Source organism: Xanthomonas campestris pv. phormiicola, assembly GCA_025666215.1.
GTDB classification, from domain to species: domain Bacteria; phylum Pseudomonadota; class Gammaproteobacteria; order Xanthomonadales; family Xanthomonadaceae; genus Xanthomonas_A; species Xanthomonas_A campestris_A.
The window spans coordinates 5,226,076-5,314,063 of record CP102593.1; the positions used below are offsets into that span (position 1 = coordinate 5,226,076).

Consider the following 87,988-nt stretch of genomic DNA (forward strand, 5'->3'; position numbering starts at 1 on the left):
CATCGCCCGCGTGCACGGCAACCACGGCATGGACGATGCGCCGCTGACCCTGCGCTTCCGCGGCTCGGCCGGGCAGAGCTTCGGCGCGTTCAACGCCGGCGGCCTGCAGCTGGAGCTGGAAGGCGAGGCCAACGACTACGTCGGCAAGGGCATGGCCGGCGGCCGCCTGGTGGTGCGTCCGCCGCGTGGCGCGCGCTTCGAGGCGCGCAGCACCGCGATCATCGGCAACACCTGCCTGTACGGCGCCACCGGCGGCGAGCTGTACGCCGCCGGCCGCGCCGGCGAGCGCTTCGGCGTGCGCAACTCCGGCGCGCTGGCGGTGATCGAAGGCGCCGGCGACCATTGCTGCGAATACATGACCGACGGCATCGTGCTGGTGCTGGGCAAGGTCGGGCTGAACTTCGGCGCCGGCTTCACCGGTGGCCTGGCCTACGTGCTCGACGTGGACCGCGATTTCGTCGACCGCTACAACCACGAGCTGATCGACATCCATCGCATCTCCGCCGAAGGCTTCGAGAGCCACCGCCAGCACCTGCACAAGCTGATCAGCCGCCACCGCGAACTGACCGGCAGCATCTGGGCGCAGCAGATCCTTGACGAATTCCGCGACTACGTCGGCAAGTTCTGGCTGGTCAAGCCGAAGGCGGCGAGCATCGAGTCGCTGACCGAGTCGTTGCGGCGCGCCGCCTGATGGCGGCGCCGGGAATCGGGACTGGGGAATCGGGAATGGTCAAAGCCCGGCTCGCCAGTTCCCCTTCCGCGCATGCAGATCCGCTTTTCCGATTCCCCATTCCCCATTCCCGACTCCCAGCCCTATGAGCCGCAAACAAGCCTTCCAGTTCCTCGACCTGCCCCGGCAGATGCCGCAGCGCATCCCGGTGGAGCTGCGTACGTCCGGCGACTGGAACGAGCTGTACGGCAAGTTCGACAAGGCCGACGCGCAGTACCAGGCCGGGCGCTGCCTGGATTGCGGCAATCCCTACTGCAGCTGGAAATGCCCGGTGCACAACGCGATCCCGCAGTGGCTGCAGCTGGTGCAGGAGAACCGCATCGAGGAAGCGGCGGCGCTGTGCCACAGCACCAATCCGCTGCCGGAAGTGTGCGGCCGGGTGTGCCCGCAGGACCGCCTGTGCGAAGGCAGCTGCACGCTGGAGGAATTCGGCGCGGTCACCATCGGCGCGGTGGAGAAGTACATCGTCGATACCGCGCTCAACAACGGCTGGCGCCCGGACCTGAGCCAGGTCCAGGCCACCGGCAAGCGCGTGGCGGTGGTCGGCGCCGGTCCGGCCGGGCTCAGCTGCGCCGACCGCCTGGTCCGCGCCGGCATCCATGCGGTGGTGTACGACCGCTATGAGCAGATCGGCGGGCTGCTGCAGTTCGGCATCCCCAGCTTCAAGCTCGACAAGAGCGTGATCGGCAAGCGCCGCGAGGTGCTCGAAGGCATGGGCGTGGAGTTCCGCCTGGGCGTGGAGATCGGCCGCGACGTGAGCCTGGAGCAGTTGCTCGGCGAATACGACGCGGTGTTCCTCGGCACCGGCGCCTACCGCTACACCGACGGCGGCCTGGCCGGCCAGGACCTGCCCGGCGTGCTGCCGGCGCTGCCGTTCCTGGTGCAGAACAGCCGCATCGTCGGCGGCAACGACCCGTGGGGCCGGCCGATCGCCGGCTGGGAAGACACCATCGCGCTGCCGGACCTGAGCGGCAAGCGCGTGGTGGTGCTCGGCGGCGGCGACACCGGCATGGACTGCGTGCGCAGCGCGATCCGCCTGGGCGCGGCCAAGGTGACCTGCGCCTATCGCCGCGACGAAGCCAACATGCCCGGCTCGGCGCGCGAAGTGGCCAACGCGCGCGAGGAAGGCGTGCGCTTCCTGTTCAACCGCCAGCCGCTGGCGGTGGAAGCTGATGCCGCCGGCAAGCTGGCCGGCGTGCGCGTGGTGCAGACCCGCCTGGGCGAACCCGATGCGCGCGGCCGCCAGGCCGCGGTGCCGATCGAGGGCAGCGAATCGCTGCTGGACGCGGACGTGGTGATCATCGCCTTCGGCTTCTCGCCGAGCGTGCCGGAATGGCTGGCCGCGCAGGGCGTGGAAGGCACGGCCAACGGCCGCATCCTGGCCGGCGGCAGCGACCCCGATGGCAGCGGTCGCCTGCCCTACCAGACCACCAACCCCAAGCTGTTCGCCGGCGGCGACGCGGTGCGCGGCGCCGACCTGGTGGTGACCGCGGTGGCCGAAGGCCGCGACGCGGCCGCCAGCATCGCCGAATGGATCGGCAACCGCCTGCCGGTGACGACGCAGGCCGCCGCCTGAGCGACATCGTCCGCGTCTGGCTACATCGTTGCCTGCCCGGCCGCGAGCGGCCGGGCAGGCGGTGTGCGCGCATTGACGGCGATGCCGCGGCACTCATGCTGGCAAGGCAGCCGTCGCGCCCAGCGACACCGGCGTGGTCGGGTCGGGGCTGAAGCCCATGCCTTTCAACGTCTTTGGCCGGAGCCAATAAAAATCAATTGGTGACAGCTGCGACGCGCGAGCGCAATGCGCTACACCCTGTTGCGTCTTCCAACACCATCAGCAGCAAATCAGCGGGTTACAAAAGCGGGACATCAAAGACGTTGAAAGGCATGGGGCTGAAGCCCCTCGCACAAGTGCACGCATCAGATACCGCAGTTCCGTCAGCCGCGACGGGGCACCACCGGCAACGCCCGTCGCGACTGAAGTCGCTCCACAGGTGGCATCGTACGGATCGAATGGCTCAGCCGCCGAACAGATCGCCGGTCACCGGGCCGGCGGGCGCGACATCCGCCGGATACGCCAGCTGCCCTTGCCCGTCGCTGCGTGCGGCCGGGTTGAGGATGGCCGGTTCGCGGCGTTTGCCGTCGAGCAGGTGGATCACCCGGTGGCCGTGGTGCAGCAGGTGATCGCAGACGATCTGGCGATGGCATTGGCGCCAGTCGGCCTCGGCGCACATCAGCGCGCATGCGCCGCGGTCGCCGAGCTCGCGCAGCTGCGCGAACGCCTCGCCGAATTCGGCGCCCAGTGCGTAGTCGGCGTAATTGTGGAAGCCGGTGCTGCGCCAGTGGCCGTTGCGCTGCGGATCGATGCCGGGTTGCTTGTCGCGGCGTCCGCCCAGCGCGCGGAAGTGCCGGTAACCGATGCCGGCGGCGGCCAGGCTGCGCGCCAGCGCGCTGGCGTCGAACTGCGGGAAGCGCCGCGAAGACGGGAACGCACGCACGTCGGCCAGCAGGGTGATCTGCGCGCCGCGCAGGATATCCAGGAAATCTTGCAGCGGGCGGGTGGAATGGCCGACGCTGAAGAACGTCGCCGCGCTCACGCCGGTTCGTCGGGAATCAGCAGGTTTTCCAGGCGCATGATGCAATCCTTGAGCTGCAGCTTGCGCTTCTTCAGCCGCTTGGCCTGCAACTCGTCGTCGAGGTTGGCCGGGGTGCGCTGGATCTGTTCGTCGAGCGCACGGTGCTCGCGACGCAGGGCGTCGATGCGCTGGGAGATCTCGGCGGGCGTCATGTCTTCCACGAGGCCCGAGCATACACAGGCGATAGGGCTGCCGTCACCGTGCGCGGCGCCGACGCGAAGGCGGCGCCATTCGCCATTCCCTGCGTCCTACTCGCCGTAGGGATGGACCAGCGCGATGCGCCCCTGCGCGTCGTGCTGCAGCTCGGTGAGCTTGATCGAGCGCAGGTGGGTGACGCCGCCGGACAGCATGGCGTCGTGATAGAACAGGTACCAGGTGCCCCGGAACTCGCAGATCGAGTGGTGCGTGGTCCAGCCGATCACCGGGCTCAGCAGCGGCCCCTGGTAGGTGAACGGGCCGTAGGGCGAATCGCCGATCGCGTAGCACAGCAGATGCGTGTCGCCGGTCGAATACGACAGGTAATAGCGACCGCCGTACTTGTGCAGCCATGGCGCCTCGAAGAAGCGGCGCGCATGGTCGCCGGCCAGCAGCGGGTGGCCGTGTTCGTCGACGATGCGCACCTCCCGCGGCGGCTCGGCGAACTGGGTCATGTCCGCGCGCAGCCGCGCCACGCGCGGCCCCAGCGCCGGCTCGGCAGCCGCCGGTTCCTCGTGCGCCTGCGCATACACGTTGTCGCGGTACTTCTGCAGCTGCCCGCCCCAGATCCCGCCGAAATACAGGTAGTGCTCGCCGTCGTCGTCGGCGAATGCCGCCGGATCGATCGAGTAGCTGCCGTGGATGGCCAGCGGCTCGGCGGCGAACGGCCCTTCCGGGCGCGCACCGATGGCCACGCCGATCTGGAAGATGCCGTCGGCGCGCTTGGCCGGGAAATACAGGTAGTAGCGCCCGTCCTTGCACGCCGCGTCCGGGGCCCACATCTGCCGCTGCGCCCACGGCACGTCCTTCACGTGCAGCACCACGCCGCAGTCCACCGCCGGACCGTCGGCGCTGTCCATGCGAAACACATGGTAGTCCTCCATGTCGAAATGGCCGCCGTCGTCGTTGAAGGCGATGCCGGCGTCGATGTCGTGCGAGGGATAGATGTACAACGCGCCCTCGAACACGTGCGCCGACGGATCGGCGGTGTACATGTGGGTGACCAGGGGCTGCGAGATGGCCTTGCTGGCCAGCCTGCGCAGGTCTGCGGCGTCGGTGTCGGCGGACATTGCGTACCTAGAGCGTAGGGGGAAAGAAGCGTCAGTGGCCGGGCGCGGCGGCCTGCAGGCGGCGCGCGTCCAGGTCGCGTTCGATGCGCGATTCCAGCGGCTTGTCGATCTCGTACAGGAACAGCAGGGCCACGCCGAGCAGGAACGGGATCGCGCAGTACACGCTGACCGCCAGGCGGATGCCGCCGGTCACCGCGGCGCCCTGCTGCGGCAGCGCGGCGTCGTAGCCGTAGAAGGCGAGCAGGCCGGCGACCAGCGCGCCGCCGACGCTCAGGCCGACCTTCAGCCCGCACAGCATCGCCGAGAAGATGATCGCGGTGGCGCGGCGGTGGTTCTTCCACTCCGAATAGTCGGCCACGTCGGCGATCATCGCCCACAGCAGCGGAATGGTGATGCCGTAGAAGAACCCGTGCAGCACGTAGGAGCCGAACACCAGGCCGATCGCCTGCGGCGGATAGACCGCGAACGCGAGCAGGAACAACGTGGACACCAGCAGCGCGGCGCCGAACACGTTGCGTTTGCCGTAGCGGTCGGCCAGGCGCTTGGAGCCGCCGATGCCGACGATCATCGCCAGGATGCCGCCGGCGCTGAACACGCTGAAGGCGGAGGTCGGCGCATCCTGCGGCCAGTGCAGCGCGGCCAGCCCGGCGCTGGCGAGCAGCCCGTTGATGCCGGCGATGAAGCCGTTGAACCCGGCCTGGTCGAGGAAGCCGGCCAGCGCCTGCGCATCCAGGTAGTACTTGAAGTAGTACACGTACATGCCGCCCTTCATCGCCAGGTTGACGAACACCAGGATGGTCAGCGCCAGCATCACCAGCCACGGCTTGTTGCGGACCAGGTCGCCCAGATCCTTGCGCACGCTGGACGGTTCGGCGGCGATCGGCAGCACCCGCTCGCGGGTGGTGAGGAAGGTGATCAGGAAGCACAGCGTGCCGACCACCGCGAACAGCGCCATGGTGCGCTGGAACCCCTGCGCCTTGTCGCCGTTGCCGAGGATCAGCACCAGCGGCAGCAGCAGCACCTGGATCACGAACTGGGCGATGGTGACGGCGAAGAAGCGGTACGCCGACAGGCTGTTGCGCTGCTCCATGCTGCCGGTGAGCACGCCGCTGAGCGCCGAGTACGGCAGGTTGTTGGCGACGTAGATCAGCACCAGCAGGGTGTAGGTGGCGAACGCGTAGATCACCTTGCCGTGCTCGCCCAGCGCCGGGGTGCTGAAGGCGAGCAGCGAGATCGCGCCGAACGGCAGCGCGGTCCACAGGATCCACGGCCGGAACTTGCCCCAGCGCGTGCGCGTGCGGTCGGCGAGCACGCCCACCAGCGGCGTGAACACCAGCGCGCCGACCAGGCCGACCACCGAGATCAGCGTGGCCGCGGTGCCGGCCGGGATGCGGTAGATGTCGGTGTAGAAGAACGCCAGGAACGTGATCAGGGTCTGGAAGATCAGGTTGGCGGCCAGGTCGCCCAGGCTGTAGCCGATCTTTTCGCTGAGCGGGAGGCGGTGGGTGCTGGTCATGGGCCTGGGAGTCGCGGGAGGAGCTTGCTGCCCTCTGCGCCGGGAGAGGGGCCGGAGTGAAGACGGTACGGCGAAGGCGGAACGGGTGCCGGTGCGGGCGCGCCTGCGTGCCGGACGCGTGGCCCCGCATGGCGGGAGCCTCGCCTCCGGCAGGCAGGATCAGAACGAGCCGCGGATGCCGAGCATGATGGTGCGTCCGGGCTTGTACAGGTCGTAGGTGGCGTTGGGATACTGGAAGGTGGTGCGCAACGGTTCGTCGGTGAGGTTGGTGACGTTGAGGGTGATCTGCGGCGCCGACCGGATCCACGCCAGCGTGTAGCTGGCCGACAGGTCCAGCTGGCCGCGCGCATCGGCCATCAGCCGCGCGTCGGGAATGCCGTTCTGGTTGGCGCCGGAGATGATCATGTCGTCGTTCCAGGCGTAGGACAGGCGCACCGAGGCATTGTTCTTCTCCCAGTACACGGTGCCGTTCCACAGGTTCGGCGCCACGCCCACCGCCACCGCCTGGATGCCGTCGCCCTCGGATTCCTGCTTGACGTGGGTGTAGTTGAGGCTGAAGCCCAGGCCATCGAACAGGCGGTCCAGCGGCTGCACCCAGATCGCTTCCAGGCCGCGGATGTTGAGCGTGCCGTCGGCGTTGACCTGGGTCTGCACGTCCACGGTGGCCGCATTCGGCCCGCCGCGCTGGTCGATCGCGGCCTGCTGGGTCGCGGTCAGGTCGCTGTAGGGCACGCCCAGGTCCAGGAACGGGATGCGGCGCACGCCGTTGACGGTGAAGCCGTCGATGCGCTTGTCGAACAGGGTCAGGCCGACGAAGCCTTCGCCGCCGGTGTACCACTCGCCGCCGATGTCCACGTTGGTGGAGCGGTACGGCGCCAGGTTGGCATTGCCCTGGGTGGCGGTCTGCGCGGACGGGTCGCTGAAGTTGGTGTTGGGCAGCATCGCGCTGGGATCGGGCCGGGTCAGCGTGCGCGAGCCGGACAGGCGCAGCACCACGTTGTCGGCCACGTCCCAGGCCACGTTGAACGAGGGCAGCAGTTCGTTGTAGTCCGAGTTCAGCACCTGGTAGCGGCGCACCCCGCCGATGGTGACCGGGCCGCTGATGGTCTGGTCGGTGGTCACGTAGCGCACGCCGGCGTTGAAGCGCAGCGACCGGTTCCACACGTCGGTCTCGCCGTTGGCCTCGACGTAGAAGCCCCAGTTCTTTTCCAGGATGCCGCCGGTGGAGGCGCCGGTGTTGGCCGCGTTGGTCTCCGGCGCGTTGTCGCTCAGGCCGTAATAGCCGCTGTCGCGCAGGAAGCGGTCGAAGTCCACGGTGATGAAGCCGCCCGGGCCGGGCTTGAGGTACGACGCCAGCGCCGACTGCGGGATCAGCGAGCCGGCGCCGCCGGTGCAGGTGGCGGCGACGCCGCGGCAGACCAGGGTCTCCCACGCGGCGCTGTTGTCGAAGCCGCGGATATGGCGCTCGGCCTGATCGTAGGCGACGCCGACCTTGACGTTGCGCTGGTCTTCGCCGAACTGCAGGTCGGCGCGCGCGCCGCGGGTCTGGGTCTGGCGCTTCTCGTTGCTGATGTTGAGGCGGCCGCCGGTCCAGCTCCAGCCCAGGTTCGGATCGTCGAGGTCCAGCGGGCTACCGATCGACGGTTGATCGCCACCGGTGTTGCTGTAGTCCACGGTGGTGAACGGCGAGGTCACCAGGATGCTCGGCGACTGCCGGTACAGCCAGCTGCGCGTGGCATTGGCCTGCAAGTTGAGCTTGATGTCCTGGTTCGCGCCGAACAGCAGCTCGGCACCGGGATTGACGCTCCAGAACTTGACCTGTTCGCGGTACGGCCGCGCTTCCAGGAAATACTGGGCGTTGGTGAAGGTCGCATCGGTGACGACGCCGTTGTCGTCCACCTGCATGTCCAACGGAATCATGTTGCCGTTGCGCCCGATCAGATTCATGCTGGTGCGTTCGGTGGTGCGCTTGGCCTTGGAGAACAGCGTGTCCAGGTAGAAATGCGCGCTGTCGCTGGGTCGCCATTCCAGCGACATCACCGACGCATCGCGGTCGCGGTCGCCCTGCATCTGCACGCGGCGGCCCAGGCGCGGGATCAGCGCGTCGCTGATCTGCGCGATGCTCAGGCCGGGGTTGTGCGCCAGCAGCCAGGCGGCGTCGATGCTCTCTCCCGGGGTCAGTCCGGCGCCGGCGGTGACCGGCACGGTGTCGGGGATGCGCCAGTTGCCGCCGCCGTTGGCGTTGCACGCGGCCGGCTGGTTGGTCGATGGCGTGCCGGCCGGCGGGGTCAGGCCGCATTGCGCGTAGGTCAGGCCCGGATTGGTCCAGCCGATGCTTTCGAAGCCTTCCACGCCGAGCTTGCTGCGCACCGAGGCCACGCCGAACAGCGCGCCGAAGGTGCCGGCCTGGTTGGTCCAGCTGCCCATCAGCGCGCCGCGCGGCGTGGTCTTTTCGCTGGTGCTGTTCCAGTCGCCCTGCAGCTGGTAGGTCAGATGCGTGCCGGGACGATCGAACGGGCGCGCGCTGCGCATGTCGACCACGCCGGACACGCCGCCTTCGAGCATGCTCGCGGTCGGCGTCTTGCTTACCGTCAGCTGGGTGAAGAACTCGGTCGGGAACAGGTTGAGGTCGACCTCGCGGTTCTGGTTCTGCGCGTTGAGGCCGATCGAGGCGGTGGCGATGCTGGCGCCGTTGAGCGTGGTCTTGGTGAAGCTGGTGCCCAGGCCGCGGATGGCGATGTTCAGGCCTTCGCCATTGACGTCGCGCGAGAGCTGCACGCCGGGAATGCGGTTGAGCGACTCGGCGATGTTCATGTCCGGGAACTTGCCGATGTCCTCGGCGAACACGGTGTCGCTGAAGGTCACCGAATCGCGCTTGGCGTCGGTGGAGAACTGGATGCTGCGGCGGTAGCCGGACACGGTGACCGCATCCAGCTGCGTCACCGCATCGTCGCCGGCCGGCGCGGGCGATGGCGCCGCCTGCGCCGCAGGCGCTTGTGCCGGTGGCGTGGTTTGCGCCCAGGCGGCGCCCGCGGCCATGCCGAGCAATGCCGTGGCCAGTGCACGAGACAACGTGGTGCGCGCGTAACTGTTCTTCACCGTGATCCTCCCAAAAAACAGGCGACCTGCGGCTCCGTGAGCGCGACGCGGAGCGACCAGCCGACGAATTGCCCGAGTGACGGAAAAGCGTGCAGCGACTTCGATGCCCGTGCCTGGGCCGTGGCCGCGGATGTTAGCGCTACCAAGATGGCTGTCACGCTGCACGGCAACATAAACCCGGCAGCACCGCTACACATTGCGGAACGCCTGCGCCCGGGTACGGTGGCGGGGCGCCACGCATCGGATGGCGCCATCGCGTTTCGTGCTGCTGTGCACGATGTGTCGCCTGCGGCGGCGCGCCAATGATGGCGCTACCAAACGGCGGCAGCCGCCGCGCCCGTGGGATCGAAGCGTATGCACCGAGCCGGGAACAACGCAGATGGCGTGTTGCACCGCAATATCCGACAGCGTCACACAGGCAGCGCCGCATGCCGACGCCGGCAACTGCAGCACAGCGCGCACTTCGAGCCCGCCATGCCGGTGCCGCGGCCATGAGCCGTCGCCGGGCGCCGATGCCAACGGCCCGCGGCCGGAGCGTCAACCGCGCACGCACGACCCCGATGCTGATCTGCGCGCTGGCGGTGGTGCCGATCGTGTTCGCCGCACGCGCCGCCAACCTGTGGCTGGCGCTGGGATTGGTCGGCCTGGCCACGGCCGCGCACCCGGGCTGGTCGGCGAACCTGTTCACCCTGCCCTCGGACATGTTCCCGCGCCACGCGCTGGCCGCCGTGGTCGGCATCGGCGGCTTCGCCGGCGCGATCGGCGGCATGCCGATCGCCACCTTCATCGGCTTGCTGCTCGAGGCCACCGGCAGTCGTGTTCCGGTGTCGCCGATGACCGGCTCGGCCTACCTGCTGGCGCTGGCGCTGGTGCAATGGCTGGCGCCGCGGCTGCAGCCGGCGCAACTGCAGGAAGATGCGCGATGATGGCGCCGCGCGCGGCCGCGGCCGGTGCTCCCAGCGCCACGCCTGCGCACCGCCACACGGATCGGAGAGACCGCAATGAAGACCGCACCGCTGGTCTCGCTCGCGCTGCTGCTGTCGCTGGCCACTGCCACGCCTGCCGCGCCGCTGGCCGCCGGCAAGCAGAAGTTCCTCGGCAACGCCTACGGCCCACAGCAGGCCCAGGATTTCCTGCGCGACTGGAACAAGCTCACGCCTGAGAACGCCGGCAAGTGGGGCAGCGTGGAGGCGGTGCGCGACCGCATGGACTGGAGCGCGCTGGACCAGGCCTATCGCGTGGCCAAGGACAACCGCCTGCCGTTCCAGATGCACGTGCTGGTGTGGGGCCACCAGCAGCCGGAATGGATCAAGACGCTGCCGCCGGCCGAGCAACGCGCCGAGATCGAACAATGGTTCGCCGCGGTGGCGCAGCGCTATCCGGACATCGATCTGCTGGAAGTGGTCAACGAACCGCTCAACGATCCGCCCGGCAAGGACGACAGCGGCGGCGGCAACTACCTGCAGGCGCTGGGCGGCGACGGCGCCAGCGGCTGGGAGTGGGTGCTGCAATCGTTTCGCCTGGCGCGCCAGCACTTCCCGCATGCCACGCTGATGATCAACGACTACAACATCACCAACAATGCCGACCACACGCGCCGCTACCTGCAGATCGTCCAGCTGCTGCAGCGCGAGCGGTTGATCGATGCGATCGGCGTGCAGGAACATGCGTTCGAAACCGGGCCCGACGTGCCGATGGCCGTGCACCGCGCCAACCTCGACACGCTGGCCGCGACCGGCCTGCCGCTCTACGTCACCGAATTCGACCTGGACGGGCCCAGCGATGCGCAGCAACTGGCCGACTACCAGCGCGTGTTCCCGTTGTTCTGGGAACACCCCGCGGTACGCGGGGTGACCCTGTGGGGCGTGCGCCGCGGCCTGTGGCGCGACAAGGAAGGCGCCTATCTGATCCGCGACGACGGCAGCGAGCGCCCGGCGCTGCGCTGGCTGCGCGCCTACGTCGCGAGCAAGCCCTAGCGCGACGATCGCGTCCGACCCACACCCCTGCCCGATGCCGACCATGCCCCTGTCTTCCCCCGCCCTGTCCCTGCATCCCGACCGCCTGCTGCCACCGGAGCCGGGCATGCGCGCGATCGCGCGCCGCCTGTACGCGCAGGTCGCCGCGCTGCCCATCGTCAGCCCACACGGGCATACCGACCCGGCCTGGTTCGCCACGGACGCGCCGTTCGCCAACGCCACCGAATTGCTGCTGGTGCCCGACCACTACCTGTTCCGCATGCTCTACAGCCAGGGCGTGGACCTGGACGCGCTGGGCATCCCGCGCGCCGACGGCAGCCGCGCCGCGGTGGACCCGCGCGCGGCCTGGCGCGTGTTCGCCGAGCGCTTCCAGCTGCTGCGCGGCACGCCGTCGGCGTTATGGCTGAACCACGTCTTCCACGACGTGTTCGGCCTGCGCGTGCGGCTGGACGCGGCCAGCGCCGATCTGTACTACGACCGTATCGGCGAGGCGCTGCAGACGCCGGCGTTCCGGCCGCGCGCGCTGTTCGAGCGCTTCGGCATCGAAGTGATCGCCACCACCGAGTCGCCGCTGGACCCGCTGCGGCACCACGCCACGATCCGCGCCAGCGGCTGGAACGGGCGGGTGCTCACCGCCTACCGCCCCGACGCGGTGATCGACCCGGAACACGAGCAGTTCCCCGATGCGTTGCGCCGTTTCGGCGAGCTGACCGGCGAGGACGTGGATGCATGGGACGGCTACCTGCGCGCGCATCGCCGGCGGCGTGCGTTCTTCGCGCAGATGGGCGCCACCTCCACCGACCATGGCCACCCCAGCGCGGCCACCGCCGACCTGCCTGCGGCCGCCGCGGCGCGGCTGTTCGCGCGCGTGCGCGGCGGCGGCGCCAGCGCCGAGGACGCCGAACTGTTCCGCGCGCAGATGCTGACCGAGATGGCGGCGATGAGCGTGGACGACGGCCTGGTGATGCAGCTGCACCCGGGCTGTTTCCGCAACCACAACCGCGCCCTGTTCGCGCGCTACGGCCGCGACAAGGGCGCCGACCTGCCGCAGCGCACCGACTACGTGCACGCGCTCAAGCCGCTGCTGGACCGCTTCGGCAACACGCCGGGCTTCACCCTGATCCTGTTCACCCTGGACGAGAGCACCTACGCGCGCGAACTGGCGCCGCTGGCCGGCCACTACCCGGCGCTGCTGCTCGGCCCGGCGTGGTGGTTCCATGACGCGCCGGAAGGCATGTGGCGTTTCCGCGAGCAGACCCTGGCCAGCGCCGGCTTCTACAACACGGTCGGCTTCAACGACGACACCCGCGCGTTCCTGTCGATCCCGGCGCGGCACGACGTCGCGCGCCGCGTCGATTGCGCGTTCCTGGCCAAGCTCGTCGCCGAGCATCGCCTCTACGAGGACGAAGCGGCCGAGGTCGCGCTCGACCTGGCCTATCGCTTGCCGAAGCGGGCCTACAAGTTGTGAGGCCTGCGGCACGCGGTGTCGCAACGCGGCCGGCGCGCGCGCCGCATCCCGCAATCGCTCGGCGGACGCCGCTCAACGAACGAACGGCATGTCCCCGTACTCCCACGTCCACGGCGCGCCGGTCTTGCCCATTGCGAAGTCGACCAGGGCCGGGAACGCGCGCTCGGCGCGCACATCGTTCGACAGGAGGACCACGCAGCGTTGGTAGCGCCTGGCGCAGACCAGCAGATTGCCGGTGCTGTCGTTGTGTCCGCCCTTCAGGAACGCGGCGCCTTGCGGTCCGCGGAACGCCACCACGCCCGGGCCGGCGGCGAGATCGGCGCGCCGGCGCTCGGGCGGGAGTTCGTCCTGCAGCGTCGGAAACTGCGAGGCGGTGGTGATCGGCAGCTGCGGCGCGGTCAGCGCCGACGCGCTCCGCGGCGCGAGCCCCTTGCCCGCCAGATAGCCTGCGGCGAACCGGGCCATGTCGGCGATCGTCGTGTCCATCGAGCCGGCCGCGCGCACCGTGCTGCGCGGATCGTGCGCTTCCACGCTGCCGTCCTCGGTCCATCCATCGGCCAGGTTGGCCGCGAAGTCCGGCCGCCAGGTCATGCTGGTGCGCTGCATGCCGAACCGGTCGAACACACGGCGCTGCATTTCCTGGCCCACATCCAGGCCCAGGCCGCGCTCGAGCACGAACTGCAGCAGGATCATGCCTTCGCCGGAATAGGCATAGCGGCTGCCCGGAGCGAAATGCAGGCGCAACTTGCCGTCCGCCTCCACGAACGCGAAGTTGGCCAAGCCCGCGCTGTGCGTGAGCAGCATGCGCGCGGTCAGCGTGCGCCAGCGCGGGTCGCCGGCGCGGTCCGCCCATGGGCCGTACCTGGGATCGGCGGGGTAGTCGGGAAGCGGCCTGTCCAGCTAGTCGGCGATCGGGCGATCCAGGTCAAGCCCCCCCTGCTCGGCCAGCTGCATGGCCATGTAGGCGAACGCCATCTTGGTCAGCGATGCGCCATACATCACGGTGTCCGGCTGCAATGGAGCGCCGGCGGCATTGCGCTTGCCATAGGCGCGCACATGCACGATCCGCCCGTGCTCGATCACCGCCAGCGCGATGCCGTTGGCATGCGTGGCGGCCAGCGCACGGGCCACTTCCGCATCCAACGCCGAGGCATTGGGCAACCGCGTCGGATGCGGATCCGATGCCAGCGCGAGCAAGGACCACACGGCCAGCAGAACGGCAGCATATCGATGCATGCGCATGGCCTTTTCCTCGTCAGTTCGTCATGGCTGCACGATAGGGCGGCGTGTGCCGCAAGACAGCGCCATCAAGCCAGGGTGACTAGCAGGCTATGTGGCAGGCGTGGCCGCTCGCGGTGCGAGCGTGGCGATGGCCCGGAGGGAGCAGCCAGTATCGCGCAGCCGCCAGCGTGGAGACACGGCGCACTGAAGCGCGAAGGCCGCGACAAGCCCCTCTCCCATCGGGAGACGGGTTGGGGAGAGGGTCCGGCGCGAAGCGACTCGCGGCGTCCGGGTAAACGCGCCTTCTCCCGTAACCCGCAGAACGCGCTACTGGAAATGGTAGTTGGCGCCGATGGAGACGAACCAATCACCGTATGGTGGCGTGCCGGCGACGTTGTCATGCCATTGATAGCGGGTGTCCACTCGCAGGTCGACGTTGGCGGCGACCGCCGTGGTGAAGCCCACGCCGCCGCGCAGCAACAGGTTGTTGAACGCACTGTGCGCCGGCAGTCCCCCTTCATAGACATCGCCTACCCCGAGGGTGACGTAGGGCGAGAACGCGTGCGCGCGTGCAAGGAAATACAGGGCGTCGGCGACGATATTGGCCTGGTCGTCCTTTGCGCCGAAGTCGGCGTATTGCCCGCTCAACTCGACGTTCCAATGGTCGTCGAGCACCTTGCCGACCACCGCACCGACCGCCCAGCCGTTGTTCTCGGTGCGATGGCTGTCGTTGACGGTGTAGCTCGCGGTGAGCCCGGCATACCAGTCCCGGTCGACGGACTGGGCGCATGCGGACGTACCGCTGACCGCGAAGACGAATACGGCGGCGAATGCCTGGACGGGATTGAGTTGCATGGACCTTGGGTTCCGAAGGAGTCGATCGTGGTTGACGGCCGGGGACCGGCGATCCGCCGCACGGCGCCGTCAGGCCGCTGTGCGCGCCCGGTCGTGCGTGCGACGGGATCGGACGCGCCGCACGCAGGCCCGGTTCTTGGTCCCGTCTCGCCAGGCGCCACGCGATCGACCTTACGGCCGGCCTTGCGCGCGCGTCGGTCATTCGCTTGGCGAATGCGGCCATCCATCGCACCGGGCCCCATGCCGGCGCACCGGCGCAGGCAAGCGAAGACCGGCACCCGCAGGTGAAGAGCCCTCGCGCGCAGCTGGCATCATTGAACGGACATCAAGCCCAGGAACCTCCGATGCCGCGCCTGCCCCGTCTCCTGCTCGCCGCCTCCGTCGTCGCGCTGCTGGCCTGTTGCGCGAAGAGCCAGGCGCCCGCGCCGCGCTTCCCCGTGATCGGCCATGTCACTGCATTCGATCCCGCGTTCAGCGACACGGTGGCCGCGGACGCGCGCGTCGAGCGCATCGCCGAAGGCTTCACCTGGTCCGAAGGTCCCACCTGGGTGCGCGACGGCGGCTACCTGCTGTTCAACGACGTGCCGCAGAACACCATGTACCGCTGGTCCGAGCGCGACGGCCTTTCGGTATTCCTCAAGCCCTCCGGCTATGCCGGCCCGCCGCTGGATGCCCTGCGCGAGGCCGGCGCCAATGGCATGCACGCCGAACCGTCCGGCAGCGTGCTGCTCGCCGATTCGGGCACGCGCGCCGTGGCCCGGCTCGATCCAGCCACGCGGCGCAAGACGATCCTGGCCAGCGCCTACGACGGCCACCGCCTCAACAGCCCCAACGACCTAGTGCGGCGCAGCGACGGCGTGGTGTTCTTCACCGACCCGCCGTACGGCCTGAAGGACGGCGACAACTCCCCGGTCAAGGAACTGCGCTACAACGGCGTCTACCGGCTGGACCCCGACGGCAGCGTGCACCTGCTCGACGACAGCCTGAGCCTGCCCAACGGCATCGCCCTGTCGCCGGACGAACGCACCCTGTACGTGGCCAACTCCGACCCGGCGCGGCCGATCTGGACCGCCTACACGCTCGACGCGCGCGGCAACGTCACCGGCAAACGCCTCTTCGCCGATGCCTCCGACATCGTCGGCGACGCCAACCCCGGCCTGCCGGACGGCATGGCGGTGGCCAGCGACGGCCGCCTGTACGCCACCGGCCCCGGCGGCGTGCTCGTGTTCGCACCCGACGGCCGCCGCCTGGGCCGCATCGAAACCGGCGGCCCTGTCTCCAACTGCGCCTTCGGCGACGACGGCCGCACGCTGTACATGACCTCGCACAAGATCCTGGCGCGGGTGCGGGTGAAGGCGACGGGGTTGGGGTTTGCGCCGTAGCGCTGGGTTAAAACACGCTGTTCGACTGGATCAAGGCTTGTTGGGCCTATCGAAAGGATGGCTCCCTTTACGAAATGGCAAATCTGGAACAGATATGTATTGAACTCTTCTCCTGGGAACCATAGACACTAAGTGGACTGGGGGTTCCCGGTCGGCGTCATAGCCTCGGGGCGATCACCGGGGCTTTTCGCTGTCCGGAGGCGGGACGATGTTCAGGCATCCGCCTTCGTGATTGATTACCGGCCTCCCCTGCAGAAGAATTTGCGCTGCAGCCCATCGCATGCACGATCGGGCCGTCCCGGTCCAAGCACCGACCGGCCGATGCGACACACCGGCTGCGATGCGCGGTTCTTCAGGGGCGGCGCCTCCCAATCCCGCGTTGTCGCCTTAACCGTCCACCAAGCTTGAAATCGCACTGATCAGCACCGGCCGAAGACGCTCCGCCGACAGGTCCGGATCGCGTGCGGAGCGCATCGCCAGGCCTTCCACCAGCATGCGAAACAGCAGGATGCGGCGCGCGATTTCCGCTTCGTCCGAGGAATGGCCGCGTGCGCTGTCGTGCTTGCGCAGCCAGTCGGCGATGGCGTTATTGGTCTGCCTGTCGTGCCGACGCAAGACCTCGGCCACCACTGGATCGCGCTGCGCCTCTGCGGTGATTTCGGCATACAGCGCGACATTGGCGATGGCATTGCCACCGGTCTCCAAGGTCTCCCCGCGCGCCCACACCTGATAGCAACGCAGCAGCCCTTCGGCCACATCCGGCACCGCCGGCATCTGGGCGATCGCATGCGTGTCGTGGTCAAGCTGCCGTTCGATCAGCGCCAGGATCAGCGCCCGCTTGTTGGCGAAGTAGCGATACATCAATCCCTGGCTGATGTCGGCTTCGGTGGCGATGTCGTTGATCGACCCGGCATGGAACCCACGGGCGATGAAACAGCGCTGCGCCGCGTCAAGGATGCGTTGCCGCTGCGCGTCCGCGTGAGCGGTGGCCGCCTCTTCGGCAGGGGCAGCGGAAATGGGATGAACCGTCATTGCGCGCCGCGGATTGCGTCTGGTTGGACGGCGATTGTACTCCACACAAAACTGAATGAATGGTCATTCACTCGTCATTTTGCGCGCACAGACTGCGCCGTTCCTTTACCCCGGCAGATGAAAAGCCCTATGCGTCCCGCCCCGCTGCACCGTCAACTGCTCGCCCTTGCCATCGCCGCTGTCCTGCCTGGCGGCACCGCCTTGGCCAGTGACGCCGACACCGACACCACCCCACGCGATGTGGTTGCCCTGGACGAAGTCGTCGTCACCGCGCAAAAGCGCACGACCAATCTGCAGAAAACGCCGATCTCGGTGTCCGTCGTGGACGCGGAGGCCTTGAAGGACCGCAGCGCGATCTCGATCGGCAGCCTGTCCGATGGCTCGATCCCGTCGCTGCGGGTGACGCCGTTCGCCACCCGCAGTTCCGCGCTGAACATCGGCATCCGCGGCATCGGCGCCGCCAGCGACGCCAACCAGCCGGCGCGCGATGCCGGCATCGGCGTCTACGTCGATGGTGTGTTCATGGGCCGCGCACAGGGCCTGGGCAGCATGCTGTACGACGTGGAGCGCATCGAAGTGCTGAAGGGGCCGCAGGGCACCCTGTTCGGCCGCAACACCGAAGGTGGCGCGCTCAGCATCATTACCAAACGGCCCACAGGAGAGTTCGGCGGCAACGTCAGCGCCGGCGTCTCCAACTACAACGGCTACAACACCGGCCTGCACCTGAACCTGCCCAAGGTGGGCGACGTCAGCTTCAAGATCGACGCGGTGCAGGCCAAGCGCAATGGCACCGCCGACAACCCCATGCGCGGCGAGCGCGACTTCAACAGCTACGACAAGCGCGGCGCACGCTTGAGCGCGCTATGGCAGCCAAGCGACGACTTCTCCGCGCTGTATGCGTTCGACCGCTCCTACGACGCCACCACGCCGTACTACACGCAGCTGCTGGTGCCGGGCCCGTACGCAAGCGCCCTGCAGAAGGCCGGGGCCAGTCTGAATCGGCGCGATTCGTCGATCCTGGGTGGCCCGCAGGAAGACAGCATCGGCCGTACCAGCGGCCACCTGCTCGATCTCAGCTGGACCCTCAGCGACACCCTGGAACTGAAGTCCATCAGCTCCTACCGCGAGCTTACCCAAGGCCAGTTCGACATGGGCCTGGTCGATGCGATCTCCGCCTATGGCGGCGCGAACACCGCCTTCGGCCGTTACAGCCTCGCCAAGGTCTACCAGCACCAGTACAGCCAGGAGTTCCAGCTGATCGGCAACACCTCGCAGCTCCAGTACCTGGCGGGCGCCTTCTACTATCACGAAACCGCTGGCGACAACGCGCAGACCCCGAATATGCTGCTGTGGGGACCGGGGGGCACCAGCTACACGCTCAACCCCGCCACCAATCCGCTGAACCTGGCCAACGTGCGTATCGATCGCGCCAGCAAGGCGTGGACCGACAGCCTGGGCCTGTTCGGCCAGGCCACCTGGACGCCCGCCGAGCTCGAACGTCTGCACCTCACCGCCGGCGGTCGCTACACGCACGACCACAAGAAAGGCAGCCTGTACATCGTCAACGGCCTGGCCACCAGCCTCGCCTTCGACGACGCCTGGGGACGCTTCGACCCGATGGTCAACATCGCCTACGACCTGAACGACAGCGTGATGGCGTATGCCAAATACAGCACCGGCTTCAAGGCCGGTGGCGCCAACTCGCGTTCCACCACCTATACCGCCTTCGGCCCGGAAGAAGTGATTGCCTACGAACTCGGCTTGAAATCGCAGTTCTGGGACAACCGCGCGCGCCTGAACCTGGCGCTGTTCGATTCGAAAATCGAACACAAGCAGATGGACTTCTCCCTGCCCTTCGACCCGATTAGCGGCCAGACCCGCACCACCGTGGTGACCACCAACGCGCTCAGCAACGGCACCTCGCGCGGTGCCGAGCTGGAGTTCAACCTGATGCCGGTGGACAACCTCACCATCGGCTTGAACTACGCCTACACCCGAATCGATCCGCAGACCGCGCTCGATCCGTTCGGCGCAGGAGTGCAGGTCACCGTCAAGCCATTGCTGGCGCCCAAGAACGCCGGCAGCCTGTCGCTGGATTATCTGCTGCCGTTCGCCAACTTCGCCGCGCTCAAGTTCCACCTGGACGGCAACTGGTCCGATGGCTACTACACCAGCGAATACGACCAGATGCTCACCGACAGCTCCTTCATCGTGAACGCCCGCGCGGCACTGATCGACCTGCCGCTGAACAGCACCGGCTCCACCCTCGCCGTCTCGCTGTGGGCGCGCAACCTGCTGGACGAACAACACCTGTTCTACAGGATCAGCAGCGCCGCCCTGGGCCAGAGCGGCATCTTCAACGATCCGCGCACCTATGGCCTGGACGTCACCGTCAACTTCTGAATTCCCTGGAGCCTTATATGAAGCACTACCGTACAGAACTCGTCCTCGCCATGGTCCTGAGCCTGCCGCTGCTCGCCGGCAGCCCCGTCGCGTTCGCGCACGCGCCGGCCACCGGGACCACGACCGCCACCGCGCCCACCGCCAACGTGCAACCCGACGCCGACGACGCACAGCGGGTCATTGTCCTGCAGGGCGCGTGGAACGCCCGCAGCCTCGCCGGCCTGCGAGGCAGCCATGGCCCTGTCCCGGCCAACGCCTTCGTGCGCACCGCGGACCTGGGCCAAGTGACCAACGCCGACCGCGACGCCCTGGCCGCCGCTGGCGTCACGCTGGATATCGACCTGCGTACTGCCGACGAAGAAGCGCATTCGCCGGACCTGCTGGCCACCGACCCTCGTTTTGCCTACCAGCGCATCTCGCTGATGGGCACCGAGAGGATGGACCTGCAGCAGATGCTGATGGCCTTTCCGGACACGCTGGGCGCGGCCTATGTGCAGTGGATGGACCATAACCAGTCGCAGTTCAAGCAGGTCTTCCAGCGCATCGCCGCCCAGCGCGACGGCACCGTGCTGTTCCACTGCAGCGCCGGCAAGGACCGCACCGGCGTCATCACCGCGCTGCTGCTCGACCTGGCCGGCATCTCCCGCGCGGACATCACGCACAACTATGCGATCTCCGCCCATTATCTCGAGGGCCAGCCCAAGGACGCGGCAATGAACGCGCAGATCATGGAGCTGATCAAGCAGCACCCGGAAGTCGGCGGGAAGATGGCCGGCTTGACCGGTACCGCGCCGGAGAACATGGAGATGTTCCTGTCCACATTGCACCAGCAGTATGGCGGTGCCGAGGGCTATCTGAAGGCGATCGGCGTCAGCGCGGCGGAAATCGCGCAACTCAAGCTGCGGCTTGGACAAGCCGGCTAAAACAACCGCCCCGACGGTCGGGGCGGCTGCTTCGTCCGCACGGCCAGCGCATCGACGCCCTGGCCGCGCTCGACAAGCCAGCTGCGGGGCTGCCGAACGCCTTGCGCTTGCGGCAACCGGCCTGCATTTGCTGTTCGCGGTATAGCCGCTCCACACGCCTGTGGTTGTTGGCCCCGCGTTTGTTGCCTTCACCAGCGTAACGCTTGACCCATGCCATGGAACAACGGCTGATGTAAGGTCTCATTCCAATGGCGCGCGCAGTTATGGGCGATGGAAGGCATAGGATTCATATGAAACATTGGCATGTGCTTTTTGTCTCGCTGGTTGTCGCTAGCGTCGCTCCGGCCGGTGCCGCTGATGCCCCAAGTCTCGATGCAGCCCTCCAGGCCTACGACGCGAAGGACTACGGGAAGTGCGCCGACACCCTGGCCGCGATCGACCAAGCACCTGCAGGGCTGCCGAGCGGCATGGATCTCTTCTACATCGAGTGCTTGTCCGCTGCCGGAAGAACGGATGCCGCGTTTGCTGTCCTCGACAAGCAGCTGCCGCAGGGACGAGTCGATGTGGAGGATCTGAAGCACAAGGACCGCCCAGGCCTCAACAAACTTCGCACTGCCTCCGGTTGGGCAACGATGCTGGCCAAGGCCGAGCGGCTCGATGCCGCACGCCGGGCGCGTATCGACCAGCCGCTGCGCCGGGAGTTGCTGGCACGCGTGGAGAAGGACCAGGCCGTCAGGCAGAAGGCCATTGCTGACGGCAACACTGCCGAAGCGTGGCAGCGGACGGTGCCGGTGGACCGGGACAACACCACCTGGTTGAAGAAGGTGGTGGCGGAAAAAGGATGGCCCACCAGGTCCATGGTCGGCGAAGACGGTTCCAAGGCCGCCTTCCTGATCGCCCAGCACGCCACGCTCGACCCTGGCTTCCAGGAGCAGGTTCTGGCGCAGATGCAGGCAGCGCTCGAGCAGAAGGAGGCCGACCCTGCCGATTTCGCGCTGCTCAAGGATCGCGTGCTGTTACACCAAGGCAAGCCGCAACTCTATGGAACCCAGTTCGGAACGGATCCGGACGGAACGATGTTCCTGGACACCACCCAGGATCTGGACGGCCTGGATGCGCGTCGCCAGGCGATGGGGCTGCCGCCGATTGCCGACTACAAGAAAACCCTGTCCAAGCTCTATCACGCGAAGGTGCGGTGAACCGCTTGGTGCGCAGCCTAGACAACCACGCCAGGCGACTTCAACCCTCGGCTGGCCACTCGCGAAAGTTCACGCACACCGTCCTCTTGTCCAGCATTGCACATAGCAGGAACTGACGATCAGCAAATCCGCGGCAATCAAAGCGCTTACTTTGTCTCTGTGGCTTGCCGACTCTCTCAGCCGCTATAACGTCTCAAGCCGCGCCCGCACCCACCCGGCATGCTCACGCAACCCCTGCAGTTGCGCCCCCTCCATCTTGCCAAGCTGCCGATACACCATCCCCAGCCGTTGATTCTGGCCAAGCGTCGCCTGGTGGCGAGCGAAGAAATCCCAGTACAGCGCGTTGTACGGACAGGCGCGTTCGCCGGTTTTCTGCTTCTTGTGGTAGTGGCAGCCCTGACAGTAGTCGCTCATGCGGTCGATGTAGGCGGCGCTGCTGGCGTAGGGCTTGGTGGCCAGCAAGCCGCCGTCGGCGAACTGGCTCATGCCCACGGTGTTGGGCAGCTCCACCCACTCGAAGGCGTCAATGTACACGCCCAGGTACCAGCGGTGCACGGCGGCCGGGTCCAGGCCGGCCAGCAGGGCGAAGTTGCCGATGACCATGAGCCGTTGGATGTGGTGGGCGTAGGCCTCGTCCAGCGATTGGCCGATGGCGTGGCGCAGGCAGCGCATGCGCGTGTCGCCGGTCCAGAACCAGCCGGGTAGCGGCGTGTGCTGGTCGAGCGCGTTGCGTTGGGCATAGCCAGGCATGTGCGCCCAGTAGATGCCGCGCACGTACTCGCGCCAGCCCAGGATCTGCCGAATGAAACCCTCCACCGCCGCCAGCGGCGCGGCGCCGGCGTCGTAGGCGGCCTGCGCGCGTTCCACCACTTCGTGCGGGCGCAGCATCTTGGTGTTGAGCGCGAACGACAGCTGCGAGTGGAACAGGCGCGGGCTGCGCGTGCTCATCGCGTCCTCGTAGCGGCCGAACTGCGGCAGCGCGCTGGCGATGAAGTGATCGAGCCAGGCCAGCGCCTCGCCGCGGTTGAGCGGCCAGCGCAGCTGGCTGGCCTGCGGCTGGCCGAAGCTGGCCACGCCGGCGGCCTGGATGGTGGACCACAGTGCGCTGTGATCGTGCGTAGGGCGCGCATCCGGCGGCGGCGGTGGCGTCCCGGGCCAGGGCTGGCGGTTGTCGTGATCGTAGTTCCACTGGCCGCCCTCGGGCGCGCCGGTGGCGTCGACCAGCACATGATGGCGCTGGCGCATGCGCCGGTAGAAGTGCTCCATCAGCCACTGCTTGCGCCCGCGAAACAGCTCGGCCAGCTCGGTGCGCGTGGTGTAGAAATGCGCGCTGTCCACCGCCTGGGTGGCAAACGGCTGCGCGGCGCACCATTGCCGCAGTTGCGCGTCCAGCCGCCATTCGTCCGGGTCCTGGTACTCCAGGCGCTGCGCGCGGTAGTGCGCCATCAGCGCGGCCAGGTTGTCGGGGATGGACTGTCGGTTGCTGACGTCGTCGATGGCGACATAGCGCACGCGGTACCCGGCTGCGCGCAGCTGCCGGGCGAAATCGCGCATGGCAGCGAAGAGGGCCAGGATCTTCTGCGCGTGGTGCAGGACGTAGTCGGTTTCCTGGCGGACTTCCATCAGCACGTAGACCACGCCGGAATCGCACACGTCGAACCACGCGTGGTCGGGATTGAGCTGGTCGCCCAGGACCAGGCGCAGGGTGTGGGTCTGGGACAACGTGTGGTTCATGCAGGGTGCCGGGCGAGCAGTCGCACAGGATGAAGGAATCGCAGCGCCGCGCGACTCATTGAACCGCCGGAGCGCGTACGCGCTTGCGCTCGCCGCGGCAGCGATCGGAACAGTACTTCACCTCATCCCAGACCTTCTCCCACTTCTTGCGCCAGCGGAACGGCCGGGCGCAGTGCAGGCAGCGCTTCTCTGGCAGGTCGTGCTTCTTGCGCGTCGCCATATGCGCTCAGATCCGATTACGCGTACGTGAGGTGTCCGCATCGGCCAGGCACGCCGCCGGCATATGCCGCAAACTCGCTCTACGAAGACACCGTAACGGCCTGGCTAGTCGGCAAGCCACTGACGAAAATTCACGCACACCGTGGTCTTGTCCAGCATCGCGAACTCGCGCGCCCCCCAGGGCCTGAGCGCGACGGTGTTGCAATTCGGATGGAGAAAATGCGGCACGCGTGCGGACATTTCCGCGAAGATCGCATCGACATCGTCGGTGTCGACGCTGAGCTCCGGCCGATCCTTCGCCGCCCACTCGGGGTTCTCGACCAGATAGGCCTTGGCGCCGTCGCGTGCGACGACGGCCATGGTCGCGTCCTGGTACAGGACGGCAAAGCCCAGGCCGTCGACGAAGAAGTCGAGTCCGTCCTGCAGGCGGTCGTAGAAGATCTTTGGGATGAGGTTCTTGAACATCGGGGTTCCTGCGCTGGCGGAGGAAGGTAAGCGGCGAATGTCACATCGACGCAAGGGCTTGCCGCGTGCTCCCATGGCTTCTGTCGCCCAGCGCAGCATAAACGCTTCGCATTGCCTTCACGAAACGTACATCTCCCGACAGCGGCGCAAACACGGCATTCAGCGCCAGGAAGGCGTTCACGTCATGGCCCGCATCACCAGTCGCACCGCGCCCGATCCCGGTCAGCACTTCGCTCATCGGGTCCACCAGCGCCACGCCGGCGCGCGCCTGCCGCCGCACGAACTGCATCCACGCTGCGATCGGCAGGCACAGACGGTCGATGCGGCGGCCGGCGGCCAGGGCATCGGCGATGGTGCCGAGCAGGCGTACCGGCAGTTTCTGCGAGCCGTCCCAGGCGATCTGCGCCAGGCGGTGGGCGATGGCGGGGTTGCGGAAACGGGCGAGGATGGCGCCGGTGTAGTGCTGCGGGTCGAAGCCGGGCATCGGCGTCAACGTGGGGGCGATGTCCTCGCGCATCAGGGTTTCGACGAAGGCGGCCAGTTGCGGGTGGCGCATGGCGTCGGCGACGGTGTCCAGGTCGAGCAGGGAGCCCAGATACGCCAGCGCGGAGTGCGGGCCGTTGAGCAGGCGCAGCTTGGCGCGATCAAAGCCGGCGATGTCGTCGCTCAGGGTGACGCCGGCGCGCTCGAAGGCGGGGCGGCCGTTGCAGAAGCGGTCTTCGATCACCCATTGGCTGTAGCGCTCGCGCTGGATCGGCCAGGCGTCGTCGCAACCCAGTTGCGCGGCGACGCGCTCGCGCAGCGCGTCGTCGCTGGCCGGGGTGATGCTGTCGACCATCGAGCGCGGGAACGCGGCTTCGGTTTCGATCCAGGCGGCCAGTGCCGGGTCGATGGCGTGCGCGAACTGCAGCACGGCGCGGCGCAGCTTGCCGCCGTTGTCGGGCAGGTTGTCGCAGCTGAGCACGGTGTACGCCGCCAGGCCCAGGCGCAGGCGTTCGCGCAGGCCGGCGACGAGGTAGCCGATGGCGCTGCGCGGGGCATGCGCGGCGGCGAGATCGTGGACGATGTCCGGATGAGCGAAGTCGAGCTGTTCGCCGGCCAGGCAGTAGCCCTTCTCGGTGACGGTGAGGGTGACCAGGCGCACCGCGGGGTCGGCCAGGCGGGCCAGGACGGCGGGTTGTTCGTCCTGCGCGCAGAGCACTTCGCGGATGGCGCCGATGATGCGCAGCTCGGGGGGTTCGTCGAGCAGGGCGAGGGTGTAGAGGCCGTCCTGCGGGCGCAGTGCGTCGCGCAGCTGCGGGCTGTGCAGGGACACGGCGCTGATCGCCCAGTCCGGTTCGTCGGCGAGCAGGTCGTCGAGGTAGACCGCCTGGTGGGCGCGGTGGAAGGCGCCGGCGCCGAGGTGGACGATGCCGATGCGGACGCGGTCCAGCGCGTAGGTTGGGCGGGCGATGGCCGTCGGCAGGCTGGGGAGTGTGGCGGCGGTGAGGCGTGGTTCGGTCACGGGCAGTCCATGAGGGGGATTTTTTTCGGTCTGAGACTTGGTCGGCAGGGCTGTCGGGACTGAAGTCCCTCCCACAATGGAGCTGAGGCGAGCGGGGGTTGGGCCGGTGAGGCGGTCGCGGCTGAAGCCGCTCCCACAGGGATCGCGGGGGTCCGGTTCGGTGGTGCGAGCGGTGACGGCTCGCACCACCGATTGCGGTCACGGCCGCGGCTTTGCTTCCGCCGTGGGCGACGGCTGCACGCTGAAGCGCTGGCGGGCGCGCACGTCGCTGCTGGAGGCGCCGACCTGCAGTTCGTAGTCGCCCGGGTCCACCACGTAGGCCTTGCGCGCTTCGTCGTAGCTGCGCAGGTCGGTCTGCGGGGAGATGGCAAAACTTACTTCGCGGGTTTCGCCGGGCTGCAGGGCGATGCGCTGGAAGCCGCGCAGTTCCTTGCTCGCGCGTTCGCGCTTCGGCGCCAGCGGGTGCAGGTACAGCTGCACCACTTCGTCGCCGGCGCGCTGGCCGGTGTTCTTCACCTTGAGCGTGGCGTGCAGGCTGCCGTCGGCTGCCAGCTTGCTGCGGTCCAGGCACAGGTCGGAATAGGCGAACTGGGTGTACGACAGGCCGTGCCCGAACGGGTACAGCGCGGTGCCGGCGAAGTAGCGGTAGGTGCGGCCGCGCATGGCGTAGTCGTCGAACGCGGGCAGCTTTTCGCTCTCCTTGTAGAACGTGACCGGCAGGCGGCCGCCGGGGTTGGCGTCGCCGAACAGCACGTCGGCCACGGCGCTGCCGCCGCGCTGGCCGGGGTACCAGGCCAGCAGGATCGCCGGCACGTGCTGCTGCGCCCAGTCGATGGCCAGTGCCGAGCCGGTGGTCAGCACCGCCACCACCGGTTTGCCGGTGCCCTGCAGCGCTTCGAGCAGCTCGCGCTGCGGCTTGGGCAGGCGCAGGTCGGTGCGGTCGCCGCCGGCGAAGCCGGGATAGTCGACCTTCATCTCCTCGCCTTCCACGTCGCCGGTGAGGCCGCCGACGAACACCACCACGTCGGCGTGGCGCGCCGCGTCCAGCGCGTCCTGCAGCGGCGGCTTGGCGCCGGGCTGGCGCCAGGCCAGGCGCACGCCGGCGTCGCGCTCGCCTTCGTAGTACTCCAGGCGCAGGTCGTAGCTGCGGCCGGCTTCCAGGCGCACATCGACGCCGTCGGCGTGCAGGCGGTCGCTGGCGCTCCAGCGGTCGATCAGGCGCTTGCCGTCCAGGTAAAGCCGCACGCCGTCGTCGGCCGCGGTTTCCAGGTGGTAGGTGCCGGTGGCCGGCGGCACCAGCTTGCCGCTCCAGCGGATGCTGAAGTTGTCGGCCGGGATGGCCTGGTCCGGGCCGGCTTCGCCGCGCGCGAGCAGGTTGTCGGTGGGCGAGCCGCGGTCCCACTTGAAGCCGATCTGCGCATCGGTGCGCACCAGCGCCGGGGAGCCGGACAGGTCGCGGTTGCGGAAGTATTCGCCGCGCAGGCCGCGCTCGGGCGAATCGGCCGACGGACGCAGGTACTGCGGCTCGATCAGCGGCGTGGCGGCGGGATCGTCGCGGCCTTCGACCAGGTCGGCGCCGCGCGCGTACAGCACTTCGGCGTCGGGCGCGGCGGCGCGGATGCCCTGCAGCACGGTGGCCGGCGCGGCCGGCGTGCCGTAGTAGTTGCCGAGCAGGGCCATGGTGTCGTCGGCGGTGGGGCCGATCACGGCGATGCGCTTGATCTTCGCCCGCGACAGCGGCAGCACGCCGTCGTTCTTCAGCAGCACCAGCGATTCGCGCGCGGTGCGCCGCGCCAGCGCGTCGTGTTCGGGCGACTGGTTGGCCGAGATCGGAATCTGCGCCCAGGGCAGCTTGTCCGGCGGGTCGAACATGCCCAGGCGCATGCGCGAATACAGCAGCTTCTGCAGCGCCTTGTCGACTTCGGCTTCGCTGATCAGGCCCTTGCGCACGGCGGCGGGCAGCGTGGAGTACTCCTCGCCGCATTCCAGCTCGGTGCCGTGCTTTACCGCCAGCGCGGCGGCTTCCTCGCGGGTGGCGACGATCTTGTGGTTCTTCCAGATGTCCACGATCGCCCAGCAGTCGGACACCACGTAGCCGTCGAAGCCCCAGCTGTCGCGCAGCACGTCGCGCAGCAGGAACTTGCTGGCGCTGGCCGATTCGCCGAACACGCGGTTGTAGGCGCCCATCACCGCATCCACCTTCCCTTCCTTGACCAGCGCTTCGAACGCCGGCAGGTAGGTCTCGTAGAGATCGCGCTGCGACGGGTGCGCGTCGAAGTGGTGACGGTCGGCCTCCGGGCCGCTGTGCACGGCGAAGTGCTTGGCGGTGGCGTCGAGCTTGCGATAGGCCTCGCCTTGCGCGTTCTTCGGCACATCCGCGCCCTCGCCCTGCAAACCCTGCACGAAGGTCACGCCCATGCGCGCGGTGAGGAACGGATCCTCGCCGTAGGTTTCCTGGCCACGGCCCCAGCGCGGGTCGCGGAAGATGTTGATGTTCGGCGACCAGAACGTGAGGCCCTGGTAGCGCCCGTGCTGGTCGTGGCGCAGGGCTTCGTGGTGCTTGGCGCGCGCCTCGTCGCTGATCGCGGTGGAGACGTCGTGCATCAGCGGCAGGTCGAAGGTGGCCGCCATGCCGATCGCCTGCGGGAACACGGTGGCGCCGCCGGCGCGGGCCACGCCGTGCAGCGCCTCGTTCCACCAGTCGTAGGCGGGCACGCCCAGGCGCGGGATCGCCGGCGCGGCGTTCTGCATCTGGGCGGCTTTTTCCTCCAGCGTCATCCGCGACACCAGGTCGGCGGCGCGCTGCTCGAAGCTGCGCTGGGTGTCCAGGTACGGCGGGGGCGCTTCGGCGGCAGGCGCCGCGTACGGCGCGATGGCCAGCAGCAGCGCCAGCGTCGCGACGCGGCGGCCATGTCCTTGGTACGGCGCAGTCTCGGTGTGCATTGGCTACTCCTTGCTGGATCGATCCGGTTCGCGGCGGGCGTACGGCCCGAGGGTGGTGCCGGTGAAACCGCCGGCCACGGCGGTGCTGAGCATCGCCGCATCGTCGTCGCGGCGCAGCCACTGCCAGTCCTGGCCATCGGCGGCGAAGGCGAAGGCATAGCGGCCGCCGTCGCCGGCGATCTTCAGGCGCAGCGCGCCCTTGGCATCGACCGTCCTGCGCGCGACGGTGCTGGTGCGCTTGCCGTCGCGCTTGTCGAGGAACACTTCGGCGCGTGCGCCGCGGCGACGCACGCCGAGCACGTACCAGGCGTCGGCATTCTGGAATGCGGCCAGGCCGGCGACCAGGCCCGGCCGCGCCGGTATCTGCACGGCGGCGCTGGCGTCGAAGCGCGTGTGCTGCTGCCGGTAGCCCAGAAACGCGGGATTGCCGCTGCCGTCCAGGCCTTGCGTGCCGGGTTGCAGGGTCAGCCAGCCCGGATGGGCGCGCAGGTCGAGCCATTCGCGCTTTGGCGTGCGCAACAGCAGCCAGCGGCGGTCGCGTTGCCGCGCGTCGAAGCCGTCGCGCCAGGTGAAGTTGCCGCTCAGCGGCGCGGCATCGGCATCGGCGCGTAGTCCGGCCGGCCCCGGCGCGACATAGGGAATCGGCTGCCCGGCGGGCAGGATCGACGGCCAGCCGTCGTGCCAGCTCACCGGCAGCAGGAAGGTCTCGCGGCCGGTGTTGTAGCGGTGCTGCGCATACGGGCGGCTGGCCAGGAACAGCGCCCACCACTGCCCGTCGGGGCCTTCGACCAGATCGGCATGGCCGGCGTTGCTGATCGGATTGGCGCGCTCGGCGGGCAGGTCGCGCTGGGTCAGGATCGGGTTGTGCGGCGCCGGCAAATACGGTCCCCATGGCGTGCGGCTGCGCAGCGCCACCTGCGAATGCTGCGCGCCGGTGCCGCCTTCGGCGCAGGACAGCAGGTACCAGCCGTCGCGCTTGTACAGGTGCGGGCCTTCGATCCAGATCGGCTTGCTGGCCAGATCCACGCCGCCGTTGACCAGCACCTGGCGCGGGCCGACCGGCTGCATCCGTGCCAGGTCGAAGCGCTGCATCCAGATCGCGCGGTGCCCTTCGTACAGCGGCGCGCCCTGCGGCGGTCCGTTGTTGAGCAGGTAAGCGGTGCCGTCGTCGTCGAAGAACAGCGACGGGTCGATGCCGTCGATGTCCGGCAACCAGTGCAGCGGCGACCATGGCCCGGCCGGATCGTCGGCGCTGGCGATGAAGTTGCCGCCGCTGTCGACCGCGGTACCGACTACGTAGAAACGGCCGTCATGGTACGCGATGCTGGCGGCGAACATGCCGCGCGACACATGCAGGCCGTCGTAGTCCAGTTGCCCGGCGCGTTCGACCACGTTGCCGACCTGCCGCCAGTGCACCAGGTCGCGGCTCTCGAACACCGGCAGCGCCGGGAAATAGGCGAAGGTGGAAGTGACCAGGTAGTAGCGGTCGCCGGCGCGCACGACGCTGGGATCGGGATAGAAGCCAGCCAGCACCGGATTGCGGTAGTGGCCGGGCGGCAGCGGCGTGGCGAACACCGCATCGTCGCCGCGGTATTCGAACCAATCGAATTCGGCAATGTCGGCGGCCCGCCCGCGCTGCGCCGATGCCGTCTGCATCGCCACGCCACCCAGCAGCACCCACAGCAATGCGCGTCCCCAGCGCATGCGCCTCACCATTGCCACATCGCGCCGTCTTCCAGCCGCGCCACCGGCAGCTGCTGGGGCGCGTAGGAATAGCGTGCGGCCGGGGCTTCGTCGATGTCCACGTCATGCCCGGGCGTCTCGCCGCAATGCGGGCGGCCGGCCTGGAAGGTGTAGTCGTGCGGGAGCACCGCCTTGGCCTCGTCGGAATGGAACAGGTATTCCTGGATGCCGACGTTGGGCACCCAGGTGTCGAAGTGCAGCGCCGCGCCCATGCACACCGGCGACAGGTCGGTGGCGCCGTGGAAGCCGCTACGCAGCTGGTGCAGCGCGGCGAAGTCGGCCAGCCGGCGCAGGTGAGTGACGACGCCCCGTGTCTCGACGATCTCGCGGTCGCGGGCCGAGCCTTGGGCGCAAGCAGCGCCATCGGAAGTCTGGGTCATCGCGGATCGCTCACGGGGAAGAAGCCGCAGCCGCACGGGCCGCGGACGGGAGGGAAAGTTCGAACGGACCGGCCGGCAGCCCGGCGCGATCGAACAGGGTGCACACCGGGCTGTCGGCCCAGCAGTAGCGCACGCGGGTAGGCGCCGCGCCGGCAGGCACCGGCAGGCGCACGCTGCGGTCCTGCAGTTCGGCCTGCGCATAGCGGCAACTGCCGGATGCCGCGCCGCACAGTTCGAACCCGATCGGTGCATCCGCGCCATAGGCCTGCAATGCGCCATCGACGTCGTCGAAATCGACCACCAGCGCCGCGCCGTCGCGACGCAGCGCATGCGCCACCGGCCCGGACGCCGCCAACGCCTCGCCATAGACCACGTGCCGCGCCGCGCGCGCCAGGCGCCGGCCGAGTTCCTGCTTGTTGGCCGGATGGATGTCGTAGCGGTCGCCGATGTCGATCGCCACCGCCAGGCCGGCATGCGGATCGGCGGCGACGAAGCGCCGTTGCGCCTCGCGCAGCTGCGCCCAGCCGCTGTCGCCAGGGTGGGTGGGCGGCGCGCCGTAGTTGGCCAACTGCACCAGCAGCAGTGGCAGTTGCGCGCCGAAGCGCTGCCGCCAGTCGCGCTGCCAGGCGTCGAGCAACGCCGGATAGCCGGCCGCAGCGCCGGTGTTGGATTCGCCCTGGTACCACAGCACCCCGCGCAGGCCGAGGTGGCCGAGCGGCGCGATCATGCCGTTGTACAGCGTGGTCAGGCCCGCGGCCGAGGACCACGGCGCGCGCGGCGGCGTGCCCAGCTGCGGCGGCACGATGCGGTATTGCCAGCCGGCCAGCGCCACCCGGCTGCCGTCGCCCAGTTGCAGCTGCTGCGCCTGCGCATCGCCGAGCAGGCCGCCGCGGCGGTAGCTGTTGTACACGTTGACCACCACGGTGTTCCTGCCCGCATGCAGCACGCCGCGCGGCAGGCGGTAGCTGCGCGGCTGGTCGGCGCCGTAGCTGCTGCCCACCGCCCGGCCGTTGACCCAGGTCTGGTCGAGTTCGTCCACCGGCCCCAGCGCCAGCGTCGCCTGCTGCCTGGCCTGTTCGGCGCTCAGCGTGACCGTGCTGCGGTACCAGACCATGCCGTTGAAATTGACCAGCTGCGGCACGCCCCAGTCGTCCCAGGCGCCCAGCGCCGCCGGTGCGGCGCGCCAGCCGCCGCCGGCATCGTCCGGTTGCCACGGCGCGCCGGCGCCATGCGCACGCCACCACGCTTCCCACAACGTGCCCCAGCGTGGCGCCGCCTGTTGCGGATCGGTGGCGTAGCGCGCCAGCACGTCCAGCGCCGGCGCGTTGCCGTCCACCTTGCGCAGGGCCGCATCGCCGATCCACGCCTGCATCTGCGAACCGCCCCAGGACGCGTTGATCAGCCCCATCGGCACGTCCACGGTCTTGCGCAGTTCGCGGGCGAAGTAATAGCAGGCGGCGGAAAATTCGCCGACCGTCTCCGGCGTGGTCGGCTGCCAGGCGGCCACGCCACCGAACTGCGCCTGCGGGGTCGGGCTGGACTGCGCCGGCACCTTGAACATGCGGATCGCCGGCTGCTGCGCATCGGCGATCTCGCTGCGCGTATCCAGCGTGCGCTGCACCGGCAGTTCCATGTTCGACTGGCCCGAGCACAGCCACACGTCGCCGAGCAGCACGTCGGCGGCGCGCTGCACGCGGCCGTGCGCGGTGCTGGCCTGCAAGACGTACGGCCCGCCGGCGGGCAACGGCGCCAGCTGCGCCTGCCAGCGGCCCTGGCGGTCGGCGCGCGCCTGCGCGCGCTGCTGCGCCAGCTGCACGGTCACCGTCTCGCCGGCCGCGGCCTGGCCCCAGACGCGGATCGGCGCATCGCGCTGCAGCACCGCGTGGTCCTGAAACAACGCATTCAACAACAGTGCGTCGTCGGCATGCGCGAACGCGGGCACGCACAGCGCCGCCAGCAGCAGGCGGCGGGCGATGCGAACAGCGGAACGGTGCGGCGTCATTGCGGATTCCCCGGTGCGTACGGAAACGACAGCGATTGGTAATACGCCAGCGGATGCGGCGGCGGCGCGGTGCCCGGCGGCAGCGCGCGTCCGGACACCTGTTGCCAGTAGGCGATGCTGGCATCGCGCCACCACTGCGCCTCGCGCTGCTGGATCGCCAGGAAATCGGCGACCTGGCGATAACGTTGCGCATCCACATACGGCGCCAGCCCGGCCCAGGTCGCGCGCATCCGCGCCACCTCGGCCACGCCGCGGTCGTAGCGGCCGAGCAGCGCATTCCACAGCGGCTGGCCCGAGGCCATGCGATGGTCCCACGGCACGTGGTGGAACCACAGCAGATACCGCTCCGGCACCGTGCGCACGTCGCCGAAACGGCGCGCCAGCGGCGGCGCGTACTGCGCCACCGCGTCGCTGCCGGTCGCGCTGCGGTCGAAGCCGATGCCGTTGCGGTCGGCGCGGTGGTAATACACCGGGTCCCAGTCCGGCCGCGCGCTGCCCGCGTCCCACGGCGCCGGGCCGTAGTGATGGCCGCGGCCCATCAGGTGATGCAGGCCGAGCGGGGTCATGTAGTCGACCGCCGCCTGGTGCGAGGCCATCATCATGCCGACCACCGGTGTGACCAGCGCCGGATCGTGGCCGAAGGTCATCCGGACCCAATCCTCGGCAATGGCCCGCGCATCGCCCTGCGGATCCCAGGCCAGCCGCCCGAACGCGTACCAGTTGGCCTGGTCGAAGATCGAGCCGCACCAGTTGCGGTCCGCACCGATGTTGGCGACCCCGGCGATGCCGCTGAGCGCATGCCCGTCCACGCCGCCCTCCACCACCCGCGCCACCGTCGCGCGCTTGCCGCGCCGCGTGTCCGCCTGCAGGGTTTCCTGGTACAGGGTGCCCAGGTAGACCAGGTGCGTGGCGAAGCCCAGGTACTCCTTGGTGATCTGGAATTCCAGCATCAGCGGCGTCTTCGGCATCGCCCCGAACAGCGGATGGAACGGCTCGCGCGGCTGGAAGTCGATGGCGCCGTTCTTGACCTGCACCACCACGTTGTCGCGGAACTTGCCGTCCAGCGGCACGAACTCGCTGTACGCCTGCTTGGCGCGGTCATCCGGCTGCGCGTGCGAATAGACGAAGGCCCGCCACATCACCACCCCGCCGTGCGGCGCCAGCGCGTCGGCGAGCATGTTGGCGCCGTCGGCATGGCTGCGCCCGTAGTCCTGCGGACCGGGCTGGCCTTCGGAATTGGCCTTGACCAGGAAGCCGCCGAAATCGGGAATGCGCGCGTAGATCGCGTCGGCCTTGGCCCGCCACCAGCGCTGCACCGCCGGGTCCAGCGGGTCGGCGCTGGCCAGCCCGCCGATCTCGATCGGGGCGCTGAAGCGCGCGCTCAGGTACACGCGGATGCCGTACGGGCGCAGCGCCGCGGCCAGTGCCGCGGTCTTGTCCAGGTAGGCGTCGGTCAGGCTCACTGCGCTGGCGTTGACGTTGTTCAGCACCGCGCCGTTGATGCCGATCGAGGCGTTGGCGCGCGCGTAGTCGGTGTAGCGCGGGTCCACGTAGCCGGGCAGCTTCTGCCAGTCCCAGAGCGAGGCGCCGGCGTAGCCGCGTTCGACCACGCCGTCCAGGTTGTCCCAGTGATCGAGCACGCGCAGCTTCACCCGCGGCGCATCGCGCAGCGCCAGCCGCGCCGGCGCCTGCCCGGTCTGCAGCAGGCGCAGGAAGCGGAACGCCGCATACAGCGCGCCGCGCTCGCCACCGCCGACGATGGCGGTGACCGAACGGCCATCGACCACCACGCTGCGGATCAAATAGCCCTCTTCGCCCAGGCCGCGCGTGTCCAGCCGCAGCCGCGCGATCGCCGGCGTGGCCGGGGTGCCGAGCACGATCGCGCCGGCGCGGTCCGCCGTTGCCGCCAGCGGCGGTTCGGCGCCGAGCAGGCCGCCCAGGCCGCGGCGCAGCTCGTCGCGCGCGGCCCGCTGCATCGGCGTGTCGGCATCCGCCACCAGTTGCGTGGCGGCCGCGCGCCACGGCGCGGCCTGCGCCTCGGCCAGCGGCTGGTAGCGCAACCACAGGTCGTAGCCATCCTCGGCCTGCGCCACGGCGATCGGCACTAAAAACGCCAGCCACAGGCAGGCGCTGCGCAGCCAGCCGGCGCACAGGCGGTGCCGGCACTGTGGCGCGCGCGACCATGCGCCGCCGCTCATGCGCGCCTCCTTCGGCCCGATGCCGGCGCGCACCAGCGGTCGCCGCCCACCCGGCTTCCCGGTACCATGCAGGCGTCACGCGTGTCGGGATCCACACCGTGCCGCGGCGCCGCCGCACGCGGGGCTTGCGCAGGATGTCCCCGGTCGCGATCCACGCCCGCACGCCAGCGAAGAGGCCCATTTTGGAGAAGGTCAGGAAATCGGTCCGCCGCAAGAGCCTCGCCGTGACCATCGACGAGGTGGCCGCACTGGCCAAGGTCTCGCCGATGACCGTGTCGCGGGTGATCAACGGCCAGGGCAACGTGCGCGACAGCACCCGCGAGCAGGTCATGCGCGCGGTCGACACGCTCGGCTACACGCCGAACCTGGCGGCCAGTGCGCTGGCCGCCGCCCAGAGCACCCGGGTCGCGCTGATCTACAGCAATCCCAGCGGCGCCTACCTGGGCGAGCTGCTGGTCAGCGTGCTGCGCGCCGCGTCGCGCACCTCGCTGCAGGTGGTGGTGGACTACTGGGACGACCTCGGCGCCGAGGCCGAACGCAAGGCCGCGCGCAAGCTGGCCAAGAGCGGCGTGGCCGGGGTGATCCTGCCGCCGCCGCTGTGCGAATCGGATGCGGCGATCCGCGAACTGGTGCGCGCCAAGGTACCGGTGGTGGCGATCGCCTCCGACCGCTTCAGCGAGCAGGTCGCCTGCGTGCGCATCGACGAGTTCAACGCCAGCAAGGACATCACCGCCTACCTGATCGCGCAGGGCCACACCCGCATCGGCTACATCGCCGGCCGCTCCAACCTGTCGGCCAGCGCGCGCCGCTTCGAAGGCTTCCAGGCGGCGCTGGCCGAGGCCGGACTGCGCCTGGACCGGCACCTGCTGCAGCCGGGCGACTACACCTACCGCTCCGGCCTGGATGCCGCGGAAAAACTGCTGTCGCGCCGCCAGCCGCCCAGCGCGATCATCGCCAGCAACGACGACATGGCCGCCGCGGCGATCTCGGTGGCGCACCGGCGCGGCCTGGACGTGCCGCGCGACCTGTCCGTGGTCGGCTTCGACGACACCTCCGCCGCGACCACCGTGTGGCCGGAACTGACCACCATCCGCCAGCCGATCGCGGCGATGGCCGATGCGGCGATCGACATCCTGCTGCGCAGCATCCGCAGCAAGGAACGCGCGGCCCGGACGAAGATCGATCATGTGCTCGCTCATCAGCTGGTCAAGCGCGATTCGGTGGCCGCACCGGCCGCCGCGCGCGCCGGGCGGCGCTGACACGGCGGCGGCCGACAGGGTCCGCATCAGCGGATCAGGTACTGGTTGATCAGGTTCTCGTAGGCTTCCTGGCGGCCGCTGACCTGCTTGGGCGCGCCGGCCTTGGCCGCATGCGCGGCCAGCTCCGCCAGCGTGCTGCGGCCGGCCGCGAACGCCGCACCGGCGCCGCTGTCGAAGCTGCTGTAGCGCTCGGCGCGCCACTGCTCCAGCGGCGAGGCCGTCAGCAGCGCATGCGCCACTTCCAGCCCGCGCGCGAACGCGTCCATGCCGCCGATGTGGGCCAGGAACAGGTCCTGCGGAGCGGACGACTCGCGCCGCACCTTGGCGTCGAAGTTCAGCCCGCCCGGCGCCAGCCCGCCCTGCCGCAGCACCACCAGCATCGCCCCGACCGTGTCGTACAGGTCGGTCGGGAACTGGTCGGTGTCCCAGCCGTTCTGCGGATTGCCGCGGTTGGCGTCGATGCTGCCGAGCAGACCCGCGTCGCTGGCCACCTGCAGATCGTGCTCGAAGCTGTGGCCCGACAGGGTGGCGTGGTTGGCCTCGATGTTGAGCTTGAAATCGTTGTCCAGGCCGTGCTGGCGCAGGAAGCCGATCACCGTGGCGCTGTCGAAGTCGTACTGGTGCTTCATCGGCTCCATCGGCTTGGGCTCGATCAGGAAATTGCCTTTGAAGCCGATGCTGCGGCCGTAGTCGCGGGCGATGGTGAGGAAGCGCGCCATGTTGTCCTGCTCGCGCTTCATCTGCGTGTTGTGCAGGCTGGCATAGCCTTCGCGGCCGCCCCAGAACACGTAGTTCTCGCCGCCCAGCTCGACCGTGGCGTCGAGCGCGGCCTTGACCTGCACCGCCGCGCGCGCGACCACGTCGAAGTCCGGATTGGTCGCCGCGCCGTTCATGTAGCGCGGATGCGAGAACAGGTTGGCGGTGCCCCACAGCAGCTTGATGCCGGTGTCGGCCTGGCGCTGCCTGGCGATGCCGACCATGTGCTTGAGGTTCTTCTGGTACTGGCCGACCTCGTCCGCGTCCGGCGCCAGGTCGATATCGTGGAAGCAGTAGTACGGCACGCCGAGCTTGGTGAAGAACTCGAACGCCGCATCGGCCTTGGCCTCGGCACGGCCGAGCGCGTCGCTGCCGGCGTCCCACGGATAGGCGCGCGTGCCCGGGCCGAACGGATCGGCGCCGTTGCCGCAGAAGCTGTGCCAGTACGCCACCGCGAAGCGCAGGTGCTCGGCCATGGTCTTGTCGCCGATGCGCTTGTTCGCGTCGTAGACCTTGAACGCGAGCGGATTGTCCGAGGCCGTGCCTTCGAACGCGATGCGGCCGATGCCCGGGAAGTATTCCTTGGCGCCGATGTAGACGGAGTTGCTCATGGGAGGCGGGGTCCTGTGGAGTGGGAGGAAGAAGACGCGCGTAGCTGCCGAGCTACCGCAGCGGCAGCGATCGGCGAGCTGGACGCAGGCGCGAATGGATGGAGGGGCGCCGGCAGGGGCCTGCGCGCTGCGCGATCGCCGTCGCCGGCACGCGCACCTGTGGCGCGGAGACTGCAGGCCCGGTCCAGGGCGGCACTCGGGCGCCGCATCCGGTAGCCTGCACGCCTGTCGCGCAGCGTCTTACGCGACGTTATGGTAGCGCTATCAGAAACCGCGCTAAAAAAAGCTTCACTGCGGAGGGAAGCCGACGGGGCCATCAGATGCGGTTCGCAAGCCGGGACCACGCGGACTTTACCCAGCCCATCGGCGAAACGCTTGCTGCGCTGCGCCATCGGCGTGCGCAGCGTGCGCGCCCCACAGTGCCGAGCGCGGTGGGCAGCGCGCGCCGCGCCCGATCTCGCGCGCGCGGACGGCATGCGTCGCGCCAACTACAATGCGTGCCGATGACACCCGCGCCCTTGCCCCTGCCGCAACTCCTCGCCGATCCCGCCCCGCGCGACCGGCGCACGCCCTCGGCGCTGGGCAAGCGCCTGTGCCGACAGGTCGGCCAGGCGATCGCCGATTTCGGCATGATCGAAGCCGGCGACAAGGTCATGGTGTGCCTGTCCGGCGGCAAGGACAGCTACACCCTGCTGGACATCCTGTTGCAGCTGCAGCGCAAGGCGCCGGTGCCGTTCGAGCTGGTGGCGGTGAACCTGGACCAGAAGCAGCCCGGCTTCCCCGCGCAGGTGTTGCCCGACTACCTGCGCGGCCTCGGCGTGGCCTGGCACGTGATCGAACAGGACACCTATTCGGTGGTCAGCCGCGTGGTGCCCGAGGGCAAGACCCTGTGCTCGCTGTGCTCGCGGCTGCGCCGCGGCGCGCTGTACCGCTACGCCGCCGAAAACGGCATCAGCAAGATCGCCCTGGGCCACCACCGCGACGACCTCGTCGCCACCTTCTTCATGAACCTGTTCTTCCACGCCCGGCTCGCGGCGATGGCGCCGAAGCTGCGCAGCGACGACGGCCGCCACGTGGTGATCCGGCCGCTGGCCTACGTGCGCGAGGCCGACATCGCCGAGTACGCGCAGGCGCGCGGCTTCCCGCTGATCCCGTGCACGCTGTGCGGCAGCCAGGAGACCCTGCAGCGGCGCCAGGTCGGGCTGATGCTGCAGCAGTGGGACCGCGAGCATCCGGGCCGCATCGAGCAGATCGCGCGCGCCATGGGCAACGTGCAGCCGTCGCAGCTGGCCGACCCGGCGCTGTTCGATTTTCGCGCGCTCGGCGCTGCCGATGCCCCGCCAGCCATGGCCTGGCCCAGCGGCGAAGAGCACGGGTGAGGCGCCTGCCCGCGGCCGGCGCCCGCCGCTGAACCGCGCGTTGCGGTATCCGGGCGGGAGCGATGCGACAATGCCCGCCGCCCACCCTGCGCATGGCGCCGGGCCGTTCCCGTTCCTTCTGCTGGATGCTCGATGTTCTTTCGCAACCTGACCCTGTTCCGCTTCCCCACCACGCTCGATTTCTCCGAGATCGACAAGCTCCTGCCGGAGGTCCAGCTCAAGCCGGTCGGCCCGCTGGAAATGAGCTCGCGCGGCTTCATCTCCCCGTTCGGCCGCGACGAACGCGAAGTGCTGTCGCACCGCATCGCCGAATTCCTGTGGCTGACCGTCGGCGGCGAGGACAAGATCCTGCCCGGCTCGGTGGTCAACGACCTGCTCGAGCGCAAGGTCGCCGAGATCGAGGAGAAGGAAGGGCGCCGGCCCGGCGGCAAGGCGCGCAAGCGGCTCAAGGACGACCTGATCCACGAACTGCTGCCGCGCGCCTTCGTCAAGACCTCGCGCACCGACGCGATGCTCGACCTGCAGCACGGCTACGTCGCGGTGGACACCTCCAGCCGCAAGAGCGGCGAGAACGTGATGTCCGAGATCCGCGGCGTGCTGGGCAGCTTCCCGGCGCTGCCGCTGAACGCGGAAGTGGCGCCGCGCTCGATCCTGACCGGCTGGATCGCCGGCGAACCCTTGCCCGAAGGCCTGAGCCTGGGCGAGGAGTGCGAGATGAAGGATCCGATCGAAGGCGGCGCGGTGGTCAAGTGCCAGCATCAGGAACTGCGCTGCGACGAGATCGACAAGCACCTGGAAGCCGGCAAGCAGGTCACCAAGCTGGCGCTGATCCTGGACGACCACGTCTCCTTCGTGCTCGGCGACGACCTGGTGATCCGCAAGCTGAAGTTCCTCGACGGCGCCCTGGACCAGCTGGAGAACGCCGACCAGGACGGCGTGCGCGCCGAACTGGACGCCCGCTTCGCGCTGATGAGCGCCGAGGTGCGACGCCTGTTCCTGCTGCTGGAAGAAGCGCTGAAGCTGAGCAAGGCGGAGACCTGAGGCGAGGCCGGCAGCGGGCCACCCGGCTTGCCGGTTCCGCTCGTCGCGACTGAAGTCGCTCCCACAAGGAGCCCTCGGCGAGCTTGCTGGGTGCACCGTGGGAGGGACTTCAGTCCCGACTGCAGCCGAAGCCGGCGAACGTCCCGACTCCGCTCGTCGCGGCTGAAGTCGCTCCCACAAGCGGCCCTCGGCGAGCTTGCTGGGTGCACTGTGGTAGGGACTTCAGTCCCGACTGCAGCCGAAGCCGGCGAACGTCCCGACTCCGCTCGTCGCGGCTGCGGCCGCTCCTGCGGGGCGCGGCGTGCGCTGCTCGGATCCACTGCCGAACGATGCGGGGGCGACTGTGACCGCAATCCAGCTGAAGCATGCAGTGCGAACGGTGCGCGCTGTCACCGTGCATGCGCGCCTGGGCGGTATGCTGTGCGCATGCCCGATTTCCTCCGTCGCCTGATCGCGCCGCCCGCCGCGGCCGTCGAACGCGACCTCGTCCGCCTGCGGTTGGACGAGCGCGAGATCGACGTGCTGCGCGTGCGCGACCCGCGCGCGCGGCGGATCAAGCTCAGCGTCGACGAGCGCGGCGCGCGCCTGACCCTGCCGCTGCGCGCCAGCCTGGTGTCCGGCGAGCGTTTCCTGCTCGAACACCGGCACTGGCTCGGCGAGCAGCTGGCGCGCTATCAGGAAGACGACAACGAACCCGGCCTGCAGCGCGGCGTGCCCGGCTGGCTGCCGCTGCGCGGCGAACGCCTGCCGCTGCGCTGGAGCGAGGGCCGCTACGCGCGGCTGCAGGTCGATGCCGACGGGGCGCAGCTGCAGTTGCCGGCGCGCGCCGGCGATGCGGCGATCGCGCGCGCGCTGCGCGAGTTCTACGAGGCGCAGGCGCGCGCCGATGTCGGTCGCTGGTTGCCCAAGTACCTGCCCTCGCTGCCGCGCGCGCCGGCGCGGGTGCGGCTGAAGGTGATGTCCTCGCAATGGGGCTCGCTGGCGCCGGACGGCTCGATGGCGCTGGATCTGGCGTTGGTGCTGGGACAGCCCTCGGCGTTCGAATACGTGCTGGTCCACGAGCTGTGCCACCTGATCCAGGCCAACCACTCGCCCGCGTTCTGGCGCGAGGTGGAAGCACGGTACCCGGCCTGGCGTGCCGAGCGCGACTATTTCCACGCGCATGGGCGGCGCCTGAAGGCGCAGTTGCGGCGGCTGTTGAGCTGAGGCGTCTCGTGCACGCCGCTGTCGCGCGCGCACGAGGCAAGCCAACTCGAAGCTGTTTCAGCCCGGACGATGACGTAGCGCCCGGACGCATGAGAGCGGCCCGGCGGGTTGGGCCTGGCAGGCCGGCAGCCGGCGTCGTGCGACACGGCGGCAAGGCACGCAACGCGGCCACACCGGGCGAATCCGGCAGCGTCTTCGGGAAGGGATGGTTCGCCTCGAGGCGCGCAGCGCCGTGGCGATGGACAGATTCGGAGAAAACGGAAGGACGGCGCGTTTCGCCTCAGCGCTGCGGAAGAAGAACTCCATGCGCAGCGCCCGGCAGGCCCCCGCTCCCCGCCTACCTCACACCTGGCACGACCTCCGGCGCCAGCGAACGATACGGTCCGTGCGGCGCTACGCCGGCATGTCAGGACGCCGGGATCGGGCCGCGTACGCAAGACGTATCGCGTCTATGCCTGTCTTGTCGGCAGGCGTGGCGGGAACTTAAGCGAAATTTTTTCTACACACAAGCTTCATGGACACCGTGCAGGCGACGCATTCAGCCGCCAGCGGCCATCCCCCCGGCGCCAGTGTCCTGGACGCTCCGGGAGCGCTGCGCGGGCGTAAGCGCCCGCGCACGACGCCACCGCGCGACCCCGCGGTGCCCGGCTAGGCGCCGACGGCCAGATCGAGCTCGGCCGGTGCCGGAGCGGCCATGGCGGGCCGTTGGTGCGGCGCCTCGGCGCGCGCCTGCAGCCGGAACACCGCCACCGCCGCGGCCAGCGCGCCGGCCTGCTGTTCCAGCGCATGCGAGGCCGCGGTGGCCTGTTCCACCAGCGCCAGGTTCTGCTGCGTGGTGCGGTCCATCTGCGCCATCGCCTGGCCGACCTGCTCGATGCCGGCCGACTGCGCCTGCGACGCCACCGCGATCCCGGCCACGACCTCGTTGACCTCGCCCACCGACGCCAGCACCCGGCCCATGGTCTGGCCGGCGCCATGGACCTGCGTCGAGGCCACCGCGACCTGCGACAGCGAGGCCTCGATCAGCGTCTTGATCTCCTTCGCCGCGCCGGCCGAGCGTTGCGCCAGCGCGCGCACCTCGCTGGCGACGACGGCGAAGCCGCGGCCCTGTTCGCCGGCGCGCGCCGCCTCCACCGCCGCGTTGAGGGCGAGGATGTTGGTCTGGAACGCGATGCTGTCGATCACCGCGATGATCTCGCCGATCTTGCGCGACGACCCCTGCACGCCCTGCATCGCCGCCACCGCTTCGTCGATCGCCGCGCCACCCTGGCGCGCGACCGATGCGGCCGCGTGCGCCAGCTGGTTGGCCTGATGCGCGTGCGCAGCGTTCTGCTTGACCGTCTCGGTCAGCTGCGCCGCCGAGGCCGCGGTGCGCTCCAGCGCGCCGGCCTGCTCGGCGCTGCGCCGCGACAGGTCCTGGTGCCCATCGGCGATGGCGCCGGCCTCGCTGTCGATCGCCGCGGCCGCGCGCTGGATCCCGGCCACGATCATGGCCAGCTGGTCGGCGGTGGCGTTGGCATCGTCGCGCATGCGCGCGAACACGCCGTGGAATTCGCCGTGCATGCGCACGCCCAGGTCGCCGCAGGCGATGGCGCGCAGCAGCGTCGACAGCGCGCCGAGGTTGCCGTCCACGGCGGCCATCAGCTGGTTCAGGCTTTCGAGCATGATGCGGAAATCGTGCTGGTGGCGGCTGACGTCGCCGCGCGCGCTGAAGTCGCCGGCCGCCGCGGCCGCCGCCAGGTGCCAGATGTCGCGGTTGAGCGCGCCCAGATTGGCCTTGATCGCGTCCATGGTGTCGGAGATCGCCGCCTGCTCGCCGGGCAGGCGCGGCATGTCCTCGCTGAGGTCGCCGATCGCGTAGCGCTGCATCAGCGCGACCGTGCACTGCACCGTGCCCACGTGCAGCTCGACCAAGGCATTGGCATCGTGCAGCAGTTGCCCGTATTCGCCGGGGAACCCCGCCGCGTCGCTGCGGTGCGCGACCGCGCCGGCCGCGTGGCGCTGCGCCATCTGCCGTTGCTCGGCGAGCACCGCGCGCAGCTGCGCCTGCATGGTCTGCATGCTGCGCAGCAGCTCGGCGGCCTCGTCGTTGCCGTGCACCGGCAACGGTGCGTCGAGGCGGCCGGCGGCGATCGCCGCGGCGATCCGCGTGCCTTCGCGCAGCGGCCGCACCAGGCTCTGGGTGATGCACCAGCCCAGCCAGGTGGCCACCGCCAGCAGCAGGCCGCCGCCGATCAGCAGCATCCAGCGCGCGCGGGTCATCGTCGCCACCGCATCGGCGTAGGCCTGGTCGCTGAGCGTGCGCAGGTGCGCGGCATTGCGCTGGATCGCCTGCTGCCATTGCGCCAGCAGCGGCTGCAGCGTGTACAGGTGCAGGGTCTGCGCGTCCAGGTTCTGGTTGTCGGCGGCCAGCGCCAGCACCTGGGTCTGGAACGGCTGCACCTGGACAAAGGCCTGGTCGATCGCGGCGCGGCGCTGCGCGCCGGTGCGGTCGGCCGGATCCAGGCGCATCGCGAACAGCTTGCGGCGCACCTGCGCGTAGTCGCGCGCGGCCTGGCCGATCGCGCGCACCACCTCCCGCTTCTCGTCGGGGTTGGTCAGGATCACATCGTTGAGCAGGCCGATTTCCAGGCGCGCCTGGGCGGTGACCATGGCATCGGACAGACGGATCTTCTCCATCTTGTCCAGGCTGATGTCGTCGAGTTGGCGGCGCGCCATGGCCATGGAGGCCAGGCTGGCGACGATCAGCGCGCCGCAGAGCAGCAGCAAGGCCGCGAAGGCGAAGGTCAGTCGGGGACCGACTGGATAACGACGGAGGAGACGGATCATCGGGGCGGGGAGAGGTTCGGGCGCAATTGCCCACACGTACCCTGGCCACCAAGCTTTACCGAAACGCGACCGACCTACGACAACATGGCGAACTGTGACGCCGGGTGGATCGCAACCGCGGCGTGTCGCGCGTCGCAGCCTCTATCGGCGGCAATGCCGGAAACTTGAGCAGGCGCACGCGACCTCCGCGCACGCGTCGGCGTCCACAGGCGTGTGCTGGACGTGCGACGGCATCGGTTCGGGCCAGCGGCGCAGCGTCCCGCTGCGGCTGTCGCGCGATGCAGCGGTGGCAGGGCGGCGCAACGGCGCCGGCCGGCGGCTCAGAAGAAGTCGTGCAACAGCGTCGCCACCGCGGCCGGCTGCTCCATGTGCAGATGGTGGGTGCCCGGCAACACATGCACGCGGCCATGGCGCAGCCGTGCCGCACGTTCGTTGCGCAACGGCTCGGGGAAATACGGCTGCGCCGGATCGGCGTAGATCACCCGCGCCGGGCACTCGATGCCGGCCAGCAGCGCCTGCACCTGCGCCTCGCTCAGCCGCACCGCGGTGGGCAGGGTCAGGCGCCGGTCGCTGCGCCACACGTAGCCGCCGTCCACCGCCTCGACCCCGCGCTCCACCAGCAGCCGCGCCGCCGGTTCGCTGAGCTGGTTGGCCTGCATCCGCGCGCGCACCGGCGCGGCCAGGTCGGAGAACACGCGCAGCGGCGAGGCGCCGGCGCGGCGGGTCGCGGCGACGCTGTCGCGCAGGCGGTCCAGCGTGCCCTCCACGGTCTCGGCCAGACCGCCCAGCATCTCGATCGCGACCAGCTTCTCGATGCGCTGCGGCGCCGCCGCGGCCAGGGTGCTGGCGATCGCCGCACCCATCGAATGGCCGAGCACCGCAAAGCGCTCCCAGCCCAGCGCGTCGGCCGCATCCAGCAGCGGATGCAGCGCGCTGGTCAGCAGATAGTCGGCGCCGGCCGGCAAGGCGTCACTGTGGCCGTGGCCGGGCAGGTCCAGCATCACCAGGTCCAGCTGCGGCAACTGCGCGCTCAGCGGCACGAAGCTGGCGGCGTTGTCCAGCCAGCCGTGCAGCGCCAGTACCTTGGGTCCGTGCGGATCGCCGCTGCGCAGCCCGGCCAGCCTGCCCACCCGCGACGGGCAGGCGAACGTGCGCAGCGTCATGCGGTGCGGGCGGCCAGCTGCGCCAGCGCGCGTGCGTGCGCCGGGGCGTCGTTGAGGCAGGGGATGTAACGCACCTGCATGCCGCGCTGGGCGCAGGTCTCGACGAAACCCATCGCCACTTCCTCCAGCGTTTCCAGGCAGTCGGTGGCGAAGCCCGGGCAGATCACGTCGACCCGCTTGGTGCCCCGCTCGGCCAGCTGCCACAGGCTCGGCTCCGCGTACGGCTGCAGCCAGCGCTCGGCGCCGAAGCGCGACTGGTAACCGAGCTGCCAGTCGCCGGCGCCCAGGCCCAGCGCCGCGGCGATCGCCTGCGCGCTGGCCTCGCAACGCTGCGGGTACGGATCGCCGTTGTTGGCCACGCGCTGCGGCAGGCCATGGAAGGAGAAGAACAGGGTCTCGCCGCGGCCGTGCTGCGCCCAGTGCGTGCGCACGCTGTCGGCCACCGCCTCGACCCAGGCCGGATCGGTCGGATAGTCCTCGATCAGGGTCACCGGCAGCTGCGGATTGCGCGCCTGCCAGGCCTGCACCACGTCCTCGATCGAGGCGGTGGTGGTGGTCGAATATTGCGGGTACAGCGGCAGCACCACGATCCGGCGCATGCCGCCGTCGCGCAGCGCGTCCAGCGCCGGCGCCAGCGCCGGGGTACCGTAGCGCATCGCCCAGGCCACGCGATGCCCGGGCAGTTCGCGCTGCATGCCCTCGGCCAGGCGCCGGGTGTACACCGCCAGCGGCGAGCCTTCCGGCAGCCACACCAGCGCGTATTTCTCCGCCGAACGCGGCGAGCGCCGCGGCAGGATCACCCAGTTCAGCAGCGGCCACCAGAACAGCCTGGGAATGGCCACAACGCGTTTGTCGCCGAGGAACTCGGCCAGGTAACGGGCGACCGCAGGCGCAGTCGGCGCCTCGGGCGTGCCTAGATTCACCACCAGCACGGCGGTCTCGGGTACGTCGCTCATGCGCGCATTGTGGCAGAGCCGCCCGCCGCGCGCGTCGCCATCGTGCCTATCGCAACGATCGCGGCCCGCGCATTGCCGCGCGCACTCATTGCCGATTAATTGCGATGTGACTAAGTTCAAGGACTTGCAGTATCTTGCTGCGGACCTATTTCGGACGCCCGCCATGCCCCGCCTGCCGCGCCTCGCCCTGTTGTTGAGCACCACGCTGTTCGTCGGCCACGCCGTGGCCGGCCCGGAAGAAGACGAGCGCGCCCGCAATGCGCTGCGCGTGCTGAGCGACATCCAGGAGATCCCGGAGCAATCCATCCCCGACAAGCTGCTCGACGAGGGCCGCGCGATCGTGGTGATCCCGGACACGCTCAAGGCCGGTCTGGTCATCGGCGGGCGCCGCGGCCACGGCCTGATGTCGGTCAAGCGTCCCGACGGCACCTGGTCCAACCCGGTGTTCGTCAAGCTCACCGGCGGCAGCATCGGCTTCCAGGTCGGCGTGCAGTCCTCCGACGTGGTGCTGGTGTTCCGCAACGACCGCAGCCTGGACAACATCGTCAACGGCAAGTTCACCCTCGGCGCCGATGCCGGGGTCGCCGCCGGCCCGGTCGGGCGCAACGCCTCCGCCGCCACCGACGGCCAGCTCAAGGCCGAGATCTGGTCGTGGTCGCGCGCGCGCGGCCTGTTCGCCGGCGTGGCGCTGGACGGCGCGGCGCTGCAGATCGACGATGCCGCCGACCTCAACGTGTACGGCGGCAACACCACCCCGCGCATGATCTTCGAAGGCCGCACCACGTCCCTGCCGTCCAACGACGTGGTCGCCTTCCGCGACAAGCTCGAGGAAGCCACCTATGCCGCGCGGCAGAACCGCGGCACCGACGGCGGCGATCGCCGCACCGCCGCGGCACCGCCGCCGCGGCCGCAGCCGGCGGCGCAGGCCGCACCGCCCACGGTCGCCGAGCCCGCCGACGGCGCCAGCACCGCGCCATTGCAGGCCCCGCCGCAGACGGCGCCGCAGCAGGGCTTCCAGCCGGTGTCCGAAGGCGAGATCCGCACCGAGTCGCTGGACGGCAACCACTAGAATCCGCGCCGCGGCGCGCAGCACTGAACGCACCGCGGCGCGGTGCGTTATCCTCCTCGTTCCTTACGACTTCTCTGCGAGCGGATCATGGGCGGTTTTAGCATCTGGCACTGGCTGGTCGTGCTGGTGATCGTGCTGCTGGTGTTCGGCACCAAGCGGCTGACCAGCGGCGCCAAGGATCTGGGCAGTGCGGTCAAGGAGTTCAAGAAAGGCATGCGCGACGAGGACAAGCCCGCCGGCCAGCTCGGCGACGAGTCGCGCAGCAGCGAGCACTCCCGCGACAGCCAGGCCGAACGCGACCGCGACGCGCGCTGAATAGGACGCTGTCGGCGTGTTCGATATCGGATTCAGCGAGCTGCTGCTGATCGCCGTGGTGGCGCTGGTGGTGCTCGGCCCGGAACGCCTGCCCAAGGCCGCGCGCTTCGCCGGCCTGTGGGTACGCCGCGCGCGCGCGCAGTGGGATTCGGTGAAGCAGGAACTGGAGCGCGAACTGGAAGCCGAGGAACTCAAGCGCAGCCTGCAGGACGTGCAGGCCTCGCTGCGCCAGGCCGAATCGCAACTGCGCGACAGCGGCCAGCAGCTGCAGCGCGAGACCGAGGCGCTGCGCCGCGAGATCGACCCGACCGGGCCGCCGCCGCTGGCCGAGGGCGCGCCGGCGGCCAGCGCACCGCCGACCACGACGCCAGCGTCGGAACCACTGCCGCCGTCCGGCGCTGCCGCCGCCGACCACCCGTTGCCGGCCACCACGCCAGCCGCGCCGACCACGCAGACGCACGCACCAGGCGACGCGCCGGCGCCCGCCGCGCACGGCCCTGCCCCCACACCGCCGGCGCCTGGCGCCGCACCGCCCAACGGCGACCCTGAGGCGCCGCGATGAATCCGGAAGCCGAAAGCAGCCTGATCGAGCACCTGGTCGAATTGCGCGCGCGCCTGGTGCGCGCGCTGATCGGCCTGGGCGTGGTGGTGCTGGCGCTGCTGCCCTTCTCCAAGCCCATCTACACCTGGCTGGCCGCGCCGATGCTGGCGCAGCTGCCGATCGGGCAGAGCGTGATCGCCACCCATCCGGCCGGCGCGGTGTTCGCCCCGCTCAAGCTGACCTTCTTCGTGGGCGTGTTCATCGCCGTGCCGTGGCTGCTGTACCAGGCCTGGGCGTTCGTCGCCCCGGGCCTGTACCAGCGCGAGAAGCGCCTGGCATTGCCGCTGCTGGCCTCGGCCGTGCTGCTGTTCTACGTCGGCTGCGCCTTCGCCTATTTCCTGGTGCTGCCGGCGGTGTTCCACTTCCTGACCACGTTCAAGCCGGACATCATCCAGCTCACCCCCGACGCCGGCGCCTACCTGGATTTCGTGCTGGCGATCTTCTTCGCCTTCGGCGCCAGCTTCGAGCTGCCGGTGGCGCTGGTGATCCTGGCCCTGCTCGGCTGGGTCACCCCGCAGCAGCTGCGCGAAGGCCGCGGCTACGCAGTGGTCGGCATCTTCGTGCTGGCGGCGGTGCTGACCCCGCCGGACGTGGTCTCGCAGCTGATGCTGGCGATCCCGATGTGCCTGCTGTACGAGATCGGCATCATTGCGGCCAGTGCGGTGACCAAGAAGCCGGGAATCGAGGCTAGGGAATAGGGAATGGGAACGGCGTAGTGCGTCGGGGCTGAAACCCTTCCGCACCAGCAGGCACCTCCAGTCCGCAGCAACCACCGAATCCAGTCCGCACATCACGCAAAAAAGAAGCGGCCCCGAAGGGCCGCCTGCTGTTGCTGTTACCGATTCCCGATTCCCCGTTCCCGATTCCCAGCCCTCAAGCGGCAAACACATTCGAAGGCGGCGGCGGCACCGCCGGCGCGGCATCGCCGCTGTGCACGAACATCTGCTTCCACGCCGCGTAGACCGCGCCGGCCAGCGCCGGCATCGCCAGCGCCATCAGCAGCAACTGCGCGACCAGGGCGGCGATCGTCGGCCCGGCCAGCGCCTGCACCAGCAGCACCACCAACGCCAGCACGAAATACAGCGCGAACATCGCGATGAAGGCGAGCACGAAGAACACCAGCATCGCCGGCACGTTGTGCAGGCAGGCGCGCAGGCTGTTGCGCATCGCCGCCAGGCCGTTGCGGCCGTCGAACATCACCTGCGGGACGAGCACGAACAGGGTCAGCGTCACCGCCACGAAGCCGACCAGCACCATCAGCAGCCACAGCAGGATGCGCATCGCCGGCAACGTGGCCACCAGCTGCTCGACCTGCGCCGGATCGGGCTGGGTGCTGGACTGGCCGAGCTCGTTGAGCTTGTTCATCACCGTGCCCAGCTGCTCCAAACCGCTGGGCGTGATCACGATCACCGCCAGGATGCTCAACAACAGCCCGACCACCACCTGCGGCAGCACCGCCACCAGCAAGCTGGGCACGCGCCCGCCGTGCAGCGCCTCCAGCAGGTGCGCCGGCTGCGCAACGCGGCCCTGGTCCACTTCGCGCACCGCCCACACCAGCCCGCCGAACAGCAGCGGCCCGGCCAGGCCCAGCAGCAGTTGCGCCAGCATGCCCAGGGTCGGGTTCAGCGCGCCGATCAGCAGCGCCAGCAGCGCCGCCAGGCCCCAGATCACGCCCAGCAGGCCCAGCGCCAGCGGCGCCCGGCGCAGCAGCGCAATTCCGCTCAACAGCCATTCCGCGCCGGCCGAGGCCGGCAGCTTGCGAATCTCGATCATTGCCAATCCGAAGTGGGGGAACGCCGTACAACGCGGCGCCTGTACAGATTATCGCGGTTTTGCCTGGCCGCCGGCGGTTTGCTGGCCGCGCGCGTGCTGAACGAAGCGCCGCAGCAGCTTGCGCGCCAGCGGCGCGGCGCTGACCTCGCGGGCGATGGTACGGGCGCAGCGGCCGGCGCTGCGTAGACACTCGGCGCGGGCGTGCACGTAGCCGCGCATGTGGTGGGTGGCGAATTCCGGGTGGAACTGCACGCCCCAGGCGGCTTCGCCCCAGCGGAAGGCATGGCACTGGTCCTGCGCCGAACGCGCCAGCACGGTGGCGCCGGCCGGCGCGCGCAGCACCGTCTGCAGGTGCGTGGCGTGCGCCGGGAAGCGTTCGGGCAGGCCGGCGAACAGCGGATCGTCGAACGCCGGCGGATGCAGGTCGATGTGCACGGTGCCCGATTCGCGCCCGGCCGGGTTGTAGGCGACCTCCCCGCCCAGCGCGTGCGCCAGCAGCTGGTGGCCGTAGCAGATGCCCAGCAGCGGTGTGCCGGCGTGGGCGGCCTCGCGCAGCCAGTCGGCCGAGCGCTCGCTCCAGTCGGCGCGGTCGGTGACGAAGGCCGCCGAGCCGGTGACGATGATGCCGGCGAAGCCCGTGCGCGCGGGCAATGCGGCACCGCCGGCGACATTGGCGACCACCGTGTCGCGCGCGGCCAGGCCGGCGGCGACGCGGATCCAGTGCGGGAAGCGCCCATAGCGCCGCATCGTCGCCACCGGCTCGCCGGTTTCGAGGATCAGGAAGGGCGCAGGCGTCATCGGCGGGCGGCAACTCGGAAGGGGTCGACCCGATTGTAGACAGACCTTCGCGGCTTTTTCCAAGCCGATGACGCACCGCACCGCTGTCGCGCGTGGCAATTCAGCTGCACGACAGTCGTTTGCCGCGGCAACGCGTCGGTTCTGCCATGAGCGCTGCGCCACTCGAGCGGGTGCACGCAGCGCTTGGGACGGCAGGGGAATTCCGCCAGCATCGCCGGATCCACGACCGTGAGCCGCTCGTCGGGATCCAGTTCGAAGAGGCGCCGGTACTGTTCCGGGGCCAGGGCCTTGGCCGCTTCGTCCTGGAATTCCAGGGCGATGCGGTTGATCTCCTCGCCCTCGGCCCGGCTGGTGGCGGACTCGGCGTTTGGCGTGCGCCGATCGCCGTGATCGCACCAGCGCGCGCCGCGCCGGCCGTGGCCGCCTCACTCGCGCGGCGGCAGCACCGACAGCACTTCCTCGATGGTGGTCAGGCCGGCGGCGACTTTTTCCAGGCCGGCACGGCGCAGGCTGCGCACGCCCTCGGCCTGCGCGGCGCGGCTGAAGCCGGCCAGGTCCATGTCGGCGCGGATCAGCGTGCGCAGGCGCGGCGTCACCGGCAGCAGTTCGTACAGGCCGACCCGGCCCAGGTAGCCGGTGCGGCGGCATTCCAGGCAGCCGACCGGGGCGTGCACCTGCAGCTCCTCCGGCAGCGCTTCGCCCGGCTCGCGCAGCGCATCCCACTCGAGGTCGCTGAGCGTGTGCGGGCGCTTGCAGTGCGTGCACAGCGTGCGCACCAGGCGCTGCGCCAGCACGCCGTTGAGGGTGGAGGCGACCAGGTAGTGCGGCACGCCCAGGTCGAGCAGGCGGGTGATCGCCGAGGGCGCGTCGTTGGTATGCAGGGTGGACAGCACCAGATGCCCGGTCAGCGAGGCCTGCACCGCCATCTGCGCGGTTTCCAGGTCGCGGATCTCGCCGATCATGATGATGTCCGGGTCCTGCCGCAGCAGGGTGCGCACACCGCTGGCGAAGTCCAGGTCGATGTTGGTCTGCACCTGCATCTGGTTGAACTCCGGCGCGATCATCTCGATCGGGTCCTCGACGCTGCACACGTTCACGTCCGGCGTGGCCAGGCGCTTGAGCGTGGAGTACAGCGTGGTGGTCTTGCCCGAGCCGGTCGGGCCGGTGACCAGCACGATGCCGTGCGGGCGTTCGACCAGCGCCGCCCAGCCGGCCGCCTCCTGCGCGCTGAAGCCGAGCTGGTCCACGCTCTTGAACGCCGCGTCCGGGTCGAAGATGCGCATCACGCACTTCTCGCCGAACGCGGTGGGCATGGTCGACAGGCGCATCTCGGTCTCGCGCCCGCCCGGCGAGCGGGTCTTGATGCGCCCGTCCTGCGGGCGCCGGCGCTCGGCCAGGTCCATGCGCCCGAGCACCTTGATCCGGCTGACGATGGCGGTCATCACCGCCGGCGGCACCTCCAGCACCTTGTGCAGCACGCCGTCGATGCGGAAGCGCATGCGCCCGGCCTCGCGCCGCGGTTCCAGGTGGATGTCGCTGGCGCGCTGCTCGAAGGCGTACTGCAGCAGCCAGTCGACGATGTGCACGATGTGGTGGTCGTCGGCGTTGACGTCGCCGCCGCGGCCCAGTTCCACCAGCTGCTCGAAACTGGGCAGGCCGCTGCTCTGCTCGTTGCGCCCGTCCTTGGCGCCGCGCACCGAGCGGGTCACGCCGAAGAATTCCATGGTGTAGCGGTGCAGGTCCAGTGGGTTGACCACCGCGATCTCGATCCGGCGCCGCGCCAGGTGCTGCACGTCGCCCAGCCAGTCCAGCGCCAGCGGTTCGCTGGTGGCCACCAGCAGGCGTTCGCCATCCAGCGCCAGCGGCAGGATGCGGTGGCGGCGCGCGTAGGCGTGCGAGACCACGGCGGTGACCGCGGCCACGTCGACCCGGGTCGGGTCGATGCGCAGGTAGCGCAGGCCGCAGCGCTGCGCCAGCCACTCGGTCAGCCGTTCCAGGCCCAGCTCGCTGCCGGGCGGACGGGTGGCGGCCAGTTTCAGGTTGGATAGCAGCACCAGCGGATGCACGTCGCTGACAGTGCGCGCGGACTGCGCCGAGAACTGCATGCGGCCGCGCTCGGCCGGCGCGACCAGGCCGTCGGCCAGCAGCGCCGCGGCCACCCGCTCGAAACTCAGGCGCCCGGGCGGCAGCGACACGGTGGCAGGTACAGGCACGGCGGGCGGCTGCGCGGCAGGTCGCGAATCCATGGTCCAGGTCCGGTGCGCGGAAGTCCCCGCAAGTCGGTCGCTATACTAGCGCACCCCTTTTGCCGGCCTTTGCTGCATGCACGTCTCCCGGTCCGTTCCGATCACGTTCCAGGGTCTGATCCAGACCCTCAACCAGTTCTGGGCGCAGCACGGCTGCGTGCTGATCCAACCGCTGGACCTGGAAGTGGGCGCCGGCACCTTCCACCCGGCCACGTTCCTGCGCGCGCTCGGGCCGGAGCCGTGGAACGCGGCCTACGTGCAACCCTGCCGCCGTCCCACCGACGGCCGCTACGGCGAGAACCCGAACCGCCTGCAGCGCTATTACCAGTACCAGGTGGCGATGAAGCCGAACCCGGACAACATCCAGCAGCTGTACCTGGATTCGCTGCAGGCGCTGGGCATCGACCCGCTGGTGCACGACCTGCGCTTCGTCGAGGACAACTGGGAATCGCCGACGCTCGGCGCCTGGGGCCTGGGCTGGGAGGTGTGGCTCAACGGCATGGAGGTCACCCAGTTCACCTACTTCCAGCAGGCCGGCGGCTTGGAATGCAAGCCGGTGCTGGGCGAGATCACCTACGGCCTGGAACGGCTGTGCATGTACCTGCAGAACTGCGACAACGTCTACGACCTGGTGTGGACCTACGGCCCGGACGGCGCGCCGGTGACCTACGGCGACGTCTACCACCAGAACGAGGTGGAGCAGAGCGCGTACAACTTCGAGCATGCCGACGTGGCCGAGCTGTTCCACCGCTTCGACGCCTGCGAGCGCGAGGCGCAGCGCCTGGTCGAGCTCGGCCTGCCGCTGCCGGCCTACGAGCAGGTGACCAAGGCCAGCCACGCCTTCAACCTGCTCGATGCGCGCCGCGCCATCTCGGTCACCGAACGTCAGCGCTACATCCTGCGCGTGCGCGCGCTGGCGCAGGCGGTGGCCAAGGCCTACCACGCGCAACGCGAGAAGCTGGGCTTCCCCGGCGTGAAGCGCTGAGGCCTTCATAGCCCCTCTCCCAACGGGATAGGGGTTGGGGTGAGGGTACGGGGCGAAGCCCTGCAGACCTGAACTTCCAAGGCTTCGCCCGAACCCTCATCCGCCCCTTCGGGGCACCTTCTCCCGCAGGGAGAAGGGAACCGCTAGCAAGGTCTGACACATGAGCGCACTACATCCCCTGCTGATCGAACTGGGTACCGAGGAACTGCCGGTCAAGGCGCTGCCGGGCCTGGCGCAGGCCCTGTTCGACGGGGTGATCGCCGGGCTGGAGAAGCGCGGCATCGCGGTCGAACGCGGCGACGCCAGGCCGCTGTCCACCCCGCGCCGGCTGGCGGTGCTGCTGCCGGGCGTGGCCGCCGAGCAGCCGGAGCAGCGCTCGGAAGTGCTCGGCCCCTACCTCAACATCGCCCTGGACGCCGCCGGCCAGCCGACCAAGGCGCTGGCCGGCTTCGCCGCCAAGGCCGGCATCGACTGGACCGCGCTGGAGCGCACCAGCGACGCCAAGGGCGAGCGCTTCGTGCACCGTGCGGTGACCCCGGGCGCGCAGACCGCCGCGCTGCTGCCGGAGATCCTGCGCGAGGCGATCGCGGCGATGCCGATCCCTAAGCCGATGCGCTGGGGCGACCACGACTACGGCTTCGCGCGGCCGGTGCACTGGCTGGTGCTGCTGTTCGGCAACGACGTGGTGCCGGTGCAGCTGTTCGGCGTGCAGGCCGACCGGGTCAGCCGCGGCCACCGCTTCCTGCACGACGCGCCGGTCGCGCTGGCCCAGCCGGGCGACTACGTGGCCGCGCTGGAAGCGGCGCAGGTGCTGGTGGACCCGGATGCGCGCCGCGCGCGCATCGTCGCCGAGGTCGAGCAGGCCGCGCGTCAGGCCGGCGGCAGCGCGCGCATTTCCGACGACAACCTGGAGCAGGTGGTGAACCTGGTCGAATGGCCGTCGGCGGTGCTGTGCCATTTCGAACCGGCATTCCTGGCGGTACCGCAGGAAGCGCTGATCGAGACGATGGAGAGCAACCAGAAGTTCTTCCCGGTGCTCGACGCCGGCGGCAAGCTGACCGAGCACTTCATCGGCATCGCCAACATCGTCTCGCGCGACGTGGCCGAAGTGGCCAAGGGCTACGAGCGGGTGATCCGCCCGCGCTTCGCCGACGCCAAGTTCTTCTTCGACGAGGACCTCAAGCAGGGCCTGGAGGCGATGGGCGCGGGCCTGGCCAGCGTGACCTACCAGGCCAAGCTCGGCAGCATCGCCGACAAGGTGCAGCGCGTGGCCGCGCTGGCCGAGGCGATCGCGCCGCTGGTCGGCGTGGACGCCGCGCAGGCGCGCCGCGCCGCCGAGTTGAGCAAGAACGACCTGCAGTCGCGCATGGTCAACGAATTCCCCGAACTGCAGGGCATCGCCGGGCGCCACTACGCCAAGGCCGCCGGCGAGAGCAGCGAGATCGCGCTTGCGATCGGCGAGGCCTACCAGCCGCGCTTCGCCGGCGACGACATCGCGCTGTCGCCGCTGGGCAAGGTGCTAGCGATCGCGGAGCGTCTGGACACGCTGGCCGGCGGCTTCGCCGCGGGGTTGAAGCCGACCGGCAACAAGGATCCGTTCGCGCTGCGGCGCAATGCGCTGGGGTTGGCGCGGACGGTGATTGAGAGTGGGTTTGATGTGGATTTGGAAGAGATGCTCGGCTCTTCCCTTATCAATGTTCAGCACGCGCTTGCAGACGTCAGCGCACGTGAAAAGATTCAAGCGCTCGTCGCTGCTAAGCAGGCTGGAATCAAGACTTCGTTGGGGGTGACTGTTTCAGCGTCCCTGAAGGGCTCGCTTGCGGAAGAGTTGTTCGATTTCATCCTCGACCGACTGCGTGGCTACTACGCCGACAAGGGCGTACCGGCGACGCATTTCAATGCGGTGGCGGAACTGAAGCCGGCTTCGCTCTACGACTTCGACCGCCGCATCGACGCGATCGGCATCTTCGCCACGCTGCCGGAGGCCGAGGCGCTGGCCGCGGCCAACAAGCGCATCCGCAACATCCTGCGCAAGGCCGAAGGCGCGATTCCCGCGCAGATCGATCCGACCCTGCTGCGCGAGCCGGCCGAAAGCGCACTGGCCGAGGCGGTGGAAGCGGCGATCGTGGAAACCGACGGCGCCCTGCGCCAGCACGACTACGTCACCGTGCTGAACTTCCTGGCGCGGCTGCGGCCGCAGGTGGACGCGTTCTTCGACGGGGTCATGGTCAACGTCGAGGACCCGGCGATCCGCAGCAACCGCCTGGCCCTGCTCAAGCGCCTGGGCGACCGCCTCGGCAGCGTCGCCGCGATCGAGCACCTGTCGTCGTAAGCAGGGCGGCGGACTGCTGCAGGTAGGGGCTGCGAAAGCAGCCTCTTCATTTTTTGTGGGAGCGGCTTCAGCCGCGACGCGCGAAGCTGGCAGCGCCACAACCAAGTGAAGCCGCGTCGGGACTGAAGTCCCTCCCACAGTGCACCCGGCCGGCTACGTCCGAGCGCCTGCCGATCGACGCTGCTTGAGAGAGCCGCAGTTCTGGCGGCACCGCTTCTTGTGGGAGCGACTTCAGTCGCGACGCGCGAAGCTGCAATTCCGCAATGCTGAGAAGAAAGCGTCGGGGCTGAAGCCCCTCCTACAGTGCACTCGGCCAGCCATGTACAAGCACCGGACTGAGCCCCTCTCCCCTCGGGAGAGGGGTTGGGGTGAGGGTCCGGCGCGCAGCGTCTCGCGGAGGTTGGATGCACGAGGCTTCGCCCGTACCCTCATCCGCCCCTTCGGGGCACCTTCTCCCGATGGGAGAAGGGAAATCACTTCACGCAGGCCTGCCACGCACAGTGCTGCGCACAACCGCCGTTACGAATCCCGACTCCCAAATCCCGAATCCCCGCCTTCAATCAAACAACGCCTGGATCGCCGCCAGCCCGGCATTGGCGCGTTCCTTCTTGCGCTCGGCGTCGGCCACCGGGTCGGCGCCGTCGCGCTGCATTTCCTCAGCGGGGATCTCGGCGAAGAAGCGGCTGGGCTTGAGCCGGATGTGCTCGCCGAACTTGCGCGTGAGCTTGCTGTAACTCATCCACAGCTGCTCCTTGGCGCGGGTGATGCCCACGTACAGCAGGCGCCGCTCTTCCTGCAGGTTGCCCTCCTCCAGGCTGACCTCGTGCGGCAGCACGCCGTCCTCGCAGCCGACGATGAACACGTAGCGGAACTCCAGGCCCTTGGACGCGTGCATCGTCATCATCCGCACCTGGTTGCCGCCGTCGTCCTTGTCGTTGCGCGACAGCAGCGCCAGCTGCGCGGCCAGGTCGCCGACGGTGGCCCCGCGCGGGCCGCCCTCGAACCACTTGGCGAGTTCTTCCAGGTTGCTGCGGCGGCGCTGGAACGTGGTTTCGTCCTTGCACTGGCTGCGCAGTTCGCGGATCAGTCCCGACTGCTCGGCGAGCTGGCGCACCACGTCGGCCGAGGACAGGGTCAGCGAGGCGGTGCGCAACTCGTGCAGGACGTCGACGAAATCGCTCAGGCCGTTGGCCGCGCGCGGCGGCAACTGCTGCAGCGCGCCCATCGACTCGGCCGCGCGCGACATCGGCAGATGCTTGGCCGAGGCCAGTTCGGCCAGCTTGGCCAGCGAGGTCGCGCCGACCTCGCGCTTGGGCGCCTGCACCGCGCGCAGGAACGCGGCATCGTCGTCGGGATTGACCAGCAGCCGCAGCCACGACAGCACGTCCTTCACTTCCTGCCGTTCCAGGAACGCGGTGCCGCCGGTGATGTGGTACGGCACGCCGGCCATCTGCAAGGCCTTTTCCAGCGGCCGCGACTGGAAGTTGCCGCGGAACAGGATGCAGAAATCGCTCCACGGCACCTGCTTGGCGGTGCCCAGGTAGGCGATCTCGGCGGCGACCTTCTCCGCCTCGTGCTCGCTGTCGCGGCATTCCCACACGCGGATGCGCTCGCCGTCGGCCTGGTCGCTCCACAGGGTCTTCAGGTGCTCGTGCGGGTTGTGCGCGATCAGCGCGTTGGCCGCGCGCAGCACGCGGTTGGAGCAGCGGTAGTTCTGCTCCAGCTTGACGATCTGCAGCGCCGGATAGTCGCGCCCCATCTGCATCAGGTTTTCCGGGTTGGCGCCGCGCCAGGCGTAGATGCTCTGGTCGTCGTCGCCCACGCAGGTGAAGTTGCCGCGCGGGCCGGCCAGCATCTTCAGCAGCCGGTACTGCGCGTCGTTGGTGTCCTGGCTCTCGTCCACCAGCAGGTAGCCGATGCGCTCGCGCCAGGCCATGACGATGTCCTCGTTCTCCTCCAGCACCTGCACCGGCAGGCGGATCAGGTCGTCGAAGTCCACCGCGTTGAACGTGCTCAGCCGCGCCTGATAGCGCTCGTACAGGCTGGCCGCCTCCTGCTCGCGGTTGCTGCGCGCCGCGGCCATCGCCTGCTCCGGCGACAGCCCGGCGTTCTTGGCGCGCGAGATCAGGTTCCTGGCGTCGTCGATCGCATCGGGCTTGGCGCCGTGCATCAGGTCCTTGATCTGCGCGGCGGCATCGTCGGCGTCGAAGATCGAGAAGCCGCGCTTCAGGCCCACCGCGGCGTGCTCGATCTGCAGGAACTTCAGCCCCAGCGCGTGGAAGGTGCAGATGGTCAGGCCGTCGGCGGCATCGCCGCGGATGCGCTTGGCCACGCGCTCGCGCATTTCCTTGGCCGACTTGTTGGTGAAGGTGATCGCGGCGATGCGCTTGGCCGGGTAGCGGCCGGTGGCGATCAGATGCGCGATCTTTTCCACGATCACGCGGGTCTTGCCGCTGCCGGCGCCGGCCAGCACCAGCAACGGGCCTTCGCAATGCAGCACCGCGGCGCGTTGGGGGGGATTGAGACCGTGCATGAAGACTTCCCTGGGCCGCGCATTGTAGCGGGCGCCGGCCGGCGGCGAGGACCGGGCCGCTGCGCGGGCGCTGAACGGGTTTTCCCGGGCGCATCCGGCCTGCGACGGAGTTGTCCGCCGCGCTAGAATCGGGCCATGGCGAAACTGTACTTCTACTATTCGGCGATGAACGCCGGCAAGACCACGACGCTGCTGCAGTCGGCGCACAACTATCGCGAGCGCGGCATGCGCACCGCGATCCTGACCCCGCGCCTGGACCACCGCGACGGCAGCGGCGTGGTGGCCTCGCGCATCGGCCTGCGCGCCGATGGCAACACGTTCGTGCCGGACACAGACCTGCTGGCGCTGCTGCAGGACGACATCGCCCGCGACGGCGCGCTGCATTGCGTGCTGGTGGACGAGGCGCAGTTCCTCAGCCGCGCCCAGGTCTGGCAGCTCAGCGAGGTGGTCGACCGGCTGCGCATCCCGGTGCTGTGCTACGGCCTGCGCACCGATTTCCGCGGCGAGCTGTTCGAGGGCAGCCAGTACCTGCTGGCCTGGGCCGACGAGCTGCAGGAGATCAAGACCATCTGCCACACCGGCAGCAAGGCGACGATGACCGTGCGCGTGGACGCCGACGGCCACGCCGTGCAGGACGGCCCGCAGGTGGAGATCGGCGGCAACGAGCGCTACGTGTCGGTGAGCCGCGCCGAGTTCAAGAAGATCATGCGCGGCGAGGGCCGTATCGATCCGTTGCAGATCGCGTTGCAACGGTAGTCCATCCGCCGCGCCGGGCTGACGGCTGCGGCGCCAGACGAAAGACCGCGTAAGCCAGACTGTGTAAGCCGGAGGCGACGCCGCGTTTCGCAGTTCGGCAGTATGCGCAGGCGAACGCCGCGCAAGCGCTCTGCTCTGCCTTGGTGCGTCCATCCGCCGCCCCTGTTCGGCTGCAGTCGGCGCGACACCGACCATGAACGTCGGTTGAAAACTGCGCCACGGCGCTCGGCCGCATAGGCCATCAGTCTATGGATCGCGGCTGCCACGCCCCTTTAGAATCGGCGGCGATCGCACTCACGGGAAGAGTTCTATGCATCGGTTCAAGGGATATGCCGTCGGCGGTTGCACCGCGCTGGCCATTGCGGCTGCGCTGGCGCTGTCCGGCCCGGCTGGCGCCGCCGACAACGCGCGTACGTTCGACGACATTCCGGCGCAGGTGATGACCGACGGCTTCCTCGAGGCGCACCTGGACCTGTTCTATCGCCGCGCCGGTATCCGCGCCGACAAGAAGGGCGAATTCGCCGAGGCCAGGAAGCACTACCAGCTCGCCGCACGCTATGCCGACAAGCCGTCGCAGGCACGCCTGGGCGAGATGTACTGGGAAGGCCAGGGCGGCGCGCAGGATCGCGCGATGGGCTTTCTGTGGATGGCCCTGGCTTCCGAGCGCGGCTACGACGCCTTCACCACGCGCAAGATGGAGTACTGGAACCAGCTGACGCCCGAAGAGCGGCAGCGCGCGATCAAGCAGGACAAGAAGATGCTGGCCGAGTACGGTGACCAGGCGGCCAAGCCGCGCCAGGAAGCGGTGCTGCGCCGCGAGGCGTCGCGCAGCACCGGCAGCATGCTCGGCCACTCGGGCGCCTCCGCCCTGTCGATCAACGGCCCGCGCGGCGGCAGCATCGATCCGGAAGTGTTCTACGCCAAGGAATTCTGGGAACCGGCGGCGTACTGGAAGCTGCAGGACCGGGTCTGGGACGGACGCACGCCCGGCCGCGTGGATATCGGCGATGTCGAGGACATCACCCAGGAAACCGCGCCGACGCCGCAGGATCCGGCCAAGCCCTGAGCCGGCCGCAACGCGCGATGCCGGACACGTCGCGCGTCGGGACAGAAGTCCCTCCCACAGTGCACTTGGCGCGTTGGCCGCGAGCGTTTGTGGGAGCGGCTTCAGCCGCGACGAACGAGGCCGGCAACCGCGCAGCGTCGCGAAAGCGTCGGGACTGAAGTCCTGCCCACAGCGCACCCGGCGCGTTGGCCGCGAATGTTTGTGGGAGCTGCTTCAGCCGCGACGAGCGAGGCCGACAACCGCGCAGCGTCGCGAAAGCATCGGGACTGAAGTCCCGCCCACAGTGCACCCTGCGCGTTGGCCGCGAACGTTTGTGGGAGCGGCTTCAGCCGCGACGAACGAGGCCGGCAACCGCGCAGCGTCGCGAAAGCGTCGGGACTGAAGTCCTGCCCACAGTGCACCCGGCGCGTTGGCCGCGAGCGTTTGTGGGAGCGGCTTCAGCCGCGACGAGCGAGGCCGGGTCCTGCAAGCGGCGAGGCGCCGCCGCGCACGAAGCGGCAGCGCCAGACCGCACTCAATACAGCTTGCGCTCGGCCGCCGGCGGCGGGGTCCACTGGTACAGCCAGGTCTCGGTCAACGGCGTGTCGCCAGAGCGCAGGAACAGGCGGATGTCGATCTGCTGCGTGCCCTCGTCCGGCGGCACCACGTCGAACATCGCGCGGTAGCCGGAGAGTTCGTGCAGCGGCCGCGCCGAGACGATCTCGGTGCTGCCGCGGCTCAGCTGCAGCACCGCCTCGACCTTGGCGTCCTTGTCCTTGCCGAGCCTGGCCAGCTCGCCGCCGACGAAGTCCACCGCGAAGCGCCAGGAGAAGTGGGTGCGCTTCTGCCCGACCACGCCGCCCAGGCCGGTGCGCGTGGCCACGCAATGCGCCAGCGGCGAGGCGGCCGGCGGCTGCGCGCCCCAGTACAGGCGATAGCCGAACAGCAGTTCCTGCCCGGGCTGCGGCTTGTCCTGCGGATTCCAGAACGCGACGATGTTGTCGAAGGTCTCGTCGATGGTGGGGATCTCCACCAGCTGCACCGAGCCCTTGCCCCAGCCCTGCTTCGGCTCCACCCACAGGCACGGGCGTTTTTCGTAGTACACGCCGTCGTCGTGGTAGTGGTCGAAGTTGCGGTCGCGCTGCAGCAGGCCGAAGCCGCGCGGGTTCTCGTCGACGAACATGTTGAAGCGCAGCTGCGGCGGATTGCACAGCGGCCGCCAGATCCATTCGCCGCCGCCGGTCCACATCGCCAGGCCGTCGGTGTCGTGGATTTCCGGGCGCCAGTCCCAGTCCATGCGGCGGTCGTTCTCGCCGACCTGGTACATGCTGGTGCACGGGCCCAGGCCCAGCCGCTCGATGGTCTTGCGCGGATACAGCGCGCTGTCGATGTCCATCAGCAGCACGTCGCCGTTGGTGATCGCGAAACGGTAGGCGCCGGCCACGCTCGGCGAATCCAGCAGCGCGTACACCACCACCGTGTCCGAACCGGCCTTGGGCTGCTCAAGCCAGTAGGCGATGAAGTCCGGGAACTCCTCCGGCCCGCCGGTGCCGGTATCGATCGCCAGGCCGCGCGCGGACTGGCCGTACTGGCCTTCCTTGCCCACCGCGCGGAAATAGCTGGCGCCGAGGAACGCGGCGAAGTCGCGGTCGGTGTCCTGCTTGGTGTTGAGGCGGAAGCCGGCGAAGCCCAGCTCCTTGGGCAGGTGCTTGCCCTGCAGACCGCTCTTGCCGTAGTCGAACGCGGCGCCGTCGTAGGCCAGTTCCTGCGCCTGCCCGTCGACCAGGTCGAACATGTGCACCGGCGACTTGAAGTACAGGCCCAGGTGGAAGAACTTGGCCTGGAACTTCGACCCGTTGTCCACCGCCCACAGCGCATGGTCCTGGCGATAGCGGATCGACTGGTACTGGTCCCAGTTCAACGATTCCAGCGGTCCCGGCAGCACCCGCTTGTGGCTCTGGTAGGGCGCCTGGGCCATGGCCCGGGCATGGCCCTTGAGCCAGGCGTAATCGAAGGGCTGCGGCTTGCCCAGGCGGCGCAGGCCGACCGCGGGGGCGGCCTGGCCGAGCATCGGCATCGCGGGCAAGCCCATGGCGGCGAAGGCGGCGGCGGCGTTCTTGAGGAAATCGCGTCGTTGCATGGGCCGGATCGAAGCGGAAAGGACCTCCATCATAGACAAGCGGCGTTAAATGCGAGAGCTACGGCGCAGCGCAAGCGCCGTCCAGCGCCAATGCTGCAGCGTGCCGACACAGGAAGCTGCGCTGCTGCGCCGGGTCGTCGCCGCCGGCGTAGTCCAGCAACGTCCATTGCTCCTCGGCCTGCATGTTCTGGCCCGGCGCCAGGGTCCGGTACGGCGCGTGCACTTCCATTTCCAGCAGGCCGCCGCCCGGATCGGAGGCCGGCGCATCCAGGTAGAACTCGACCTGGCCCTGCTCGGGATGGATGCGCGCAAGCGGTTGGTGCGCGAAGCGGATCACCCAGGCCTGGCCGCCGGCGAAGGCGGCGATCCAGCCCGCCGACGGCTGCAGCAGCAGCTTGCCGCGCTGTCCGGCGCTGCCCGGCGGCGCGGCCGCCAGCGCCATCAGCCCATCCTGCAGCACGTACTGCGGCGGCGCGTAGCCGGCGCCGGCGCTGGGCTGCACGCGGATATCGTTGGCGGCCGCGACCGGCACCAGTACCCGCGTTGCCGCGCTGACCCGGGTGTTGAACCACAGGTCCCAGGCCACCGCGGTCTTGCGCACGTTCTGCGCCTGCACCTGCAACAACACGCTGTCGGCGCGCTGCGGCGACAGCGCGAAGGTCTTGTGCAGCCGCACGCCGCTGACCGGGCTGTCCACGCCGCGCAGCTGCAGGCGCTGCGGCGCGCGCGCGACGACGGTGGTGGTGGCGAAGCTCAGGTACGGGTCCGGCGGCCAGTTCGCATGCGCCGCGCGCCGCGCCGGATTGGCGTCCTGGTGCTGCCACCACGCGCTCTGCGGCCCGACCCAGACGTCGTGGCCGAAATAGGGGATATCGTTGGCCGCCGCGCTGACCGTCGGCAGCGGCTGGCGCTGCACCGCCTCGCCGACCTTGATCAGGTTCGGCCCGCCGCTGCGCTGGAAGCCCAGCACGCGCCCGCCCAGGGTCGGCGTGACCGTGAGCCGGACCAGGCCGTTGTCCATGACCCAAGGCGCAGGCGCAACGGTGCCAGGCGCGGTTGCCGGGGCCGCGGCGGCGAGCAACGGCCAGGCGCCGAGAAGCGCGAGCAGCGCCGCGCGCGGGCGCCGCCGTCCGGTCTGCGTATCGGTGCGCATGGCGAACCTGCGATCCAGGAAGGAAGCCCGATTGTGGCGACTCTGCGGCCGCGGTGACAGCCGGTCGGTTGCGCATGCGCGCCGCTGCCGTTGCCGCGCGGCGCAATCCGGCGGACGCGGCTGTCGCAAGAGGGCGCGTAACTTCGGCAGCGGGCTGGTTCGAACACCTGCGCCTGTCGCAGCAGCGAAGACGACGGGCGTGGCGATTTCGGTCGCGGCTGGCGAAGTCCTCAAGCAGACGCCACAGCTTCGCCGCTTCTCGACGACGAGGTGGCGGAGGAACTGCGGGGGTCACTGCGAGCGGCGCCGTGCGACTGCGCGGCAAGTGAGGAGTTGGCTGCCGCGCCCGTGGCGTCAGGCGGCGGGTTGCGGCGCGCGCCCACGCCGCGTGTCACTCACAGCGCCGGATGACGCCGCGGCAGATGCGGCGTCACCGCTTGCTGCAGCCGCCGCACCAGCGCCGGATCCATGAACGCATAGTCGTCGGGAATGTCCAGGCAGACGACGCGCTTGCCGCTCAGGTGCCGCTGGAACGCGGCCGACAGTCTGCTGCGGTGGCGCCGTTCCATCACGAAGATCAGGTCGGCCCAGGCCAGCAGCTCCGGCGTTAGCGCGGTCTCGGCATCGGCATTGATTCCGGCCGATGCGGTCTCGATGCCGGGCCAGTCGGCGAACAGCTGCTCGGCGGTCGGGCTGCGCAGCCGGTTGCGGGCGCACAGGAACAGGACATGGCGAACGGGCACGGCGCGGCGGGTCGAAGGGCGGTGGCCCATGGTAGCGGCGATCGCCGATTGTTCGGGCGGCAACGCCAAGCCGCCGACGGCTGCGGCCGACACTGCGGCGGGAGCGGCCGGCGTCGCGTCGCCGCCGCAACAGGACTCAGCGCGCCGCGGTCAACGCCGCCGGCGCGGCGCACGCCGCGCGCAGCCCCTCCACCTCGTGCACCAGCGTGCCGCCCTGCGGCTGCGCCTGCGCCAGTTCGTGCTGCAGCGCCTGCAGTTCGCCACGCCCGTCGCCCGCGCCGCTGCGACCCCGGCAATGCAGCTCGGCGGCATAGGCGCGGGCACGCCAGCGCAGCTTGCGGCTTTCGATGCCGTCCCCGCCCTGCCGCGCCTGCGCCTCCAGTTCGTGCAGCGCCTGCGCGTCGCGGCCGAGCCGGCCCAGGTTGCGCGCCCAGGCCACGCGCACCGCGCGCGTGCGCGGATGGGTCGGGCCGTAGCCGCTCTCGGTGCGGCGCAGCGCCTGCGCCAGCAGCGCATCGGCCTGCCGCGGTTCGCCGAGCGCCGCGCGCGCCTCGGCGATCAACCGCTCGCTGTCGCCGACCGCCGGGTTGTTCTGGCCGAGCTGCGCGATCCAGCGCGCGCGCGCTTCGTACAGCGGCGCCAGCGCGTCGCGGTAGCGGCCCGCGGCCGACAGCGCCAGGCCCTGGTTGAGCAGCATGTACGGCAGCAGCGCCTGGCTGTCGGGCGCGCGCAGGATCGCGACCGAGCGCGCCATGTCGGCGATCGCCTGCGCGTCCTGGCCGCGCTCCAGTTCCAGCATCGCCAGCGAACTCCAGCTCATGCCGGTGTCGCGGTGCGTCGGTCCCAACCGCTCCACGGTCAGCGCATGCGCGGCGCGCAGCTCGCGCTCGGCGATATCGAGACGGCCCTGGTCGATCATCACCGCCGCCCGCAAGCGCCGCAGCCCGAGGCTGACCGGATGGCGATCGCCGTTCAAGCTGCGCGACAGCGCCAGCGCCGCGCTCACCGCCTGCTCGGCCTGGTCGACATCGCCGCGATCGCGATAGGCCACGCCCAGGCTGCGCAGCAGGTTGACGCTGAGCGGATGCCGCGGGCCGGCCTGGCGGTCGAGCAAGGCCAGCGCCTGCAGGTAGCCGGCGATCGCCGCGTTGGTGTGGCCGATGTCGCTGTCCATCGCCGCGACGTCGGTCATGCTCTCGACGATGCCCGCCGGGTCCTTGAGCACGTCGCGGTGCAGCGCCAGCGCGCGCTCGAACCACGCCCGCGCCGATGCGCGTTCGCCGAGCACGCGCCGGCAGCGCCCCAGTTGCGAGAAGAACCCGGCGGCCTGCAGCGGCAGCTGCGCCTGCGCTTCCTGCGCCTGCGCCGCCAGCGGCTGCAGCATCGCCACGCACTCCTGCGAACGGCTCAGCAGGCGCAGCGCGCGCCCATGCTGCGCCGCCGCTTCCAGGCGCAGCGCCAGCGGCACGTCGTCCTGCGTGGCCAGCAGCGCGCGCTGCCGTTCCAGCAACAGCAGGGCTTCGCGATAGTCGCCCAGGCCGATGCGCAGGCGCGCGATCACCCCCTGCAGTTCCGCACGCGCCAGCGGCTGCCGCAGCAGTTCGCGTTCGCCGCGCTGTTCGCCGCTGGCAAGCAGCCCGCGCAGGTCGAAGCCGTCGCCGCGCTGCGCGTTGCCGGCACGATCGAACAGGCCGATCACGAAGTCCTGCATCGCTTGCGCGCGCACGGTTTCGCGATGCGCCTCGCGCACCTGCCACAGCGCCACGCCCGCGGCACCCAGCAACGCGGCGGCGGTCAGGCTGCCGAGTACCACGCTCCAACGGTGCCGCTGCAGGTATTTCTGCAGGCGGTAGGCCACGCCCTGCGGGCGCGCCTGCACCGTCCGCCCCTGCAGATGGCGGCGCAGATCCTGGGCCAGCGCCTCGGCCGAGGAATAGCGCTGCGGCAGCGGCTTCTGCAGCGCCTTGAGCAGGATGTTGTCCAGGTCGCCGCTCAGCCGCCGCGCCAGGCGCCGCGCCTCGGCCGGATCGCGCTGTCCCTGCTGCGCCGCGCGCACCACCGCCGCCGACGGTCGCGGTGCCTCCACCGCCAGGATCGCGCGCTCCCATTCGGCATCGCTGCTGCGGCGCAGGTGATAGGGCTTCTGGTCGGTGAGCAGTTCGTACAGCACCACCCCCAGCGAATACACATCGGTCAGCGTGGTGATCGGTTCGCCGCGCACCTGCTCCGGCGCGGCGTAGTGCAGGGTGAACGCGCGCGCCTCGGTGCGCGGATGCGCGTCGGCCGCAGGGTCGGCCTCGGTGTCGAGCAGCTTGGCGATGCCGAAGTCGAGCAGCCGCACGTCGCCTGCGGCGTTGACCAGGATATTGGACGGCTTCAGGTCGCGATGCACGATCAGGTTGGCGTGCGCGTGGCTGACCACCTCGCACACCTGCAGGAACAGCCGCAGGCGCGCGCTCACCGGCAGGTGCAGGCGCTGGCAATGGTCGGTGAGCGGCTCGCCTTCGACATAGGCCAGCGCCAGGTACGGGCGTCCGTCGCTGGCGATGCCGGCGTCGAGCAAGCGCGCCAGGTGCGGATGCTCCAGCCGCGCCAGGATCTCGCGTTCGCGGGTGAAGCGCTGGCGCAGCGCGGCATCGGCATAGCCGGGACGCAGCAGCTTCAGCGCGACCTGGCGCTGGTACAGCCCGTCGGCGCGCTGCGCCAGCCAGACCTGGCCCATGCCGCCTTCGCCGAGCAGCCGCTCCAGCGCATACGGCCCGATCCGGCTGCCGGCGCACAGGCACTCCATGGCGCTGGCCAGCAGCGGCTCGCTGAGCAGGTCCGAGCCGGCCGCATCCAGCGCCAGCATGCGCACCAGGTCATCGGCGCTGGCCGGATCCTGCGCGTGCAGCTGCGCCAGACGCGCCGCGCGCGCCTCCGGGGTCAGCTCCAGCAGTTCGTCGAGCAACGGCGACAGGCGTTGCCACTGCAGCGCGTCCATGCGGTGCTCCTGTTTGAGTCCTAGTGATCCTGCATCGCCGCCAGCAGGAAGATGCGCGCCTTCTGCCAGTCGCGGCGGATGCTGCGTTCGGAGCGCTGCATCAGCTCGGCGATCTCCTGTTCCGACAGCCCGGCGAAATAGCGCAGCTCCACCACCTTGGCCAGGCGCTCGTCGAGCGCCTGCAGCCGGTCCAGCGCCACGTCCAGCGCCAGCAGATCCTCGTCCAGGCGCACCCCGCCGCTGTCCCCGGGAATCTCGGCGACGCGCTTGAGATCGCCGCCGCGCTTGCGGGTCAGGCGGTTGCGCGCGTAGTCCACCACCACGCTGCGCATCGCCGAGGCGGCGTAGGCGAAGAAGTGCGCGCGGCCGTCGAAGCGGGCCATGCCGTGCGCGCCTAGCAGCTTCAGGTAGGACTCGTGGACCAGCGAGGTCGCGTCCAGGGTCTGCGCCTGCTGCCCGGCCAGCTGGCGCCGGGCCATGCTGTGCAGTTCCTGGTAGAGCGTACTGAGCACGCGGTCCAGCGCCTCACGGTCGCCGCCGCGCGCGGCGTCCAGCCACACGGTGATCTCGGGTGCGGTCTCTACCACGGCGGTCTCTCCTCCGGCCGGGAGTTGCACGGACTATAACGCGGGCCGGCGGCCAGCGGCGGCCGTCCGTCAGCGCTGGCAGCTCCCGCACCAGACGCTGGCGCGCTGGCCGATGCTGGCGTGGCGCAGCGGCCGCCCGCAGCGTTTGCAGGCCTCGCCCTCGCGGCCGTAGACCGCCAGCTCCTGCTCGAAATAGCCGGGCGCCCCGTCCGGGCTGATGAAGTCGCGCAAGGTGGTGCCGCCGCGGGCGATGGCATAGCCCAGGATCGCCTTGGCCGCCTCGGCCAGCCGCGCATAGCGTGCCCGCGAGACCTCCCCGGCCTCGCGCAGCGGACTGATCCCTGCCTGGAACAGGCTTTCGGCGGCATAGATGTTCCCGACCCCGACCACGATGCGTTGGTCCATCAAGAACGTCTTGACCGGCGCACTGCGGCCACGGCTGCGCCGGAACAGATACTCCCCGTCGAATTCGTCCGACAGCGGCTCCGGCCCCAGCTCCTCGAGCAATGGGTGAGTCTGGCCCGGCGCCTGCCACAGCAGACAACCGAAGCGGCGCGGATCGTTGAAGCGCAGCACGCGCCCGTCTTCCAGGCTGATATCGACATGATCGTGTGCCCGCGGCGGCGTGTCTCCCGGCAGCACGCGCAGGCTGCCGGACATGCCCAGGTGCAGCAGCGCGCTGCCGGCGTCGGTGTCCAGCAGCAGGTATTTGGCGCGGCGGCGGATGCCATCGATGCGCTGCCCGGGCAACTGCTGCGCCACCTCCGGCGGGATCGGCCAGCGCAGGTCCGGCCGGCGCAGGATCACGCCGTGGATGCGCCGCCCCAGCAGATGCGGCTCCAGGCCGCGCCGGGTGGTTTCTACTTCGGGGAGTTCGGGCATGGGGCGCTGGAGTGCCGTGGCGTTCGATTGACAAGCTTAGCCGGTGGAATCCGACGTTGTCGCCAGGACACAGGGCGCCATTGGAAACGGGATGTGGGCAGCCGCCATCCACGCTTGGTGGATCTGGGTTTCGCGTTTTTTACTGCGGCGGTGCCGCCAGCTCTCTTGCGCTCAAGTATCCATCGCCATTGCTGTCCTGCTTGCGAAAGCGGGCAATCAAGGTGGCCTGGTGCTGGGCTCGGCTGATCGGCTTGCCACGGCCGCCGGGCAGTTCGGCGGGGCTGAGCACGCCATCGTGGTCGAGGTCGCGGGCGTCGAAGGCGTAGCTCATCCAGGCCAGGTATTCGTCGAGGCTGACGCGGCCGTCGCCGTCGCGGTCCATGCGTTGCAGATAGCTTCCTGTGGTATCGACGGCTTGCGCGCTGGCGGTGTCGATCGCCGCGCCGAGCGTGGCCAGCAGGACCAGCGCTGCCATGAACGACGAACGCCGCACGAGGCGGCGTTCGCTTAGCCGCTGCGGGACGCCATGCCTCATGCCAACGCGTAGCCCTTCAGCCGCGCGGCATAGGCCTGCAGGGCGGCGATGCCGCTGGCCTCGGCGTCGTGGCACCAGGCCTGCAGTTGCTTCAGGCGTTCGCTGGCGTCGTGGCTGCGCGCTTCCAGCAGGGCGGCCAGGCGCGCGCGGTGTTCGACCAGGGTGCGCATGCGCGGGCGCTGCGCGACCCAGTGCTGCAGCTGTTCGCGCGCGTCCGGCTTGAGCCAGCGGCCGTCGTCGACCAGGCCCTTGCGCAGGCGTCGCGGCAGCAGCTTGCGCAGCTTGGCGCCGGCCTGCGCGGCTTCTTCCTTCAGCGCCGGGGCGAACACGTTGCGCTGGTAGTCGGTCATCGCCTGGAAGCGGTGCGAGAGCAGCGCGCGCAGGGTGTCGGCGTCGGGCACGGCGATGTTCGGGCGTACGTCCAGGGTCGGCGCCACGCGCAGGATCCTGGCCAGGCGCAGTGCGGCCAGGGTGCGGATCGCGACCCAGCCGATGTCCAGTTCCCAGCGCCGCATCGAGAAGCGCGCCGAACTCGGGAACGCGTGGTGGTTGTTGTGCAGCTCTTCGCCGCCGATCCACAGCGCCCACGGGGTCAGGTTGGTCGAGGTGTCGGCCGATTCGAAGTTGCGGTAGCCCCACCAGTGGCCGAGGCCGTTGACCACGCCGGCCGCCCAGAACGGGATCCAGGCCATCTGCAACGCCCACAGGGCGATGCCGGGCAGGCCGAACAGCAGGAAGTTGAAGGCGAACAGGGCGATGGGCCCCCAGTTCGCGTGCGCGGTGTACAGGCGGCGCTCGATCCAGTCGTCCGGGGCGCCCTTGCCGTACTGCTCGATGTCGCCGCGCATGGCGCGCGCCTCGCGGTACAGCTCCACGCCGCGCCAGAACACGCGGCCGATGCCCTTGGTCTGCGGACTGTGCGGATCCTCGTCGGTCTCCACCTTGGCGTGGTGCTTGCGATGGATCGCCACCCACTCCTTGGTGATCATCGAGGTGGTGAACCAGGTCCAGAAGCGGAAGAAGTGCGACAGCAGCGGATGGAAATCGACACCGCGGTGCGCCTGGCTGCGGTGCAGGTACAGGGTCACCGCGAAGATGGTCAGCTGGGTGAACACCAGCAGCACCGCCAGCATGCCCCACCAGCCGACGTCGAGCAGGCCGGTGCTGAGGAAATCGAGGATCGCGTCGGACATTGCCAGAACTCCAGGCCGGTGAAGGCATGCGCCAGGTTGGTATAGGAGACATGATGGGGCCAGTGGCGGCAAACTTCACCCATCGCCTGCGTACGGTATTCAGCCGCTGCGCGCTCTTGGTCACAGAACGGTTGCACTTCCATGTCCGTCGCCCTCCCCGATGCAACTCCCATGCCGGCCGCCGCGCCGCTGATCGAACTGGACCGCGCCAGCGTGGTGCGCGGCCAGGTGCGCGTGCTGCACGAGCTGAGCCTGCGTATCGCGCTCGGCCAGCACACCGCGCTGCTCGGCCCGAACGGCTGCGGCAAGTCCTCGTTCATCAAGCTGATCACGCGCGAGCTGTATCCGCTGGCGCGCGCCGGCGACGCCGCGCCGGTGCGGGTGCTGGGACAGAGCCGCTGGCAGGTGGACCGGCTGCGCAGCCAGCTGGGCATCGTCACCGGCGACCTCAGCGTCAATCTCGCCGACATGCCCGGGCTGGACGTGGAGAGCGCGGTGCTGTCCGGCTTCTTCGCCAGCTACGTGGTGCCGCCGCATCGCGAGGTCACCCAGCCCATGCGCGATCGGGCGCGCGAGGCGCTGCAGCTGGCGCATGCGTTGCCGCTGCTGCAGCGGCCGTACGCGGAGCTGTCGGCCGGCGAGACCCGGCGCGTGCTGATCGCGCGGGCGCTGGTCAACCGGCCGCAGGCGCTGCTGCTGGACGAACCCAGCACCGGGCTGGACCTGATCGCGCGCCAGCACCTGCTGGCGACGATGCGCGACCTCGCCCGCCAGGGCATCACCCTGGTGCTGGTGACCCACCACATCGAGGAGATCGTGCCGGAGATCGAGCGGGTGATCCTGCTGCGTGGCGGCCACGTGCATGCCGACGGCACGCGCGAGGAACTATTGGCCGATGCGCCGTTGTCGGCGGTGTTCGGCGGTCCGGTGCGGGTGCGCCGCGATGGCGCGACCTATAGCGCGAGCGTGGCCGAGGGGGAGTGAGGCGACGGCGTGGGCCTATGGGCTCGCTTCTCAAGGCCCGGTGCGGTGCGTGAGATGAACCGCCATCGGACCATCGGCGCCGCGCCCACCTCGATCCGGCGACGCCGTGACGTCGTTCGTCGCGCCTGATGGCCACGGCCACCAATCGCATCGGCGCTATCGGTAACGCGCGTCGCGACTGAAGTCGCTCCCACAACAATTGCGTCGTCTGCTGCCTCTACGTCGCCAACCGCAAAAACCCACGCTGAAAAAGCGTTAGCTGCCGCGCCCGGCGACACTGGGCGGCGACGCCTGCTGCAGGTCCAGCGCCAGGAAATGGTGCACCGCCGGCCGCTCCGGTCCGATGTGGTAGCGCAGCGCGGCGTCCTGCAGGTCGGCGTCGGCATGCGAGACGCGCTGGTGCTGGCGCAGGTGTTCGGCCCAGGATTCGACCAGGAACCACTCCATCACCCGTTCCGGCTCGGCGCTGTGCTCGGTGATGCCCCAGGCGTAGGCGCCGTCGCGGCGGCGCTCGCGCGACAGCTCGCGCAAGGCATGCAGGAACGCCGCGCGGTCGGCGACGCGCACGCGGTATTCGATCTGCACCATGACCGGGCCGCGGTCGTGCGCCACCGGTGCGTTGAGCAAGGGCTCGGGCCAGTGGTTGGACGGCTGCAGGTCGGCCTCGCCCTTGGGCAGGCGCAGGCGGTGGAACGCCAGCGCGACCAGCAGCAGCGCGCCGGCGCCGAGCAGCAGCGTGGCGGCGATGCCGAGCTGCGCGGCGACCAGGCCCCAGCCCAGGCTGCCGCCGGCCATCGCGCCGTTGAACACGGTCAGGTACACCGCCAGGCCGCGGCCGCGCACCCAGTTCGGCAGCACCGCCTGCGCCACCCCGTTGAGCGTGGTCAGCGCCACGATCCAGCCGACCCCGAGCACCAGCAACAACAGCACCGCGACGGTCTGCGACGGCGTGGTCGCCAGCGCTGCCATCACCGCCGCGGTCAGCACCGCGGCCAGCAGCACCAGGCCATCGGCGTCCAGGCGCTTGCGCAGCTGCGGCAGCACGATCGCGCCGAGGATCGCGCCCACGCCGACCGCGCCGAGCAGCACGCCGTAGAACCCGGCGCTGCCGCCGAGCATGCGCCGCGCCACCAGCGGCAGCAGCGCCCACACCGAGCTGGCGAACACGAAGAACACCGCCGCGCGCAGCAGCACCACGTGCAGCTCGCGGCTGGCGCGGGCATAGCGCAGGCCGGCGCGGAAGGCGCCGAAGAACTGCTCGGACAGGCCGCTGTCGACCGCCTTTGCCCGTGGCCACCACAGCAGCGCGGCGACCACGAACACGTAGCTGAGCACGTCGCTGGCGTAGGCGGCGGCCGCCCCCAGGCTGGCCAGCAGCAGGCCGCCGCCGGCCGGACCCAGTGCGCGCGCGATGTTGATGCCCAGCGAGTTCAGCGCCACCGCGTTCTTCAGGTCCGCGCGCGGCACCAGCTCCGGCACGATCGCCTGCCAGGTCGGCCCCATCAGCGCGCTGCCGATGCCGCCAACGAAGGTCAGCGCGACCAGGTATTCCACGGTGAGCGCGCCGGTCTTGGACAGCAGCAACAGGCTGCCACTCACGCAGGCCAGCAGCAGCTGCACGCAGATCAGGAAGCGGCGCCGGTCGAGGATGTCCGACAACACGCCGGCCGGGATCGCCAGCAGGAACACCGGCAGCGTCGCCGCGGTCTGCATCAGCGCCACCGCGGCCGGATTGCTGGACAGGTCGGTGACCAGCCAGGAACTGGCGACGTCGCGCATGAAGCTGCCGACGTTGCCGAGCACGGTGGCCGCCCACAGCACCGCGAACACGCGATGCCGCAGCGGGGCGAAGCTGCCGGTCGCCGGTGCGGGTGCGCTGGACTCAGCCATGCGCGCGCTCGCGCAGGTCGTCCCAGGCGATCAGCACGAAGCCGCCGGCCAGGCCCAGGTGTTCGTAGAACGCGTTCATCGCCGCGAAGCGTTGCATGCCGCTCATCTCCCAGTAACGGTTGGCCACGCACGCGGCCACCAGGGTGAATCCGCCCAGCGCCAGCGCGCCCAGCCAACGATACGCGCCGCTCAGGATCAGCAGCGACGCGCCCAGTTCCAGCACGATCACCGCCGCCGCCAGCGGCGCGGCCGGCGCCATGCCGAAATGCACCATCTCCGCGACCGCGCCGTCGAAGGCGAAGGCCTTGACCAACCCGCCCTGCAGATAGGCCGCGCACAGGCCGAGCAGCGCCAGCCAGCGCAGCCATGCCGGTGTCAGGCGCGTGCCGAGCGCGTCGGTCGTGTCATGCATGGCGCACGCTCCACCGGGTGCCGGCGGCCATGCGCGCGGCGAGTGCGTCACGCGGCGCGATCCGCACCTCGACGCCAGTCTGGGCGTCGATCGCGCTTGTCGTGCTCATACCGCCCAGCACGCGCAACCCAGCGCGCCCCAGAAGCTCTTCAGGTCGGCGATCGGCAGCTGGCTGCTCCATGCGGTGGCGTGCTGGTGCCCATGGATCGTGCAGTCGTGGGCGCAGCCGCAACTGGCCGCGATCCGTTGCGACAGTGCGGCCGGCGGCGCCTCGCCCCAGGCGCCGTAGCCGCGGAAGCTGCGCGCCGGCGACCAGTCCGGCAGCGCCGGCGGCGGCGGCGCTTCGTCGTGTTCGGCGAACGCACCGCGGGCCCACACCACCTTGCCGCCGACCATGGTCAGCAACGCAGTGGTGTCGGCGATGTCGCTTTCGGCGCAGCCGAAGTAATCGCGGTCCGGCACCACCAGGTCGGCGAACTGGCCGGCCTGGATGCGGCCCTTCTTGCCTTCCTCGTTGCTGAACCAGGTGACGTGCTCGGTCCACATCCGCAACGCGGTCTCGCGATCCACGCAATTGCGCTGCGGATACAGGCGCAGGCCGCCGACGGTGCGCCCGGTCACCAGCCACGCCAGCGACACCCACGGGTTGTACGAGGCGACGCGGGTGGCGTCGGTGCCGGCCGAGACCTTGACCCCTTTCTCCAGCATGCGCTTGACCGGCGGCGTGGCCTGCGCCGCGCCGATGCCGTAGCGCTCGACGAAATACTCGCCCTGGTAGGCCATGCGGTGCTGCACCGCGATGCCGCCGCCGAGCGCGGCGATGCGGTCGATGGATTTCTCGGAAATGGTCTCGGCGTGGTCGAAGAACCAGTGCAGCCCCTGCAGCGGGATCTCCCGGTCCACGCGTTCGAACACGTCCAGCGCGCGGCTGATGGTCTCGTCGTAGGTGGCATGCAGGCGCCACGGCCAGCGGTTCTGCGCCAGGATCCGCACCACGTCTTCCAGTTCGGTTTCCATCTGCGGCGGCATGTCCGGCCGCGGCTGGCGGAAGTCCTCGAAGTCGGCGGCGGAGAACACCAGCATCTCGCCGGCGCCGTTGTGGCGGAAGTAGTCGTCGCCCTGCTGGTAGCGCGAGCTGGCGGTCCAGTGGAGGAAGTCCTGCTTTTCCTGCTGCGGCTTCTGGGTGAACAGGTTGTAGGCCAGGCGGATGGTCAGCTGGCCGGCATCGGCCAGTTGCTGGATCACCTTGTAGTCGTCCGGATAGTTCTGGAAACCGCCGCCGGCATCGATCGCGCCGGTGACGCCGAGCCGGTTCAGTTCGCGCATGAACTGGCGGGTCGAATTGACCTGGTAGTCGTAGGGCAGCTTCGGGCCCTTGGCCAGCGTCGCGTACAGGAGCGAGGCGTTCGGCTTGGCCAGCAGCAATCCGCTCGGGTTGCCCGCGGCGTCGCGCACGATCTCCCCGCCCGGCGGCGCCGGCGTGTCCTTGCCGTAGCCCACCGCGCGCAGCGCGGCACCGTTGAGCAGCGCGCGGTCGTACAGGTGCAGCAGGAACACCGGCGTGTCCGGCGCCACCGCATTGAGTTCGGCGATGGTCGGCAAGCGCTTCTCGGCGAACTGGTGCTCGCTGAAGCCGCCGACCACGCGCACCCATTGCGGCGCCGGCGTGATCGCCACTTGCCGGCGCAGCATGTCCATCGCGTCGGCCAGGCTGCGCACGCCGTCCCAGCGCAGTTCCAGGTTGTAGTTGAGGCCGCCGCGGATCAGGTGCAGGTGGTTGTCGATCAAACCCGGCAGCACGCAGCGGCCATGCAGGTCGATGCGCCGGGTGTGCGCGCCGGCCAGCGGCAGGATCTCCTCGTCGCTGCCGACCTGCAGGAAGCGCCCGTCCTGGATCGCCACCGCCGTGGCGCTGGGACGCGCGCGGTCCAGGGTGGTGAAGCGGCCGTGGTAGAGGATCAACTCCGGCGCGGCATCGGATGCATGCGGCTCAGCCATCGCGGCGCTCTCCCGCTGCCGGCTCGGCCGGCGCTTGCGTGCGCTGCGGCAGTTCGCCGAACACGTGCGGCTTGACCTGGTGATGGAACCACGCGGTCGGGTTGGCGTCGCTGCGCAACAGCCGCTGCACCAGCGACGGCAGCTGCTCGCCGAGCAGGATGCCGAGCAATCCGATCAGCGCGATCACCGGCGGCGCCGGCGAACGCACCTTGAACAGCGCATAGATCACCCCGACCAGCAGGCCCAGGCCCAGCGATACCAGATAGGTCTTCATCGACGCGCTCCGCTCAGCCTTCGTGGGCGCCGAACATGCTGCGGGCATAGACGATGCCCAGGCCGTAGGCGCCGCCGTACTTGCGTGCCACCTCGGTGGTGCTGGCGTAGCTGTCGGTGCGCGCCCAGTCGCGCTGCAGCTCCAACAGGTATTGCAGCGCGGTCATCGGCCGGCCGCCGGCCTGCACGATGCGCTCGATCGCGCGGTTGTGCGCCTCGGCCGACACGTCGCCGCAGGCATCGGCGATCACGTACACCTGGAAGCCCTGGTCCAGCGCCGACAGCGCCGGGCCGACGATGCACACGCTGGTCCACAGCCCGGCCAGCACGATCCGCGGCTTGCCGATCTCGTTGACCCGCTGGATCACCGCGGCGTCTTCCCAGGTGTTCATCGAGGTGCGGTCGAGCAGCGCCTGGCCCGGGAACGGCGCCACCACTTCCTCGAACATCGGCCCGGAGAAGCTCTTTTCCGCCACCGTGGTCAGGATCGTCGGCACGCCGAAGCTGGCGGCGGCATTGGCCACCAGGGCGGCGTTGGTGCGCAGCGCGCCTGCATCGATCGAGTGCGTGGCGAAGGCCATCTGCGACTGGAAGTCGATCATGATCAGGGTGTGGTCGCCCGGCGTGAGCAAGGTGGCGCCCGGAACGGGCAGAGCGGCGAGCGGCATGGCGAGATCCTGGTGCGGGGAAAGCACGATGCTGGCGCGCGCCGGCGGCCGCGTCTTGGAGATTCGTGTCGCTCTGTGCGCCAAGTGCAGGGCCGCTGCGCGCAGCGCACGTCTACCAGGCCCAGCGCAGTTCCACGCCGACATAGTCGCTGTCGCGCGCGCCGGCCTGGCGCAGCGCGCTGCCGACGTCATAGCGCACCGCTTCCAGCGCCGCGGTGAGCTGCGGCGACAGCGGACGCTGCAGCCGCAGCTGGGTGTAGCGGCCGGTCCAGCGCCCGCCATGGCCGGCGCTGCCGGCCACCGGCAGATTGGGTTGCAGGTAGACCGCATCGGCGGTGGTCTGCCGCCACAGCAATCCCACCCCCAGCGTGGCGGTCAACGCCGGCGCGGCCTGCCACTGCAGCGACGGCTTCAGGTGCACGAGATTGCTGTAGCCGGTGTAGCCGGCGAGCGCGAAGTAGTAGCCGTTCGGGAACAGCGGATTGAACGTGCCCACGCGGCCGTCGCCGGCATGCGCGTCGCCGGAGGCGGCATCCAGTTGCAGTCCCAGCCGCGGCCGCACGGCGCACCCGCGCAGCGTGTAGCCGCTGCGCGCGCCGAACGCCCAGGCGCGGATCGCCTGCTGGCCGACGCTGCCGCGCTGCGCCATCGTTTCCAGGTCCCAATCCACGCCGCCGGCGGCGCCGGCGAAACGCAGATCGACCACGTGGCGGCGCTCGCGGCCACTGCCATCCAGGTAATGCGCCTGGTCGCGTGCGTACAGCGCGTAGTAGGCCGACAGTTCGTTGTCGCCGAACACCTTGCGCTCGGCGCGCAGCGTGCCGAAGCGCACGCGGCGGCTGGAGCTGTCGTCGAAGGCGCGCGCGTCGGCGTACTGCACCGGCTGGCTGAGGAAACCGAGCACGCGCCAGCGTGCGGTCTCCCAATCGGCCCACACCGCGTCGAACGACTGGCGCACGTTGGGGCCGTCGCGCGAGGACACGAAGCGCTGCAGGTCGAAGGCGAAATCCTGCCGGCCCACGCGCGCCTTGAAGGTGCCATTGGCGAACGCACGCTGGTAGGCGACGAAGCCCAGGCGCAGGTCGAGCCGGTTCTGGTCGGCGCCGGAATGCACGCGCTTGGCATAGGCGCGCACATCCTCCAGTTGCGCGAACGCCTGCCAGCCGCTGCCCAGGCGCAGATCGGCGTGCAGCTGCAGCCGCTGCAGCAGATAGGCATCGGCCGCGTCGCCGGTGCCCAGGCCGGGCGCATCGTTGGACTCGAAACGCTCGCGCAGATTGGCGCCCAGCGACAGGTAGCGCTGCGGATCGTTCGCGTCCAGCGGCAGATACTTCAGCCGATCCAGTGGTGCCTGCCGCAAGGCCGTATCGGCCAGCGCCGACCAGTCTTCCTGCCAGCGATTGGTGCTCGGCAGCGGCCGCGTCGCCGGCGCGGGCGGCTGCAGCGCTTGCGCTTCGGCGCTGGCCGGCGCCGCGATCGCGATCGTGCCGGCCAGCGCCAGCAATGCGCCGTGCCGCATGCGCCCGGCGCCGTGCACGCCCCCGCTCAGCGCGCCAGCGGGCTGTGGATCTCGGCGACGTAGCCGCCCGGGAACTCCACCACCGCACTGCGCCGGTCCTGCGCGGCGAACGGTGCCACCAGCACCTGCACGCCGGCCGCCTTGGCCTTGTCCAGGGTCTGCTGCAGGTCCTCGACTTCGTAACCGGTGGTGTCGCGGCCGTACGGATACGGCAGGTGGCCATCGCTGACCGCCACCGTGGTCTTGCCGAAATCCGAGAGCAGGCGGATGCGCCGGTAGTGTTCGCCGGGGCGGCCGATCTCCTGTCCCGGCGCCTGCCGCGCATCGTCCACCAGCTTGCCGTGGGAGAAGGCGAGGAAGCTGCGCACGAAGGCGTCGGCGCGGTCCGGCGACAGGTACACGCGGTTCTCCGGCAGCGTGCGGAACGCCGCGTACGACGGCGCGGTGGTATGCCAGTACAACTGCGTGTTGACCCCGCCCGGCCACTGCACCACCGCATCGCGGCCGATCGGATCGGGGAACGGCGCGACCAGCACGTCGGCGCCGGCGGCGCGCGCCGCGGCCACGGCCCGGTCCAGGTCGCGCACCAGCAGGCCGTTGCGCTCGGCGCCGAACGGATGCGGGATCGGCGTGGTGAAGCCGAACAGCGACACCGTGCCGACCGGGGTCTGCAACAGCTGCGAGGTGGTGCTGCTCGGGGTCGGCGTCACCGTCGCCACCACCTGGCGCGTACTGGTGCCGCCGAAGGTGGCCAGGAAGCTGGCGACGAAGCGGTCCACCTCGGCCGGCGCCACGTACACATGGGTGGTGTCGTACTGCGGGGCGACCGCGACCGGCGGCGTGGCGGCGGTGTGCGCGGCCATCGCGGCGAACGCGCTGAGCGCCAGCAGGCTCGACGACAGCAGGGCGGCGACGATTTTCGTGCGCATACGGACACTTCCTCGGCTGCAGCGAAGACCGGCGCCGCAGCAACGGCGCAGGCGGCCGGCACGCGATGCGCCGGTAACGGCATGCTGCGCGAGGACGCGGCGTGCGTATTGGAAATTGGCGCGGTCTTGCGCCGCCCTGCGCCCGGCGGCGCGGCGCCGGCTACGCGCGGTGGCGGTTGTCGCTGGCCATGGCCGTCGCAGCCGGCAGCGCGCTTGCGAACGCGGCACGCGCCGCGCGCACCGCGGCGTGGTTGGCCTCGGCCCATTGCACCAGCTGCGCCAGCGGTGCGGCCAACGACTGCCCCAACGCGGTCAGCCGGTACTCCACGCCCGGCGGCACCAGCGGCAACACCGCGCGCGCGACCAGGCCTTCGCGCTGCAGGTCGCGCAGGGTCTGGGTCAGCATGCGCTGCGAAATGTCCGGCACCGCGCGGCGCAATTCGCCGAACCGGTGCGCGCGCTCGGCCAGCAGCAGCAACAACAACGTGCTCCACTTGTCGCCGATCTGCGCCAGCACGTCGCGTACCGGGCAGCGGTCGATCGGCATGCCCTCGCCGCGGTAGTCACGCAGCTTCTGGCTCAGCGGCGGCTCGGCGGGGGCGGCGGCAGGCGACGCGGTGACGGGCACGGTGGTTACCTCGGCGTAATCAGGGGCGGGAAAAGTGCCGTATTTACAGCCTGGCCGCGCACTTTACTATGCACCTGGTTCCTTTTGCAGACCACCGCAGCCGCGCCATGTCCGCCCCACCTGGTCGGCGCCACGCATCGCATATCCCCAGGAGATCCCGTGTCCGCTCATCCCGACTCCCTGCTCGTCACCGGCGCCGGCGGCCAGTTCGGCCAGCGCGTGCTGGCGCATCTGCTGGACACGCTGCAGCTGCCGCCGGCGCGCATCGTGGCCCTGACCCGCCGTCCCGAAACCCTGGGCGCCTGGGCGGCGCGCGGCGTCGACGTCCGCCACGGCGACTTCGACGCCCCCGCATCGCTGGACACGGCATTTGCGGGCGTGGAACGCCTGCTGCTGATCAGCACCGATGCGATCGACCGCCCCGGCCACCGCCTCGCCCAGCACCAGGCCGCGATCGCCGCCGCCGCGCGCGCCGGCGTGCGCCATGTGGTCTACACCTCCTGCCCCGAACCGCAGGATTCGCCGCTGCTGATCGCCGCCGACCACGCCGGCAGCGAGGACGCGCTGGCCGCCAGTGCCCTGCCCGGCTGGACCGTGCTGCGCAACCACTGGTACTTCGAGAACCTGTTCATGAGCCTGCCGTCGGTGCTGGCCTCGGGCCACTGGTACAGCGCCGCCGGCGACGGCCGCATCGCGCATATCGCCCGCGACGACCTGGCGCGTGCCGCCGCGGTGGCCCTGGCCGGCGGCGGCGAGGGCAAGCGCACGCTGACCCTCAGCGGTGCGCAGGCCTACACCACCGCCGGGATCGCGGACCTGGTCGCGCAGACCGTCGGCAAGCCGATCCAGGTGGTGCCGGTGCCGGTCGAAGGCCTGGTCCAGGGCATGGTCGGCGCCGGCCTGCCGGAGCCGCTGGCGCGCGTGCTGGCCTCGTTCGACAGCAACACCGCCGCCGGCCGCGTGGCCACCGTCACCAGCGATTACCAGACGCTGACCGGGCGGGCGCCGCAGCCGTTCGAACACTGGTTGCAGGCCAACCGCGCGCAGCTTGCCGCACTGGCGCCCTGAGCGCGCGGCATCGGCAGGCGGGGCCGCGCCCTACTTGCCGATGCAGAAGCTGGAGAAGATCCGTCCGAGCAGCTCGTCGGCGCTGAGATGGCCGACGATCTCGCCGAGCGCGGCGTGCGCCAGGCGCAGTTCCTCGGCGGCCAGTTCCAGCCGCTCGTAGCCCAGTTCGGCGGCCGCCGCGGCGATGTGTTCTGCGGCGCGCTGCAGCGCCTCCACGTGGCGCGCACGCGCGGAGAATTCGCCGTCGCTGCCGTCGCCGGCGGCCTGCCCGGCGATCGCGCGCAGGTGTGCGTGCAACTGTTCCAGGCCACTGCCGGTGGTGGCGGAAACGTACACGCTGTCGGCCGTCGCTTGGGGCACCGCCTCGAGCAGGTCGCTCTTGTTGTGGATCCACAGCCGCTGCGGCACGTCGGCGATGGCCTCGGCGATCGCGGCGCGGCCGGCGTCGGCAGCGCGCGCGTCGAGCACGACCAGCGCCAGGTCGGCGCGCTGCAGTTCCAGCCGCGCGCGGCGCATGCCTTCGCGCTCGATCGCATCGCCGCCGTCGCGCAGGCCCGCGGTATCCACCAGGGTCAGCTCCACGCCGTCCAGGCGCACGGTCTCGCGCAAGGTGTCGCGGGTGGTGCCGGCGATGTCGGTGACGATGGCGCGCTCACTGCCGGCCAGCGCGTTGAGCAGCGAACTCTTGCCGGCGTTCGGCGGCCCTACCAGCACCGCGTGCAGGCCGTCGCGCAAACGTCGGCCGCGCTCGGCGTCCAGCAGTAGTTGCGCGAGGTCCGCACGTGCCTGTTCCAGGCCGGCACGGACCTGTTCGCCGCCCAGCGTGTCCAGCGATTCGTCGGCGAAATCGATCGCCGCCTCGGTGTGGATGCGCAAGCGCAGCAGGTGTTCGGCCAGCGCCTCGACCCGCCGCGAGAACACGCCGTCCAGCGACCGGCGCGCCGCACGCGCCGCACGCAGGTCGCCGGCGGCGATCAGGTCGGCGATGGCTTCGGCCTGGGCCAGGTCCAGCTTGCGGTTGAGGAAGGCGCGCTCGCTGAACTCGCCGGGCCGCGCCGGCCGCGCGCCGAGGTCGCAGCAGCGCGCCACCAGTTGCCGCAGCAGCACCGGGCTGCCGTGCGCCTGCAGTTCCAGCACGTCCTCGCCGGTGAAGCTGCGCGGCGCCGGGAACCACAGCGCGATGCCGTCGTCGAGCGTCTCTCCCTGCGCATCGCGAAAGCGCGCATAGCGCGCGGTGCGTGCGGGCAAGGTGCCCAGGCCGAGACCGGCACCGATCGCCGCGGCCAGGCGTCCGGACACGCGCACCACGCCGACGCCGCCCGCACCAGGGGCGGTGGCGATGGCGGCGATGGTGTCGGCGGCGTGCGGCATGGCGAAGAACGTCCCGGCGGCGCTGCAGGCTACAACGTCTGCAACTGGGTGCGCGCGTACGCCGCCGAGGCGCCGCCCGGCTGCAGTTCCAGATAGGTCTGGAACGCGTGCCTGGCCTTGGCCGCGTCGCCCATCTGCCGGTACGCATCGCCAAGGTTGATGTAGGCCACCGCGCGCGACGGATCGATCTTCAACGTGTTCTCCAGCCAGCGCGCGGCCTGCGCGTACTTGCCCTGGCGGTAGTAGATGAAGCCGAGATTGTTGGCCGCCAGCGCGAAATCCGGGCGCAGCTTCAGCGCTTCGGTGAACTGCGCCTCGGCCTCGTCGTAGCGCTTTTCCTTGTACAGCTGCAGGCCGCGGTCGTTGGCGCGCTGCGCCTGCTGGCGATCGGACAGCGGCCCGGCCGCGACCGGCACCGCCAGCGGCCGCTCGCCGCCCTGCAGGTCCTTGACCACGGTCGGCTTGGCCGCCGGCGCCGATGCGGCTGTGGGCGTGGCTGGCGCGGCGACCGCCGGCACGGCTGCATCGACCCGGTCGTTCATCGCGATCGCCGCCGAGGACAGCTGCTGGGTATCGGCGGTCAGGAATTCGTCGCCTTCCGGCACCTGCAGCACGAACTCGCCGCCCTGCGAGCCGGGCAGGCTGCCGAACGCCGGCGTCTGCGGCGAGATGCTCGACACCGCCGGCGCCACGTACGCGGCCAGTTCGGTGCCGGTGATCAGCCCGTCGCCATTGAGATCGCCCTTGCCCGACAGCGCCTGCAGCAGCACCCAGGTGAACACCGAATGGCCGTTGGGGCCGCTGTCGGCGACCTGCTGGTCGGCGCCGCCGGCGGTGAGCATCTGCCGCGCCACGCGCCGCGCGTTCTCGCGCAGGTAGGCGCCGGTGCCGCCGCCGCCGCGGGTCAGGCCCAGGCCGCTGTAGCAGGCGTCCATCACGAACAGCACGTGCTTGGCTTCCAGGCTCTCGGCGATGTCCTGGATCTCGGTCATCGGGATCGCGTCGGTGGCGAACTGCGCCGGGTCCGAGTCGGCCGGCACGATGTAGCCCAGGTCGCGCCCGGAGGCGAGCTTGCGGGTGGCGCCATGCCCGGCGAAGAACACGAACACGCGATCGTTCTTGCCCACCCCGCCGTGCGCCAGGCGGTCGTGGAACGCGGCCAGGATGTTGTTGCGGGTTGCCTCCTGGTTCTTCAGCACGATCACCTGCGACGACGGAAAACCGAAGCTGCCGGTCAGCGTCTGCGCGATCGCCTGCGCGTCGTTGGCCGCGTACTGCAGCTTGGGCCAGCGCGCGTAGTCGTCGATGCCGATCACGATCGCCCACGACTTGTCGTAGCCGCTGGTCACCGCCGGCGCCGCGGCGTTGGCCGCCGCGCGCGCCACGCTGAAGTCGCGCCCGTTCCAGGCGGCGAACTGGTAGCCGTCGGCGCTGAGCCGGTCCAGGATCTGCGGCAGCGCCTTGACCGTGCGTGCGTGGATGTCGTGGAACAACAGGATCCCGCGCTGCTCGCGGCCGACCTGCTCGAGCACGCGCTGCACGATCGATTCGGGCACCGGATCGGCCCAGTCCAGCGAGTCCACGTTCCACATCACCGACTTCAGCCCGGCTTCGCCGAGGATCTGCATGCCCTCGGCGTTGCGCGCGCCGTACGGGAAGCGGAACAGCGGCGCGCGCTTGGCATCGACCGCGCGCAGCATGCGGTCGGTGTCCAGGATCTGGCTGCGCAGCGCCGCGCCGGTTTCCTTGGACAGCTGCGCATGGGTCAGGCTGTGGTTGCCGACCGTGTAGCCCTGCTCCATCAGTTCGCGGCTGACGCTGGCCAGCGGCGCCAGTTCGACCTTGCCGTCGGCATCGAGCTTGCCCAGGTTGCGACCGACCTCGAAGAACGTGGCCGGCACGTCGTAGCGCTTGAGGATGGCGACGATCTCGTCGGTGTACTCGCGGTGCGGGCCGTCGTCGAAGCTCAGCACCACCGTCTTCGGCGGCAGGTCGCGGCCGAACACCTCGCGGTCGCTGTCCTGCATCGACATCGGGTACGGGGTGATCACCCCGTAGTCGCGCAGGATCCGCTCGCGCGTGTACAGCGTGCCCAGGTGCGCGACGTAGTCCTCCCACTTCTCGCGCTTCTGCACGATCGCGCGGGTGCGGTCGAAGCGGCTGAAGATCGCGGTGATCTCGCGGTTGTAGCTGCGCTCGATCTCGTCCAGCGCCTCCAGGTCCTCGCCGATGCGCTGGTGCAGCTTGATCGCCGGCAGCGAGGAGTCCTTGCCGATGCGCGCCTGCCAGTCGGCCAGGATCTCGCGGAACGCGAGGCGGTCGGCGTCGTACAGGTCCGGCGCCGATTCGACGTAGTCCAGCAGCGCGCCGACCGCGGCGAAGCGCTGCGGGTCCGGCTGCGCCAGCAGCGCATCGAATTGCCTGGCGAGCGCGTCGCGCCGCTCCAGTCCCTCGTGGAACAGTTGCTGGCCGACACCGCTGGAGGTCTGCCGCTCGGCCGGCGACTGCTTGGCCTCGTCGGCCAGCAACACGATGATCTTGCGCTGCGCCGCCAGCTGGTCCTGCAACTGCGTGCGGATCGCCGCGGCCTGCGCCTGCAGCGCGGGCGAACCCGGCAACGGCGTGCCGGCCGCGTGCGCGGACGGCGCCGCGCCGGGGGCCGGGGACGGGGCCGGGGACGAGGTGCTGCGCTGGCAACCCGGCAGCGCAAGCGCGCTCAGGCACAGCGCAACGACGGACAGCAGCGGGGCGGAACGGCGATCGAGCATGGCCCGGGGCTCGCAAGGACGGTGGCAGGACAGGCGGCCGCGCAGTGCCGCCGCCGCATACGCAACGCCCGCCTGGCGGCGGGCGTTGTCGAACTTACTTCTTCGCCTTGGCCGGTGGCTTGGCGCCGGCAGTGGCCGGCTCGCCATGGCGCTTGGTCATCCACCACTGCTGCAGCAGGCCCAGCGAGCCGTTGGTGACCCAGTACAGCACCAGGCCCGACGGCACGAAGGCCATCATCACGCCGAACACCAGCGGCATGAACTGCATCATCCGCGCCTGCATCGGGTCCATGCCCGGCGCCGGCGTCAGCTTCTGCGTCATCCACATCACCGCCACGTTGATCACCGGCAGGATGAAGTAGGGATCGCGCGCGGTCAGGTCCTGGATCCAGCCGAACCACGGCGCCTGGCGCAGCTCCACCGATTCCACCAGCACCCAGTACAGCGCGAAGAAGATCGGCATCTGCACCAGCACCGGCAGGCAGCCGCCCATCGGATTGATCTTCTCCTTCTTGTACAGCTCCATCATCGCGGTCTGGAACTTCTGCTTGTCGTCGCCGTAGCGTTCCTTGAGCTGCTGGATGCGCGGCTGGAACTTGCGCATCTTGGCCGTGCTCTTGTACTGCGCGGCCGACAGCGGATACAGCACCAGCTTGAGCAGGATCACCAGGCCGACGATCGACCAGCCCCAGTTGCCGAGCAGGGTATGCAGGTGGCTGAGCACCCAGAACAGGCCCTGGCCCAGGATCGCCATCAGCGAGAACCGGCTGTAGTCGACCACGCGGTCCAGGCCGCGCACGTTTTCCTTGGCGATCTGGTTGACCAGCTTCGGGCCGACCCACAGCCGCGCCTCGCTGCTGGCGCGCGCGCCGGGGGCCACGGTGAAGCCCGGGCCGCGCGCTTCGATCACATGCCGCGGGCCATCGTTGGACAACACGTACAGTGCATCCTGGTCGGCCTGCGGGATCCAGCCGGTGAAGAAATGATGCTGCAGCAGCGCGATCCAGCCGCCCTTGATGGTCTGGTTGACCGGGCCGTCTTCCAGGAAATCCTTGAACGCGCGGCGCTGGTAGCCGTCCTGCGCGCTGAACCAGGTGGCGCCGTTGAAGCTGAAGGAATCCGGGTTGGTCATGCCGCGGCTGACGATGGTCGGCACCCGGCTCAGCTTGCGGAACACGTAGCCCTGCCAGGGCTTGCTGCCCTGGTTGACGATCTCGTCCTTGATCTGCACCGCGTAGTGGCCGCGCTGCACGGTGTAGACGCGGCGGATGCTGATCCCGTCCGGGCCGTGCCACACGAACGGCACCTGCAGCGCGTCCTGGCCCTTGGCCAGCACGTAGTCCTTGCCCGGCTGTTCCGGACGGAAACCGCCCGGACCCGGCGACGGCGCGTTGTTTTCGCCGACCCAGCCGCTGGTGGCGGTGTACGGATGCACCGGGTCCTCGGTCAGCAGCGCCACCGGCGGGCTGCCGGGCTGCTTGGTCTGCGGGAACATCAGCAGGTCCGCATCGAACACGCTGCGCCCGTCCAGGGTCAGGTGCAGCACGTCGGTGGTGATGGTCACCCGCGGCGCGGCGCCGGCGGCGACCGGCGCGGCGGTCTCGCTGCCCACGCCGGGCACGGTCGCAGCGCCGGCTTCGGTGGCGCGCGGCACGGCCGGGGCGCCGCTGGCGCCGGCATCGGCATCCTGCGCAGGCGGCAGCGTGGTCGCGGCCGCAATGGCGGTCGCATCGGCCGCAGGCGCGGCGTGCTCCTTGTTCCACTCCATCCACAACAGGGCCGCGACCATCAGCCAGGCAAAGATCAGGAAAAGGCGGGTCTGGTTCATCGGACAGGCAAGCTCGGCTCAGCCAGAAACGGGTTCTGACTTGGAAGTGGGGGAAGGAGAGATGGGCGGCGGCATTGTGCCGTCCGCAGCCGGGGCCGGCAATGCGCCAGCGCGACGCAGCAGGCGCAGGTAGGCCTGACGCAGCTGTTCGCCGCTGGCCTGGGCAGCGGCGCTGCGCGCCACCACCACGTAGTCGCCCGGCGCCAGCCACGGCAAGATCTGCCGGGTGGCCTCGCGCAGCACGCGTTTGATGCGATTGCGGACCACGGCGCGCTTGTCGACCTTGCGCGACACGGCAAGGCCCAGCCGCGCGGGATGGTCCGCGCTGTGCCAGTGCAGGCTCATCAGCGGTTCGGAGCAGCGGCGCGCGGCATCGAACACGACGCGGTATTGCGCAGACGTGCGAACCCGCGCAGAGCGAGGAAATCGCCTACGCGGGTCGGGATGCTGCATGGTCCGGATTGCAGGCGCCGCCTGGGGCGGCGAAGCAATCAAGCGCTAAGGCGCTTGCGGCCCTTGGCGCGGCGACGGGCCAGGATCTTGCGGCCGTCGGCGGTCGCCATCCGGGCACGGAAGCCGTGGTCGCGCTTGCGCTTGAGGTTGCTGGGCTGGAATGTGCGCTTGGTGGCCATCGGGGCGCTCTGTCTGAATGAGGCGGAAAGAACCGGAAATTCTATAGAACCAACCGGGGCGCGGTCAACTGCCTTCTATCGGGCGCCGGGGCGGCCGCCACCGGCAGCCTGTGGATGGATCTGTGAATAGATGCGGGAAAACCATTCCCGACCTAGCGCGCCGATGGTAGTCTGGCCCATCCGCTTTCCTCTTTTCACCGGCCGGGTGCGCCGCGATGTTTCGCGCCTGACGCCTGGTCTCTCAATGAATTACACCTG

Annotated in this window: 66 protein-coding genes and 3 pseudogenes (1 of these 69 cut by a window edge); 23 read left to right on the plus strand and 46 right to left on the minus strand. The window is 69.9% G+C overall.

Going from position 1 to position 87,988, the window contains the following annotated elements:
• Window positions 1-691, plus strand: partial view of a glutamate synthase large subunit gene (gltB, locus tag NRY95_22190; protein ID UYC16345.1) — the 3' portion only. 3,767 nt of this gene lie to the left of the window's left edge; the window shows 691 of its 4,458 coding nt (coding positions 3,768-4,458); its start codon lies off the left edge, out of view; its stop codon occupies window positions 689-691.
• Window positions 692-815: 124 nt separating this feature from the next.
• Window positions 816-2,306, plus strand: coding sequence for an FAD-dependent oxidoreductase (locus NRY95_22195; GenBank protein ID UYC16346.1), 1,491 nt, complete (start codon window positions 816-818; stop codon window positions 2,304-2,306).
• 442 nt (window positions 2,307-2,748) lie between these two features.
• Here NRY95_22195 and NRY95_22200 read toward each other — a convergent pair whose 3' ends face one another.
• From NRY95_22200 to NRY95_22220, 5 genes are all read right to left on the minus strand, one after another.
• Window positions 2,749-3,327 (minus strand): DUF488 domain-containing protein, encoded by a 579-nt coding sequence (locus NRY95_22200; protein ID UYC16347.1) that lies wholly within the window; start codon window positions 3,325-3,327, stop codon window positions 2,749-2,751.
• Window positions 3,324-3,527: a DUF465 domain-containing protein gene (locus NRY95_22205; GenBank protein ID UYC16348.1), complete on the minus strand. Its 204-nt coding sequence runs from the start codon at window positions 3,525-3,527 to the stop codon at window positions 3,324-3,326. Before NRY95_22205 ends, NRY95_22200 begins: the two co-directional genes overlap by 4 nt.
• Before the next feature lie 87 nt (window positions 3,528-3,614).
• Window positions 3,615-4,631: a glycoside hydrolase family 43 protein gene (locus NRY95_22210; protein ID UYC16349.1), complete on the minus strand. Its 1,017-nt coding sequence runs from the start codon at window positions 4,629-4,631 to the stop codon at window positions 3,615-3,617.
• 31 nt (window positions 4,632-4,662) lie between these two features.
• Window positions 4,663-6,147 (minus strand): MFS transporter, encoded by a 1,485-nt coding sequence (locus NRY95_22215; GenBank protein ID UYC16350.1) that lies wholly within the window; start codon window positions 6,145-6,147, stop codon window positions 4,663-4,665.
• A 159-nt stretch (window positions 6,148-6,306) separates the two neighbouring features.
• Window positions 6,307-9,246, minus strand: a complete 2,940-nt coding sequence (locus NRY95_22220) for a TonB-dependent receptor (protein ID UYC16351.1) — start codon at window positions 9,244-9,246, stop codon at window positions 6,307-6,309.
• Between the two features lie 521 nt (window positions 9,247-9,767).
• Between NRY95_22220 and NRY95_22225 the strand changes: the two are divergent.
• From NRY95_22225 to uxaC, 3 genes and pseudogenes are all read left to right on the plus strand, one after another.
• Window positions 9,768-10,172: pseudogene (locus NRY95_22225) on the plus strand (MFS transporter).
• A 75-nt stretch (window positions 10,173-10,247) separates the two neighbouring features.
• Window positions 10,248-11,222 (plus strand): endo-1,4-beta-xylanase, encoded by a 975-nt coding sequence (locus NRY95_22230; protein UYC16352.1) that lies wholly within the window; start codon window positions 10,248-10,250, stop codon window positions 11,220-11,222.
• A gap of 49 nt (window positions 11,223-11,271) precedes the next feature.
• Window positions 11,272-12,690, plus strand: coding sequence for a glucuronate isomerase (gene uxaC, locus NRY95_22235; GenBank protein ID UYC18668.1), 1,419 nt, complete (start codon window positions 11,272-11,274; stop codon window positions 12,688-12,690).
• A gap of 72 nt (window positions 12,691-12,762) precedes the next feature.
• Here the strand turns inward: uxaC and NRY95_22240 are convergent.
• Window positions 12,763-13,926: pseudogene (locus NRY95_22240) on the minus strand (beta-lactamase family protein).
• Window positions 13,927-14,238: 312 nt separating this feature from the next.
• Window positions 14,239-14,766 carry a porin family protein gene (locus NRY95_22245; GenBank protein UYC16353.1) on the minus strand — a complete coding sequence of 176 codons (528 nt, stop codon included), beginning with the start codon at window positions 14,764-14,766 and terminating at the stop codon, window positions 14,239-14,241.
• Window positions 14,767-15,110: 344 nt separating this feature from the next.
• Between NRY95_22245 and NRY95_22250 the strand changes: the two genes are divergently transcribed.
• The gene (locus NRY95_22250) at window positions 15,111-16,148 is read left to right on the plus strand and encodes an SMP-30/gluconolactonase/LRE family protein (protein UYC16354.1); all 1,038 of its coding nucleotides are present in this window, start codon (window positions 15,111-15,113) and stop codon (window positions 16,146-16,148) included.
• Between the two features lie 387 nt (window positions 16,149-16,535).
• Here the strand turns inward: NRY95_22250 and NRY95_22255 are convergent, their stop codons facing one another.
• Window positions 16,536-17,180: a TetR/AcrR family transcriptional regulator gene (locus NRY95_22255; protein UYC16355.1), complete on the minus strand. Its 645-nt coding sequence runs from the start codon at window positions 17,178-17,180 to the stop codon at window positions 16,536-16,538.
• A gap of 129 nt (window positions 17,181-17,309) precedes the next feature.
• Here NRY95_22255 and NRY95_22260 point away from each other — a divergent pair, with 129 nt between their 5' ends.
• From NRY95_22260 to NRY95_22270, 3 genes are all read left to right on the plus strand, one after another.
• The gene (locus tag NRY95_22260; GenBank protein UYC16356.1) at window positions 17,310-19,583 is read left to right on the plus strand and encodes a TonB-dependent receptor; all 2,274 of its coding nucleotides are present in this window, start codon (window positions 17,310-17,312) and stop codon (window positions 19,581-19,583) included.
• Window positions 19,584-19,600: 17 nt separating this feature from the next.
• Window positions 19,601-20,506: a tyrosine-protein phosphatase gene (locus tag NRY95_22265; protein ID UYC16357.1), complete on the plus strand. Its 906-nt coding sequence runs from the start codon at window positions 19,601-19,603 to the stop codon at window positions 20,504-20,506.
• Window positions 20,507-20,790: 284 nt separating this feature from the next.
• The gene (locus tag NRY95_22270) at window positions 20,791-21,705 is read left to right on the plus strand and encodes a hypothetical protein (protein UYC18669.1); all 915 of its coding nucleotides are present in this window, start codon (window positions 20,791-20,793) and stop codon (window positions 21,703-21,705) included.
• A 183-nt stretch (window positions 21,706-21,888) separates the two neighbouring features.
• On the opposite strand, the gene NRY95_22275 is transcribed toward NRY95_22270, so the two are convergent.
• The 9 genes and pseudogenes from NRY95_22275 to NRY95_22315 all read right to left on the minus strand — a co-directional run bounded on the left by NRY95_22275 (window position 21,889) and on the right by NRY95_22315 (window position 34,893).
• Entirely contained in the window at window positions 21,889-23,439 is a 1,551-nt protein-coding gene (locus tag NRY95_22275; GenBank protein UYC16358.1) for a cryptochrome/photolyase family protein, read from the minus strand.
• Window positions 23,440-23,494: 55 nt separating this feature from the next.
• Complete coding sequence (locus tag NRY95_22280) at window positions 23,495-23,659, minus strand: DUF2256 domain-containing protein (GenBank protein UYC16359.1); 165 nt, start codon at window positions 23,657-23,659, stop codon at window positions 23,495-23,497.
• A gap of 104 nt (window positions 23,660-23,763) precedes the next feature.
• Window positions 23,764-24,123, minus strand: coding sequence for a hypothetical protein (locus NRY95_22285; GenBank protein ID UYC16360.1), 360 nt, complete (start codon window positions 24,121-24,123; stop codon window positions 23,764-23,766).
• 40 nt (window positions 24,124-24,163) lie between these two features.
• Entirely contained in the window at window positions 24,164-25,627 is a 1,464-nt protein-coding gene (locus NRY95_22290; GenBank protein UYC16361.1) for a mannitol dehydrogenase family protein, read from the minus strand.
• Window positions 25,628-25,825: 198 nt separating this feature from the next.
• Window positions 25,826-28,570: a glycoside hydrolase family 3 C-terminal domain-containing protein gene (locus NRY95_22295; GenBank protein UYC16362.1), complete on the minus strand. Its 2,745-nt coding sequence runs from the start codon at window positions 28,568-28,570 to the stop codon at window positions 25,826-25,828.
• A gap of 3 nt (window positions 28,571-28,573) precedes the next feature.
• On the minus strand, window positions 28,574-30,226 hold the full coding sequence (locus NRY95_22300; protein UYC18670.1) for a glycoside hydrolase family 43 protein: 1,653 nt from the start codon (window positions 30,224-30,226) through the stop codon (window positions 28,574-28,576).
• A gap of 53 nt (window positions 30,227-30,279) precedes the next feature.
• A pseudogene (locus NRY95_22305) lies at window positions 30,280-30,615 on the minus strand (bifunctional D-altronate/D-mannonate dehydratase).
• Window positions 30,616-30,703: 88 nt separating this feature from the next.
• Window positions 30,704-32,695, minus strand: a complete 1,992-nt coding sequence (locus NRY95_22310) for a 9-O-acetylesterase (protein UYC16363.1) — start codon at window positions 32,693-32,695, stop codon at window positions 30,704-30,706.
• Window positions 32,692-34,893, minus strand: coding sequence for an alpha-glucuronidase (locus NRY95_22315; protein UYC16364.1), 2,202 nt, complete (start codon window positions 34,891-34,893; stop codon window positions 32,692-32,694). The genes NRY95_22310 and NRY95_22315 overlap by 4 nt, the downstream gene beginning before the upstream one ends.
• A 134-nt stretch (window positions 34,894-35,027) precedes the next feature.
• Between NRY95_22315 and NRY95_22320 the strand changes: the two genes are divergently transcribed.
• Window positions 35,028-36,152, plus strand: coding sequence for a LacI family DNA-binding transcriptional regulator (locus NRY95_22320; GenBank protein ID UYC16365.1), 1,125 nt, complete (start codon window positions 35,028-35,030; stop codon window positions 36,150-36,152).
• Window positions 36,153-36,178: 26 nt separating this feature from the next.
• Here NRY95_22320 and xylA read toward each other — a convergent pair whose 3' ends face one another.
• Window positions 36,179-37,519 (minus strand): xylose isomerase, encoded by a 1,341-nt coding sequence (xylA, locus tag NRY95_22325; protein UYC16366.1) that lies wholly within the window; start codon window positions 37,517-37,519, stop codon window positions 36,179-36,181.
• 503 nt (window positions 37,520-38,022) lie between these two features.
• Here xylA and ttcA point away from each other — a divergent pair.
• The 3 genes from ttcA to NRY95_22340 all read left to right on the plus strand — a co-directional run bounded on the left by ttcA (window position 38,023) and on the right by NRY95_22340 (window position 41,145).
• A complete protein-coding gene (ttcA, locus tag NRY95_22330; protein ID UYC16367.1) occupies window positions 38,023-38,898 on the plus strand; it encodes a tRNA 2-thiocytidine(32) synthetase TtcA in 876 nt (291 codons plus the stop codon).
• A gap of 132 nt (window positions 38,899-39,030) precedes the next feature.
• Window positions 39,031-39,939, plus strand: coding sequence for a recombination-associated protein RdgC (locus tag NRY95_22335; protein UYC16368.1), 909 nt, complete (start codon window positions 39,031-39,033; stop codon window positions 39,937-39,939).
• A gap of 426 nt (window positions 39,940-40,365) precedes the next feature.
• Entirely contained in the window at window positions 40,366-41,145 is a 780-nt protein-coding gene (locus tag NRY95_22340; protein ID UYC16369.1) for a M48 family metallopeptidase, read from the plus strand.
• 648 nt (window positions 41,146-41,793) lie between these two features.
• Here the strand turns inward: NRY95_22340 and NRY95_22345 are convergent.
• The 3 genes from NRY95_22345 to hemH form a co-directional block, all read right to left on the minus strand.
• Window positions 41,794-43,974 carry a methyl-accepting chemotaxis protein gene (locus NRY95_22345; protein UYC16370.1) on the minus strand — a complete coding sequence of 727 codons (2,181 nt, stop codon included), beginning with the start codon at window positions 43,972-43,974 and terminating at the stop codon, window positions 41,794-41,796.
• Window positions 43,975-44,294: 320 nt separating this feature from the next.
• Complete coding sequence (locus NRY95_22350; GenBank protein UYC16371.1) at window positions 44,295-45,137, minus strand: alpha/beta hydrolase; 843 nt, start codon at window positions 45,135-45,137, stop codon at window positions 44,295-44,297.
• Entirely contained in the window at window positions 45,134-46,093 is a 960-nt protein-coding gene (gene hemH / locus NRY95_22355) for a ferrochelatase (protein UYC16372.1), read from the minus strand. Before hemH ends, NRY95_22350 begins: the two co-directional genes overlap by 4 nt.
• A 163-nt stretch (window positions 46,094-46,256) precedes the next feature.
• On the opposite strand from hemH, the gene NRY95_22360 reads away from it, so the two are divergent.
• From NRY95_22360 to tatC, 4 genes are all read left to right on the plus strand, one after another.
• Window positions 46,257-47,162, plus strand: coding sequence for a YSC84-related protein (locus NRY95_22360; protein UYC16373.1), 906 nt, complete (start codon window positions 46,257-46,259; stop codon window positions 47,160-47,162).
• Window positions 47,163-47,249: 87 nt separating this feature from the next.
• Window positions 47,250-47,477: a Sec-independent protein translocase subunit TatA gene (gene tatA / locus NRY95_22365; GenBank protein UYC16374.1), complete on the plus strand. Its 228-nt coding sequence runs from the start codon at window positions 47,250-47,252 to the stop codon at window positions 47,475-47,477.
• A gap of 16 nt (window positions 47,478-47,493) precedes the next feature.
• The gene (gene tatB / locus NRY95_22370) at window positions 47,494-48,039 is read left to right on the plus strand and encodes a Sec-independent protein translocase protein TatB (GenBank protein ID UYC16375.1); all 546 of its coding nucleotides are present in this window, start codon (window positions 47,494-47,496) and stop codon (window positions 48,037-48,039) included.
• A complete protein-coding gene (gene tatC / locus NRY95_22375; protein UYC16376.1) occupies window positions 48,036-48,776 on the plus strand; it encodes a twin-arginine translocase subunit TatC in 741 nt (246 codons plus the stop codon). Before tatB ends, tatC begins: the two co-directional genes overlap by 4 nt.
• Window positions 48,777-48,951: 175 nt before the next feature.
• Here tatC and NRY95_22380 read toward each other — a convergent pair whose 3' ends face one another.
• The 3 genes from NRY95_22380 to NRY95_22390 form a co-directional block, all read right to left on the minus strand.
• Window positions 48,952-49,851, minus strand: coding sequence for a BPSS1780 family membrane protein (locus NRY95_22380; GenBank protein ID UYC16377.1), 900 nt, complete (start codon window positions 49,849-49,851; stop codon window positions 48,952-48,954).
• 48 nt (window positions 49,852-49,899) lie between these two features.
• Window positions 49,900-50,649, minus strand: coding sequence for a glutamine amidotransferase (locus NRY95_22385; protein UYC16378.1), 750 nt, complete (start codon window positions 50,647-50,649; stop codon window positions 49,900-49,902).
• A 425-nt stretch (window positions 50,650-51,074) separates the two neighbouring features.
• Window positions 51,075-52,895 (minus strand): GspE/PulE family protein, encoded by a 1,821-nt coding sequence (locus NRY95_22390; protein UYC16379.1) that lies wholly within the window; start codon window positions 52,893-52,895, stop codon window positions 51,075-51,077.
• A gap of 76 nt (window positions 52,896-52,971) precedes the next feature.
• Between NRY95_22390 and glyQ the strand changes: the two genes are divergently transcribed.
• Window positions 52,972-53,880, plus strand: coding sequence for a glycine--tRNA ligase subunit alpha (gene glyQ / locus NRY95_22395; GenBank protein ID UYC16380.1), 909 nt, complete (start codon window positions 52,972-52,974; stop codon window positions 53,878-53,880).
• 160 nt (window positions 53,881-54,040) lie between these two features.
• Window positions 54,041-56,212, plus strand: coding sequence for a glycine--tRNA ligase subunit beta (gene glyS, locus NRY95_22400; GenBank protein ID UYC16381.1), 2,172 nt, complete (start codon window positions 54,041-54,043; stop codon window positions 56,210-56,212).
• Window positions 56,213-56,768: 556 nt separating this feature from the next.
• Here glyS and rep read toward each other — a convergent pair.
• Window positions 56,769-58,745: a DNA helicase Rep gene (gene rep, locus NRY95_22405; protein ID UYC16382.1), complete on the minus strand. Its 1,977-nt coding sequence runs from the start codon at window positions 58,743-58,745 to the stop codon at window positions 56,769-56,771.
• A 135-nt stretch (window positions 58,746-58,880) separates the two neighbouring features.
• Between rep and NRY95_22410 the strand changes: the two genes are divergently transcribed.
• Complete coding sequence (locus tag NRY95_22410; protein ID UYC16383.1) at window positions 58,881-59,501, plus strand: thymidine kinase; 621 nt, start codon at window positions 58,881-58,883, stop codon at window positions 59,499-59,501.
• A 310-nt stretch (window positions 59,502-59,811) separates the two neighbouring features.
• Window positions 59,812-60,567: a sel1 repeat family protein gene (locus NRY95_22415; GenBank protein ID UYC16384.1), complete on the plus strand. Its 756-nt coding sequence runs from the start codon at window positions 59,812-59,814 to the stop codon at window positions 60,565-60,567.
• A gap of 514 nt (window positions 60,568-61,081) precedes the next feature.
• Here the strand turns inward: NRY95_22415 and NRY95_22420 are convergent.
• From NRY95_22420 to NRY95_22455, 8 genes are all read right to left on the minus strand, one after another.
• The gene (locus tag NRY95_22420; GenBank protein UYC16385.1) at window positions 61,082-62,686 is read right to left on the minus strand and encodes a glucan biosynthesis protein D; all 1,605 of its coding nucleotides are present in this window, start codon (window positions 62,684-62,686) and stop codon (window positions 61,082-61,084) included.
• A gap of 58 nt (window positions 62,687-62,744) precedes the next feature.
• Entirely contained in the window at window positions 62,745-63,707 is a 963-nt protein-coding gene (locus NRY95_22425; GenBank protein ID UYC18671.1) for a DUF4380 domain-containing protein, read from the minus strand.
• A gap of 527 nt (window positions 63,708-64,234) precedes the next feature.
• Window positions 64,235-64,582 carry a low molecular weight protein tyrosine phosphatase family protein gene (locus NRY95_22430; GenBank protein UYC16386.1) on the minus strand — a complete coding sequence of 116 codons (348 nt, stop codon included), beginning with the start codon at window positions 64,580-64,582 and terminating at the stop codon, window positions 64,235-64,237.
• Window positions 64,583-64,718: 136 nt separating this feature from the next.
• Window positions 64,719-67,565: a protein kinase gene (locus NRY95_22435; protein UYC16387.1), complete on the minus strand. Its 2,847-nt coding sequence runs from the start codon at window positions 67,563-67,565 to the stop codon at window positions 64,719-64,721.
• Window positions 67,566-67,585: 20 nt separating this feature from the next.
• Window positions 67,586-68,152, minus strand: a complete 567-nt coding sequence (locus tag NRY95_22440; protein UYC16388.1) for an ECF-type sigma factor — start codon at window positions 68,150-68,152, stop codon at window positions 67,586-67,588.
• A gap of 69 nt (window positions 68,153-68,221) precedes the next feature.
• Window positions 68,222-69,034 carry a bifunctional DNA-formamidopyrimidine glycosylase/DNA-(apurinic or apyrimidinic site) lyase gene (gene mutM / locus NRY95_22445; protein ID UYC16389.1) on the minus strand — a complete coding sequence of 271 codons (813 nt, stop codon included), beginning with the start codon at window positions 69,032-69,034 and terminating at the stop codon, window positions 68,222-68,224.
• 139 nt (window positions 69,035-69,173) lie between these two features.
• Window positions 69,174-69,509, minus strand: a complete 336-nt coding sequence (locus NRY95_22450; protein UYC16390.1) for an EF-hand domain-containing protein — start codon at window positions 69,507-69,509, stop codon at window positions 69,174-69,176.
• 56 nt (window positions 69,510-69,565) lie between these two features.
• Window positions 69,566-70,762 carry a fatty acid desaturase gene (locus tag NRY95_22455; protein UYC16391.1) on the minus strand — a complete coding sequence of 399 codons (1,197 nt, stop codon included), beginning with the start codon at window positions 70,760-70,762 and terminating at the stop codon, window positions 69,566-69,568.
• Between the two features lie 141 nt (window positions 70,763-70,903).
• Here NRY95_22455 and NRY95_22460 point away from each other — a divergent pair, with 141 nt between their 5' ends.
• A complete protein-coding gene (locus tag NRY95_22460; GenBank protein ID UYC16392.1) occupies window positions 70,904-71,746 on the plus strand; it encodes an ATP-binding cassette domain-containing protein in 843 nt (280 codons plus the stop codon).
• Window positions 71,747-72,001: 255 nt separating this feature from the next.
• On the opposite strand, the gene NRY95_22465 is transcribed toward NRY95_22460, so the two are convergent.
• The 8 genes from NRY95_22465 to NRY95_22500 all read right to left on the minus strand — a co-directional run bounded on the left by NRY95_22465 (window position 72,002) and on the right by NRY95_22500 (window position 80,063).
• Entirely contained in the window at window positions 72,002-73,636 is a 1,635-nt protein-coding gene (locus tag NRY95_22465; protein ID UYC16393.1) for an MFS transporter, read from the minus strand.
• Window positions 73,629-74,048, minus strand: a complete 420-nt coding sequence (locus NRY95_22470) for a DoxX family protein (protein UYC16394.1) — start codon at window positions 74,046-74,048, stop codon at window positions 73,629-73,631. The genes NRY95_22465 and NRY95_22470 overlap by 8 nt, the downstream gene beginning before the upstream one ends.
• A gap of 105 nt (window positions 74,049-74,153) precedes the next feature.
• On the minus strand, window positions 74,154-76,046 hold the full coding sequence (locus NRY95_22475) for an amidohydrolase (GenBank protein ID UYC16395.1): 1,893 nt from the start codon (window positions 76,044-76,046) through the stop codon (window positions 74,154-74,156).
• Window positions 76,039-76,320, minus strand: a complete 282-nt coding sequence (locus NRY95_22480; protein UYC16396.1) for a XapX domain-containing protein — start codon at window positions 76,318-76,320, stop codon at window positions 76,039-76,041. Before NRY95_22480 ends, NRY95_22475 begins: the two co-directional genes overlap by 8 nt.
• A gap of 13 nt (window positions 76,321-76,333) precedes the next feature.
• Window positions 76,334-76,987 carry an isochorismatase family protein gene (locus NRY95_22485; protein UYC16397.1) on the minus strand — a complete coding sequence of 218 codons (654 nt, stop codon included), beginning with the start codon at window positions 76,985-76,987 and terminating at the stop codon, window positions 76,334-76,336.
• A 112-nt stretch (window positions 76,988-77,099) separates the two neighbouring features.
• Window positions 77,100-78,506, minus strand: coding sequence for an alginate export family protein (locus NRY95_22490; GenBank protein UYC16398.1), 1,407 nt, complete (start codon window positions 78,504-78,506; stop codon window positions 77,100-77,102).
• Between the two features lie 26 nt (window positions 78,507-78,532).
• A complete protein-coding gene (locus NRY95_22495) occupies window positions 78,533-79,435 on the minus strand; it encodes a glyoxalase (protein ID UYC16399.1) in 903 nt (300 codons plus the stop codon).
• A gap of 160 nt (window positions 79,436-79,595) precedes the next feature.
• The gene (locus NRY95_22500) at window positions 79,596-80,063 is read right to left on the minus strand and encodes a helix-turn-helix transcriptional regulator (protein UYC16400.1); all 468 of its coding nucleotides are present in this window, start codon (window positions 80,061-80,063) and stop codon (window positions 79,596-79,598) included.
• A 159-nt stretch (window positions 80,064-80,222) separates the two neighbouring features.
• On the opposite strand from NRY95_22500, the gene NRY95_22505 reads away from it, so the two are divergent.
• On the plus strand, window positions 80,223-81,131 hold the full coding sequence (locus NRY95_22505; protein ID UYC16401.1) for an SDR family oxidoreductase: 909 nt from the start codon (window positions 80,223-80,225) through the stop codon (window positions 81,129-81,131).
• A 30-nt stretch (window positions 81,132-81,161) separates the two neighbouring features.
• Here NRY95_22505 and mnmE read toward each other — a convergent pair whose 3' ends face one another.
• From mnmE to rpmH, 5 genes are all read right to left on the minus strand, one after another.
• Complete coding sequence (gene mnmE / locus NRY95_22510; protein UYC16402.1) at window positions 81,162-82,502, minus strand: tRNA uridine-5-carboxymethylaminomethyl(34) synthesis GTPase MnmE; 1,341 nt, start codon at window positions 82,500-82,502, stop codon at window positions 81,162-81,164.
• Window positions 82,503-82,531: 29 nt separating this feature from the next.
• Window positions 82,532-85,270 (minus strand): tetratricopeptide repeat protein, encoded by a 2,739-nt coding sequence (locus NRY95_22515; GenBank protein UYC16403.1) that lies wholly within the window; start codon window positions 85,268-85,270, stop codon window positions 82,532-82,534.
• Between the two features lie 94 nt (window positions 85,271-85,364).
• The gene (gene yidC / locus NRY95_22520) at window positions 85,365-87,098 is read right to left on the minus strand and encodes a membrane protein insertase YidC (protein ID UYC16404.1); all 1,734 of its coding nucleotides are present in this window, start codon (window positions 87,096-87,098) and stop codon (window positions 85,365-85,367) included.
• A gap of 18 nt (window positions 87,099-87,116) precedes the next feature.
• Window positions 87,117-87,551 (minus strand): ribonuclease P protein component, encoded by a 435-nt coding sequence (gene rnpA, locus NRY95_22525; GenBank protein UYC16405.1) that lies wholly within the window; start codon window positions 87,549-87,551, stop codon window positions 87,117-87,119.
• A 38-nt stretch (window positions 87,552-87,589) separates the two neighbouring features.
• The gene (gene rpmH / locus NRY95_22530; GenBank protein ID UYC16406.1) at window positions 87,590-87,730 is read right to left on the minus strand and encodes a 50S ribosomal protein L34; all 141 of its coding nucleotides are present in this window, start codon (window positions 87,728-87,730) and stop codon (window positions 87,590-87,592) included.
• Between the last annotated feature and the right edge of the window lie 258 nt (window positions 87,731-87,988).

Coding starts and splice junctions, on each gene's coding strand:
- NRY95_22280 (UYC16359.1), bottom strand. CDS start 23,659: ATGGCGACGCGCAAGAAGCACGACCTGCCAGAGAAGCGCTGCCTGCAC.
- NRY95_22515 (UYC16403.1), bottom strand. CDS start 85,270: ATGCTCGATCGCCGTTCCGCCCCGCTGCTGTCCGTCGTTGCGCTGTGC.
- NRY95_22480 (UYC16396.1), bottom strand. CDS start 76,320: ATGAAGACCTATCTGGTATCGCTGGGCCTGGGCCTGCTGGTCGGGGTG.
- NRY95_22450 (UYC16390.1), bottom strand. CDS start 69,509: ATGGCAGCGCTGGTCCTGCTGGCCACGCTCGGCGCGGCGATCGACACC.
- xylA (UYC16366.1), bottom strand. CDS start 37,519: ATGAGCAACTCCGTCTACATCGGCGCCAAGGAATACTTCCCGGGCATC.
- NRY95_22465 (UYC16393.1), bottom strand. CDS start 73,636: ATGGCTGAGTCCAGCGCACCCGCACCGGCGACCGGCAGCTTCGCCCCG.
- glyQ (UYC16380.1), top strand. CDS start 52,972: ATGCACGTCTCCCGGTCCGTTCCGATCACGTTCCAGGGTCTGATCCAG.
- NRY95_22485 (UYC16397.1), bottom strand. CDS start 76,987: ATGCCGCTCGCCGCTCTGCCCGTTCCGGGCGCCACCTTGCTCACGCCG.
- NRY95_22245 (UYC16353.1), bottom strand. CDS start 14,766: ATGCAACTCAATCCCGTCCAGGCATTCGCCGCCGTATTCGTCTTCGCG.
- NRY95_22260 (UYC16356.1), top strand. CDS start 17,310: ATGCGTCCCGCCCCGCTGCACCGTCAACTGCTCGCCCTTGCCATCGCC.
- glyS (UYC16381.1), top strand. CDS start 54,041: ATGAGCGCACTACATCCCCTGCTGATCGAACTGGGTACCGAGGAACTG.
- NRY95_22315 (UYC16364.1), bottom strand. CDS start 34,893: ATGAGCGGCGGCGCATGGTCGCGCGCGCCACAGTGCCGGCACCGCCTG.
- NRY95_22420 (UYC16385.1), bottom strand. CDS start 62,686: ATGCAACGACGCGATTTCCTCAAGAACGCCGCCGCCGCCTTCGCCGCC.
- NRY95_22250 (UYC16354.1), top strand. CDS start 15,111: ATGCCGCGCCTGCCCCGTCTCCTGCTCGCCGCCTCCGTCGTCGCGCTG.
- hemH (UYC16372.1), bottom strand. CDS start 46,093: ATGAGCGACGTACCCGAGACCGCCGTGCTGGTGGTGAATCTAGGCACG.
- rep (UYC16382.1), bottom strand. CDS start 58,745: ATGCACGGTCTCAATCCCCCCCAACGCGCCGCGGTGCTGCATTGCGAA.
- NRY95_22415 (UYC16384.1), top strand. CDS start 59,812: ATGCATCGGTTCAAGGGATATGCCGTCGGCGGTTGCACCGCGCTGGCC.
- NRY95_22285 (UYC16360.1), bottom strand. CDS start 24,123: ATGTTCAAGAACCTCATCCCAAAGATCTTCTACGACCGCCTGCAGGAC.
- ttcA (UYC16367.1), top strand. CDS start 38,023: ATGACACCCGCGCCCTTGCCCCTGCCGCAACTCCTCGCCGATCCCGCC.
- NRY95_22340 (UYC16369.1), top strand. CDS start 40,366: ATGCCCGATTTCCTCCGTCGCCTGATCGCGCCGCCCGCCGCGGCCGTC.
- NRY95_22385 (UYC16378.1), bottom strand. CDS start 50,649: ATGACGCCTGCGCCCTTCCTGATCCTCGAAACCGGCGAGCCGGTGGCG.
- NRY95_22460 (UYC16392.1), top strand. CDS start 70,904: ATGTCCGTCGCCCTCCCCGATGCAACTCCCATGCCGGCCGCCGCGCCG.
- NRY95_22210 (UYC16349.1), bottom strand. CDS start 4,631: ATGTCCGCCGACACCGACGCCGCAGACCTGCGCAGGCTGGCCAGCAAG.
- NRY95_22255 (UYC16355.1), bottom strand. CDS start 17,180: ATGACGGTTCATCCCATTTCCGCTGCCCCTGCCGAAGAGGCGGCCACC.
- NRY95_22350 (UYC16371.1), bottom strand. CDS start 45,137: ATGACGCTGCGCACGTTCGCCTGCCCGTCGCGGGTGGGCAGGCTGGCC.
- NRY95_22390 (UYC16379.1), bottom strand. CDS start 52,895: ATGGATTCGCGACCTGCCGCGCAGCCGCCCGCCGTGCCTGTACCTGCC.
- tatA (UYC16374.1), top strand. CDS start 47,250: ATGGGCGGTTTTAGCATCTGGCACTGGCTGGTCGTGCTGGTGATCGTG.
- NRY95_22230 (UYC16352.1), top strand. CDS start 10,248: ATGAAGACCGCACCGCTGGTCTCGCTCGCGCTGCTGCTGTCGCTGGCC.
- NRY95_22435 (UYC16387.1), bottom strand. CDS start 67,565: ATGGACGCGCTGCAGTGGCAACGCCTGTCGCCGTTGCTCGACGAACTG.
- yidC (UYC16404.1), bottom strand. CDS start 87,098: ATGAACCAGACCCGCCTTTTCCTGATCTTTGCCTGGCTGATGGTCGCG.
- NRY95_22215 (UYC16350.1), bottom strand. CDS start 6,147: ATGACCAGCACCCACCGCCTCCCGCTCAGCGAAAAGATCGGCTACAGC.
- NRY95_22360 (UYC16373.1), top strand. CDS start 46,257: ATGCCCCGCCTGCCGCGCCTCGCCCTGTTGTTGAGCACCACGCTGTTC.
- NRY95_22195 (UYC16346.1), top strand. CDS start 816: ATGAGCCGCAAACAAGCCTTCCAGTTCCTCGACCTGCCCCGGCAGATG.
- NRY95_22475 (UYC16395.1), bottom strand. CDS start 76,046: ATGGCTGAGCCGCATGCATCCGATGCCGCGCCGGAGTTGATCCTCTAC.
- NRY95_22335 (UYC16368.1), top strand. CDS start 39,031: ATGTTCTTTCGCAACCTGACCCTGTTCCGCTTCCCCACCACGCTCGAT.
- NRY95_22425 (UYC18671.1), bottom strand. CDS start 63,707: ATGGACAACGGCCTGGTCCGGCTCACGGTCACGCCGACCCTGGGCGGG.
- rpmH (UYC16406.1), bottom strand. CDS start 87,730: ATGGCCACCAAGCGCACATTCCAGCCCAGCAACCTCAAGCGCAAGCGC.
- NRY95_22470 (UYC16394.1), bottom strand. CDS start 74,048: ATGCATGACACGACCGACGCGCTCGGCACGCGCCTGACACCGGCATGG.
- NRY95_22295 (UYC16362.1), bottom strand. CDS start 28,570: ATGCACACCGAGACTGCGCCGTACCAAGGACATGGCCGCCGCGTCGCG.
- mutM (UYC16389.1), bottom strand. CDS start 69,034: ATGCCCGAACTCCCCGAAGTAGAAACCACCCGGCGCGGCCTGGAGCCG.
- tatC (UYC16376.1), top strand. CDS start 48,036: ATGAATCCGGAAGCCGAAAGCAGCCTGATCGAGCACCTGGTCGAATTG.
- NRY95_22380 (UYC16377.1), bottom strand. CDS start 49,851: ATGATCGAGATTCGCAAGCTGCCGGCCTCGGCCGGCGCGGAATGGCTG.
- NRY95_22455 (UYC16391.1), bottom strand. CDS start 70,762: ATGTCCGACGCGATCCTCGATTTCCTCAGCACCGGCCTGCTCGACGTC.
- rnpA (UYC16405.1), bottom strand. CDS start 87,551: ATGCAGCATCCCGACCCGCGTAGGCGATTTCCTCGCTCTGCGCGGGTT.
- NRY95_22345 (UYC16370.1), bottom strand. CDS start 43,974: ATGATCCGTCTCCTCCGTCGTTATCCAGTCGGTCCCCGACTGACCTTC.
- NRY95_22310 (UYC16363.1), bottom strand. CDS start 32,695: ATGACGCCGCACCGTTCCGCTGTTCGCATCGCCCGCCGCCTGCTGCTG.
- NRY95_22265 (UYC16357.1), top strand. CDS start 19,601: ATGAAGCACTACCGTACAGAACTCGTCCTCGCCATGGTCCTGAGCCTG.
- NRY95_22320 (UYC16365.1), top strand. CDS start 35,028: ATGTCCCCGGTCGCGATCCACGCCCGCACGCCAGCGAAGAGGCCCATT.
- NRY95_22300 (UYC18670.1), bottom strand. CDS start 30,226: ATGCAGACGGCATCGGCGCAGCGCGGGCGGGCCGCCGACATTGCCGAA.
- NRY95_22490 (UYC16398.1), bottom strand. CDS start 78,506: ATGCGGCACGGCGCATTGCTGGCGCTGGCCGGCACGATCGCGATCGCG.
- NRY95_22495 (UYC16399.1), bottom strand. CDS start 79,435: ATGCGCACGAAAATCGTCGCCGCCCTGCTGTCGTCGAGCCTGCTGGCG.
- NRY95_22410 (UYC16383.1), top strand. CDS start 58,881: ATGGCGAAACTGTACTTCTACTATTCGGCGATGAACGCCGGCAAGACC.
- mnmE (UYC16402.1), bottom strand. CDS start 82,502: ATGCCGCACGCCGCCGACACCATCGCCGCCATCGCCACCGCCCCTGGT.
- NRY95_22275 (UYC16358.1), bottom strand. CDS start 23,439: ATGAACCACACGTTGTCCCAGACCCACACCCTGCGCCTGGTCCTGGGC.